Raw genomic sequence first — 115,343 nt, forward strand, 5'->3', positions numbered from 1 at the left:
CTACGCCCGCATATCCTTCTTTCTCGCTGTCCAGAAGCATATCGTACAATATTCCGGTACCGCACCCCATATCCAGAATGCCCTCTTCCGCAATAAACTTTCTTATGTAACCGTACACAACCGAATATCTGGCATATTCCGTGATATCCGATAAATAATCCCATACGTTAGATTTGTACTCTTCGTCCCATTGCTGCTGATTACTCTCAATATAATCTTGTATTTTCGTATTTTCCATTTTTGATTCCTCCCACTCTAGTAGATGTGAACTTACTACTTGTCAACGATGAACAAGATACAACATGACAGCCAAAGAAAAGCAGCAACAAATCATAAAAAGGATAGCATTGTAAAAACAAAAGCAATAGAAGCGTGAAGATGAAGCATCGTGTTGTGGTGGTTGGAAAGTAGGTACAGAAGTGAAGTAACCTTTCTCTGAAAGATCTATTTCCTATAGTAGTATTACTGTTATATTTTGTCAATGTAGCAACTTACTGAAATCAACAAAATGCCCCCGTTTATTTATACGAGAGGCATCCTTCCCTATCAGCCGCATTGTGGCGATTACGTGCTCTTCAACTGTTCCAGCAGCGACTCCACATCATGGACCGGTGCCTGGCAAGCATAATCTGCGCATACGTATGCAGCAGGTTCGATCTTATTATCCAGCTTATAGACGATCGCCGTATCCGGCGCGTACGCCTGTTAAACGGCGGCATTGATTTGCTTGGTCAATGCATGCTCAGGATCTCCCTCAATTACGACTTTCCGCTGACCTCGAACCGCTTGCAGACATGCGAGAAGGGTCATCGCATATCCCGCGACGGATAACGCTTCACTGTACCATCGTTCATGGCGAAGGAGAACGCCTTCTCCCTGACTCCTTCGGGAAACTGGGAATGCTCGCAGTTGATACGAAAAAGCGTTGCATTCGGGTGCTGGTGCTTGATGCTTTTCATTGGCCAGCGAATGACGCTGGGCGTGTTGAATCCGACACAGCTCAATGAGGCACAGCTTGAGGTCTGCTGCAGCCAAAACATGAACCGATCCCGTTGCGGCTCGTATGGTTTTTCAATGAAATACCAATTTACACGCACATTGAGAAACATCGGGCCTCCGAAGTTCGGACAGTACGGCACCGGCGCCAATCAATACGCAGTCCGCTTCCCGAAGCGCATCAGCAGCAGCCTGTAAATGACTTGTTTCCGAGAAAGCCTTTAAAATCCCCTTACTTGCCGTCTGCGATCGATCCCTCGTGGAAAATGCGTGAATAAGCGGCCCGGTCCTCAGGTTCAAAAGATAATGCGGTCAAAACGGCCCGAATTACGCCGCAGCCAAGCGTCCACCGCTTGTATGAACATTTCCGGCGGCTTCCCTCTTCGTATAACCGAATACCCAGTTGATATCCCGCAGAATGCAACCGAGCGGATGGAGCTGAGCTCTGCCGCCAGTGTAAACAGGAGGTGTACCTTCTGTTTCCTAAATCGACATACTCTTATTACTGCGAAGATAAAGTCTCGGTGTGCACTACTGGTTAAATGCTTGTTCTCGTTAACGCTGAAGCTGGTTTCGTCTTCCTACTACAGCAGCCGCAAGCAGAATGAGAGTTACGACCAAATAGATAAGCGGCATGCCCTTCCCAGCCGATGAATCCATGCTGCCCATAAAATCGAAGATCTGCAGCTGGTTCATAACACCCACAAACATGATGACCAGGAAAACTACTTCGAAGGTTTTATTTGTCCGCGTCCATATACCTAAAGCAAGCGCAAGTGTAGGAATGAACACGGTTCCTACGAACCAGGCAAAAAGACCACCCATATCGCCTTCAAGGAGAAGCTGAATACCAAAGCCGATTCCCGTACCGAGCGCGATGATAAAGCCCGCAAACCAGGTTGCCGGAATCTGACGCTCAAGTGGATACATACTGGAGAACACAATATCCCGTGTATTGTTGCGCAGCTCGCGAACGCCCATAGAAGACCAGATTAGAATCGGCCATACCCAAGTGAGTGGTCCGAGCATACTTCTTACTATATCAAGCGGCAGCAGCAGATCTCCTGCTATGAAGAGGAAGGCAACCAGATACCACCACCACTTCTGTCCTTTCAGCATCAGCCACAGCTCATACCGCAGCAGGTTGAAGAAGCTGAACTGAAGCGATATGCCTGATAGGGCCTTGGCCGTCAAGCCGCCGCTTGATTCCCAGCCCTCATTTTTGTCGCCCTTCCTTTTCCTCCTGAACAGACTGAAGAGTTCGAAGGAATCCTTCGCCATCACCTTATCAAACCCTCTGAAAACCAAGGCCGCCAGCAGCACCACAGCAATGGCGATTACGACCCAGGCTAGACGACCCGCTATAACCTCCGATGACCAGTCGACACCGCTCCAGACAAAGGTTTCCAGCGGCCGGTCAAGCTCAATGATGCCGTCTGCCCGCTCCACGAGCCCTGTAACATTCTTCTGTTCACGGAACGTATCGATCATGCTATCATAGAACACTTCCAGTCCCATAGGACTGCTGAGGGCCAGATTGCCCATCTGCACGGTTACCCCATAATTCAGGAAGACCTGAGACCACAGGAAGAAGTAAACAATAATGCCAACTCCGCCGCTCAACACGCGTGTTGCCTCGAACAGCACAGCCAGTGCCGCTACAAGCGCCATCAAAGGCAAAGCAACGAGAAGAAACGGAAGCAGCAGGTCCAGCAGCCGGATCGTCGTATCCTCATTGCGAATCAACTGCATAGCGATCGACGCCAGAAAAGCGATAAACACGATAATCGTCAGCACAATAAAGTTACTCACAAACTTACCGAATAGATAGCCGAATTTGCTGATCGGTGTTGTGGCGATAATTTGCCCCACACGGGTCATCCGGTCGCGGTCAATAGCATTCTTCACAAGCGCGAAGCCGATTAGGCTCAAAATCGTGACCGTCGACATGACCACGGTGGCGCCAATCCAGGCGGAATTGTAGATGCCCCGGTGCTCGTTAATCATGACCACGCCGTACTTGGCATCTGTGAACGGAACGAAGAAATAAGCCGCAAGAATAGTCAGAACAATCGTTACAAGAAACCCGTAGCTGCGTGCCCGTTCGTAGAAGTCCGCCCGGACGATATGATAGAGGGAGCGAAAGCTAGTCATTCCGGCTTCCTCCCCGGCTGTCAGAAATGCAGTACAGATAAGCGTCCTCCATAGCTGGTGTAATTAGTCTTGCATCTGGTGCAGGCTTGGTATCTGATACGATTCTCACCTGAATGCCCTTGCCGCTGCGGATTGTGCCGCTGATAATCCACTGCATGCGCAGCGCCTGGACATCCTGTTCTGAGACGATAACCTCCCACACCTTGCCCTCCACCGTCTGCAGAAGCGTATCCGGATCAGAGTGATGCATCAGCTTCCCCTTCGATATGATCGCAATACTGCCGGCCGTCGCTTCCACATCAGAGACGATATGCGTAGAGAAAATAATGATCCGCTCGCCCGACAAGTCGGACAGCAGGTTGCGGAAGCGGACACGTTCAATCGGATCCAATCCGACCGTCGGCTCATCGACAATGAGAATTTGCGGGTCATTGAGAAGTGCCTGGGCAATCCCGACGCGTTGTCTCATCCCGCCGGAGAAGCCCCCGATCGGCCGTTTACGGGCATGCGTCAGATTGACGAGCTGCAGAAGCTCATCGATCCGCTTCTTCGCTGTCCGCTTGCTTATGCCTTTGATTGCCGCAATATATTCCAGAAATTCTACCGCGTTGAGATTTGGATAGACACCGAAATCTTGAGGCAGATAGCCGAGCACTCTGCGGATTTCGTTGGGCTTCTTGGAGATATCAATACCGTTCCAATGAACCGCCCCATTGGTAGCGTCCGTGATGGTGGATATAATCCGCATCAGCGTCGATTTTCCTGCTCCGTTCTCCCCAAGCAGCCCAAGCACGCCAGGCTCCAACCTCAGGTTAAAGTCCTTGAGTGCCCAGAAGTTCCCCTTGTACTGCTTGCTCACCTGATTGATTGCCAGCTCCATCTTACTATCATTCTCCTCTCCAATGTAACGGCTCCGGGGAACCGCTTGAAGCTTCAAGAAGCATCTATGCCTGCAAATGTTTCGTGTTTCCTCTGTATGTTCGTGTAATGGTCCGTCTATGACGGGTTTTGGGTGCTTGTGTACAATCAATGGTGTGGTCGATTTTGGTGTGCTGCTTCCTTGCGGGTTATGACAGCATGTGCATGTGCGGGACTGATTTGGAAGTGTTGTTGGGTCGGTGTTGGAAGTAACGGCCGCTCATGTGCAAGCTGCCGGTGTTTTGTCAGTGGTGTATCGTACAGGTTTAGGGTTAACCGGATGAAAGGCATGTGGGAGTCCAGGTCAGTTCGTGACCTGGACTCTTCCCTTCAGCAGCCAGCTGTTCGTCGCCAAAAGCGCCAGGGTGAGCACAAGCAGGAAGAGCAGACCGCCAAGCGAGTAGGTGGCATACTCCGCTGCCAGACTGTCATTCGCCAGACTGATACCAATCGGCAGCCGGAACGGCAGCCATTCGAACCATCCACCGAGCATGGAGCCGACACTGGCTGCCAGAATGGCGCACAAAACTACAAATGCCGGTACGGATCCATAACGCACGGCCTTGCCAGCAAGGAACAGAAAGCCGAGGCCGAAGCTGAACATAACAGCGTTTAACAGCATGATGGCATCCATCCGGTACGTCTCCGCCAGCAGCGGCTTCATTTTCTGTGAGATGCCGGTGAGCTTGCCGATGACATGAACCTCGTAAGTATAGATGCCGAGCATGGCAGCAGAGGATGCCGCCATGATGAGCACCGTTTGCGCCGCCGCTACGGTCAGCTTCGACAGCAGGACCGGATAACCGGAATACGATGAATTAATCCAGTAATAAACCGAGTGGGTTTTCCATTCCGCCTGCAGCGATTGAAGGTATAGAACAGGCAGCAGGAAGGCGCTCAAATACGTGACAAATATAGCAAGGACGGTTGCAAGCCCGGGCTCAACCCCGTGTGCCAGCAGGAAGCAGCCCAGCTGCAGAAACATCAGCAGCGAGAAGGAGAGCACGAAGGCGAATCGGGATTGGCGCATATCTTTGGGTAATAGAAACCGGAAAGCTTTCACAACAGCGCCTCCCTCATGACATCCAGTACACTCATGCCTCTTGATTCGCGGAGGTCCTCCACAATTTCCGAAACGAGCATCCTTCCATCCTGCATGAACAGCAGATGATCCAGGTACAGCTCGATCTCCGCCACCTCATGGGTCGATACAATAATCGACTGCTTCTCCAACTCCGTATGCTCCGCCATCATTTCAAGCAGATGCTCCCTGGTGATCGGGTCAAGGCCCGAGAGCGGCTCATCCATGATGAGCAGCGGCGCTGAACGACTCAGCGTCAAGATCACCTGCAGCCTTGCGCGGTTACCCTTCGACAGATACCTGACTTCTTTATCCGCGTTCAAATTAAAACGTCGGGTTAGCGCTTCCGCCTTGGCAGTCTGAAAATCCGTATACAGCTGGGCAGCCAATTGCAGTGACTGCTGGACGGTAAAGAACGGATACAGCCACTCGCGTTCAGGTGAGAAGGCCACCTGTTCTCTCGTTTGTCGGCCGACCGCTTCCCCGTTCATGAAGATGCGCCCTTGCGCTGGACGGACCAGACCGGCTATCAGATGGAGCACGGTTGATTTGCCGCTCCCGTTCGCCCCGATCAGACCGATAATGCCGGCATGCGGCACAGAGAAACTCAAATCGTGGAGCACCTTCTTATAACGGACCTGCTCAAATGTAACTAAGCTCAAGATTTGGTATCCCCCTTTGCCTGCATGCTGCTGTTGATCATGCTCATAATATCGTGCGGAGTGTGGCCGAGCTGCCTCATGCTCTCGAGGAAGAGGAAAATCTGATTGCGAGTGAGCTCCTGCCGGAGACGCTCCAGCAGCTCGATATCCGCTGTCACGAATGTCCCCTGGCCTCTTCTCGTCTCCACTACGCCACGCCTTTCCATCTCCATATAGGAACGTTGAATGGTATTCGGATTAACGCCTACTTCAACTGCCGTATCCCTTACCGACGGCAGCTTGTCGCCAGGCCCGAGCTCCCCCCTGCATATACGCTGGAAGAATATATCCATGATCTGGGTGTATATCGGCTGTGAATGCTGAAACGAATGTGTCATGGATATCTCCCTTCTCCATCGTATGATTGACTTAGTGTTCTAGGTACATAGTACACTGTGACAGAAGGGAAAGCAAGGGTGATTTCCCTTTCTTTTCAAACAATTAACGACTCTCTTCTACCTGGCCCCATACTTCCTGGAGTGTGAAGCAGAATCCAGTCTCTAAAGAGTTAATACCATAATCAAAGTGCCAGATTCATTTGTACTTCAACGATATTGGCATAGCTTCAAACAAGAAATTTCCCCACTCTCTGCAAGCTTTTTCTCCCTCCTCCTTTTCTTCCGGCCACTTACCGGGATAGCTCTCTTGTGAAAGCTGATTTTTGGACTCACTTCAAAAATCTAGTCATTTACCCGTCAGATAGAGAAACAGACATACAAAAAACGCCATCCCTTCCTATGATTCTACAGAAAGAATAGCGCATCTTTCGTTTTGGGAGTACTTAATCTTATTAGGCTGATGACGACTGAAGTTATTCCATATACGCCAATACCTCTCTCTTTAACTTTCGTTTGTATAATTACTTCTTACTTTTTTAACATTGGATGACAAAACAATATTAGTTGAAGGTGTTCCATATTTCATGGCTTCGTCAATAAATATTTCTAAACTCTCCACAGAATTAGTAGCTACTTTTGCAATATAGCTAATTTCCCCAGCCACCCGATAGCATTCCAATACGTCAGGATGATTGTGACAAAAACTTGCCAAAGCTTTGCAGTCCTTTGATTCAAATAATATAAGAGCCATGATGTTCCGACCTAATTTTTTTAGGGATACACTCGCATGATATCCTTCAATCGTATGATTATCTTCTAACTTTCTTACTCTTTCAATGACAGCTGGTGAAGATAAATGAACAATCTCCGCCAACTCTTTCATTGAAATCTTAGAATTCTTCTGTAATTCGTTTAATATTCTCTGATCAATCTTATCCAAATGTACACAACCTTTTTTTATAAAGCATACTATCCAAATCTCCTAAATAAGTAAAGCTAAACCATGTATTAATCGTGCCTGACCTATGTTATTAGCATTTATTTCTGTCTAAAATAATAACAAAGGAGGCTAAATAATGAAAAAAATATTGTTATTATTAGCAGATGGCTTTGAAGCTGTGGAAGCTAGTATGTTCACAGATGTTTTTGGTTGGAATAAGTGGGAAGGAGATGGATCTACAGAATTAGTAACTGTCGGATTCCGTAAAAAATTAAAATGCACTTGGAACTTTACGATCATTCCTGAAAAAGTAATTTCTGAAATAAATTTAGAAGAATTTGATGCCTTAGCTATCCCTGGAGGGTTTGAAGAAGCTGGTTTTTACAATGACGCTTTTGATGAAAGGTTTCTTGAAATTATTAGGTACTTTCATTCTGGACAAAAACCGATTGCTAGTATTTGCGTAGCATCTTTAACCTTGGGTAAAAGTGGAATATTATATAATAGAAAGGCAACCACTTACAGCCATCCAACTAGTCATCGAAAAGAACAGTTAAAAACATTTGGCGCAAACGTCCAGAACGTACCTATTGTTCAAGACGGCCATATTATAACTTCATCGAATCCAGCTACTGGATTTGATGTTGCTTTTCTTTTACTTGAAAAATTAACCTCAGAAAAGAACGTCAAACGTATTAAAGAATTAATGGGATTTGAAATTTGATATTAAAAAAGAGCTTATATTCGTATAAAGGAATGTGTAGTAAGATATATCTGATACTATTTCAAAGAACAGCAATAATAATATACGAGTTTCTTGGTTCAAATGGTAAAGTACTTTTTGCTTATTCTGAATGGTAATCGTTTATGGATACTAATAAATCCATACAAATATTGAATTTCAACGCTAAAGTGTATATATAAATGGACGTGTGAAGTCATCAAATTTGAAAGAAGTGTTTTTTTGAATCTATTTTTCACGTATTTTCTAGCGGGTCTTGCAATTGCAATGCCTGTAGGAGCTATGACAGTTGAAATGACGAAGCAAGGGGGTCTGTCAAGATTTTTGTGTAAACCCTTGTAGACGGGTTTTCCCCCTTTGGGAAAACCCCTGTTTAGCGTAAGTGCTGGCCAACGCGGTCCGGAAAGAAAACGGACAACTGAAGAAGCATTTGTCCCCAATTTTGAACACGGCCTGTCCATTTACGGACTACGTCCATAGTGGCCAGATAGAGCATCTTAAGCAGCGCTTCGTCGCTTGGAAAAATACTCTTTCCCTTCGTTACTTTGCGAAGCTGACGGTGATAACTATCGATGATGTTCGTGGTGTAGATGAGCTTACGGATCTCCGGGGGATACTTGAAAAAGGTTGCTAGTTCATCCCAATTCTTACGCCATGACTGGATAATGAGGGGGTATTTCGTTCCCCAGATTTCTTCGAACCGATCGAGTTCGACAAGTGCGGCTTCCTCGGTTGCAGCCTTGTAGATCAGCTTCAGGTCAGCCGTTACCTTTTTCAAATCTTTGTAGGAGACGTAACGGGTTGAGTTGCGAATCTGGTGAATAATACACTTCTAAATCTCCGTCTGTGGGTAGCAAGCGGCGATGGCTTGGGAGAAACCGTTCAGGTTGTCCACACAGGTAATGAGAATGTCCTGGACGCCTCGATTTTTCAGCTCATTTAAGACGCTGAGCCAGAACTTAGCGGACTCATTCTCGCCGATCCACATGCCCAGCGCATCCTTATTTCCGTCCAGATCGATCCCTATGACCATGTAGGCTGCTTTGTTCACAATGGCTCCGTCCTGCTTGACTTTAAAGTGGATAGCATCTAGAAAGACAACGGCGTAGACACCTTGCAGAGGTCGATTCTGCCACTCTTTGATGAGTGGAACGATCTTATTCGTCACATTGGAAATGAGTGTTGGAGAAACCTCAAGGCCGTACAGGCGCTGAAGATGATCTTGAATATCCCGAGTGCTAACGCCTTTGGCATATAGCGCAACGATTTGATCCTCAATGCCTGTCACATTCGACTGATGCTTCTTCACGACCAGCGGCTCAAACTCACCCAAACGATCACGCGGAACCATGATTTCCTGTTCGCCGTACTCGCTGACTACCGTTTTCTTGCTTTTTCCGTTTCGACTGTTTGGTGTGGTTTTGGCTTTCACTTCGTGTTTCTCGTAGCCCAGATGCGTGTCAAGCTCCGCCTCCAGCATCTCCTGGATCGTCTCGGCAAACAGCTCTTTCAAGGCGTTTTGTGCATCCTGAGCCGTCACTAGCTTATTCTCTTTAATGAATTCCCGTAGTTGTTGTTTCGTCCAAAGTCCCATGTGTTCTCCCCAACCTTTCGTCTAGTTAAATTTTAATTGATTTTGGGAGTTTACACACTTTATTTTACAGACTCTGCTTTCAGCAGATGAAAACTTTGTTCGTAGCACTTTTGAAAATCATCAATATCCTTTTAGCTGTGAAAGGCATTCTTGACTTTGTTGTAACAATGAAGAGCTTAATAGTTCTCTAGATCTTCATTGGTTTGTTTGATACAGGGTAGTTTGTTTGCATCAGCGCCCAAGCTACCCCTATTTCCATTTTGTTAGTTATAACACAATCTAGTAATTCGTAAGCATCGTTTGTATTTATTTTAAACCTATTTTCAACTATAGTCGGATGAGTTATTACATTCACAATCATATCCGTATTTCATGTGAATTTTTCAAACATATTTACAACAAATTCTTCGAAAGTCTTTTCGTCCCTCGGATTAATTGACAAATCATCATCATGCCATATTTCAACAATAGACCAGTTAGCAGTTGTTAAAAACCCCACTCCATCTCCACTGCAATTATCACCAAACAATAATATCTCTTTCAGTTCTGGACGAAACTCTGTATCATAAAGATCATCAAATATTTCGTCTACTTCAACTAGGCCACTGTAAAAACTAAAATATGTATCGTTAACAGTCCCATATCCAACTTCTCTTAAAAAATCAATATAATCCTTAGGAATACCTTCTACTATCTCTTTTTTTAGCTCAGTCTCTGATAAGGCTTCTAAATTATGCTTGGAAGGATTTTTTCTTATTGATTCAAGAATATTGTTATATCTCATTTATTGATCCTGCTCCCTTATGAAATCAGACATTTAAGATACTATTTCTTTACTTTTTTCATCAATTTTAGCTCCTGCTTTTCGATATTCATCTTAGCTTCCTTGGAATTCTAAATTGCGTACGATCAAAAACAGGATATAACTCCTCATTAATTGTCTCTCCTGAAATATGGAATCCGTCTCCATCCCAATTTCGAATAAAGCCCCAATCATTAAACCAAATTGACTCTTTATCAAGGATATGAACTAAGGTTCCAATCAAGCTAAGTTGTTGCAAGGAAACGACCCAATCCAGGGTGCTGACCTCGTCACAGAGCAAATAAAACAGACCTCCGATCGTCCGCTGATCAGTGCTTTTTCTGTGCTGCCATGCAAGTAAATTGTAGCGAGTAGTGCTTCTAATGATTTTCCATCATTTATTCTTTTGTTAGAAAACTTGAACAAATAATTCATCATTCAAAACTTCACGAAATTCCAAATCGATTGAAATTAGGGAAATTGATATTATGTATCTGTAGCCCAAACACCATTATATTATAATATGGTAATAAATGATTGATAACTTAGCAAATAAATCGGGCGATAGGCCGTCATTGTTCCCAGCTTACAACACCTTATACCTATGCAGATATATCTATAACTCAACTTTCGCAGCATGAAATAGGCAGGTAAGACTTGATGTAGCTTGGTAAACCGGCGATCCATTGCTGAAGTTGACTTTGAATTAACTTCGAAATGCTTTTACTGTTTTCGTGGAAATCTCATTGATTAACCCGAAGACGATGGTTGTATGGCTAACAAGCAAATCATAGGAGCGACCTTGAAACTCCTTTTGTAGACGCAAAAGTGACTTCGCACACTTAAAAAAGACTTCAATGTCCCAACGCATTGCATAGATTCGGATGAGATCTTCGACGGCCAGCGCCAGATCCGTGGAGAGAATGGCAAGCCATTCATTTTTCTTTGAACGATGACGGACAAACACTACCTGGACTGGAATGCCCGGAACCAGCTCCGTTCGTATCGAACGAAGGATGTTACGGTTCCTCCCTTCCACCCGTAGTGCAGCAGCATATAGCTTCTGTAAGGGAAAGCCGATTTTCGTTTACGACATATCGTTTGTTGTCGTTTTGACCATACCAATAACATGCAACCCACGTTCCACGAGTTGCCCGATAAGCGGTGCATGAGTAAACCAACTATCCATCAGCGCATAATAGGAAGCAAACACCTGCGACTATGGCGCGATCGACCATCGCTGTAATGACTTGCGGGGCCGAAAGCAAGGCTTCTTGACGGCGTTTGTAACCGGACGTGCGTTTATCGATTCCATTTAGGATCCCGTTAATCTGGGACTTCGTTGAGCTGAGTAAGGCGAAATGAGCAAGTGAAGCCAAATTTCTTCTTAAATCCAGCATTTTTCAAGTGTTGTAATACCTTTAGTTCCTTAAATGCTGGCTATATTTCGTTTGGGAGTTGATTATGATGCTCTTTCTGCTCTATCATATAGAGGACACCTCTTCTGTGTGGTAGTGGAAGCTTCGCAACTCTGACTTTACCAAACGAAGCGGTGTTTTTCTATTTTTCAAGAGTTATATTTAACTTAGTCTAGGCTCATACAGAACAAACAACTAAGCCGTGTTCGGCTCTGCGAAAGTTGAGTTACTGACTATGATTTATTAAATGAGCAATTTCTTTAACTCTCCCCATTGTAATTCCTTCTCTTTGTTCAACTGCAAGTGGATGATTCGTTTGTTCTAATTCTATTAACGGAACAGCACCAACTTCTTGTGTATGTACCATTGTCTTTAACGATAATGTAGTTATTGGATATATTGAAAGTTCAGTCGATAACCAACCAAAATAAGGTTTTTCATTTTCCCTTCCTTCTACGTGCAATAATTCATTAGATTTCAAAAAGTTTTCTTCACTAAGAGAAACCCAAACGCTCCATATAAATTTCTCTTTACTATCAATTATTGGTATTTCAATATGTCCTCTAATAAAGAAATGCTGTTCATCAATTACACAAAAATCTCTAATTAATTCTGTTCTTTTCTCTTCTGGTACAGTGTAAAAATAATATGGTGCTTCAATTCCGTAACATAAAGGAACTTCACTTAATTCGTTGTTACAGTGAGGGCATTTCATGTTTTTTGCTCCTTATCATTTCTCGCCGATTTCTTATAACGTAATATTCACGAAGTTAGTGAATCTACAGAATACAATTGAATAAACAAACCGTGATTGAAATTGCTCCTATGGACTATAGTCTTATTATACTATTAAATGGAAGGATATGAAGAGAACTACACTCTTTCTCCTAAACAAAAAAACTCCCACCAACACTAGCCCCTCCTTGGATTTTTAGGATATTTTTGTCCATATAACGAGATTAGCAACCATAAAATAAAAAGAAAAACCCATGTCTGTTGACACGAGTTTTATATTATCAGCTTTGATGATTATGGTAATCTTTTTGTTGCTTTTCGCACTAGCCAATAAATTCTTGAACCCACTCGCTGTTATAGTAAGCTATTCCGATTTGGGTGAAGCTACTATTCAGGATGTTGGCACGATGGCCTGGACTGTTCATCCATTGGTTCATCACTTCCGCCGGGCTCGTCTGGCCTTTGGCGATGTTTTCCCCTGCTGAGCTATATGTGATCCCGAATGCCTTCATCATATCAAACGGGGATCCATAAGTCGGAGACTGATGATCAAAATAATTGTTGTTGTACATATCCTGTGCCTTGGCCATAGCCATTTTCGAGAGACTGCTATTTAAACTAAGGGGTTTCAAGCCTGCGTTCGTTCGTTCTTGATTCACCAGATCCAACACTTGCTGCACAGATTGGGATGGATTGGCGGACTGTTGCGGATTTACGGTCTGATCCGCTGAGCTTTCTGCCGGTGCATTGTTGCGTGTGAACCCACCCAGCCAATTCGAAGCGTCATTGGATGCTTGTTTAGGCGTAATCGATGATTTCCCTGCACCCGCTGTGGAAGTGGAAGATGCTTGAGTTAAGGTTGACGTTGAAGCAGCATTACGAGCATGAGTTTCAACCTTCGTTTGTTTAGGAGTCATTTGCTTGTTTGTCGAATGATTGCTCATACAAGCTGTAACAAGTAATAGTGCTGCTATTACGATCAATGGTTTTATAACAACCCCTCCTGAACATTCAAAGTAGTGACGTTATCGAATAAAGTTTTTGTAAAGTTCCTTTGATTTATTCATACCTAATTCAAAAACATTTTGTCGCTTACATTCACAAGTTTAGCCAAGGACAAAAAGATATCCTCATTCGCTTTGCTTATACAGGTATCTCCTTAGTTGACCCACAATTAAATTGATTCACGCGAACATCCCATCAATGGCATGTGCTGTAGCCGATGGAAAGAAAAATAGGTTTATTTTCTCTTCTATGGAATAAATCTCCTCCCATAGTTGAACACCTTATCATATATGTCCCTTCCTCATCTTGATAAGTATATACTCTAGACTCGTCTTATGTGAAATTTTGAGCACACTGCTACATTTGACACACAAACATCACACCTCAGAACTTTCGAACCGGAGAGGAACCATCCAATTGCAAACACAATCACCATCCATGTTCAACAGATTGAGATACATTCGTCATTTTTAGGATGACAAGAGCGGCTCTTTTTTACAAGCCAAATGTTATGATAAAAAGATTCCTGTGATAATAATCCATCTAATAAAATACTAGGCGAGGAGGTGATAATGATGTGGAAGCCTGACCGTAGCAGCAACGAGCCTCTATATCAACAAATTGCTGATGACATCGAACGGAGAATTTCATACGGTGAGTTTCCGCCAGGCAGTCTGCTGCCTTCCGAACGAAAATTAGCCGATCAATTGGAAGTGAATCGAAGTACGGTTGTCCTTGCCTATGCGGAGCTTCGTGCGCTTGGGATTATCGAGAGCCGTACAGGAAGTGGAACTCGGGTAAGCAAGTATAAATGGGGAGCAACACCGAAACATACCCCTAACTGGCATCGTTATGTGGAAGGCGGGAGTTTCTTGCCTAACCTGACTTTTTTGCGCCGTATCCGGGAAGCTCTTCAAAAAGACAAATCTTTGATTGATTTTGCTAGCGGCGAACTTGGGGCGGACATCTCTCCTGTGAAAGAAATAAATACGCTTATCGACGAAAACCACTATACGGAATATCTTGGATATGACGATCCTCAAGGATTTGTTCCACTCCGAGAAGCGCTCGTCTCGTATTTAAGTCAATATCGGGGCATTCAAACCACAGAGTCGTCGATCCTCATCACATCCGGCTCCCAGCAATCCTTATATTTAATTACCCAGTGTTTGCTGACCCCCGGAGATGCGGTTGCAATTGAAGATCCGTCGTATTGCTACTCGCTGCCCATGTTTCAATCGGCAGGTCTTCGATTATTCCGTCTTCCCGTCGACCAGCAAGGAGTCCGGCCCGAGGATGTTCGCACTCTTTATAAAAAACATCGTATCAAGATGGTGTTCATAAATCCGAATTATCAGAATCCAACAGGCGCTCTCCTCGATGCTGAACGCCGCATTGAACTGCTTAATGTTGCGAGCGAACTGGGGCTGCCGATTGTAGAGGATGATCCCTTTAGCCTCACTTCCTATGATGGAACGCCGCCGCTGCCGCTCAAATCCATTGATTCTATCGGATCGGTCCTCTATATTGGCTCTTTCTCCAAAATCGCAGCATCCGGGCTGCGTGTTGGGTGGATGGTCGCTCCTCATTCCGTTGTCGAGCGGCTAGCCGATGCCAGACAGCAGATGGATTTCGGACTTAGCGTCGTTCCTCAAAAGGTTGCTGCGCAATTCTTTAAGTCTCCATATATCCAGTCTCATTTGGACCGATTGCGAATGCATCTGCTCTATAAACGGGATTTGTTGATAGAAGCGCTTCGGAATGAACTGCCGGGCCTGGTCAGCTTCTCGATTCCACAGGGTGGCTTGCACCTGTGGTGTAAGATTATACCCGAGGTGAATGATAGTAAGTTGTTGGAAGAAGCTATCCGAAATGGAGTAATCTTTGTGCCTGGCAGCGTCTATGGTTCGGATTCCGGTTATGTGCGCTTCACTTTTGCAAGGCCTATGGCTGATGAAATTGTTCCGGGTGTTTCCAAATTTGCCTCATCTCTTCGGAGCGTTCTTGCTTAATCCAATTAAAAAGGTGAATGAAAGTTTTGTATAGTATCATACAAGTCTTTTCACTCACCTTTTTATTGTCTGTCTATTTAGTCACAGAAAACTCGAAAACCACGTATTCATCATGCTCACTTTATCGAAGTAGAGCAGCATGCCCACAATGAGAAGAAGTACGCCGCCAATTTTCATAAGCATACCGGAATACTTCAGTATCCCCTTTATTTTCCCAATAAAATAGGCCATGACGATAAAAGGAATCCCAAACCCTAATGAATAGGCAGTCACGTTAACAAAGGTCTGAACCGGGTTCGGGTTGATGATATTCGAGTACATAATCGCTCCGAATATGGGACCTATACAAGGGGTCCAACCAGCAGCGAAAATAATACCAACGAGCACAGAACCTAGTGATTTGTTCATCTTCGCTTTTATAAAGGGGAAACGAAACTCCCTCATCATCATTTGAGGCTGAAATATTCCAATCAGAAATAAACCCATGACAGAAATAAATACGCCTCCAAGCATTCGAATCAGATCGCGATAATTTTCAAATAGATGACCCATAAAACTTGCTGAAAAGCCTAAAATATAGTATACGAGAGAGAAACCAAACAGAAACAAAACAGAATTGAGAAACAATATTTTATGAATCTTGGAAGAGTCCCTCGTCTGCAATTGACTTACTGACATCCCTGTAATATAAGAAAGAAAAGACGGGTATAAAGGCAACGTGCACGGCGAGACAAATGCCAGTACTCCCCCGCCAAACGCGATAGACCATGTTAAAGTATCCATTCCGACAGTTCTCCAGTCATATCATACGTTATTTACGTTCAGGCTTAGGTTGAATCCGTTCCATTACATTCATAATAAAATCGGAACTGTCCAACTCCCCTGAGATCTTCTCCACGATGTGACCTTTGTCGTCAATCAGAAAAGTTGCCGGCAAACCACCAATTTTATACCGTTTCTTCACATCGCTTTGTTGATCAAGCAGTATGGGGAATTGCAAGTGATAACGATCTGCAAATTGGCTTACTTTTTCCTTGGCTTCTCCCATATTGACAGCAAGGATCTCAACACCTGGCAATCTCTGATAGGTTTCATTCAAAAGCGGCATTTCATTGACGCATGGGTCGCACCAGGATGCCCAGAAGTTCAGAAGAACACCTGAACCACGGTAGTCGGATAATTGTACCGTTTCCCCTTGCAAATTGGTTAATGTAAAATTCGGCGCTTTCTTGCCTATCTCAACATCTTCACGATTTCCCGCCAGCGTTTGCATAATCGCATAGCCAACAGCAATCAGGATAAGGATCAGAACAATCGCTCGCGTCCATGAAGAACGTGCAATAATCTCCAATTCTATCAACTCCTCCCCGCCAAATTCCCTCCCTATTGTTGCAATGCTTCAACATCTTTCATAATTTTATCGTAAGGCGTATCCGTCATCCCATCGTACTTGGCAACAACTGTCCCTGATGGGTCGACCAAAAAAAACGAAGTACCGTGAATAACCTGATCGGAGGACGTATCCTTCGCAACAGCAGTCTTAAACGAATTGACAATAAATGTTTTGATCTCGTTAAACTCATAACCGGTTAACGCATGCCAATTTGAGAAATCAGCGTCAAATTTAGTAAGGTAATTTTTTAATGCCTTAGGATCATCCCGCTCTGGATCTACAGAGAAAGAGATCAATACCGCCTCAACACCCGCTGATTTTAATCGCTTTTGCAATTCAGACATGTTGGCTGTCATCGTCGGACACACCGTTATACAATGCGTAAAAACAAAGTCCGCGATCCACACCTTGCCTTTCAAATCAGACAAAGACACCGGGTTCCCATCTTGATTGATGGACTCAAAAGGCGCAACCTGGTAATTAAGCTGATTCGGCTTGCCGCTGCCACATGCGGATGCAATGATAATCATCAAACCAATTAAGACGTATATGACTGCCTTTTTCACCGAAAATCCCCCCTGCACCTATTTATTTTTCGAGAGCCATTGCGATAAAGCTTGAATTTCCTCGGCACTTAACATCTTTTTGAAGGCCGGCATGCCTCTTGCGCCATCATGTATAATCTCGATCAGTTGCTGCTCCGTCAATTTGGAGCCAATCTCCTGCAAACCCGGGCCTACTTTTCCGCTTAGATCAGCAGCATGGCAGGATAAACATTGTTTTTTATATATTGCCAGTGCGTTTGCGTCTCCCGGAGCAGTCATTCCTTCATTTGTTGCTTGATTGTTAGTTCCTTCACTACACGCAGTTATAACAAGCACAATCATAACAATAAGAAAAAATGTAAGGTTTGCCTTCAACACGACCCACTCCCACTCCTAAAATAACGGATAAATGTCTTCATTCGTCATCCAAGTGAACAGCCTTAGATTGGACGACCGGCAGTATCCAAAATCATGATGAAAAAGATGACCATCAAATAATTCACCGAAATCAAGAAATTCGTTTTGGCCCACTTGTCGTTATCCAATGCAGCAGGACCTATTATCGTATGCCATACCCAAACGACACCTGCCAGCAAAGAGACTGTAAGGAATATTATGCCTGCATAACCATAGGTGTAAATCAACACAACAGTCGGAAGAAGCAAGACTACATAGGGGATCATTTGCAGCTTCGTCCGGCGTACCCCTTTACGAACCGGCAAAAGCGGAAATCCCGCAGCCTGATACTCGTCTACTCGCCGGATGGCAAGCGACCAGAAATGAGCGGGCTGCCACAGAAATAATAACGCGAACAGAAGCAGAGCGCCTGCATCTGCCTCATTGGTAAACGCACAGTAACCAATTACCGGCGGCATTGCGCCAGAGATGCCTCCAATCGATGTACTCCAGGTCGAGGTTCGCTTTAACCACATCGTATACAAGACGATATAGACAAACATGCCGAGCAATCCGAGCCAGCCGCACAGCGCGTTTACTTTCCAAAACAGGACGATTTCTCCCGCTATTCCAAGCGCCAGGGCGTACAACAGCACGCCCCTTATTTTCAATCGGCCTGTCGCCAGCGGCCTATCCTTCGTTCGGCTCATCTTTTGATCCAGCTTCCAGTCCCAGATGTTGTTCATTACGCACGAGGATGCCATCGTTAAAGCGGTGCCTAGAAGCATCCAAAACAAGAAGCTCCAATCCACCATCCATTTGGAAGCCAGCCAATACCCGCCAAACGCGGCAACGAGATTTAGTTGAAGGATTCGGGGCTTTGTCAGTTGAATCCAAGTCAATACACTTGCGGATGACCTGCTCATGTTGCCACCATATTGAATAACATGATCCACATGGAGCCGATTACGATAACCAGCAAAATGATCAAGCCCAGAATCAACGTCACCAAATTATAACGAGGCTTTTTTTCCTCCCGCAGATGCATGAAATAGATCAGTTGAACGACGAACTGCAACACTGCTGCCGTCATCAGAACGATGGTGTTCGTCATCCCCTCGGCCCATCCGTACAAGACGGCAGTAATCGGAATGATCGTCAATACGATAGAGAATAGGAATCCGATCGTATACGATTTCAGGGAACCCTGGGTCTCGGCGTCATGCGGATGTGTCATGTCATGCTGCGTCATCTATCTCACCCCCATCAAATAGACAATCGTAAACACAAAAATCCAAACCACATCAAGGAAATGCCAAAACAGGCTGATCACATTCACTTTGCGCTTCGTTACCGGCGTAATGCCGTGTTTGGCCAGCTGAATAATCAAAGCAATCATCCAGACCAATCCTATGGATACATGGAGCCCATGAGTCCCGACCAATGTAAAGAAAGCGGATAAAAATGCGCTCGTGCTTATGGTGGCTCCCTCATGCACCAGATGGATAAATTCATTGACTTCCAGCACAATGAAGGTCGCACCGAGCAATGCCGTGACACCGAGCCATCCCATTAGGGCTTGGCGATTGCCTTTATGCATGGCCAGCACGGCGAGACCGCTCGTATAGCTGCTGGTTAGCAAAATGAAAGTGCTTGCAATAATGCCGCCCATCTGGAACAGTTCTTCAGGCCCAGGCCCACCGTTTCTGTTGCCTTGCAGGACAATATAGGCAGCAAACAAAGTGCCGAAAATAATCACATCCGTCATCAGGTAGATCCAAAATCCGAATGTGCGCATTTCTTCCATATCCGGATGGTCGTGATGATCCGAACTTGATACGTGTTGATTGGCATGTCCGGAATCGTTTAATTGAGCCATTCGTTTGTTACCCCCTTATCGCAGCTTCTGTGCGTTTAATGTCCTCTACAGGGATATAGTAATCGGTATCATAGTTGAAGGAATGAACAAGCATGCACACCGCCACCCCAACTAAACCGGATATCGTTAACCAGAGCCAGTCAAATACAAAACCAAATCCAGCCGCAAACCAGAACATCGACATCACAAAAGGAATTCCTGAATTTTTGGGCATGTGAATCGGTTCCAGCTTCGGTGGAGCCAGAGAAAGCGGCTCACGCTCTCTGCGCTGCTTCTCTTCCCACCATTCATCCTGAGAAGATACCTGTGGCAGCGTTGCAAAATTATAGTACGGCGCAGGAGAAGGAATCGACCATTCCAAGGTGCGTCCGTTCCATGGATCGCCCGTTTCATCTTTTTGAAGATGCTTGACGCTATAGACGATTTGCCATACTTGAAACAAGAAGGCTATTCCCATCAGACCTGCCCCGATGGTGGATACCAAGTTCATTTCCCACCATCCCTTATCCCATCCGTACGTGACTAGCCGCCGCGTCATCCCCATTAATCCGAGCACATATTGCGGCATAAAGCATGCGTAAAATCCAATATTCCAGAACCAGAACGCCCATTTCCCTATACGTTCATTCAGCTTGAAGCCGAACAATTTGGGCCACCAATAATACAATCCGGCGAAATAACCGAACACCACACCGCCAATGATGGTATTATGAAAATGCGCGACCAGAAAATAACTATTATGGAATTGAAAATCAGCTGGCGCAACCGACAGCAGCACCCCGGTCATCCCGCCGACGAGAAAGCAAACAATGAAGCCGAGCGTCCACAACATGGGAGTCTCGAAGGTGATTTTTCCCCGGAACATCGTAAACAGCCAATTGAACACTTTAACGCCTGTCGGGATGGCAATCAGCATCGTCGTTAACGCAAAAAATGCATTGACATCCGCGCCAGAGCCCATCGTAAAGAAATGATGCGCCCATACGAGAAACGATAAAATACTGATAATCATCATGGCATACACCATCGATTTATACCCAAACAACTTTTTCTTCGCAAAAGTGGATACAATCTCCGAGTAAATGCCGAAGGCAGGCAGAACGATGATATACACTTCTGGGTGCCCCCACATCCAGATCAGATTGATATACATCATTGGGTTACCGCCGCCGTCCAAGGTGAAAAAATGCGCGCCCAAATAGCGGTCCAGAAACAGCAGCGCCAATGTTGCCGTCAAGATGGGAAAAGAAAATATAATCGCGATACAGCTCGATAAAACCGACCACGGGAACATCGGCATTTTCATTAGCTTCATGCCGGGAGCACGCATTTTCAGAATCGTCACGATGAAGTTGATACCGGTCATCAGGCTGCCGATCCCCGATATCTGTATCCCCCATATATAGAAATCCTGTCCGACACCCGGATTGAACATTCGTTCCGAATAAGGCGGATAAGCAAGCCACCCCGAATCTGGCGATCCTCCGATGACAAAGGACAAGTTAAATAGCATCGCGCCAAAAAAGAACAGCCAGAAGCTCAGCGCATTCAGAAAAGGGTAGGCGACATCACGCGCACCGATTTGCAGCGGCACAACCACGTTAAACAATCCGAACATAAACGGCATCGCCATAAATAGAATCATAATCACGCCATGCGTGGTAAAAATCTGATTGTAATGATCGGGCGCCAAAAGGTTCAGCTCCGGCATGGCCAGCTGAGCCCGCATTAAGAGCGCATCCACTCCGCCGCGGAACAGCATAAGGAAAGCGGAAAGGATGTACATGATGCCGATTTTTTTATGATCGACGGTCGTTAACCATTCACGCCACAACCAGCCCCACTTTTTAAAATAGGTGAGTCCAAATACAATGCCAATGATGGTTAAAACAATGCTGATATCCGCACCGTAAATTAACGGATCTCCCGTCACAAAAAATTCCGAAGCAAAGCTTTTTACGTTCTCCCACATGGAACACTCTCTCCTTACATTTCGATTCGAAACCAGCTACTCTTGGATCTTGATTTTTTGAATGTCCTCCCAGGACAAACCATGATTGTGCGAGGAAGCATACTTGGTAACCGTCATATAGAACAAACCTTCCGGGAACGCGGAGAACGTCTTAACGTCCGACGCGGCAGGCTCAGCCAGCTGTTGGTAGCCTTCCAACGTTAGCGCCGGTGACGATGCTTTGACCTCGCTCACCCATTGGTCAAACTCCTCCTGTGAAGTGGATTTCACATCAAAATACATCTTTGCAAACTCTTTTCCGGTGAAATTCGCTCCTGATCCCCAATATTCTCCACGCTCATCTGCTTGCAAATAAAGAGTCATCGCCATCCCGGACATTGCGTACATCTGACCGCCGAGCTGCGGAATCCAAAAGGAATTCATCGGAGAATCGGCTGTAATCTCAAATCGGATCGGCACACCCTCCGGGAAATTGACAGCATTCACAGTTGCGATTCCTTGCTCGGGATATTGGAATAACCACTTCCAGTCCAGCGAAGTCACTTGGATGGTCAACGGTTTTTTATCCGACTCGAGAGGTTTGGACGGCTCCAGGGCATACGTTCCCTTTATGGTAATCAGGCCTAACACGGTTATAATAATGATTGGAATCCCCCACCAGATGACTTCCAACTTGGTGCTATGCTCCCAATCCGGTGCGTATTTCGCTTTTCTGCCTGTCCTATCCCGGTAACGCCACACAATGATCACGGTAAGAATCAGGACAGGCACGATAACAAGTGAAGTCAAGATCGTTGAAATGATCATTAAATCCCGCTGTTGTTCGGCAATCGGCCCTTTGGGATCAAGCACGATCATGCTTTCTGTGCACCCGGTAGTCATCAAGAGCAGCAGCACCAGCATGGATAAGGATGCGAACCAGCGGAGTGCATTGGGTCTCTTCATCTTTTCATCTCCCATCGAATGGTGTGACTTTCATCACACCTCACTTTATAAGGGAACGATATTGGTGTCACCATCCACTAACAAAATCAAAAAACCGACCATGTTCAACAAAATGAAACAAATATATTCACAGCAAATCCTCCAAAAGTGAATTCGCCTTCCCCCTTCCATAAAAAAGAGCTCTTCATATGTAATGAAGAGCTCAACATTATTGCATTCGATGCTTCCATGAGCGGATGGCTGTATCCGTCAGCACACAGAACAGCACCGTTGCCAGAACATTATGGAGAAGACTTGTAAATAGATATATATTTTCGTTGTTAATCGTTGCAGTGAGCAGTCCACCGCTGCCAATCTGTCCGATAACTAACACGAGAGCATAGACGGTACCCGTCCTCAACTCGGATGACTGATCCTTGGATTTGCAGCGACGAACAATCAGATAAAATGCAGCAATAAGAATAAGCAGGACGGCAGCGGCAGCTCGATGTGCGAAGACAATCCCCGAAGCCCCAGACATGTAAGGGATAAGCTGACCATTGCATAGCGGCCAGCCCATACAACCGCCATCCGTACCCGTATGACGGATGTAAGCCCCCAAATAAATAACACCATAACAGTAGAACCATATCCCCCATGCGATGGGATAAATAACTTTCGGGATTTGACTGGAAGAAGCATGTTCCGCCTCATTTTTCATCCGACAATTCCATACGACCAGCAGCATAGTGCTGGCAACCGCAAGCAGTGATATTCCGAAGTGAAGCGCCATCACGGCCGGTTGCTGCGGCCATTTCACAGCTGCAGCTCCCATCAATGCCTGAACGATCGTAAACAGCAGCGTTCCGCCGGCATACCACAAGGCTTCTTGATGATGCCTAAGGTAGCGCCATGTATATAGAAACGTCACTAGAACAACTATCCCCACGATCCCAGTAACCATACGGTGCGAATACTCGATCAGGGACTCAAGTGTGTAGGCCGGAACAAACTCCCCGTTGCACAAGGGCCAGTCATCTCCGCAACCGCGCCCGGAACCGGTCTTGGTAACCAAGGCTCCTGCAAGCATAACAAGAAACATACCGATGAATGAAGTCCATGCCAACAAGCGGTAACGGAATGTTAACAAAAGAAATGACCTCTTCTCTTTTTCTGTTTTATCCTAACCCATGGAGCAATCCTGACTGTTTGACTTCCGTGTAGAAACGATTGAATTCTTCAAAATTCATCTGCTGTGCGGCGTCGGATAATGCTGTTGAAGGATCCGGATGCACTTCAACCATTACACCGTCTGCCCCCGCGGCCAGGGCCGCCTTGGCGCAAGGGGCCATAATATCCTTGCGACCGGTTGAATGAGTGACGTCGACAAACACCGGGAGATGGCTTTCCTGTTTCAGAATCGGCACGGCAGAAATATCGAGCGTGTTGCGGGTCGCTTTCTCATAAGTTCGAATGCCTCGCTCAATCAGCATAACTTGTGTGTTGCCTCGCGAAACAATATATTCTGCAGCGTGGAGGAATTCGTCAATCGTGCTTGCCAAACCACGTTTTAATAGGACTGGTGTACGCACATCTCCTGCCGCTTTAAGCAACTCAAAGTTTTGCATATTTCTTGCGCCGATTTGGATAATGTCGATATAATTGCAGGCCAATTCGATATGGGAAGGATCCACAATTTCACTTATCGTTTTCAATCCAAACTCGCTTCCGACTTCTTTCAGTATCTTCAGGCCTTCTACCCCCAAACCTTGGAAATCGTAAGGGGATGTCCTTGGCTTGAATGCCCCCCCTCGCATCACTGTAATGCCTGCTTCTTTTAGAGCAGCGGCTGCCTGACGAACCTGCCCATAGCTTTCAACCGAGCAGGGTCCTGCAATTATGATGGGCGTTCCGCCTCCGACCGTAATATTGCCCAAAGTAATGGTCGTATTTTCCTTCTGATTTTTACGGCTTACCAGCAAATGCTTTTTGTGCTCCTCTTGTTGAAGATTCAACGAAGCCTGAAAAATCTGTTTGAACAAATGTCGGATGGTTTTATCATCAAAAGGTCCTGTATTGTTAGCGATTAACACGTCAAGCATGTTCTTTTCCTGAACCGGATCGAACTTTGGAACGCCTTGCTTATTTTTCACATGTCCAATTTCCTGAGAAATGCGTGCCCGTTCCGACAGCAGCTCCAGAAGTTGAACATTAATCGTATCCAAGTCCTTACGTAATTGATTTAAATTCCTTTGTGTCATAGCTGTTCTCTCCTCTTTTATGATAAGTTTGCTTTTCCGTCCGCTTCAGCTCAACCTTTTTATACATCAACACGGAAGCAAACATAAACAAACATGTGACCAACGTACCTAGCGGCAGCTTCATTACAATATCATCAGGGAAAATAAACGGGAGCAGTGGAAAGGCGTATATCGCCGGGATACGGATACCAACAAGCAGTGATAGAACAAGCATCAAGAGCATATCCAGCAGCGTTACCAAAATCCATGAATCGATAGTAAAATACAATAACGTTCCGACAGCCGCAGATATCGTCAACACAAGCCCTTGCTTAAAAGCCATCTTTCCGCTGTACATTGGCTTTTGAAGTGACTCATACGCAACAACGAGAATAGGCGGGATAACTGCGAGATGCAGGTAGCCGACACCCCAGCATAAACCAATCCAGACGAAAGTCAGCACTAAAAATACGAGCATGTACTTGTAATGTATCTTCACTTTCTTTTCAAGCCCTTTATTCAATCCAAATGCGAGAACCCCAATCGTCAATAGGAAGGTAAACATAAAAACCAAAATAATAAAGGACCATTCATTTGTATTAATCACCAATGGCAGTAACCCCGTTGCAATTGATGGCGCCAGGTTCGATTGAATGATTCGCAAAAAGAGCATCATCAGCGCCAAGGCGAGAATGACTTTACCTGCATAAGCAATGTGTAATTGATTTATCATGAAGCCGATCAGTGCAGTCATAGTAGGAGCGACAAAAATCTTCGATGGTTGCCTGATCCATCCGGCTTCTCGGTACACCCACATCGCAATTGCCATTGCCGCAATTTCTGGCAAAATAATTTCGTTATCTTTTAACATCACCGCAGCCGTAATCATGCCGACAATAAATGTAATGGCAATGATATATGAAATAATCGTTACTTTATTGAAATGAGCAGAATCCATGTTCATTTGCTCCCTTTGTTCGTTTTATTTCCTTTAACACTCCTTCGTACCGAATACGTTTATTTACATTAACAGAATAGACTAAAAAGTAACCCTCCAATTTAATATTCTTTTAGCAATCCAAAGAGTCAGGGAAAAGGGTCGGCAACATAAAGAGAAAACAAAAAACACGACCCCAAGGTCGTGTCTGGCTAGGAGTAACCCTTCGGGCTCACTAAAGCGAAGGATCCGCGGCTTTTCGTCACTGCCTATCTGTCAGTTTTGCATGCCTGCAGTTCGTACGACTTCTTGCTTTTTATCATTAACGATCAATTGAAATACATCCGGACGGCTGTAATGCCCTGCAACATCAAAATCATAACGGCTTTGTGTGACCTGGGAAAGATCCAGTGTTGCAACTAGAATGCCTTCCTGGTTATAGAGCGGCTCAACGACATATTCGCCAAGCGGTCCTACAATGGCGCTTCCCCCTCTGCTTAGAATATCGGCGTCTTCCTTGATGTCCTCATAGCAAGCCAAATCAGCAGGATAAGAAGCTTTGGTCGCAAACTGATTGCACGAAATGACAAAGCTGCGGCCTTCACAGGCGATATGCCGAATAGTCGCTTGCCACGTATCACGGGCATCTGCCGTAGGAGCAAGGTAAATGTCAATGCCCTGCGCATACATGGCCATACGTGCAAGCGGCATGTAATTTTCCCAACATATCAAACCGCCGATTCTTCCAAAAGGGGTATCGATGACCGTAAGCGTACTGCCGTCCCCTTGTCCCCATAAGAGACGTTCGGAACCAGTCGGAACAAGCTTACGGTGTTTGCCCAAAAGATTACCATCCGGCCCGATGTACACCATGGAATTATATAACGTTCCGGTGCTAAATTGCTGGTCCCGCTCCACAACGCCGATGACCAGATACACCCCTAACTCCTTCGCCAATTCGCCAAAAGTCTCGGTTTCGGGCCCCGGGATGTCGATGGCGCTTGCCCAATAGCGTTCCCAGTCTCTCCTTCCGTCGGCATTACGGCTTCCAACGCGTGTACCGAAGCTTAGGCCTCGCGGATAACCCGGCACAAACGCCTCTGGAAAAACAATCAAATTGGCCTCTTGTCCAGTTGCCTCTCTCGTCATGTTATCAATCTTGTCCATGGCGGTTTGCTTATCGAACAAGATGGGCGCGGACTGAACGGCGGCTACCTTAATATAACGATTTTTCATTCCACCCTCCCTCGCACTCCTCACTGAATTCCGATTTGACTACTATGATAAAAGAAACCAGATTAAAATAAACCATCCATTCTGATTTTTTCTGTACCATCCGCTTCGCCGGTCGAAGCGGATGGTTCTATTGCGTATCTAATTGGGTGGTTACTTTTCGGGAGAAACGTTTTACATGTAAAAGTCATTATGGGGATGGATCATGCGATTGGGCTTGAAGAAAGCATAGGCAGTATGAAGCGGGTTGCGGAGTTGGCCCGGTCCATGACCAAACCGGTGCTATGTGGAGAGGATGAACTTTTTTTGCTTCGCTGTGCTGCGGAGCTAAATATTTGGCCAATTGCTGCCGCTTATTCAATTCCTTTTTTCTGAGCCGAATCCCGCTCCACTGAAATGGCTTCTCGCTCAACGTGGGTATACCCGTTCGAACCGACTCCGCCTGCCTATGACAGCGATCAGCAGCGAAGCGGCCAAGAAGGGGACTCACCTGATAAGTACCCGCAAAGAAAGGCGTCTTCTCTGGCGTCAAGATCACCGTCAGCGGCCAACCGCCCTGCCCCGTCATCGCTTGGCAAACGCTCATCTATAGATGATCAATGTCCGGCCGCTCCTCGCGGTCAACCTTAATCGATATGTAATGTTCGTTGAGAACCTGTGCAACTTCTTCATCTTCGAAGGATTCTTTTTCCATGACGTGACACCAATGGCAGGTACGTGTGGGTCAATAACGTCAGCTAGAAGACCACATTCCTTTCGCTTCTTATCGGAGTCAGAACGCAGGAAAGGGCAATCAACAAGAAGCGCTGTAGCCTTCTTAAGCTGGGAGATATATAGGCCTCTTATCAATGGATACATGATGAAAGATTAATTACCGCTGAATAATACAGGTGCTTGGTCAATTTTTCTGTGGAGCATTCGTCAACCACTCAGCCAATTCTTCTGTCTGCATCAACACCGATAACGGATCAATGAAATAGGAGCGGGTGTTGGACCAGGCATATAGTCTGTCATTTTTGACTGCTTCCAATTGTCCCCAGATTGGATCCTTGCGAAGTTCCTCCAGTGATCTCTCAGTAGTCAGGATAATATAGTCTCCGGCATATTGGTCCAATAATTCTATTGAGGTATCCTTATATTTCTCTTTCAACAAAGCTTCATCATAGGATGGAGGTGATATCCGTCCTAGATTCCCGTAAATAGCTTGTCCGCCACGGCCAAACTCACTGCCATATATACTTAATGTCTTGTCTGTTTCTTGCATAATACTAAAGGTTGCATCTGAGGGTATCACTGCTTGGACCTTCGCATTGGCAGCAGCGATTCGCGCAGTATAATCGGATATCCATGTGATGGCCTCCTCCTCCCGCCCTAGCAGGTCTCCAAAGAACTTCACTTCCTCTTCAATGGATGAAAAGTTCCCATAGGGAATGGCAATCGTTGGGGCAATTTTACTGTACTTTTTATATTCTCCCTCATCCGAGGTCATTACGACAATCAGATCGGGATTAAGATCAATCAGCTTTTCAAAGGAAACATCATTGCCGGAAGAACCGACAATCTCAATATTGTCCGTTAAACCACTGAAATACGGGTTGTCCATGATACGCGTCGTAGAGCCGATTGCATTAGCCTTCACTGCCAGAAGACTGCTCAAATATTGAATCGCCACGATGCGTTCGGGATTTTTCGAAACTTCCACCTCTCCGAATATGGTATTCACGATCTTGGTGGCTGCCACAGGCGTTGTTTTCTGAGTTGATTCAGAAGAATTTGAGCCGGGAGCAGATGTTTCCGATGGAGACTGTAGACTAGAGTTCCCCCCTCCGCAAGCTGTAACCAATAAGGCCATACAGAGTAGAAGTGTTGCCATCATATTTTTTCTAGATGTTCTGTCCATGTGATACTCTCCTCTTTTTTTATAATGATAATAATTATCATTATCAACATAACATTGAGAAGTGGACTCTGACATGGACAATCCCCACCTTTTAGATGGATTAAACCGAACATCCTCTTCACCAGATAGCTCTTTATTGAAATGGCTGGGAGAGAGACCGACGTTCTTTTTGAATATACGGTTAAAATAAAACACATCCTCATAGCCTACACTCTGGGAAATATAACCAATCGAAGCATCCGTGTATTGCAACATATGACACGCTTTGCCAATACGAAGTCCAATTAGATAATCGATCGGGCTGCGCGTCGTCAATTCCTTGAATCTACGGGCCAGATACTGGGGATTGTAGCCGAACCTCTGTCCTAGAAGCTCCAGCGTCAACGGTTCATCTAGGTGCTTATGCATATACTGGACTACTTGCTTAACAACTTCTGTAGGAAGGAGATCAACTCCTATCTGCTGCTTTTGCTGAAGCATTTCCAGAATAAATTGATAGAACAGTGTTTTCACCACAAATTTATCCTTCTCCGTCGATTCGCTCCATGCCTCTTCCATTCGCAGCATTATCTGATAGAGCCCTACAGGCTGTGCGGGAGCAAATGCAAATATTTGCTGAAACGGGGGAATTTCTCCCTTGTTCAGAAAATATCTTCGGCGGAGTGAAAATTCGCCACGATAAAGCACCAAATAATATTCCAGATATTCCGTTGCTTCAATATCCAGCCTCATACCCTTGCAGCCATGTAAACAATAAAAATGTTCAGCTGGATGAATAAGCCCATCCATCCGTATCTTCGCTTTGCCCCTGTACAGGAATAGAAAAGCACTTGCAGGCAAATGGTAGCCGTTGCTTGATTCTCCCGCAGCAAGTGTATACAGACGGATGTCGGCCAGCTCAATATGTAATTGATTCCAGACTTTGTACTCTTCTTGATGCTTCATCGTATGATGAATGCTCCTTCCTATAATCCTTTATTTATGCACCTTTCTCAAGAAGCTCCCATCCATCATTAGTGGCAATACTCCTTAGACTAAGTTAACAGGAGATTCCTATCTCCTTCCTAATTCCATTGACAAATTACACCATAGTTTGACCAGCTTAATAGGGTGGACGCCATTTCCAACGTTTTATGATCTGCAGTGTTATTCTCTCTTACGGTAAGAGAAAGGATGAATTGTTCTAATTGCGTCATATGTTTTGATTCATCTGTTGCTTGACTCATGATAAACACACAAAGAAAAAAATGAGCGCCTTGATTGTCTCTCCATTATAAACACCAGTTGTTTAGTCAACAAGTAATTCTACATTCCGTGTCCAATACTATGGGCAGATGCTGCTTCAACTCTCTGTATTTTTCCTAGATCGAGTTGGTCAGCATTTACGATAATTTCTCTCCCCGAGGGGGAGAGGGTTTTTAAAAGAGTTTACACAAAATATTTGACAGACCCACGCGAACATCTCAGCAATGAGAGGTACGTGAGAATCAATGGTCTAGCCAAAAGATAAGAAGGCAGGCTTAATTATCTCGTTTGGTGATATCAAAAGCCTTATCCGACCAATTGGGAACCAGTTTACCGGATTATGTGCGTGTTGAATCAAATACAGCGAATTTTCCTTGGCTAATCTATTGTATGTTTTTTTAGTTGTCATGGGGCATCACCTCATTTCGTATTGGATTTGGGTAAAGTATTGTTTATGGTTTTTTCCAAAAATAGTTTAAAAATCCTTTCCTTTATCTCGTAGGCTTCCTCCATCATCCTTTTTACGAATAGCGTAGCCAATGAAACAGGAATAATGTCCGGCTCTCGATAGCTAGGGAATTAGTCAAGTTCCCTTTCGCATCTGCATCTACCAGTAGAACTCTCTTGCCCTCCTTAACCAAGCCAACTGTTAAACTCACTGCAGTTGTTGTCTTGCCGACGCCGCCCTTTTGATTAGCCAAGGCGATTACCTTGGTCATCCACCAAGTCTTCTTTCATGCAAAAAAGCCGACTGCGCTGAAGATTAAAGTTAAGACAATCGGCTTTTTTGAAAAAATCTATATAAAAAGAGAACAACCAGCTAAGGACACTTCCTTGAATGATATCTATTAGGTAACTCCAGATAAACAATCGAAATTTTATTTCTCATATTTGATAATTCTGTAACTACAGTATCGCTTATTCATTTTCGTTTATTTCGTTAAATTCTTTGAGTCCCACTAATATAAGATCAATTCTGCTTAGCTTTCCTAAGGAATGATGTGCTATCTCAATTAATTGGAATAAGAGATATTCCTGAGCCGCTAATTCAACCCCATCATTTAGTTTATGAGCATGTATAATAAACCCACGCCATACAACATTAAGCCTGATGGAAAGAACAAGGGCTGGTCCAATTCCGACTTCCGACCAAGGCCAGAAGGGTATTCTGATACTCGTAAATCACCAATTTATCACTTTATCACTTTCGATTTACAAATATCACATAAAAAAAGAGAACCACAATAATTGTGATTCTACTTTCTTTGGCATTAAATCTCTTTATTTTTACTTATGATGAATTATCATTAATAGCTCTAAATAATATAGTACTTGTTAGGTACTACTTCGATGTTTTGATCAATAATGGTCTTTACTTTCCCTTTGTTTCTGTTATATTCCACATCCACGTGATATTTCGAATAATTAGTTTCTTTAATCTCTTCCTGAAGATATCTCATTAACGAACCGCATAATGCTCGTTCTGAGACACCACCACAGTTAGATTATTCTGTGTGGATGCTCTTTTTCTTTTGTGTCTGTCTATATAGCCGAGTAACTATGCTAAATTAGGTCACAGCCACTCAACCATAATTAGAGCGTCTCAACCAATTTCTGAATCTTTGAGTGGGAAATTAAATATACATTGCCTATAATGTCGATTTTGATGCCCTTCACACGTACAGCACCATCTTTATCTGCCGCCACATAAATATCCATTTTTTTCGATAAAGGGAAACGTTCCTCAATCAGCGCGGTGTTATCATGATCAAAATGAGCTTCAAAAGAAAAGTGATTAAGAGCCATACCTTCATAAACAGTGCATTCATCCACATATTCATCAGACATGTTCATCCCACCAGCACTTGTTCCCATTACAACAGCATTACTTTTTTTAATCAAATCCGATAATTCATATTCCGTCAAAAGGTGCTTTTGGTGCCGAGGGTTTCCACCACATAAAAAAACGACAGAGGCGTTTTGAATTAATCGCTGGGCATCTTCCATCTGCGTGCGGTGATCAATTAAATGATATTCATCAAAAAAAATGTTAGCCTGATTAAACCATGTCCTTTCAAAAACACTATCAATATTAACTTGCTCATCTTTAAAATCAGACGATTCAGCGCTAATCATAACAAGCGATTTTCTGTCTGTTATATCCTCATGCAACACATTGACTAACTTCTCAGAAAAGCCCTTATCATAAAACCAATCTAAGTAATAGTGAGTTTTCATACGTAATTACCTCCATATGTAATATCTAAATTTATTCATTATGCTTATCAAAATCCATAGCGCCAGGCGAGATAAAAATGTCTATAGTAATATAAATTTACAGCACCTACACAACTCAAGCACTAAGCGCAGATATGGAAACTACCCTGCTATTGATAATATCAAAGGAGTCATTTAATGTAAATCTATCTTTTTTAGTCCTAACTGCACACCAACCCCATCTCATCCTAATACCTAAGTGTACGGGTTGAGATTGAAAAGTGCTTTGACACTTGACTGATGGTTTGCAGTTCGGTGACTATCCCGCAGAAAAGAATTTTACCATTTAGAGATACCCCATAATCAGGCCGTATTCGAATATTGTTCTTATACGTCAAACAAAAAAACTCCTGCATAAAGCAAGAGCTTCTATAGAAATTGATTCACGCGAACATCCCATCAATGAGAGGTTCGTGTGGGTCAATAACTAGCTATATTCAATAGAAAGGAAGATGCGCTTGTTGTCGCGTTTGGAGATTTCAAAAGCTTCCGACCAAGGAAACCAGTTCACCGGGTTGTGTGCGTGTTGCAGCAGATATGGTGACTTTTCCTTGGCTAATCTATTGGGTATCTTTGTAAGTTGTTATGGCATGGGGAAGTCCTCTTTTCTGTGAATTGGTTGTGGTGACTTAATTCTACAAGAAAAGGACTTCCTTTTTCTATTTATCTATTTACACAAGATATTTTACGCTCTCCATCATTTACAACTTCTTCATATAAATCATAGAATCTATTATAAAATAATGATAATACTTCTTTCTCTTTTTCGTTTGGTTTTAATTCTTCTATTTTAATCCCCCCACAAATTCCAGTTTAGCTGCATTTTACAGATATTATATGGCATATTCTTTTATTATAATTCTTTCAAAATCCGCTTAGAATTTGTTGGTCTTTCCCTTATCTTTCCGATAACGTTTGGCATTCCTGACGTTCAAGCAGCTTAAGGACCGTAGGTCCGGGTCGTCAGACTTAGCTGGTTGAATGTATCGCCTGATTAACCTCCTTGAAATCCTTCTAAGCGATCCAGGGCGAATGCCCGCAGTAGGAATGCTGTGTTATCAGATGTACCCGCCTTCGAAGCGTTACCTATGTAAGTGGGTTCTCTCCAAATTTTTCCCACAATAATGGATATCTTTCCTCTAGGTCTTCTTCTTCCCAATCAAATTCGATTTCTATTGGTTCAAATTTATATCCTCTGACTTCTAATTCATCAAAAAACTCTGTATTAATTTCGTCATCATACTCAAATTCACCGTTTTTTTGATATGTGTATGCATCTGATGCCACTGATAAGATCTCTTCCAATTGAGGTGCAAATACATCTTCTTGTAAATTATCTTCTGTCAAATATTCAGCCAAATATTCAGGATTCTTTAATGCCTTATTATATAGTTCTTCTCCTCTAGAAATTAACCAACCTCTGAAGTAGTCAAATCCATCATCGGAACATCCCCCCATTATTACGAAAGCTGCTCCCCATAATGAAGGTGTATAAGACTGATCCATCTTGTTCTTGAACTCATTTTCAAAATTAAAAATCTCATCAGTTTTTTGTTTAACTAATTCATTGGTTAACCATTCTACTTGTCCTTCACCATGTTCTTTGGAACGATTTATCAATTCCCAAAAGTTATTATTCATTAGAATTAACCACCTTTTATATTATTTTCTCTTTGCGGGGATTTCTTATAACGTTTCTGTATCTACGAACCCGAGAGGTTTAAGGCGCATACGCGCCGGGTCCGCCGGGACTTAGCCTCGTAGGGTTGTGAGCTGAATTCGCTTCTCTGCATACCTCATCTTGCGAACCAAGGGCCGAACAGCCCGAAACGTAGATACGGTGTTAGACGATACCACCTAGCGATACTCTCATAGTTCTTTACGAATTAATTCATCTAATTTACTTGCTATCATGCCAGCGCCCTTATTAATATTACCAATAATATGTGCATGCATTTTGTGGACAGCTATCTTATATTTTTTGTTGCTATGCCTGATTATACGGAAATTCGGAGAATTTTACATAGCTAGAGAAAGTATGAATTTCTGGTTTAATTCATTTAAAAATAAAAACCCTGATTTCCGATAACGTTCAGTTATTCACGAAACGACCCTGATTTTTTTATAAGCTTCCTCTTATTATTACTATTTTTTTAATATTAATAATAATCGATAGAATGCAATTGATAGCAGCAAGACCCATCCAAATAAATATTGAATACGACATCCACACCCTTATCATATAATAATTATTATTGAATAGATAAGGCCAAATGAATACCAATGCCAAAAACATAATGCTTAAGATAAGTCTGACACTACTTCCAATTAACTTCCTGACTCCTGTCTTTTCATCTTTAATGTTTAGTTTTATTCCTCTAACTAGTTTAATTGCCTTAAGACATATGTTAACGACTGCTACTATTACTAAGAATGAAAATATCATATCAATTAATACATAAACGTCATCATAATTAAATTTATTCATAGGATTGCCATTCATACTTTCATATATATTATTAGCAATTTGCGATGGTGCAGTTGAATTCATATTAGCCAGTACAAAAATGGCCTGCTGCTTTTCTAAATTAATAATAACCTGTGAGGAATAATTAGGATTAACTCCACTATGACTAACAACTCTATTTTTAGTATCAATACTCCATCCGAATGAATAGTATTGATTTTCATCTTCATATCCAGCCGTTTTGATGTCGACTTGATGAGACTGTTGTATAGCATTCAATAGATCTGGTCTATCGCCTATCCCCATTTGGGCATTAATCCAGCGTTCTAAATCTTTTGAATTCGTTACCAAATATCCTGCAGCGATATTCCCATAATATCTAGGGGCATCATATTCTAAGTCCTTACCAAATAATACACGATATCCTTTGGTAAGTTTATCAGATTCCTTTTCCTGACCTGTTGTAAAATAACTATCAGTCATCCCTAAAGGAACCAGTATGTTTTCAGTTACGTAATCCTGATAACGTTTACCTGTAGCTTTTTCAATAATCATCGCTAAAATATCATAATTAACGGTAGCATAATTATATGCTGTCCCAGGATACGTATCTAATGCAATGTCTGAAACATTATGTATCGTTTTTTCAAGCATATCCTCAGTAGTACCTTCAGGAACTAACCGAATACTCCACGGTGGAATTCCACTTGTATGAGCTAACAACTGATTAATAGTAATATTAACTTTCTCACCCTTAATGGTTGGCTCAAACGAAGGAATATAATCTGTAATAGAATCTGAGCGAGATAAGTATCCCTCATTTTCTAATAAAATAACGGCCAAAGCAGTAAATGCCTTTGTAGTCGATCCCAATTCAAATAATGACTCTTCAGTTACCCTCTTCTTATTATTAACATCTGCATATCCGTAATTCTTATATTCTGTCTTGCCCTGGTTTAACAATACCACTGCTACTCCTGGAGTGGCCGATTTGGACATTATGGTTTTCACCATATTATCCGTATTATCATAATTTCCTGTCCTTACCAAACTACCAAGTTCATCCCAACAAACTATAGTAGTAATGATCACGATAAGTAGGATGACACATACTGTTGATGTACCTGTTTTACTTAGTATTTTCTTCATTGTAATTCTCCCTATTGTAAGTCTTCAAAATACGATACACCATCCATAATTACCTGCTTGGTGCCTTTATGACATAGAAAAGCGAAGTTCCTGAAGCCAATTAATTTTAAAGATTTTTTGAGTCTATGCTGATTCCTTTCTATTCTTCTGGTGGTTTCGTCTAACGTTGTTGTGTTCCCGACGCCTCACCGACTTAAGCCCCGATAGGGGCGGCCGCGATGCGGTTAGTCGGTGCAGGTGTGTCTGCTGAATATGCTTCCTCGAAATTCCTCATGCAGACCAAGGGGCGGATGCCCCGCAGTGGGAACACGGTGTTATAGGAAGTTCTTGCCTTCTTTGAATCTTCTCCAAAGTCTATTCTTTTTATATTCAATGGTTACTTGTATTAATGTTCATTAACAATCTATCATTTTTGATGATTTAAGTTTATTATAAGATTTTATTAGGTATGAAATCTTTCCAATGATAAAATGACTTATACCAAAGCTTAAAATAATACCAAAAAAGGTGACTAATAGAAACTTAACGTATGCTGACATACTCATGTTTTCGAATGCGTACTGCAAAATAACGACAACTGGTACATGAATAACATAAACAGTAAATGTATTGGATGAAAGATTTTGAAACAGTATACTTGCTTTGTTGAATTTCACATAAAATAAATAAATTATTCCGATACATAACGCTGCACACAGAAATGTTTCAAAGACGGAATAGGCTAGGCTTCCCCAAGTAAATCCGCCTTTTTGAAAAAAACTCAGTTTGCCAGAATACATTATTAAAACAAGGATAACACCAATAGCAAGCCAACTAAGCCCAAGGGATTTGGGTATATTCCCCATCCATCCTCTTCTCGCAGCTAAAAGCCCAAGGATAAAAAAACTGGCATACTGCGGCACATGCGCAAATTCAGTTTGTATTATTCCAAGAATGCCTACCCAGTGGTCGATAGGATACCAAATTCGAATTACAAAAGTAACAACGGCAACAAAGAGCGTAAAGAGTAATATAGTAACATGTCCAGGAAACTTATTCTTGGTTTCTGTTGTTAAAGTTTTTTTGATTATCATTCGGAAAATAGCATAGAGTAGAGCATATACCAAAAGATGCTCAATAAACCACAAATGACCGAAATTCATATCAGGCCATGAAGGGCCTGTCCAACCTACAGGTTGATCACCTATTCCAAAATAGGTCGAAATATAATATTTCCAGTAAGAAATGGATGGATATCCTCTAAAATTAATGTAATAGGTATACATTAGTAGTGGAATGATGATGAAGAAGCCGATAAGAAGTGGTATGCCAAGTCGTTGAAAACGTTCTTTAAGAAACTTGCTAGCACCTTTTTTATTAAACGTAGCTGGCATAAAATAAGCCGAAATCATAAAGAAAAGACTCATAAAAAATGCGGCATTTACAGCGAAGAAAGAACCTAATCCCGGTGAATCAACAGTTTTAAAATACCACCATCCTTCGGAGCCTCCGTACGGTTGACCTGCATGATGGGCAACCACAAGCATGATTAGTGCAACCTTCAAATTGTCCAAAAAATATATCCGGTTTTCAAGTGTCTTCAAGATATCCAGCCCTTTCTTGTAATCTTTGTTTAATTTTTTGCAAGAATTTCCTATAACGTATTATTCACGAAGTTCGTAAATATAAGGAATACAATTGATTAAACGAAATCATCGTGTTTAAATAGCCTTTTTGAAGCATGTTTTTATTATACTATTAAATGGAAGAACATGACGATCACTAATCTTATACTTTCAAACAAAAAGCCTCCGCCAGTTCCTTTGGCAGAAGCTTCTTAACAATTGATTCACGCGAACATCCCAGTTATGTGGCTGTGCACACAGTTAATGAAATCAAAATTTAAAACTTCGCCAATTAACTTGATTAATCGCAATAGCAGTAATAAAGCAATTATTAAGTACATTGTAAAAATTGTAATCTCCCTGCTTATAAATTAATCCAGTAGAATTTATTAATATGAAAATTACTATATAGATTAAGTTGATATGTGATACTAAAACCTCAGAAGTGTATTCGTGTTTAATTTTTTTCTGACTCATAACAACAGAAATAAAAAACTGATTAACCCATACTCCTACTAAGCGATATAAAATTAGAAATAATGTAATCAGAGTATAGAGTATACTATTAAGATTAATTGTGAAATTGGGGACAAATAAAAACAGCAATGCACTACTACCCAGAATAAGTAACAAATATATGAAAGAGGTAACAATCATAGTGGTAATTGTCGAGTATACTTTAAACAATATAACTACTATAAAAAATATAATTGCATCTACAATTAATGTAATAAGTAAAATTCTTGTAAGGCTGTTATACACACTAACGCCTATTAAGATGCCCATTAACAAGAACAATATAAACTGATTGATTTTATTTTTGTAATTTAAATGACTCAAAATCATTATTACTCCTAATAAAGAACCCATAGCCGAAATAAGAGTGACAAGGATCGCATAGTAAAGAATTCTGGGTTCCTCATGAAGGTTCAGATCAGGCGTGTACTTTTTTAGTGAAAAATAGAGCCCCACAATATTATCATGCCAGCAATAGAAAAACTTATTTTAAATTTAGTTGAAGTATTGGATATAAAAAATGAATTGCTCATTTTTAGTGATGGTCACCCCGAATAACAGCATTCTTTTCTAAACATAAGCCACAAGATTAACTGTCTTGTCATACCACAAAATGGATGAATATGACGAACGTTGTTCCTGTATCCAAATGAATAACTTCCACTAATACTATTAGCTGAAGCTTCTATAGAAATTGATTCACGCAAACATCTCATCAATGACATGTAACTTGTTGTAAACCAACCTTCCCAGATTTGATTCCAGACTGCATTTTCCTGCTCGCGTAAAAGCGGTTAGAAAGGATTCGGATTAGATTTCCTTGGAGATCCGTTGTTTCAATAAGTCCAAAAAACATGGTGGTCTGCTTCTTTCCACGCGTGACGAAAAGGATACCTCGCTGACTATATTGATCGAAATTTCCATAATATACATATCCACGATCAAAGACGTAAGTCACTCCGATTTTGTCGATAAGCTCGTCCATTTGATTGCGTTCAACCGGTTTGGTCTCCGTCAGTATAGCTTTATCCGGATAAACGGTTCCCGGTTCGCAAAAGGCCACACGTAAGTGAAGCTTGACGCCAGCTTTGGTTTTCCGATATTCACTAGATTCAGTGGTCCATGCGAGTCTCCTATAATTAGGGAATGGACAGGGTTACCTGCTCCCCTAATTATGGAGATTTTTTATGGAAATAACGTCTCGATTTTATCATTTATAGCACAATATTGAACCAAGTCGGCGTGAACTTTTATGCAACGCTATTGTAAATGTTACAAATTATCTATACTGCTAAGCAGCAGAATTAGTCCGGCAATACACATAATCCAAGAAAGTGCGGATCCAGTGCTTTTGGAGATTTTCACCCGGAGCTTCTCCAATGGATTCTGCATCAAACGGCCGAATACGAGATGCAGTCCAATCAGCACTAATGGAGGAAGAACCATGATGAAATTATAAGCGGCCAGTATGGGAACCCATTGAACCGTTGTCAGTTGGGCAGTGGTCATAAGCCCAATCGCCGCAAAGTAAGGAAGCGCCGTCGCTACCTCAATTAATGAAGTAGTGAATCCGAGCCCAATCATCGCGCCGATGCTTTTGGATTTGGGACGACGAGGTTCAGACACCTTCTTAGTAGGGACATAAAAGCTGCCTATAAACAGGGCTCCCCCGACAATGGCCATGATCCAGCTTACCACCTGATTCTGAAAGATGCCGGATACGGATTCAAAAATGGCATCTAAACCCAGCATAAGCGAAGCACCAACAACGAAGTAAAATCCTGCCACCGTCATCAAGTAAACGAGTAAACGTGGAACAAGCCGCTCCTTCACTGTGAGAAGGATATACACGGTCACTCCCAGCGTGGCTGGACTAAGCGTGTCTAACAGGGACAACGCCCCAACGGAGAGAAGCATCTCTGTGGTCAAGGTCCCTCCTCCTGTTCAATTGGGTATAGACCCATTTGCTCGGATTGAACCGGCGATTTTCTGATCTCCCACAGCTTCTCAATAAAGGTGTCTTCATCACTGAATTTTTCCAGACACTCTTCAAACATTTGATTGCGAAACGCCTGCTGTAACGTCGGGTTTTTGGAAATTTCTTTAATGGAAATCGACTCAAACACCTGCTTTCTATTTTATAAATCTTATTGTAAAAGATGACGCGGCGTCACTTTCAAGCTTTTTTCGTGAACTTATAGATCTTAAGGGTTTAATAGAGGAATAAATCATTCAGTTTTCCGAATGCGACTTTGGGAGTGGTATTCGAAACACCATAGAACATATTTATCTATGATCCCAAATTCTAGGAACTAGCTAGCAATCATCCCCTAATAGGGCTAGTGAGAAAGTCGAAAAACCATCATCTTCTAGTTAGATCACGGTTTCTCGAATTGTTTCATTTATGTTTTAGATTCAATTTAACCTTCTCACTGCCTCATAGAGAATCCGTCACTCCTCCCTTCTCATCCTGACGGCCGGATGAAGCAGAACAATGCGATCAGCTTATTTGTTTGGGCGAATTGAAAGCCATCTATGCCTGATGAGGCGATACTAATCCTCTTTTTTAAATAAACTTTTAATCAAATACCCTATTCCCAAGCCGATTAGGACACCTGGGAATACATAGTTAAGTATTAATCCTATACCAGCACCTATGATTACACATGCGTAAATAATTATATCTCCTTGTTTCATTTTAACTCCCCCTTGTGTGCAGTTAAATAAAATGATCTGATCACCATAACCATAGTCGGCAGCAAAAAACACGTCACTATGACGATGGTTTGATCGTATATTTTTCATCATACAAGATGACGTTACGTCACTTTCAAGCTTTTTTTAAGAAATAATAGTCACCTCAAGTTTTACCGAAAAACAACTTTTGAGAGTGATGTCTGAACGACTTAGTCACCTATGTATGACTTATCCTAATGATTAGACCAAATATGCAAACCATTGATTCGGTCTATTATGACAATGCATAACAATCATGATGATTAAACACATGAAAGCGACGTTACGTCATCTTATATAATGCTATTTAGCAAACGTAAGGAGTGGTAAAAGTGAAAAACCGATTCATTATGCTTCTTGTCCTCGTCATGTTTTTTTTAAGCGCGTGCGGGCTCGCCAACGATGACGGAACCGAAGATTTTCAGAGCGTTTCCCTGAAGGATATAGATATCCTTCAGGTCGATCATGGTAGTGTTAAATTGAATGTGGAATCAGCGGATATTGACTCGCTGGAAGCGTCCCTGCTCTTGTACGACAATGGGCCGGGGATTGTCATGGATAAGAGTAAGCGAAAAATTAAAATTCGATTAAAAAACGATGTCAGTCGCCTATTAAAAATTGGACAGATGCCCCAGCTTCAAGTGCGCATTCCGTCTGATTATATGGGACAGGTGGTCGTTGACGGTTCTTCCGGTAGTGTTACGGCAAGAGAGCTACAAACCCGCAGCCTGCAAATTACCGGCAAGAGCGGCAACATCTCTCTTGATTTCGCGAAATTCCACAGCGACATTCGCGTTTCAGTCACAAGCGGCAATGTGAAGGTATCGTTAAATGAAGTCAATCCGGATGTCAGTTGGATTTTGCAATCGGGCAGCGGGAGGCGATCGATCACCATTCCTCTGGAGGACCATCGACAGAACAATAGAAAAACGGAAGGTCAATCGGGCAGTGGGTCATATGAGGTGCATCTCAAAACCAGTTCGGGAAATATATCAGTCCAATAAGACTGTTGCCCTCAACCGCTAGCTACATACATCAGCCAGCAGGTATCATTGGCTTCGCGAACTTGTTCGCAACGACGTCGACAAGGCGAGGTCACCAAATCCGAGCGATTAGTTTCCCGGCATTAAAGATGTTGCCATAATTTGATGCAGAGACGATCGCTAATCAGCATCGGGTTCTTACTGATTTCTTGAAAGAATGTTTTTACGACAAGCCTTATTTCATCCACTCATGAGAAAAAGACGTTATAAATAACGGCAGATTGTTGGCAAAGCCCCGTTTTTCAGGACTTTTGCTATATGGGTTAATAAAATCTGCTGCTTAAAGGAAATAGGGTACATAGGAAAAGAAGATCGCCTATCATCCTGCCTTCTTGGCCAGTATATTGGCGTTCTTCTTAATGTTCTGACATGTTGCGGTCATCAGTTCTTGTTGCTGTACCTTTTTGCGATCACGTTTCCTTAAGCATCGGACACTGCGCGCAATGCTTCGGATCTGATTTATACTGCCTGTATCCTTCTCTGTCAGTCGTGCTGTATTTCAATTCGTGTTTCGGGGGGCATATATATACGTTCTTCTCGGCGTCGTATTTAAAACGCCACTTGGCAATTAAACTTTTGACAGGAGTGTAAGCTCTTCTACCGATGACAGCGTAAATTTATTTTTCTCCTGCAGCTTCTTACATATATGCGAAGTAAAATACCCGGCATCCAACGCAACAGCTTCCAACGAAGTTTTCAAACCTGAATTTTTTTACGATGTATTCTAGTCGAACTACTTAAGGCACGGAGTCATGGACATTGCCACTTAGAACGAAGCATAAGACCATCGCCTGTATAGCATAGTTATATTACACTATATTAATGCGGTGAATTGGTAATGGAAATGTATATAAAAATAGCCTGCTGAGGTTTCTCAGCAGGCTAACGTTATAAATAACGGATTTTTTCAACCAAGCACAAAGCCCTTCAATAATGTTCAATTGAAGACTATGTGGAGGCAGAAAGACAAGTCCAAGTTGTTTTTCATGCTTTTTAAGAAACGGTTGAATTAGGTTTTTTTGAATGAAGAATTCGAGCATTGTCCAAAATCATCACGGTTTTTCCTTGAGGGTATTTCGTTGACAATCTCTTCAAGAAAAGAAACACATAATCGAGCGTGCCCATTAACTTTGCGCCGCAATGCAACCAGGTAATTGGCCAATGTTTGGTAATCTCGAATCATACATTCATCTTCAAACAAGATCGTTCAATTTCGTGCCGAAGCAATTTTTATCTCTTCGAACTCTCGCTTGAAGGCCTCTAGTTTCTCTGGCTGACAAAATCAGAGTTATGCGCAGACAACGCGAAAAAAGCGGAGTTGACACAACTTATGAAGAAAGCTTTCCGGAACTTTAAGAAATTCGAGCGAAAAACCTCTACTAAGTTGAATTTCATTTTGTTTATTGATTGAAATATAAGGGTTACTTTTGACAAATGCTTTTATCTAATATTGTCCGGAAAAGGAATACCCACCTACTCCACCCGCAGCGTCATGATAAAGATAACTATAAAAATCCTCTAATTCTTCACTGGAGATTTCAACCATTTGAATGAAATTTTTCAATTTATTTCCCAGCAGCTCTTCTAACGTATTAGAGTAATCCCTTAGCTCATTAAAATTCATGCCGAACTCGTGTCTAAAAAGGTATAGATCATTTAATTAATATCCCCCAAGAATTCAAGTATGAACAGGCATCACGTACGTTGAAACGGCCGCTATGCATGATCATGTAGGCGAATAGAATATCCGCGACCTTCCCGGCATGTTGCCGGTAGGTTTCGACCCGATCCGCAATGAGTCCAAGGCGCTGAGCCACTCATCAGGCGGTTTATTTGTTCCTGTTTCGGATTACTGTGACTAACGCGATTATGCTTAAAACCAGTGCTGCTCCACTTACGATCCAAGTGGTTACTCCATAATGGATCATCAAACACATGCAATTTAAACAATAACAACCCTTAAGCGCAGTAAAGTTCAATTTCCCAAAAAATGAGCGGAATTAGGCCGATACCCTGTTCCATTAACCATTTGCCTACATAGATTATGATAGTGCTTAATAACAAAATACTACCACTTTACTTTATTCGCTGAGTTCAAACTTTTTCTGGGAATGGAGAGTGTTTATTATGACCTTCTTTAAATTCAAGCCTTCAAATGCACTTCCTGCTTCTATCTTTCCTCCACAAAGCTGTCCGAACATCTTCCCGCCTCCACCTTGCCCAACAATTATTGGGCCGACCGGACCTACTGGCCCAACGGGTGCGACAGGGGACAGGGGCGTGACGGGTGCAACAGGGAGCACAGGCGCTACTGGCCCTGCTGGAGGAGCTACCGGCGCTACCGGCGCTACCGGCGCTACTGGCGCTACTGGCGCTACTGGCGCTACTGGCGCTACTGGCGCTACTGGCGCTGCTGGCGCTACCGGCGCTACCGGCGCTACTGGCGCTACTGGCGCTACCGGAGCTACGGGAGCTACGGGAGCAGCAGGAGGAGTATTAGACTTTGCAGATTTCTTTGCGTTGATGCCTCCAGATAATGCAGCAACAGTTGCGGCCGGTGCAGATGTTCAATTTCCACAAAATGGGCCTACTAGTGGTGGTGGGATTTTCCGCACTAGTGCCTCTACATTTAACTTATCTGCAATTGGCACCTATCAGGTCTTATTTCAGGTAAGTGTGACCGAAGCGGGACAACTGGTTTTAACTCTCGATTCGGGAGGAGGAGCCATTCAACTAGCCTATACGGTGGTCGGGCGAGCAACCGGTACTTCTCAGATAGTAGGGATAGCTCTTGTGACAACGACAGTTATCAATTCAATACTCACTGTAAGAAATCCTGCTACCGAATCCACGGCACTAACCATCACTCCTCTCGCTGGAGGAACAGAGCCTGTTTCAGCACACCTTGTTATCACACGACTCAGGTAGAAGAGTGCAACAGAATGGCATATTTCATAACAAACCAAGCTGCAGTCTGGTTTAGAAGGTAGCGGCGATCGGATTGAACACAGAGGGGCAACCGGAGCGATCCACTTGGACCCAGACCACTTTATGTAGAGCTTGAATAGCCTATTTTCGAATTTCTAGCTCACCTGCGAGTACCTGGAACTTACGAGATCGGTGGTTTGGGAGCATGTACTCCGAATTAGAGGGAGTATCCGCATTTAAACAAATACAACGATACACGCCTGTTGATTAACCAAATTATGTAACACAAATAAGCATGTTTTGGCTATCCGTTTGAAGAAGATGAGATATACGTAAGCGCTATTCAACGGGCAGTTGTCCAAGATCAAGCAGTCGAGTAAACCGAGCAAATGACAGTACCACATATTGTGAAAGGATTGAACGTGATGCATCATACAGCGACTTTACCAACACATAGACGATGAGGACCGTGTACAATTGACATAGACGGCATTTTCGGTCGTGCCAAATAGAGTGGGCACGTTCAAATGTTGCTTGATCCACCGGAAAAAGACTTCTATCTGCCAACGAGCTTTATACATCTGCGCAATTTGCTCCGCTGTAACCTGCATCCAATCAGTTGCGACCCGAATCTCTCTTCCCTCAAAATTACGAAACATCACCACACGATGACGCTTCGTGGAACGGCGTTGCTTCGTACCGAGTTGACACGTAATGTCCCGAACGCAGCAATTCCTTCGGAAACGTGAGTTTACGACGTGTCTTGCGATTACATTTGCGTAAGGTGAAAATACGCCTTGAACACAGCAAAGAAACATCTGCAGCCTTCGTCGAGAAACAGGAGTAATGAACCGCCGACAACCCGCATCTTAAAACAGAGAAACTACATCTGGGGAACCTGCATGTATGGAATCCGCACGTGTATGAATTGCAGAGCACATGACCTATTATAACGAAGAACGATTTCAGTAAAGACTCGGCGACCGCACTCCGATTGAATACCGAGAAGCGCTCCCCGCTTAGTGTATACTTCTTTTTTCACTGTCTACTTGAAGGGGCTATGAGCATGACTGATCGATGCTTCTTTTGGTTTTGGTTGCTTGCGGGGTGAAGTAAGCTGTGGCTGCTCCAAGCAGAATCATGGCGCAACCAGAAAGGAAAAATACGCCCCCCACTTGAAACAATCCAGCGAGAAAGGCACCGATGGCAGGAGCTATTACAATGAAGCCATTTATGATTGCATTTCCGATACTGGATACACGCCCCATCATATGCTCCGGTGTCGATACTTGCAGTAAGTATCCGTAGCTAACCGTGATAAAAGCGATGCAGGCGCCTATCAATAACCAAATGGCGAACCACAATGAAAGCCAACTCGGTACGTATTGTAAGCTTCCTAATCCCGTAATTGCGATAAAAAATCCCAGAAATACGGCGGAGAAAGTCATCATAAGCACTTGGTTCAGCTGATTTCCATAGCGACCGATTATTAGGGTACCGACGAGGCTCCCTAGACCAACCGCACTTGTAAAAAACGCGAACTGTGTTTCCGTAAATCCCATGCCCTTAGCCAATAAGACGCTCAAGCTGTCAAACAAGAACAAATTGAAAAAAACGGCTCCGTTAAATATCATCAGGAGCAGCAGGATGTGTGTCTTCACAACGTAAGCGATGCCTTCTTTTAATTCGTTCCAGAAATTCGTTGTTGTGCCCTTCTGTTGGCATTCAGCATCTTGTGTAATCGTTCTCTGTTTACCGGAAGGCAAGTAGATGAGGATGAAGGCGGATAGTAGAAAGCTTATGCCATCAATGACGAATGCGGTCTGAGGGGTGGAAACTGCGAGAACAATACCGCCTAGTGCCGGTCCTAATACCTTGGAGAAGTTGACTGAAAACTGGCTGATCGCATTTGCTTGAAGGAGGATATCTTCTGGAACAAAGACTTTGATCGCGCTCTGTCTGGCGGGATCAAACAACGCATGAAAGATCCCTTTCACAATAACAAGTAAAAGAACGACATAAGCATTCGGAGCAACTACGAGACAAAATGCGAAAAGCGCGCGCAACAGATCGCAAACAACCATCACTCACTCCCCCCTCGCCGATGAGTGTGTCATAAGCCTTCGGCAAACGCTCAATAAACTCATGGCATTGGGCTGCCCTTGCTGCTGCGTATACTTCCTCTTTGGTTGCTGTCGGCCTGCCCGCCAGAATGTTATTGTAGAGGGTGTCCGAGAACAGGAAGGTATCTTGGAACACAAAGGACATGGTATCCATCAGTTCGTGTGTTCTCATATCTCGGATATCCACACCGCCAATGGTGATGCTTCCTTTCTGAACATCCCAAAACCGGGGGATAAGCTGGGCAATAGTAGATTTCCCGGAGCCGGAGGGGCCGACCAGCGCCGTGATTTTCCCCTGGAGTGCGGTAAAGTTTATTCCTTTCAACACCTCAATACCGCCCTCGCCACCATACCAAAAGGACACCTCACTAAACCCGATGTCATGAGAGGAAGGCGGGTTGCCGGATTTAGGCTCCTCTATGGTCTTTTCTTTACCTATTTCATCCATGCGCTTGACCCCTTCGACAATGACCGAAAGGGTAGATGCAAAGCTGCTGAGTTTGAAAATCGGCGTGGAAATGCCTGGCGCCAAAACAAGGAAGAATATCAGGGTTGCGGCAAAGGCCATGTTGTTGGGATCTCTGCTGATGAGTAACAGTCCGACAGGCAGAACAAAGGTTGCCAGTGATAAAGCATTTTTATTAAAGTAACCAAGCGGAAGAGAGCCGATGTGATCCGATAACTTTACTCTAATCCCATACAAGATGCGAAATGCGGCAATGTGCGAGCACATTCCCCAGACATACATAAAGAAATATCCTAACACCATTGCCACAGCGCCCCCCACGGCCCATCTTATGACGTACGAGGCATCTATAGTGGAAATGTCCGAGCAGCGACTTTTTTTCACCCGCAAGCTCCAACAGTCGGGAAATGCCTGTTTTCATTTTATGGTCCAATCGTTCTCACTCTTTCCTGTTCGTTTCTCATTTCCACCACATGGTCGCAGGCTAGCTCCGTCAGAATCCTGTCGTGCGTAATGATGACGACGGTTTTTCCTGCCCGCGCAAGCTTTTTTGCCCATGCGGCAACTTTAAGCACACCATCGCCGTCGAGCCCGCTGGTCGGTTCGTCCAGCACGATCAGTTCCGCGTCTGAGCAGTAAGCCGCAGCCATGGTGACCCGCTGCTTCTCTCCCCCGGACAGGGACGCGGGATGCCTGTCCCGAAGCGCTCTTAGATCAAAGGTGTCCATCGCTTCATAGGCCCTCAAGCGGAGCTCATCATTCAGACGCCTGCCCAGTACAATTTCATTCCCCACGCTATCGGCATAGATCTGGTAGTCCGCATCCTGCATCACCAAATAACTCAAGCTGCGCCTTCCTGCTGCTGAGCGTTTCTTCCCTCCGTAATAGACTTCTCCGCGTTGCTGCCGCATAAGACCACAAAGCACTTTGCCCAGCGTCGTTTTTCCAACGCCGTTCTCTCCGGTCAGTGCGGTAACGCTGCCCGTCCTCAGGGTGATATCCAGCCCTTTCATGGGCTTACACGTTTTTCGATAAGCATAAGACAACGATTTCCCTTCCCAAACATAACGAGATGCATCGTTGTTCGTATTCTCATGGATGTTTACCCGAGTCATATCCGGATGGCGCAGCCCATACGGCTTCACGTCCTCATAGCGAAGTGCCGCAAAATCATCCTTTGTCCAAATTCGAGCGATTGTCCCTTTTTCGATTAACACGTAACGGTCAACCACATCTAAAAAAGCGTGCAGCCTGTGCTCGCTAATGATCAGCGTCGTACCAGACTGCTTAAGCTGTAAGAGGATCTGCACCAGATCGGAAGTTGCTTTCTCATCCAGGTTGGCGCTCGGTTCGTCCAGTATCAATAGCTTCGGAGACAATATCGTTGCCGCGGCAATGGCTGCCTTTTGCTTTTGCCCGCTTGAGAGGCTATCCAAGGGACGATCCAGCAAATGCGGAATCTTCATACGAGCTGCTGCAGCTTGAACGAGAGTTCGGATTTCGGTAGACTCTATTCCCAAATTTTCTCCCGAGAAAGCCAACTCATCACCCACAAGAGACATAAAGAATTGGCTTCGCGGATCCTGAAATACGGAACCCGTGAGCCTTGTCTTCTCTTCCGGGAGAAAAGAAGCTATGGGCTTGCCTGACACATGCACAGTGCCTGTCAGCTTCCCGGGATAGAATTGGGGTGCAAGACCATTAATCATGCGCAGAATCGTGCTCTTCCCACAGCCGGATCGTCCGCAAAGCACGACACATTCGCCTTCTTCAATCGATAGATGAAGGTCGGTTACACCCTCCGTCTCACTGCGACCCTCAACGTCGCTTTCGTATGTAAAGCCAGCTGCTATAAGCTCAATCATTTTGTCCTCCTAAAACGCTACATAACTACGTATATTCCTGTTGCTAGAATAAAAAACATCAATATCGCGAGACCATCCACCGTCCTGAATCCAACCGGATACGCACTGCTCCGAGTGACGGTACATTCGATGCCCCGAAGTACAGCCGACGCGGCCAACTCGGAAGACAGCTTTAGACAGCGCACAACAAGCGGCATCAAAAAGCATTCATAGGCTAACGCTGGTTGTCGCAGCACACTGTACCAATGCTGAAAAATTCCCCGTGCACGCATGCCATTCCGAATCGAAACCATTTCCTGCACAATGACTGGAAAGAAGCGAATCAGGATACAGATGGTAATAATCAGATTCTTCGGCAAACGCATGCGTTCAAATGCACACATCATAACGCTTGGTGAAGAGGCCATAAGTGCGGAAGCAATCATCATCAATGGAATCATTGTGCTAAAGGTATAAAAAATAATAACGAAGGTTCCAAGCGCAGTACCGCCTAACGCAATGACAGCCGCTTTGAAGCAAACAAACAGAAGCCCATATTGAAATGCTTTTTTAAACAAGCCGAGAACCACTAAATAAAGCATACCCAATAGCATGATAGCAATGGATTGAGCATGAGAAGCCGCAATAAGTGCCAGAATGCTCATAAGAAGCAGAATAAGCAAATGCGTGCGCGGATCCAGCCTTACCTTCTTGATGCGCAAATTCAATCTATTACCCTCCTGCCGCTAGATCAGCTTTGCTTTCTTGATGTGCCTGTTCAGGAATTTATCCCCTATTAAACAACCAAGTACCGACCCTGCTAAGGTGACGAGGACCATCACAGCTATCATGCTGGGAGTTTCGTAGTAATAGAACATCGTATTCATGGCCTCCTGCGTATAGCTGGCAGAATAGATTTCGATCATTTTCTGCTTGAAGAAGATTAGGGGAAGTACGGCGCATAGCGCGAAGCCTGCAAAAAAGATGCTGTATCCAACTGCATTGCGCTTCCAATTGAGGTAACTGTCCTTGCCGATCATGGCAAGCTCACCGATGATGCCAAAACCGAGCAAAAAAAGCATATTGATCAGTCCCATCGCCAGAAAAAACAACACGGAGATTGTCGCGCAAGCAAATAACACACCGCGCCTGGAAATTTTCCCTGCCATAACTATATAGAGGGGGCCGCATAACAAAGCCATTATGCCTGGTCCTGCGAGATAGGCAACCGCTGGTGTAAACAGCATAGAAGCGCCCATGGATACAGTCGTCATAATGATCATAATCACAATATTAAAAATCACGCAGGTGACAACATCCTTAATCCCCCACCGATTTTGTTGTGTACCTATGTTTTGAACACTTAACTCTTGCATACCTGTTAGTCTCCTCTCGATTTTGCAATAGATCATATTTTTTTGCTGTATTGATTCACTCTCGGTTTATTGAGAATGATTCTCTATAGGATAGTATGCGGGATACCTTTCAGAATCCGTTAACACTTTACGGAACAAAATAAATAGAAAACGGATTATTTTTGCATAAAAAAACTGCCAGCACTTGCTGACAGCAGTGTTAAATCTGTTTATTCAAAATGTTTACTTTGCGACATGACGTAAATATTCTCCCGGGTTAATCCCGAATTTCTTACGAAAAGATAATGTAAAAAAGCTCAAATTTCCATAGCCGACCAAAAACGCGGCATCACTGACCGAAACTCCTTTTTCTTCAAAAAGAAGGCGTGCTGTTTCCAATCGTTGATCAATCAAGTACGCATGCACCGATTTTCCATACATCTCCTTAAATCCTTTTTTCAGCTTGCATTCATTCAAGCTAACCATCTTGGAAAGATCGTTCAAGGTTAGCGAAGCGGCAATATTTTGATCCAAGATGTCCTTGGTTTTGCGAATGCTGCTCATATCTTGTTTGGAAAGATTCACGGAACGGTGATTTATCCCATTTTGCCAAACGACCTCTCCCACATATGTAGCGATCAGTTCAAGTATTTTACCTTCCATATAGACGCTTCTCAGTGATTTGTCATACGGGCAATTCCGGATCTGCTGAAGAATCACCTTGACCGCAGGTGTCATTGGATATTTCCCAAAAATCTCATATCGGTTTTCTTTAACGGCATGATTATGTTCTTTATAAATGTTTTGCAGGATCGTATGAAATGCAACGGGATGAACTTTCACACCCATAAATCGGTATATTTTTTCAGGCTCTATGATAGATTTTTCCTTGCCTTTTGCGTTGTTGATCAAAAAGCACTCGTTCGTTTCAAAATCAAATCGGTTTTTCATTCCTTGTACATTCCAATTCCAATGAGCCCCCTCTCCCAAACAAAAAAACAGATCCACAGAGGCAGTGCTTGAAACCGATTCAACATCTATCTTCTGATGAAACATCATCTCAAAGTCCGTTATTTGAATTCTGTCGTTAGAAGAGAGCACTCTGGCGTATCCTTTACCGAGCTCTTCGGAAATCGCATATTCGCATTTTCCGGATTCTCCTTCACGTCTAAAACCTTCACGAATCGAGGATCTCTCAATTACGAATGGTTCGATCTCATCATTGTGTTGCAATTTAGCCTCAGACATATGTTACACGCCACTTCCTTTACCTTTATGAACGTTATGCTGCTCTTATTTTATATGATAATGATTATCATTGTCTATTAGTTGCCTTACTTTTCAGGAATGATCTAACAAAATAAAGCCGGAGCGCATATTCAATCGGCGCTCCGGCTTGCATCAACACTTCCATTTATTAAACTCACTAACGTCCACGTCCTCAGACTCCAAACCGTCCTTTATTTCAGCCGCTTGCCGCCTACACCCGCTTCCTCCAGAATCTTCTTCAGCCGTTTGATTCGCTCATCCAACAGTTTGAATGAAGCTATCTCTGCTCGAGCTTTTTTCGATGTTTGGCTAGCCGCTGGGCCAGATGGTCATTCCCCATTAATTTTGATGCCTTTATCGTTTTATCATAGAGAATCAATCCCATATTTTCTACCGATTTGGAAATACCATTTTCAGCGAACGCCCATATCTTTGCAGAAACAGGATGGTCTTTGCCATAGAAGATTATCAAATCGGCACAAATCTCCATAATTTGTCTGTCTAGCCCATCGCAATGCCATGACTTGTCCTTTATCGTCCGGGGAATGATCTTTTGAAGCGTGTTCCAAGCGGCCAACTGCTCACCTGCTTCACTATGCGGATCAAATTTTTTAGCAGCCGGGTTAGCCAGTTGCAGCCGATAAAAGCCTTGATAGCAATTGCTGCTTCTCTCCTTTTGCTTTGGCGGCGACAGCTCGAAGCTTGTCCACTCCACCCCACAAAATATAGACTATATGCTCCACTTCATACTGCTGCAAACCACTGATCTTATTAAGCAGCAGCCTTAAATTATCTTCCTCCTCCACGGCCGCTTTGATCTTCAGCTTCATTGAGTCCGTACCATGCAGTAAGCACGCAACAAGCGTGGACATAGTCTCCGCATTCACGCCATGCTGTTCTACGAATGCAGCCGTGAAGAAATTTTGAACAGACTGGTGCTCTTCGTCGACTGCTGCCATATAATCCTCCACTAGCGCAAAATAGCTCTGATCCGCCAACCCGAGGCCAAAGACCGCATAGCTGCCTGGCATGCAGTTCTTTTCCCCCTCCGTATCCTCATACCATTCAAATTGTTCCATCGCTACACGAGCATACTCTTCCAACAGAGGGTGCAAACTCGGATATTCCATCACGTTGGCAAAGAAACGATGCGTACCCGACTTCGCTAACCCTTTGATAGGCAAAAACTGCTTCACACTGGATTTCAGCTTAATTTGATAGCTTTTAGGGAAGCTTTGTGTTAGCAATCGGCAAATAAATCGGATAGCACGCGCATAGCTCTCTTCGGCTTCTTGCTTAATGGCGATGCTTACCGTAGCGAAGACATCGTTAGCCTTGCATTCCACATATTCGTCTCTGAAATAAACCACTTCCTTGGCTAACGTTCCGCTACCTTCCTTCATGAAGCGCGATGCCCGGATGCTTCCCAGCTCAACGGCCCGTTCCAGAAAAGCAAGCCCCTTGCTTCTGCTGTAAGCAGGCTCGTATTTAATAATTGCCACCGCTGTATATAATAGCAGCTCAATCGGTCCTTGCTCGGTGCTTTCTAGCTGGATATCGCTTTTTCTTGTATACTCTTTTTGATTCCACTGTGTTCCCTGAATATCAAAATAACGGGGAAGAAATTTTTTCTCCACCCAATTTCGCAACGCATTCACAATCTTCGTACGATGCTCCGCAAGTTGCTGTTTATTCCCTTTGTTCAACTCCTGAATCTTGTCGAAGATGGATATGATCCGGCCTGCATCCTGTTCGGGAAATAACCCCTCATCCAGCAGATGCCTGGAGAGAAAGAACGTTTCCAAAGGCTTGGTAGGCGTCTTCCCCGCTTCGAGCTTCGTTTGGATATAAGATGCGATTCGTTTCAGCAGCTGCTCCTTCTTCATCTCATCGACATACTCAAGAATAGGGAGCTTCACCTCCCCCCCCTGCATGCGAAACCTGCCCCAGAACGTAAATTGGTAATTGATCAATGCCGAGTGCTGAAGACTATTTAATTTCTGCTGCATGAATAGGGCAAGCTGGGGTGTAATCTGCTCCCTGACTTGTTCCTCGGACAGAAGCTCGGCAGACTCTCCCTGTCTGTTCTTCACTTTTGGCGACATAAAATCAAGTTCAGAATCCGTAACACTGATTTTACCCTTGGCATACTCCAGTAGGGCATAATCGTGAATCCCGACTTGAAGCGAGGTGCGCTTCGCAATTCCTTCAACATCCTTGTCACCGATATAATCAAACCATTCGTTAATGGACGCTTTCATTTCATCTAAAATTGTATCCGTCATGATCTCCACGTTATTTGCCGACTCCCATCATTGTTTATCCTGTTGTTTCTCGCTAATTCTTTAAATCTTAGCATATAATTCAGGATGAATAAATGCCGCCACATCCTCATACAGATCGGCAAGTTGAAGACCGCCATTTATTGCACTTGTATATTCAGCTACCATCACATTCCCGGTTTTTATGGCACTGACATTTTGAAGTCTTTCGTTTGAAATGAGTTTGTTTCTCGTCGCTTCGCTATCGGGTTCCTGAAATTCCGTAATAATAATTTTCTCTGGATTAGCGGCAATGATTGCCTCGATTGACAACTCCATATATCCATCCTTCGACAATTTCATATACTCCCCTCCTGCACCTTCAATCATTTCATCAATCATGCACCATGAAGGCGGATAGTAATAATAGGTATCACGTGCACCACCGATAAACAGTACTTTCGGAATTTCTTCAACCGCTCCAGCGATTTTCTTCACCTGATCGAATCTAGCTTCCTGCTCTTTCAAATAAGCATCAGTCTTGTCTTCCACATTAAAAGTCGAACCAAAATTTTTGATTTCCTTAAAATATTCCTCCATACTACGCCCGACTGTAAAATTAACAGCAGAGACTACCGGAATTCCACGGTCATTCCAAAAAGAAATGTCCCCCAATAAATCTTCTTTAAATGCAGAGGAAATAGAGTAAATAAGATCGGGCTGCAGAGCAAGCACAGATTCTTTGGACGGCCACGATTCTGTAATAAGAGGCAATTGTGCAATTTGATCTTCATATTTGGAGAAGGATTGATCTGAATATCCTATGCCAACGACTTTTTCCTTTTGCCCAAATTCAATCATAAGTTCAGCTACGGCTGATCCGACTACTACAACCCTTTTGGGTTCTTCTTTAATGGTTTGGGTTATCTCTTTCCCTTCATTCGTATAAAACTTGATCGAGACGGGATAATGATCGTCGCCACCGCTTATTGATTGCAGGGCTTCGCCCTTCTTTTCTATGGCACTTTCCATCCCACTTGCCGGACCAGATGCTGTCTGCGTACACGCTGTACACCATACAATCATCATCATAAGCAAAATAACCCCGCTTCTTTTCATCAAGAACACTCCTCGTTGTGTATTTATCTCACCCGATCGAAAGCTTCGCTTTGGCCGAATGATTCATGATAATGATTATCATTTACATTGATATTTTTATCTACCTGTTGCAGGAGGTTCTCTCCCTATTAAGGGAGCGGATTCAAAAAAAGCTACAAGCAGGAGGTCATCTGGGAAATGAAAATACCGTTGGCTTGGCTTTCTAGATAGGAGGGCCCCCGTTTAGCAGTAATATGACTTTCTCGCCCCTTTCTTTCCATGGATCGAATGAACAAAAAAGATGCCTTAGGACGGCATCTTCTTGTTATGATATTTCCAATGAAACAGCAGCATCCGCTTGCATTGGCTAAAGTTGATTAGAGATAATTATCTCGGTCACTCTTAATCCTTTAACCTTTCAGAACACTCACTCACCGTTGAACAACCATTGCAACGCTTCCGGCACATAACGCACCCCTCGTTCAAATGAATGATAATCACTCTCGTAAATATCCTGACGCGCCGTGTGCTCCGTAGTAAATCCGTGCTGCAGCAAATAGTCGTAGACTGTCTTGGTGTTCGGAACCATCCACTGCTGACCATTAGTCCTTCCGCTTCCTTCGGCGTGTCCGACATTCATATACAAGCGTTGTCCCGTATCTTGAATCGAAAACTGCTGTACCCATTCCACAATGCCCGGGAACCAGAAAGACCCGGAGAAGCTGCCGATTCTGCCAAATACATTAGGATACAGCATCCCCGTGTAGAAAGAGATGAGCCCGCCCAGCGAAAATCCCATAATGCCCGTATGTTTGTGATCCGTCAGCGTACGATATTTGCTGTCTATATAAGGCTTCAGCTCATTAGCGAGATAAGCAGCATAAGTAGAGGCACGACCGCCAAACATACGTTCTGGTTCAAATACATTAGGCGAAACAAACGGCGTATATTCGTCATTGCGATTAAACGACGCGACTCCGACAAATATGATGCCCGGCAGCTCCTGCTTGGCTGTTAATTCCCTAACCGCTTGCAGGGCGCTGCTATCCTGCGGATCAATTAAATCTCCGCTATCTTGCAAATAAACAACTGGGTAGCGCTGCTCACTCTCGTCATATCCCTCAGGTAAATAAATGAATAACTGACGCTCTTGGAATGTATCCTGCACTATCAATGACTGCACGCCGAATCCTCCTCATTTTCAATCATGTACATGTTCTTGGCCAGCATTCTGACTCCATAAGTCAGAATGCGGATCAACTGATTCGCGGTATGCTCAATAGCCAGCGGTCCTTGCGTGCTGAAAGATACATCCAGCGGAAAGACATGGTATCTTGTTTACCGCCTTCAAAGACTTCCATACCTTACTCTTATTCAGCTCCGTCACATGGGCATCGAAGTCTTCCACATGATCAACTATATAAATATAATCTGGATCAAGCATTGTCACGCCTTCCAACGATACAATATCCCCTTCACGGATGCGCGATTCCATAGGATAATAAGATCATTCAGGATCATCGTCACAGCCTCACCTCATGGGTAAACGATTGGATGATTGTTAGCAAGCGAATGCTAGCACACCTGTACTAATTATAATTGATAAAGATTCTCAATATCAATGTATTTTGATTAGCTTTGGCACAGCTCGACATCAAGCAAGGACATCCACACTGTACATGCTGACAATTTGGGTCACTTCCGTACCTTTCACCCCGTACAACCTGCAAACAAAGAAGCCGCCAATTCCACTGTTACAGCGGGTTGACAGCTTCATTTGGATGAGTTGATCTTCACCCGTGTTAAGACATACATTCGATGCTGACTTATAAGGCAGCTCCTTATCCGAATTGGCTGGTTCAGCCGGCATCGATCTTTAGGTCCTGCAAGTCCTCGGGGAGTCGTCCAATTGTACAGGTTCGATATTACTTAGTTGTACCCTGACGCTCCTGAATCATCGCCGCCACTTCTTCCACCTGCGATTGCACGGCAATGGGGTCATACGGCCAGAACCGGTCTCCATCCAGCTTGAACACCCGGTTGTTCTTTACAGCGTCAAGCGAAGCCCATATCGGTGAGTTCTCGTCGAACTCGGCGCCGCCGGATATATCGAGGAATATGTAGTCGCCCGCATAATCCGCCATCTTCTCCTGAGATATGCTAAGCGCATTTATCTTCTTATTAATCAGATCCTTCCGCACCTTGTCCGTCGGAGTCAGACCAAGCTGCTGGTGGATTGCTTGTCCGCCACGGTTAACCGTATCCCCGTAAATATAGAAGTCTTTGCCAAAGGGTCCCATAATGGAAAAAGTCGTTCCTTCCTTAACCAGACCTTGTATCGAAGCTTTAGCCTTTTTCACCTTCTGGTCAAATACCGCCAGCCACTCTTCGGCTTCCATCTCTTTGCCGATCATCGCTCCAAACGCTTTCATCTCGACATGCACTTCGTGATAAGTGCCATAGGGAATCACGATTGTGGGCGCAATTTTGCGATATTGTTCGTTCAGCTTCTCATCTCCCCCGACTGTCACGATCAGGTCAGGATTAAGCGATAACATCTTCTCGACGGAGCCGCCGTCAATCTGACCGATGTCCTCAATTCCTGCCGATAACGACTTGACATATGGGCTTTCGAGTTCCCAATAAGGAGCACCCACAGGCTTAATGCCTAGTGCCAGAAAGTTAGCCAAATAACCTTGTGTAACAATTCGCTGCGGATGTGCCGGTATTTCCACATCTCCATGTACCGTTGATACGATTCGAGTATCCTGCTCTGCATCCGAAGCGAGTTTCTCTTCTGTACGGGAAGATTTATCTTTAGCCGCCTGGTCGGTACCCCCACTGTTCGTTGCCGCAGCCGTGTTCGAGGCCGATTCGGAATGAGTGGACTGGCCCGTCCCACCGCATCCGCTAAGTACAACTAGGAATAACGCTATCAGGATGGCTCCCCAGAATTTCCTATTAAGCTTTGTCATTGTTTATCTCTCCGAACAGTAATGATTATCTTTCTCAATTAGCACTACATCATCGTAACCTCCCGCTTATAAACCGTCTATTACAAAATGTGACCACTTGATTATGGACTATCGTTACTTTATGTGGGCGGCAGTAGCGTTAAGCATCAGGTCCGTCATGATATCCAGTTGCTTCTCAAGCGCTGCAGCATCATTACACCAGAACTCCTCCAGCTTGAGTGGATAAACCCGTCGTCGGCCTTGGGCCAGCAGTTCCCGCCATACTTGCCGCTCGCTCAGCTTGTCCCGAAAGCTGCGATACAAGTCAGATGACTCGGAAGGGAGCACTACAAACATATGATCTGCCGCGTACTCGGGCAGCAGCGACTCCTCAACAAACAGATGAGTATCCGTTGCGAGCACCTCTTGCTGAATTCGGGGATGCGGCGTCAACTTTAATGCATGGTATAAGTTATAAGCTCCTCTGGCAGTCGCATTCCAAATACATATCGTATAGTCCTCCCAGACCTCGTATAGCCCGACCGTGTCGCCCGGACGTATCAGCTCTTTCAACTTGGAGGCTGCAGAAGCTGCCAACGACAAATAACGATGAATCCACTGTTCCGCTGCGGATTCTCGACCAACAATCCGCCCCATAAGACGAACCGCCTCCATCCGATCCAACCGGTTCCACGGCAGCACGATCACGCTTGCAAACTGCTCCAACTGCTCCAATTTGCCCGGCCAGTAATAAAGATACTCCGGAGCAATAATCACATCCACTTCAATCGTTTGTAAGCACCGCATCATTCCATCCTGCTCCAGATCAAGCGTCCCCTCCAGTTCCCCGACGACAAGCGGCGACACTTCCCACGCCGTAAACGGCGCCGCAACCGGCTTGATCCCAAGCGCGAGCAGATCACCTGCATACTGCATCGCCACAATACGCTTGGGTTCCACCACCTTGCCGGCTCGCAGTAGCATCACCTGCCCCTTCTGGAGCACCGTCCACGCGTTGTCCAATCTGATCTTTATCGTATGATCACAGCTTAGCAGCGAAGGAAACTCAACGGAAACCGTAACGTTTCCCGCTCCGGCTTGCCCACTAATCACTTCAGTCCGTTTTAGCAAATGCATGTATAACCACGTCCTTACCCCTCAATTTCTCTATGAAACTGCCTTAGATTATAACAACTTGCAGAAGTAGCGTCACTGGGATGCATGACTTCATTCTCTTTGTATAAGGGTATCGTCATGCATTGAATGCTTATATTATCGCACTCTCGGGTTCTCCGTGTCCGATTAGGGGCTTTACAGATACGAATCAAAAAAACAATCAGCCCTCGGACAATGTGCTGCCCCAAGACACATTCTTCTACTCAGACGCCAGAGGAATCTTAACAAGATAAAAAATAAGCCGGAGCGCTGTTGTAAATGCGCTCCGGCTTGCTTATTGCCTGTTAGCTCAGTGCAGCAATAGCCTTACCTTCCCGATTCGTCTTGCCCGCTCGTTAGCCTGGCATCCGCAAATTGTTCAAGAGCACGCACCACCCTGTGATGCTCCTCATCATCGGTCGGAACAAGCCGTCGGGCGTGGATATCGAGTACATACCATGTTTCGGATTTATAGCGATGCATGCCCAAATACGCCGCACCCTCGATTTGTGGACGGAGCCCACTTTACCGCCGACTCGCCCCGATAAAGATTCAGCATCTGGTTGAACACACGCATATCCTCCAGAGTGCCTTCACGAACAAGCTGCCTGTCCTCTACACGAAACGCTCTGCGGGTGAACAGCTTGTCATTGTCCGGGACACTGGAGTGAGGAATGCCAAACAGATAAGTTTTTCCGTTCACCATCTCCTTCATAACATGCTCTAATGGTATAATGACAGCCTTGTAAAAAGCTAACTTCCAACTCCCAAATTCAAGTAGAAAATCATGAATCAGGATGAAGTTACATGCGCATTAGTTATTCAATGCTTCCGTAACATTGCCGTCAAACTTCCAGATATAAAAATCGTCCAGATTCACGGGCTGCAATAAGAAGGCTTTTCGTGTAATAAACAACTCTCCTTATCATATCTTATCGGCTAGCCGCTTACCTCCGAATCCAATCTCCCTTCAGCCAATCAAGCCATAGCCCCTTTTTCATAGTTGCAAATCACGCAGCCATGGCAGGACAGGTAAACACGGTGCTTGGCGCATTGGGGATAGCCGACGGGAATCGTTGGACAATCGTCCCCCTCCTCAACGGCCGACCATTCCTCATATTGACCCGGATCGATGCAATCTTTGTCCATGGCCATTACCATAGTTCTGAAATGCGCCAAACAGCTTTGAATGATGTCCCTGTTCGGTTCGTAGCTGAGCCGTTCCCAGCCTGTTTCGGCCATCGCACCGTCAATCGCTTGAAGTAGAAACTGTCTCTCTTGCTCAGAATTGGCCACCGTCCACGGCATCTCGTCCAGACTGAATCCGACCGTTCCCCTTCCGACAACCGATTGATCGCGTTGAGCGATCCAGATGACCAGTTCCTTTTCCCGGTTGGTTCGGGCAATCGCCGAACCGCTAAGCGCCAGGACGTCAATAAACACTTCGGTCAATCCATTGGACATCCCAAGCGATTCGAGCCGTTGCTTAGCCTGATCTGGCATGCATACGCTGTTCGCCATCATCACTCATTCCCTTCCATTGTTAAGACACAGATATTTCCTACTTCACTTGAAATATTATATCGGTCATAACTCTGATCAAACTTTGCATCATGGAGAGATTTATGAGGGCGCTCCTTAAAAGTTAGGGGCACCTGCACAACAGACAGATGCCCCGCCGATTACATACGATTAATTCACCGTTGCCAGCAAGCTGTCCACAATAAAGTCAAGCTGCTTATCTAACGAATATATGTCATTATAATATCTGTTATTTTGGGATTAGCTATGTATATTTGCTCATGTATTGTTACATGATACAATATGAAAAAAGACTGATTAAAATTTAAATAAAGGAGCGAAACGAATGTCTGTTGATGTTTATCTTAATTTCAATGGAAACTGCCGCGAAGCTGTAGAATATTACGCACAAGTTTTTCGAACAGAACAACCGCAAATCATGACCTTTGGCGAGACACCGCCAGACCCTAATTTCACACTTCCGGAGGAAGCGAAAAATTTAGTCATGCACACACGGCTTAACATTCAAGGCAGCAATGTAATGTTTTCCGATGTTTTTCCCGGCATGCCTTTTATTGCGGGTAACAACATAAGCCTTGCGATTGTCAGCAAGAACCTGGAAGAAATTCAATCGTATTTTCATCAATTGAAAGAAGGCGGCAAGGTCGGCATGGACCTCCAAGAAACGTTCTGGAGCAAATGCTACGGCAGCGTAACGGACAAGTTCGGGATTGAATGGCAATTTAACTATGACAGTGGAGAAACGGGAATGTAATGGATTGCCAATCATTCTGTAAATACAAAGGATATGGACCTTTTTTTGCGCAGACAAGCCAAGGTTCTGTATCCTTTTTTTCTTCCCTAACACTATCCTCCTTTATTATGGACATTAGAAACTTGCTTTCCCTCCCTGCTGTTTGTATAATTCGGGTCAATGCACCCTACTGCCAGACAGCAATGTAAGGAGGTCACTCGCTTCGATGATTCAATCACCCCACGATCTTATTCTGTTTTCAAGCAGGGATCATATCTCGTTTATTACAAACAAAGTAGACACTGGCTATCACATCCATAATTATATCCAGATTACGATAGGTCTAGAGAACGACTTTCACATCACAATTGAAGAAGAGTCCCTTCGGGTGAAAGGGATCATTCTCGATTCCAATACACACCATAAGTTGCACGGCCACCAGGAATGGCAATGTTACATATTAGTCAATCCTGAATCTGTCTTTGGTGAATTACTGAAGCGAACATATCTGCAGGACAGCCGTTATTATGTATTGGCAACTCATCAAGCCGATTCATTACAGCAATTGGCTGCTCGAACTCTGTTCTCGCTAACTGGCTCCACGGAATACAGCGAGTTCATCACAACATTCAAACAAATATTAAAACTTCATGATTCTGCAATCGAGCATACTCTAGATGATCGCATTCAAGATGTAATAACCTGTATCGAAAAGTACCCCATACATAAACTGTCGGTCAAAACCCTCAGTCAACTGATTTATTTATCGGAGAGCAGGCTGTCACATTTGTTTAAGGAGGAAATGGGGATTTCTTTAGTCAGCTATATTCTCCATCACAAATTGGAACTGGCATTCCATTATATATTTGGCGGCTTCACGATTACGGCGGCAGCGCTGGAGGCCGGCTTCAATAGCTCTTCGCATTTTACCCGCAGCGTACGGGATAAGTTGGGGATGTCTCCGCGAGCAATTATACAGAATAGCAGATATTTGCAAGTCAAGGAACCCGGTTGCCCTTATATTTAATCTAAAAAGGGTGAATGACATGCACCGATATTTGCAAACGACCAAATTAGTCGATTTTAACCATCCTTCGATTCAACAATTGATTACGCAGCAGCAGTGGCACAAGCTCAATGAATATGAAAAAATCCGCCGCGTGTATGATTATGTGCGTAACAGCATCAAGTTCGGCTATAATCGGGGCGATGATATCCCCGCCTCGGAGGTTCTTCAAGACGGTTACGGGCAGTGCAACACGAAAAGCATTCTGTTAATGGCATTATTGCGGGGAGTGGGCATACCTTGCCGAATTCACGGGTTTTACATTGATAAACAAATGCAAAGAGGAGCTCTTACCGGAACCATCTATTTATTTGCTCCCCAGAAAATTGTTCATGCATGGACTGAGGTGTATTTCAATAACGAGTGGCAGGCGCTAGAAGGCGTAATCATTGACGATTCTTATCTGGATCGAGTAAAGGATAGACTGTGCAGCGTAAACGGGGGTTATATCGGATTCGGCATATCGGTAAAAAGCAAAGAACGGATCAATCTCTGCTGGCAAGGACAAAGCACATATGTTCAAAATTTTTCGATTACGGAGGATCTCGGTTATTATGACAATCCGGATGAATTTTTTGCTAAATACAACAATACGAACGGATTCATAATTAAGATTCTATTTAACTTTTTGCGCAAAAGAGTGAATAAAAGGGTGGGGTCGATCCGAGACGGCAAAGGCTAAAGCTTCATCCAGACGTACAGATAAGGGTTCCCATAAGAGAACCCTTTTTTCTTATCACTTTGCATCAAAAAAAAAAGGAACTAAAGCGATGAACAACATCGTCGGGCTGCATCCTGCTTGGATAACCGAATATTTCGTATATTCCTGTTCATAATTCTTCAGCGCGATCGGAGAAATCGCATTCGGATTGCCTGCCCAACTGTGAATGGTATGGCGCACAAAATATTGCGGCGAAACGTATATCTCTTCATTAATGCGGGAGCGACTTGATGCCAGCTTACGTGATTCTGAGGATACCCGTGGAGCAGCAAGAGCGGTGGACCGCTTCCTCCATGCAACAGGAAAATATTCGCTCCGGATGTTTTTATGGTTGCTGATTGAAATCCTTCAAAAAAAGACAATGCCAATCACCTCATAGTGTAAATCATGATGAGACACCATTGCTTTAGTTATATCTATTTGAAAAATCATTCATACATTCCCATTATAGTGATAAAGATCCAATTGTTCTGTGCATCGCACGATCAGACTGGCAATGTGCCGCCTGATCGCCCTTTGCGCCATTCTCCCCATTGTTCAGACAAATGCATAACACAAGGCAAACAAATCCCTGCCAGATGCAATCCGCATCCAAGCAGGGACGATGCAACATTCTTTAATTGTCAGACAGATAGATAGATTAGGAGGACACCTTCAAGGCAAACCGAACGGCATGACTGACCAAGACCGGCAGAACCGATATGTGGCCTTCTCCCTCGAACTCTTTGAACTCTGTGCGCACGCCATGGCTTGCGAGAGCAGACAGACGCTCCGCAAGCTCCCGCGCGTTTTCATTCATGCAGCTCCAGTGTAATTTCTCGTCTTCCCCCGCCGCTATCATGATGTTGACGCTGATGTTGTTGTCCTGCTTAACACGCGATACGAATTGACGCTCCGCTTCAAGCAGGAACGACTTGTTCCAATGTATGGAAGGGCTGCCTGCAACATACGTCTGGAACGTATGCGGCTTCGTCAAAAACACTTGCAGCGCAAACAACCCGCCCAAAGAGTGGCCAAAGATCGTTTGTCTGCTCTTATCGATCTCGTACTTGCGCTCGATCTCAGGCTTCAGCTCCGCTTCGATAAATTCCAAGAACGCGTCCGCTCCGCCCATGTTCGCCACGACGCTGTCCTTCGGGCTAAAGGGCAGCTCTTCAACTCGGGTTGGCAGAGTAAAGTCGTGGAAGCGGGACGGATCGAACGGCGCCTCCGTCTGGTATCCAATTCCGACGACAATCGCCGGCTGCACCCCTGTCTTCTCGGAAGCGCGTGACTGCACACGGACCGCCTCCACCATCGTACCGAATACGGAGTTGGCATCCAGCACATAGATGACCGGGTATCCCGCAGACGGCGATGCCTCGCTGGGCTTGGCCACGAATATCCGATAGTCGCGGTTGCCCCCGCGCGAACGCATATCCCATTGTTCCGTCCGCGGTATGGTGACCGTGCTGGCGGCGGCTTCATTGACAGCCGAAGCGGTCTGGATGTTATCCTGGTTAGCCATTCTCTCTCATTCCTCCCTGCTTCTATCCATTGCGCTTTTAGTTCCGGCCCTTTTTTCTGTACAGTAAAAATATGAAATAAGGAACCCCGATAATGGCAATAACGATGCCTACGGGCAATTCCGCTGGCGCGAAGACCATCTTGCCAATAAAGTCAGAGACCAGTACAAGCACAGCCCCGACGATACCGCACACTGGAATGATGCGCCGATGCGCGTTGCCGACAAGGCGCTTCGCGATGTGAGGGGCCATCAGGCCGATGAATCCGATGCCTCCCGAAACGGATACACAGGCGCTCACAATGCCGATGCTGCATAATAAGAGCACCGCTTTTTCTTTTTCCGAGGCTACGCCTACGCTGATGACACTATCTTCATCCAGATGAAACAAATCCAGAATATAAGACTTTCTCACGATGACAGGAATGAGAAAGACGAGCCACGGAACAATAGACAAAATATATTTCCAATTGGCATTGTAAATGCTGCCCGAGTTCCATACTACCGCCATCTCAAAATCGCTGGAATTCATTTTCAAAGTCAGATAGAGCGAAACAGCTCCTAAACCTGCTCCTATCGCAATACCAGTCAACAAGAGACGCTGCGATTCAAGCCTTCCATCCTTCCAAGAGAACAGATAGATAAGCATGGCTGCGAGAAGCCCACCCATTAAGCCGAACAGCGGCATCGCAAAAATGGACGCTAAGCCATCTCCCTTAATCTGTCCTTGAAAGAAAAACAGAAAGATAACCATGGCCGCACTGGCCCCTGAGTTAATCCCCAAAATCCCCGGATCGGCCAACCCGTTTCTCGTAATGCTCTGAATGACCGCACCTGCAATTCCCAACCCCATGCCGACGAGCAGGGCAATGACGATCCGCGGCAGACGGAACTCCAGAATGACCAGATCCTGATCAGGCTGCGGGTCAATGCGCAATAACGTGCGAATGACATCCATGACCTTAATATCAAAGGCGCCGTTCGTCAGACTCAAATACATGGTAAAAAAAATAATGGCTATACCGACGACCAATACCATGGCGTAGCGGCTTCTAGATATTTTATTCACGCTTCCCGCCTCCCCTCGTCCGGATTAAATAGAGAAAGAAGGGAACGCCAAGGATGGAAGTGACGACACCAATCGGCATCTCAAACGGATAATTGACGAACCTGCTGAGCACGTCGCACAAGCCGAGGAATATTCCTCCAATCACTCCGGCACAAGGAATAATCTTTTTATAATCGACACCTGTCAAGAAGCGCGCAATGTGAGGAACAATGAGTCCCACAAAGCCTATCTTGCCTGCGAGCGCTACCGAAATGCCCGTTAAAATGACAACGCTCAATGTAGCCATAAACTTGATCAGCTTCGTTTTTTGTCCCAGGTTTACGGCAATCTCTTCGCCAAGAGAAAGAACCGAGATTGATTTTGAAATCCAGATTGCCATCAGGATGCCAACCACTGCAAAGGGAAGCGCCAGCTTGATAAGTCCCGGGTCCAACTGATGCAGCCGCGCATTAAACCAAAAGCTGATATTTTGCGATACTTGAAAATAGGTTGATAAAGCAGCGGAAACGCTGCTCAAAAATGTGCCGATAATCGTCCCTAATATAGCCATCCGAACTGGAGAGAGCCCTCCGGGAAGCAAGGTGGCCAAGCCAAAGACGATAACGATGCTAAGCGCTGAACCCATAAAGGAGAACATGATCATGTCCATCGACGAAGAATTCGGCATAAAAACCATGCAAAGAGTAATGGCAAAAGCCGAACCGTCGGTTACTCCCATAATAGAAGGGGATGCAAGATAATTTCTTGTCATCCCCTGCATAAGCGCTCCCGAAATGGCCAGGAAAGCTCCGATTAACAGAGCTCCGACTGCCCTCGGGAATCTAGAATGCATAATAATCTGATGATTTACATTGCCCGGATCGAAATGGAACAGCGCGTCGCGAATGGTGCTAGCCTCGATGTTCTTGGCTCCATATAAAACCGACAAGAGGATTGTAAGCACAATAAGAAACGGTGAACTCCATAGGATTAGGGCAGAAGCGGAAATCCTTGATCGCATATCCCTCTACTCACTTTGCTTGAACTAGTTTGCTGTTTTTAACGGCTTCCAAGAAAGCAATTTTGCTGTAAGCTGTGCCGCCTTGAGCAGTCGGATCGACCAGATTGACAAATAAGTTGTCATTTTTCACTGCATTGATGCTTTTCCAGATCGGATTGTTTTGCAAATCTTCCAGCACCTTAGGCGTATCTTTATTTTCAGTTTCCGAGAACTGAACGAACAGGTAATCCGGGTTAATCTCGGACAGCTTTTCTATAGAAATGTTTTGTTGAGCCTTCGCTTGCTTCACTTCTTCCGGTACCGTTGCACCCAGATCCGCATATACCGACGGGTTGAAGAACACATCTTCAGGATAGATAAACATGCTGCCAGCTCGGACTCTGAGCGTCAGAACATTTTTATCTTTAATGATAGGCCCGATTTTTTCCTTCAAGGCCGCAGTCTCGTCATTGTACTTTTGCAATGCTTGCTTGGCTTGCTCCTGCTTGTCTGTAAGCTCGGCCAGCAAGTTCAGGTTGGCTTCCCAGTCGGTCGCAATATGCGATACCGGAATGGTTGTCGTGACTTTGTTCAATTTCTCCAGGGCTTCGGCAGGGAATTTCGTACTTGCCAGAATGACATCCGGCTTCAGCTTCAAGATGGTTTCAATATTTGGCTGAGACTTCTCCCCGATTCCTTCCGCGCCTTCGGTAATCTTAGCGAACATCGGCGCGAATTGACCACCAGTAGTCATAGCCCCAACAGGTTTTACGTCAAGCACCAGCGCATCTTCCATCGATTCCACCGATCCGGTGATAACGATTTTCTCTACTTTCGTTGGCACTGTGTATTCTTTGTCCAAATAAGTAATCGTTCTTGATTCCGATTGGGCGCTCGACGCACTTTCGCCCGTGCTGCCTTGAGACGCGTTTTCCGTTTGCGCGCTCTCCGCCCCGGCATTTGCCGGCTTGGCTTCCTCTTTGGCTCCGCAAGCCGATAACGCAAACACCATCACTAATGCTAATCCTAATGCCCATACTTTCTTTTTCATTCTACTATTCCCTCTCCATCGTCATATAATGGGAAGCTTCATTCTGAGAGCTTCCGGTAAATGTGTGCATAATGCAGCCGTTCATCTTGGTCTGTACCGGCTTCACCTTGAAGATGCGCCCCGCACCCGGGACACTCCTCTGAGCTATGTATAGATGCTGCCCTCCCCATTCATCGAACAAGTGCCACGGCATACCTCCCAAATGATTAAATCCGGCTTTTGTTGAAAACGATTATCACTATACTGATAACAATTCTCATTAAGATTATAAACCACGCCTCCCACAATCGAACATGGACAATATCCAGAATCATTTTGGACGATTTCCATATGGCACACGATTAGGAGGAGGCTGTCTGAACATTCTCACTCAGTTGCTTCAACAAGTCATCCACCATTCGTTCACAGGCGTAGGCGGAATATTCCCGCCATGGATCGGAGGAGATTAAATAGATATGATTCCTGCGGACTGCTTTCAAATCCCGCCACTGCCGGGAGGTTTGCAACGACTGCCAATGACTTAATGAATCCGGCTCTTGACATACGTTCAGCAAGATCCGATCCGCATCCAGCTCTGCCATTTGATCCAATGTTATGGCTTGTTTGCAAGGAGCGGGCTCGACGCCGGGCACCATATTCAACTGCAGATCATGGTATAGCACATCATTCATTCCCCGAGCCGGACAGACATGATAGTGTTCCTTATAAATGCTCATAACGAGAATGGTATCGTCCTGCAATTCCCGATTCAGCCGCTCCCGGGCGCACTTCACCTTCTGCTCGTAGTTGAGCAGCCAAGAATCCGCTTCTTGCGAGACTCCCAAAAATTGAGCCGTCGACTTCAGTTGCTCCCGCCAATCTTGTTCCTTCCATGGAACATAAAATACAGGCGCAATGTTTTCCAGCTGTTCCTTCTCGCTTGGGTGCAAATGATCCTTGTCGCAAATCACGATGTCAGGCTGGGCAAGATGAAGCGCTTCAAGATTGGATTCCCAATCCTGATTAAACCGGTAGGCGCTCAGGTGCACGGGAATATCTGCCCGATACGTTTTGTGATAATATGCCGTCCATTTCGGGTGCAGCGGAGCGGCATATGGAATCATCTTGAGCGCCAGCAATTGCCCGAGTATGGAAGCAGTATAAGCTACGATTTTACGGCGGCGGTTTTTCATATAGACGGTAGGCGATACCCCTACTACTTGCTTGAACTTGCGGCTAAAATAAAACTCGTCGTTATACCCCACTTGATGAGCAATGTCACGCAGCCGGGCGTCCGATTGGGCCATAATATGCTTTGCGCAGTTGAGCCTCACTTCCGTAATATAGTCGATTGCGCTCTTGCCATAGGTCTTTTTGAATAAGTCAACATAGTACTTGGGGCTAACCTCCGCTATGCGAGCCAACTGCTCAATCGTCAGGCTTTCATTATAGTGGCTCTCGATATATGCCTTGGTGCGATCCAACGCCGCACGAGGGTCTGACTCCGGCTGAAGCCGCATATTTTTCAACGAACAATACAATAATTCCTGAAAGGCTGACTGCCCGCGGAATCGTTCCAGAGAATCTTCGCTGCGCCAACAGTTATACAGCAATTCACATAAAATAATCATCTCGGCAGCGGAATGAATCGGCAGTTCTCCTTGCAGCGGGAACGCCTCGGCCAATTCCGACTCGTGATAGATATCGAACTTGACGACATACATCTCCACTCCTTCCTCTGCCGCAGTGGATACGCCGACAGTTTGCCCGGGCACAGCGAAATGGACGGCATCCTGCCTCAAACGGTAATCCTGAAGCTCCAACGTCAATCGGCCCTCGCCATTCTTTACTATAAACAGGACATGCGATTCAATGAGCTGATGCTCCATCTGGCCGACACGCGCCAATTCGACGCTTCTAAGCTTGAACCACAGATTGTCCAGTAATGTATGTGTCTGTTCTGGACTTAAGCGTGGATGTTGCAAAATGGACACCCCTATCTAAATTCGAAAATGATAATCATTATCACTATATTAAATTAGCATAATGTATGAACTGCGGTCAAATGAATTCAAGGTACAAAAAAATAGACCCGCCTCACTGCGAGACCGATCCATGTACGCACACTTTTCCGCGTATTCACTCTATTAAGAGAAAAAGAGGGCTAAGAAACGACCAAAGAGGCGTCGATGGTGTCAGGGTCATCCAAACGTTCCGCTTCGAGTAGTTACGAATCGGCTCTTCACAACCCCCTTTCCATTGGAATGTATGTTTTACGTTCTTCAACAGTATTTGTAACTTTTATAGTTAGATCTTCGTTTTTATTTAGAGTAGTATGACATACAAAGGAGAGTGAAAATTTGTGAAACAATCGAAATGGATAACGGCTGTCACCTTGGCGGCTCTGCTGCTTGGCGGTATACCATCTGCATACGCCGCTCCTATGTACAACCCATCGGACGGAATCACGGCAGGATCAGAAAAATCGGATACAAGTAAAGCAAAGGCCGACATAATAGCGAAGGATATCCAAAAAGTCAACAAGGCTCGGGGCGATTCACTGTATAGCCCGCTTTACAATAACCGTTCGGAGGACCGAGAGGCCCTTGCCGCTATCGCTGCTTTCATAAACACCTTACAGTCGAAAGGTACTCCGTACACGTTGACGGAAGAAGAGAGCGATTCGCACCGTCAATCTTTCCAACTGCGTATGAGTGTGGAACAAAAAGATAAACCGGACATTCGCATCATGCTGTACAATACAGACACGTTGGTCTTCGGAGAAGACGCTTACAGCTACAAGGTGCAGGATGCAAAATTGGCCAAATTCTTTATGGAACAATTTCAAGAGGCCCAAGAGCCAAAGCTTCCGTCATCCGTCTCGTTCGGCGAAAGCATTACGATCAAAGGAGCCAGCAGTGGTAGCGAGTCGGGAACGGTCGATGTCTTTCTCATGCCGGCCCCTCCATGGGAGTCCTTCACCTCCGCGAACGGAATCGAATATCCGGCCAACAATGCGATTTGGCTATACCGGAGCATTACGGAGTTCGGGCGCTACGATTTCACATTCCAAATGCCGGCATACGGACGAACTCTGGACGGGAAAAGTGTTGCCATCAAGCCCGGGAACTGGGACTTCGCTATACATGTGACTACTTATATGATGGCTCAGTCGGTGATGATCAAGCCAGCCTCCGATCCCGTTCTTGCCCTGCAAGGAATTCCATTGGCGAACGCCAAGCCGCAAATCCGTCAAGGCAAAACGCTCCTGCCGCTCAGGCTCGCCGCTGAGTTGACGGGACATGACATCATATGGGATCAGAGGCACCGCCGAGTCGGTATCGATACAGACGCGAAGCTGTTGGCCGCATCCCCGGCATCCCGGGACATCGAAGTGTGGTTGGCAGGCAAGCCGGTGAAGACGGAAATCGCGCCGCTTCTTCTCCAAGGCACCGTCTATGTTCCGCTTGAGACGCTGACGGCCCATCTTGGCGTGAAGGCGGAATGGATGGCCGAGAACCGTGTCGTGAACTTGAGCTTGCCGACGGTACTGCTTAAGCCAGACAAACACACGAACGATGCGGACGTACACGACATGCTGCAGCTTCTGAACGAATATGTGAAGCAATATAACGCCCATAACGAGCAGTCCATCAAGCCGTTATTTAATAATGAGATCAAATGGGCTCGCAGCTTTGCGTATCGTCCACTATTCCAGCACACCTAAACGCCTGTGCGCAATGCGGAATAACGAGCCGATAACGACCATTAGCTCCCGACACTCGCTGCACGCTCATTATTTTGTCACTTCCCAGTCTTGGCCCTCATAATGATTCCAGTCACTATCCATCGGCTCATTAAGCGCTCTTAAAGGGATTTCAAGCAGTCTTCGATCTTCAAGATCGAACACTCTTTTTCCATCCATAATAAATGCTCTTGCTAACTCATCTACCGCACGTTTCTCATTCCCCAGCTTGTCTTGTACTTGCCCAAGCCTTAAATGCAGCAGCGGATTGCCGATTGTGTTGGGGAACTGCATGATAAAAGATAAATTATCTCTTGCTGCGATATAATCCTCATTATAAATGTTAATGTGTGCAATTCGGATTAAGACATATCGGCCGACAGTGCTGCTTTGTTCTCTTCTATGTAAAGCTTCGTACATGTTCCAAAGCGTTTCTATTGCTTTAGGATAATTTTTTTCCCTAAGACGAGCATCGGCACAGGCTATTCTATCTTGTTGTTCCCAGCTCAAATGAGGAACCGCAAAATAATCATTGATTTTGCTTTCCATGTTATTGACATGATGGCACTCTTCGAAATCAGCATCAAAGTTCATCCATTCCATCTCCTCTGTCCCAATGTGCTGTACGGTACTCAATCGAGCCAAAGTCATTTATCGATAACGCAATAATAGGTTATACTTCATGCCAACCATATTGTCGATTTCAAAAGATGGAGTCTAATTAGTTCATGTACATCATATAGCTGGCAGGCAGCACCGTTTTCAGTTCTTTCAATAATTGTTTGCTTTCTGCTGTTTTGAATTCTTTTAACGCCAATATCGCAGAAACCTTGCCATTATGCATGCCGTTTTTGGCAACCTCGAACAAGTGACCGGCAGCCGGCGTATATTTCCGCTTTCGAATCATCTCGATTGCTTTTTCTTGCACGTACATATCATCCGCTAACAAATATTCACATATATGTTCCATTCTTGAGCAAGGCATGATCGCCAGCTTAGAAAAGATCAACTGCTGCTTGGCGTCCTCATCCAAGTTCTCTTGCATAATAAGGTTATCTAGATCGGCAATCACTTTAATATCCTGTTGGCTTTCATCATCATGATCGGTTAAGGCAGGGTAGTCGTGCTGCAATTCATCCCACTCCGCGGCAGGGTCTTGCAATATTTTCGTGATGAATCGCTCCATGCTCCGGAATCCAGGGGATAAATTCGTTTCTTCATGGTTCAAAAAACATACTTTCCCCTCTAGTGGCCCGGTGTAGTATACGCCAATGTAGTTCGACTGATCATCCGTTAACAAGGGACAAATACTTTGATGGCATTCAAGTTCTTCGAAGATGCCCCTTAATTCAATGATTTCTTCTGTGTTCAAGATACGATACACGGCTTCATCTGCATCCCTTTTTTCATCGTAATCTAGCATACTGTGTACCACTTCTGCTTGAATATCGATTGAATATTCTCTGCTTAACACTGCAGGATCAAACGGAAGCTCTCTCCCATCCTTACTTTTGAGAACATCAAAAACACCCATGCATACTCCCCCGCATCAATTGAATTTTCCAGGAACTGTATTGCTTTTTAAATGTGTTATATTGTATTAATCGGTTAAAATTAAAATTATTGAAGCTATAATAGTTCAGATTCAAGCAAAAAGCCCGCTTCGCAGCGGGCAGCAAGTGTGGTCATGATAAACTTTACCTTAGAGTGACGAAGTGTTAAGTTCAGTTAACTCTTTCAGAAAGCTTGCGATTACCTTCAACTCTTCTTCCGAATAACGCTCCAACAGTTCCTCATGTTTGTTCTCCAGCTGCTGATGCAGCCTCGCATGAACGAATGCCAGCTTCTCCCCCTCTTCCGTCAGTCGATAATAGATTTCCTTCTTGTTGTCCGCACGAAAATGCTCTTGAATGAGTTCCCAGGCAATAAGCTTGGCAACGGCTTTCGAGACGCCGCCCTTGGTTACGTTGATTTGATTCGAAATAAAGGTCACGTTCGAGTCCGGGCGCTCTCCAATTTCATGCAGCACGTGGAGTTGGGTCAATGTTAATTTATCCAAATGAAGATAAACCTCTTCTTTATCCGCATAGTTCTGTTCTTCAATGATGGCAAGCGCCTTTTCCCGTCTGAATTCCGCGCTTTTGTCTCTCGTGTGCAAATAATCGACGAGGTTGGCATACACTTTGTTCTTTAGCATGTTCCGCTCTTCCATGTACAATCAATATCTCCTTTCCAATGTCCTCAGCGCTAGCTTGGTGATACATCAACTTTACCGTACACCCGAATCGCCAACACGATGACGATGATGGCAAAGCTGACTCCGAACAGGACGAAAAGCCAAAGGTTGTTTAATGTTAATAATAATACACTGCTCACCATAGGGCCAGCCGCCATCCCCATATAGCGAACCAAGTTGTACACGCCCATCGCGGTTCCCCGATTCTCATCGAACTCATTCGCCAATAGGGTGGTATGGGTCGGCATAGTTAGACCCGAGCACACACCGTAAAGAATAGAGGACACGGTTAGCAGGACGAGCGAGTCGTAGATGGTTACCGCAAATAGAACGACACAGCCTGCGGTTAGCAAGCTCCCCAGAAAAAGCAATTTTCGCTGCTCCATCTTCTGCTGGACCGTCTTATAGAGCCTGCTTCCGAGCATGGTACTGACCGCCGTCGGCAAATATAGCAGTCCGATCAGTCCCAATCCCAAGTGATAATAATCGGTCAATAGGATAGGAAGGCTGACGAGAAAGGCAAAGTAAATGAAATAATGAACAAATCCGATTGCCATAATGGCTTGACCCCATTTATTTTTAAAAACGGACATATATCTGTGGGATGAACTCCCTGCAGCATGTACAGTGCGATGTTCTGTCCTCTGGGGAAAATATTTCAGATTCATCACGAATAGGATGATAGAGATAATGACTAGGAACAGGAAAATTCCGCGATAACCGGCCTGCTCTCCAATAAACGCTCCCACAACCGGACTGATAGCCGGGGCCAGTGCGAGCATCGTCTGGTACGTGCTCATCGCATTCCCGCGGGCAGTGCCATTGAATAGATCACTTATCGTCGTTGACGCTACGAGCGGAATCGCTGCGATCCCTGCTGCCTGGACGACTCTGAATACGAGAAACAGCGTGAAGTTGGACGTTAACGCACAGCCCAATGCTCCAATCATGCTTAGAAAAATGCTGGGCATCAGCACCCTTTTTCCGCCTTTGGCGTCAATGAGCGGCCCGTATACGATTTGCATCATAGCGAGTACGAACATGAAAATGGAAACAGAAAAGGTAATGAAATGAAAAGGTACCTGAAACGAGTCTCTTAATAAGGGCACTATGGGGGAATAAATATTTTGTGTCACCGATGCCAGAAACGCACTGGTGCAAACCAAATAGAGCAAAAATGCTGGCGAGGCAACTTTTTTGTATTGTGATGCCATTGCGTGTACCGCCTTCCATACTATTTTTGTTTCCTGGAAACATTAATAGTATTTCACACGATGACGATTTAGTCAAGCTACAAGTTTTCATGTTCATTCGTCGCTGTTAAAAGGGACTATCCTAGACGAAATGATCGTCCTCAACGTGTTGTTTGCCCGTTACGCGAACGCATTCGGGTTCGTACCTTAATAAGTAACATGGAGGGTGGAGGTGAATGCATATCGATATCATGAAAGGGGAATTGGCGAAAGGAACGAAATTCCATACCCCCTATTACATTGTGAAGGGTCCGACCATTGGAGCGACTGTCATGGTGACGGCTGGTGTTCACGGGAATGAAACCGCGAGCGTAAAAGCGGCAAAGCAGTTCGTTCATTCGCTGCAGCAGGGACTTCTTCATGTGCAAAAAGGGACATTGGTTATCGTTCCGCTTGTCAATCAGCAAGCTTATACAAAACGAATTCGAGGGGTTCCTGATTTGAATCGCACCTTCCCGAGCAGTGCCCATGATAAACCACGCCACCCCTTGTCGGCGGACTTGTTTCGATTGGCAGCGCAATACCGTCCAGCCTGGTACATTGACATGCACGAAGCCAATGGACTATCCCGGCTTAACCCGAAAGTTCTCGGTCAATCGCTGCTGACAGACCGTCGCAGTCCGTCCGTAAAGATAGTCCGACAAATCGTGAAGCGAATCAATCGTTCCATTGAGCGACAAGCGACACATTTTACCGTTCGCCTGCGTGAACTGTCGGGGTCGGGCCGTACAGCGGCCGCTCGTTTACTGCAAGCCAAAGCGATTACCGTAGAAACATCCTGGAGCTTATCCCATCCGATCCGGGTCAAGTATCAGAAGAACATCCTGCGCCAGTTGTTAAAAAGAGCCGGCTTGATGCATTAAGGCATCCGCCTGCACAAATACAAAAAATGCGTGTTCAAAAAGGAGCTTTTGAACAACCTCAAAAAGGGATCTGCCGGAACAGATCCCATACTCAAGCTCGTCTCCTGCGGTTATTGTGCCGGCCGCGCAGCAGATGTACCCGAAGGCGAGGTATAAGTCATCAATTCGTCGACCTTTACAATCACATTGCCCTCGACGGAGGCCAGTCCTCTGCCCAGAGTAAATCCTTTCTTATGCCGAATGACCTCGTAATAGAGATGCACTCGGTCACCAGGTCGGGCCAGTCCTGTCATTTCCACCCCTTTGAGCGAAGAGAGAAATCCAAGTCCACTCCCGCTTCCCATTGTCGCGAATGCCCCCAGCTGTGCAAGAGCTTCGACGATCATCATGCCCGGCATATAAGGCTGGGCTTCGGTCATAAACCATTCATTGCGCGTTACGTTCTTATATCCCTTCACCCATTTGCCTGGCTCAAGCTCCGACACCCGATCGACCATTAAAAAAGGATACCTGTGCGGCAGCACGCTCGTGATTTCGTTTATGTCCATGTCTATTCCCCCTTCCGTTCGTACAGCACTCATTCCTTTACATCATTACAGCAGTTTTTCTGCAACCAATGTAAAGGATTTGGGAATGCCTTTATCATATACTTCGGAGGACATATTGGGCTCCTCCTCCAACAGCTTGATAACGAGTCCACTGCTCGCAATTCCGGTAACAATCTCGCCAAGCGTCCATTTGCGATGCAGAACCTTCTCCAGATCAGCCATTTGTACCGGTATAAATTTCGCGTAGGCAACCTCTGTCTCTTCCAGAGACTTGTCGAAATAGTCGCCTGTCACTTTATGCTTGCGTACTTTGGCCGTCGAGCCTCGAGACGTGATCAGCTTCGTCGTAATCGGATGAAAATCTTGAAGAATCAAACGTCCTCCGACCTTAAGCAAGCTGGCAATGATATCTGCCAGCGGCTTTAAATCAACAAAATAATGCAAAATGCCGAACTCCATAATGACCAGATCGTAATCCGCCGCCAGAACGGATGCGGGCAGCTCAAGAACATCGGACACAACATAATCGATGCTCACCCCTGCTTCCCGTGCCAGTTCAGTCGCATACCGTTCATTTTCAGACGCGATATCAACGATCGTGACATCGGCGCCAAGCAAAGCCATGGCAACTCCTTTGCTTCCATGAGAACCCAGCAGATTGGCAATTTTCTTCCCTTTCACATCCCCTGTATGCTTATAAAACGTCTTCAGCCTTGCCTCAGGATTTTGCTTAATTTTGATTGCGGCCTCGGCCGGAGACCCATAACGGTTAACCCAAGCGTCATAAGCACTTTGGTTCCAAGCCATTTCATTAATTCTGCTGTGTTCTTTCTGCATAAATATTCCCTGCCTCAGTTGTGTTAGTATCTCGTATTGTTGTAAATCCCCATTACTTTTATGTGAACATTGTACCATTACTTCGTTCGGCAGAATACAATTAATATCGAATCAACACGGACGTCAAAACATGCATTCCACATATTAGCCGTTCAAAGCTTAGCTCCACTTGGACATCACCTCAAATTGTCTGTTTGTGTTCAAATTGTTCTGGGAGGAAGCTTGCGGCCACATCCCCTAGTGAACATGCGGATTCACGAGACGACGCAGATGGTTCACGGACGCGGTAGATGCAAGCGCCATTGGAAAAGATACAGTCAAATGTACGGACTCGGTGGCCCAACGGCATGTAGACTGTAATTTGTCCAATGGATCTGGCTGTATTCAGCCATTGGTGCGGTTAGCGTGTCAAACCATTGGATGAACTCCAACGAAACCGACCGTAAAGAGATATACATCGCTGTTTCATTGGACAAGATCCAATGGATGAGACAGGGGGGCGCCTAATCCTTCCGCCCTTCCACATCGGTGCCACTCTAACCATCGACGAGTCCCTGTTGCTGCCCTCATCATCTTGATTGCACATCGTTTGTTCAATTTCGTCTCCGTCGCCAGCGAAGACCAGCCTGATCTAGGCTCAAATATTTATTGCCATTGCCGGAATCTCCATGTTCCTTATCGGGTTCTACGCATTCGGCAAGCTGTAACGTATCGGGACAAATCTTATTTGCGCGATGGCATGGCAATGCAAGCGGTCCTCTTTCATCACCGCTTGCATGCTGATGTCTCATTTTGATATCTACCCGCAGGCGCACGTTGCAGACGCGCTCAATATTTTCGCAACGCCAAGCGTTCTTTGCCGAACCATTGCTGACGCACATAATTGATGATAATTCCGAACACCTTTTCCATTTGCTGCGTCGAATTCCCTAGCATCCGAATCGCAAATCCCGGAACAATAAGCTGGGACAAGCCGATTCGGCCAGGCAGCGTGTCCAGTCCGATCTCATCGCACATCTGCTCGATGAACTCTGGTGTTGCCTGTTCACCGATAACGAACATCGAACCGAGATGGGTCTGACCATCCATACGCCCCATGCTCAGCATCTGCTTGCCGTGTGGACGAAGCTTCACATTGTCGAACAAAATTTGCTGCTCATCCATATAAATTTCCGTTTTGAGCGCCAATTCATCGTAGGCGAATTGCGCTCCGTCCGGCGACCAGCCCGGAGTTATAATCTCCGCACATATAAGTGATGCGCTTCTCTCCATACGGATGACCGTACGCTGTTCGTAACGGGCATTCCGATAAGCGATAATCGGGTCTGGCAGCCACTCAAGGTAGCTTCCATGCTTCAAAGCAACCTCGCTCAGCTGCAGCACTGGCTGATGGGGCGTCCTGTAAATTTTCGTCGACGACTGCGTCGTGATGAGCGCCTGCGCGTGCTCACCCAGCTCCAGCTCCATCAAATACCGGTCTCCATCGACATACCCCCCGCCCGGATTCATGACATAATAATAGACCTGACCGGTATCATCCGGGTACATGGGACGGGCTATTTTGTAAGCGCCTTGATGATACACGTGTGCGGCAGCCGTTCTCCCCTGTCTGTTCTCAGCCGTCAGCCGCAGCATTCCCGTCCACCGCTGCATCTTATTCTAATCCTGTTAACATCGCATTTTTCTGAAACCAATCGACGACCTCATCCAAGCCCGACTCGTCTTTCAGATTCGTGAAGAAGAACGGCTTGTTGCCGCGGAAGGCGAGCGTATCCGCTTCCATCACCTTCAAATCGGCACCGACGTAAGGAGCTAAATCGGTCTTATTAATAATGAACAAGTCGGATTTGATCATCCCCTGACCGCCCTTTCGCGGAATCTTCTCGCCTTGAGCGACGTCGATAATATAAATCGAAAAATCAACCAACTCAGGACTGAACGTAGCCGCGAGGTTATCGCCCCCGCTCTCCACAAATATAATTTCAACGTCAGGATGGCGTGCGATCAATTCGTCGATCGCTGCGAAATTCATGGACGCATCCTCACGAATGGCCGTATGCGGACAGCCGCCTGTTTCCACACCGATGATCCGGTCGGCAGGCAGCACACCGGTCTGAATTAAAATTTTCGCATCTTCCTTCGTGTAAATGTCGTTGGTAACGACCGCCATGCTGTACTGTTCATGCATGCGCCGTGTCATTTTTTCGACAAGCATTGTTTTTCCGGCCCCGACTGGACCGCCTACCCCTATTTTTACCGGTTTCATTGTACTCCTTCTTTCCCTATCAGTCTTTGCTGGGCGTTATGCAATACCTTTGTATTACGACATGAATAGTCGGATATGGATCCGTTCATGCTTCATCTGAGACCACTCCAGACCAGGGGATACGATGCCAATGTCATCGCCAGTCAGCTCTTCCAACCTCTCTGCCGCTTCCTGGAACACAGGCTGCAACTCGTATAGCAGCTTCTGACCTTCCGTCTGTCCGAGCGGAATGGCCCGCACGCCATTCTGAACCATGCTGGAGACGGAGGAATACAGATGTGCCAGTACAGCTGTCCGTTTCGAGACGCCAACATGGCGGGCAATGATTGCAAACGCGATAGCCGGATGGCCGAACGCACGCTTTGCTTCCACACGTTCCCGGTAATGTTGCAGGTGCGGACAATCGTAAAGCTCTGTTCCGAGCTTAATCATTCTTTCCCCGATTCTGCGTGCGCCTTCTCTTGATTCACGGGGAAGATTCTGGACTGTCATTAACCGGTCCAATTCCCATATATCATCTAGACGACTGTCTGTCAGTGCTTCAAATGCAAGTCGGCAGGCCAATCCATCGGAATAGATGAACTGTTCATTGACATACATGGCCAGCCAATCCGCAAAGGTGGCTTTATCGACTACCTTGCCCTCCTGCATATACGTTTCCAAGCCGAAGGAATGATTGAAGGCTCCCGAAGGAAAGTTCGAATCACACCACTGCAGAAGCGACAGCAGCGAATCAGTGCTTGTGTCCCACATAGCGGAACGCTTGCTTCACTTTCTTCTTCTCACGCGCGAACGGAATCCCGTCTTGAGTCAACTGCTCTTCCACAAGATAATCATATTGAACGATCATCTGGGAGCCTTCGAATTGTGCGGGCAAATGACGGTTCCCCAGCTTATGAGCAATTTCACCCATCTCCTGAATCGTTCTCGGGCTGATGATGAGCACATCGTCAGGCAGCACTTCAATGACGATCATGTTGTTCTCATCCATATGCAAAATATCACCGTCGGCGAGATCGGCTTTCTGGGTCAGACGAATTCCGATTTCTGTGCCGTGATCGGTCGTCACTCGCTGAATTTTTTTCAGCATATCCTCGCTTGGCATGTACACTTTTTCCATGTGACGGCTTGCTCGTTTTTCTGGCTCCAACTGCTCCAGCCGGCCAACAATTTGCTCTATAATCATATTCACACTCTCCTCTAATGAAAGCTATTGACAAGCACAAGTCAGGCCACCCTGATTAGAACAAGAAATAACGCTGTGCCATTGGCACGACATCAACAGGCTCACATGTAAGCAGCTCCCCGTTCACCCTCACTTCATACGTCTGGGGATCCACATGGATGTCCGGCGTTTCCCCGTTCAGAGCCATATCTTGCTTCGTCACTCGGCGGATACCCCGAACCGGCAGCACGATCTTGTCAAGGCCAAGCTTCGCAGGCACATCCGCATCCAGTGCGGCCTGTGATACGAACGTAATGGAGCTGCGGGCTAATGCTTTCCCCACTGCGGCATACATCGGCCGATAAATGTACGGCTGCGGCGTCGGAATGGACGCATTCGGATCGCCCATCAAGCTTTGAACGATGAATCCATTCTTCAGCACCATTTCAGGCTTCACGCCGAAGAAAGCTGGATGCCAGATGACCAAATCGGCGATTTTCCCGACTTCAACCGAACCTACATAATCCGCGATTCCGTGAGTCAGCGCCGGGTTAATCGTATATTTCGCTATATACCGTTTGATCCGGAAATTGTCTCCGACCGAACCGCAATCCTCATGCAGCTTACCGCGCTGCTTCTTCATCTTATCTGCGGTCTGCCATGTTCTTGTGACCACTTCCCCCACACGGCCCATCGCTTGGGAATCCGAGCTTACCATGCTGAACACACCCAAGTCGTGCAATATATCTTCCGCTGCTATCGTCTCGCTGCGGATACGCGAGTCCGCGAAGGCGACATCTTCCGGCACGCTTGGATCCAGATGGTGACAGACCATTAGCATATCGAGGTGCTCATCCACTGTGTTGATCGTGAACGGTCTCGTCGGATTGGTCGAGGATGGCAGCACATTGGCAAGCCCCGCCATTTTAATCATATCGGGCGCATGCCCTCCGCCTGCGCCTTCCGTATGATACGTGTGAATGATTCTGCCTTTAATGGCAGCAATCGTATCTTCGACGAATCCGCCTTCATTCAGTGTGTCGGAATGAAGCGCCACCTGAACATCATACTTGTCCGCAACCCGCAGGGAATGATCGATCGCTGAGGCCGTTGCTCCCCAATCCTCGTGCACCTTCAAGCCGATCGCTCCGGCCCGGATTTGTTCCGCCATCGGCTCTTCGCGCGCGCCGCTGCCTTTGCCGAGAAATCCGACATTAATCGGCAAGCCCTCCGCAGCTTCCAGCATTCGTTGCATATGCCATTCGCCGGAGGTGCACGTCGTCGCTTTCGATCCTTCCGCGGGACCCGTTCCACCGCCGATAAGCGTCGTGAGCCCGGAAGCCAATGCATGCTCCACCTGATGCGGATTAATGAAGTGCACGTGCGTGTCAATGCCTCCTGCGGTTACGATAAGCCCTTCGGCGGAAATAATTTCGGTGCTGGCCCCGATAATTAACTCAACGCCATCCATGACAAGCGGATTTCCGCTCTTGCCGATCCCCGCAATCTTGCCATCGCGTATTCCGATATCCGCCTTATAGATGCCCGTATAATCGACCACGATCGCATTGGTAATGACCAGATCAAGCGCTCCCTCTTCACGCGTAATCAGCGGATGCTGTCCCATGCCGTCGCGTATCGACTTGCCCCCGCCGAACTTCGACTCATCTCCGTATCGAGTGTAGTCGCGTTCTATCTCAATGAACAGCTCGGTATCCGCCAGACGAACCGCATCGCCTGTCGTCGGTCCGAACATGTCCGCATATTGTCGTCTCGACATGCGAAAACTCATTGTTCCGCCCCCGTTTCCACAGCTTCGGATGCAGTTGATGATTCTGTATAATTAGTGGCAACGAGCACTCTCTCGTCCAAAGATCCTTCCGTCAAGTTGTTCAGTCCGTAAACTTTACGTTCTCCGGCAAACGGAACCAGCACCACTTCCTTGGCATCTCCTGGTTCAAAGCGTACGGCCGCGCCGGACGGAATGTTCAAATGCATGCCAAAAACGGCTTCCCTGTTAAATTGCAACGCAGCATTCACTTCGTAGAAGTGAAAATGCGATCCGACCTGTATCGGACGATCGCCGACATTCAGCACTTCGATGGCAAGCGTCTTGCGCCCGTCATTGCAAACGATTTCATCGTCACGCAAAATATATTCCCCTGGAATCACTCTGCTTCCCCCTTGGATTGGATGTGTATTACTTGTTCGGTCCATACGTAATGATGCGTCAGTCATCGAATCGGATCGTGAACCGTTACCAGCTTCGTCCCATCGGGGAACGTCACTTCCACTTGAATATCGGGGATCATTTCGGCAATGCCATCCATCACATCTAATCGCGACAGAATTGTGGCACCTTCGCTCATCAACTGAGCAACTGTCTTGCCGTCACGGGCCCCTTCCATAATTTCATACGTTATCAGCGCAACCGCTTCTGGATAGTTCAGCTTCAGACCACGGTCTTTGCGTCTTCGCGCGAGATCAGCCGCGACTACGACCATCAGCTTTTCTTGCTCTCGAGGTGTCAATCTCACCTGATTTCCTCCCGTACGATCTGTCATAAGCAACTGCTTTCAGCACACTTTGCGTTTCTTTTCACACTTTCACACAGCACAGCATACCCGTTAGCTGTTAGTGTTAACGAGCCTACCATCTACCATCTTCTATCGTTCTTTCATTTCTACATTTCATTAGATAAGGAGCGGCTGCAATGAGGGAGCGGGTTGCAACCGTATTTGAACTCGGTGCTCACTGTATAGTAAGCGCCATTCAATGTAATTGAGAATGAGTTAATATGAGGGGGAGTACTCATTCAAGCATCTTACGAGGATTTTTTCCAAGATGCTCCATACATTATCTTCATCATATTAAATTGACGACATAATATAAAGTACTCTATTTGCACATATTTTTCTAAATCCGACTCGATTGCAGCTAAAATCAAAACATTTCATGCGCTTTCATTTCCAATTGTAGTTTTTCATGCATTTTTGGCGATTTTTATGAATATGTGAACAGCTGATAAAAAAAACCAGCCAGATTCCTCTGGCTGGCCTCAGCATTCGAAGCAGAGTCCCTTATCGAACTCATTCCTGCTCCAACACCATCAAATTTTGCTCAAATATCGTCGTGAATCCTGCTTCCAGCAGCAAGCTGATTAATTCCGGTTCAAACGATACATTGTACACCATCCGGTCACATTCCGCGTAATTCGGCCCGTATACTTCTGACAGCATCGCCCGATACAGCGCATCCTTATCTGCTCGGCCAGCGGCGACCTCGCACTGATACAGGACCAACGACTTCAGCTTTCCGTAATCGTCTGTCACCTGTTTATAGAGCGCATATGCCACAGCACTTCCGTCAGAATCATGGACGATAAGACTATGTCCTTCGCGAATATTGTGCCATTGAGACGACCATGCCGCTGCCTCCTTATAAAAAGACAGGTCAGCCGCTTCAACGGGTTTCCCCCAATGCAGGCTGAACGAATCCGATGGGTCAAGCTTGAAAGCATTGGCATCCAAGCCCCCATCATGCCGCATGCCAATTAGCCGATCAGTGATTTGAAATCCGACATGCCGGTAGGCGCGGATGGCGTTGTCATTTTGCGCGACAACCTCTAAATAAGCGGTATGCACTCCCTCTTCTCGGATAAGACGGATCGCTTCCTCCATCATTGCTTTGGCAATGCCTTGACCTCGGCAGGAAGGAGCTACGCCTGTTCCCCCGTTCCAGGCCAATTTCTTGCCGCGCACGGTACGAACAGCAATTAGCACGAATCCAATCGGCTGAGCGTCTGCATAAGCGACGACCGATAGGTGCGGTTGAATGCCGTTCACGCTCATGTGAGCTAGATGCTGTTCCAGATTGCGGGTCATATCCGAAAAATAACCTGTAAACCCTTCATTCCACAGCTGCAATCCCTGATCATATGTGCATTCGTTCAGCCTTTTCATAGTTACAATGACTTGCTTCATCTTCCGATTCCTCCCCTGAACCATCGACATGTGGCACACATTCCGTTATGGCCCCGATATGCTGCCAACAGCGTATCACGGCCACAGAATCGTTGTCAATTTTTAGTAGGATTGAATGATTGCTTGTCACGAGCCGCCATAAGCTTTCCGATCACATAACCAATAGCACCGCCGGCCAGCGCCGGAATGAACCACCCGATCCCTTCCGCATAGAGAGGGATATGCCGAAGCACCGGCAGGGCGAATTCGATAGGAACTTTCGCTCCTTTCAAGCCGTCGAACAAGCTGATTAGAACGGTTCCGATAAGTGCTCCCGCGTAGACTTGGGAATAACCGCCAAACCATTTATGAACGAAAGACAATAGGAGCAACACAATGGCGACCGGATAAATGACAAGTAAGATTGGCTCGGAAATCGAGAGGATTTTGTTCAATCCCAGATTAGCTACCAGCAAACCCAATAAACAGATGACCAGCGCAATCCGATTGTATGCCATCCCTTTCATCAAGGTTGCAAAATACTGGCTGCAGGCGGAAACGAGCCCAATGCATGTAGTGAGACAAGCCAGCGTAACGATGACAGCGAGCAGAATCAGCCCGGAACGGCCGAACAAGTGCAGCACGACATCGGTCAGCAATTGGCCTCCATTCTTGAAATACCCGAGCGATACGCTGGTGACGCCCAAGTATCCAAGCGCTGCATAGACAAGCGACAGTCCGATACCGGCAATGAGGCCGGCTTGAATGGCCGCTTTCGCGACGGCCCGTTTCTCTGTGACACCTTGGCCGCGAATCGAATTCAGCACGATGATGCCGAAGGCCAGCGCCGCAATGGTGTCCATGGTTAGATAGCCATTCATGAAACCTTTGAATCCGGGCGACTCGACATACTCATTGATAGCCGGTCCTCCTTCTCCGATCGGATACAGCACCCCGCCGATGAACAAGAGCGCGATCGACAACAGCAGCATGGGCGTAAGCCAGCTTCCGATACGTTCGACCAGCTTCGAAGGATTGAGACTCATCCAGAACACAGAGCCGAAAAAGATGAGCGTGTACACGAACAGAATCCATGGATTGGATGCATGGTGTGATGGCAGGAACGAGCTGAAGCCCATTTCATACGCCACGTTGGCGACGCGCGGTATCCCCATCGCGGGCCCAAGCGACACATAGACGATGATGGCAAAGAAGATGCCGAATCGCGGGCTCACCCGCCCGGCCAAATGCTGCATATCGCGTCCGGACAACGCGACCGCGACGACGGCGAGCAGCGGCAATCCTACTCCTGTTAAGATAAAGCCGATGATGGCGGGAACGAAGCTGTCACCCGCCTGTTGTCCCAAGATAGGCGGAAAGATAAGGTTCCCCGCCCCGAAGAACAATGAAAATAGCATTAATCCCGTGAAAAAGATATGTTTCTTTGTTAATGATTGATTCAATCTGCTCTCCCCCTGATACATATGAGATCAAAAAGACCCGTCCCTAGAAAGGGACGGGTCTGTACCCGCGTTACCACCCAAATTCAACAATATTGCGTATGGATCTGTATGTTGCTGCTCATGACGTGACTATGCACGCATTCCTGGTAACGGAGGATTCCGGCAAAGCTTACTGTCGTTCAGCCTTGCTTCTCGGAGAGGACATTCGGTCATGCGCTGGACATTGGCTTGCAGCAATACGCCAACTCTCTGTGGAACAGCCCATCACTTACTCTTCTCGTCGCCGAAGTTCATATCATAAAGTTGTATACTATTTTTACATGCATTGGGACAACTGTCAAATGACAATTATACACATTGTCAATACCTGAAGTGCTTTCCATTCCTTCGATTCTATTATATGATGCGTATACGGAGATATTTGGAAGGAGATTCACGTATGCCAGCAATGCTGTAAATTGTCATTTCAATGATGGATACCGATTTATTTTTTGGTGTGTACACTCCAAGGGATAAGTCTGTCCATTTTGACCTTTACAGGAGCGCAGGGTGTATGCAATTGAACTCAACTGCTGCGGACAAGACGATGAGTCGTTCCGCTTTTAAATTTTATCTCCGTGCCAATTCGTTACTAATTCCCTGATGTGCTCCTGCGCCAGATAGAAACAGGAGGACTGCACTTATGAAAAATAAAGAAACCAACGCATCCATTCACGAGACGACCGTTTATTTGCATCAGTACATGGACGCTCTTTCCCGGAATGGTCACTTCAATGGAGCCGCGCTTGTCGCTCTCCGAGGGAACATCTTATTATCGGAAGGATACGGAATGGCCAATTGGGAACACGAGGTCCCCAACACGCCGCAAACCAAATTCCGCATCGGTTCCATTACGAAAGGCTTCACCGCGTTGGCCATTATGCAGCTGCAAGAGCAGGGACTGCTCTCAGTCCACGATGCTATCGACGAATATTTGCCCGATTATCCGTGCGGGAACGAGATCAAGCTTCATCACCTGTTGACGCACACGTCCGGCATTCCCGATTATGCCGGACTGCCGGGTTATTGGGAACGCACCATGCGTCTCTATTCCCCAATAGAGCAAACGATAGCGTCTTTTCAACATGAACCGCTGCAATTCCAGCCGGGAGAACGGACGAGCTCACCAGTTCCTCTTTCATATTGTTAAGCGCCATCATTGAGAGAGTATCAGGGCTGTCCTACGCGGATTATATTGTCGAACGAATCTGCATACCCCTGAATATGAATGACTCGGGCGTCGAGGACAGCCGAACGGTGTTGAAGCATTTCGCCTCCGGTTACTCGGTGTGCAACAAGATCATTCCGGCTGAATACGTCGACATGTCCATCTCTCTCGGCGGAGGCGGTATGTATTCCACGATAGCGGATTTATATAAATGGGATCGCGCGCTTTATACGGAGTCACTTCTCGGCCGAGAATCACTGCGCCACATATTTGGACCATACTCGCCCATATTCGGCGGATACGGCTGGGTCGTCAATGAAGAAACGATAGACGGAGTGAAACGGAAGCGCGTCGCTCATCATGGCACGATGAACGGCTTCTGTGCCGACTTCAATCGGTTTGTCGATGATGATCTCGTTATTATCGTGTTAAGCAACGTGAACATTACGCCGGTGGAGCGGATAAGCGGCGACTTGGCAAGAATCGCATTCGGTAACAAAATAGTCATGCCGGAGACGGTGACGGCGATTGCGCTTACCGCTAAGGAGATGGAGCGGTATACCGGAATCTACGAACGAAGGGAGCCGGACGGCTCTCATGCCACAGACGTCGATTGGCAGGAAGCCTTCACAAGCTTGTCGCGATTCAGCACGGTTGAAATTGCGGTGGGGGCTTATATCAACCGATTCCATGAGTTCGGCATTCACCCAGGCTCGATCATCATCATTACCCAAGAAGAACAGAAGCTGTACTTGCAGATGGCCAAGCGACATGGCGCATGGTACAAATATGAAATCGTACCGATCTCGGCAACTGAACATGGAGCAACGTTCGCCGCCCAGTATATCGATGAGCGGGTTATATTTACGAAAAACGGTCAGGGAACGATAACTATCGAGCATCGCGATGCGTACGGAAACCGTATGTTAGCAGCCAAAATGTCATAACGTTGGCAGCATGAAGCATATGGGGCTGTCCCAATGGGTCTGACAAGACCCAAGGGACAGCCCCATTATGTTTAGACGGCACTCTCCCCGCCAATTGATTCTTGCCCGCCGCCACTATGCCTTGGCTTGTTACTTTTCAACCAGTTGAAACCGAAGCCACATTCAGAGCGAATAACTGATCCAATCACCACGGGTTCCTCCCATTTTGTCATAGAACCGTTGGGCACGATAATTACTAGCGGCCGTAATCCATGACATATGAGCATATCCGTTATCTTTCGAAAATGTTGCACAGGCTTCAAACAGCTCTTGGGCTGCCCCGGTTCCTCTGGCTTCCTCAATTACATATAGGTCATTCATTACGGTTATTTGATCTGCTTGAATCGTACTGAATGTGAAATAAAGGGTTGCAAACCCAACAAGCTTACCTTCCTTCTGAGCTGCGAACTGAATTCCTCTATTTTTTCCAAGCAGTGTGTCAATTAAGCTATGTACTTTTTCTATTGCCGGTTTTGGTCTTTGATAAAAATCAACGATATACTCATACATCAAGGATGTTATTTCTTGTTTATCACTTGGTTCAACAGGTCTTACGATCACGGACATAAGTAGCCCTCCCGAATTGAATGCCTTTCAATATAGCTATAAATATTATAGTAAAATAATTGAGATCTAATAAAGATACAATATAGATACAATTTCCATTAGATGGACCAGTACAGATGGGAGCAGATACAGAGGGAATTGAACAGGTCCTTAGAGCCGTGTGAGTTCTTCCTCACCGGGTTTTATTTCCCTTCTAATTGCAAGCAACAAAAAAATCCTGAATAACCATCAGGATTGTCAACGAGGCCTGTAAATCGGCTAGGTGGAGTCACATAAAGCTCTTTTTATGGGGACTGCTAATGTTTAAATGAATCCACGAGACACAATTACTAACAGGATGAAAAGAACCAAGATAACACCAGTAGACGTAAAGTGGGAACCAAACCCGCCTGCAATATCACCCATTAAGAAGCCCTCCCTATTATCATGATACGTCTCCATTATATTGAATGTATCCCCGCCTCGGCCCTGTTAAAAGCCTATAGGGGTGAAATTAGGCGGATTTAGCAATCCTTTTGCGTTCTCTAGCGCAGCTATGACACATCTTCCCGCACTTTGAGATTCCTTGTCATGGTGCTTCAAGCATTCGTTTCCACATACACCATTAGCAATGGGGCTCTCCCAACAGAGAACCCAAGGGATAGCCCCATTCCATTTACTCCTTGATGGCCCCGATCATGACCCCTTTCACGAAATACTTCTGCAGGAAAGGATACAGCAGCAGAATCGGGACGGTGGCGACGATAATGGTCGCGTATTTAATCGTCTCTCCTATAGGCATCTTATCCGCCGCACCAGCTCCGGTGAGCATGCTGTCCGTACTGTTCGTAATCAGAATTTCGCGCAGCACGAGCTGCAGCGGATACAATTCACGGTCTCGCAAGTATATGAGCGCTCCGAACCAGGAATTCCAATGCCCAACACCGTAGAATAGAATCATGACCGCAATAACGGGCAGAGACAACGGCAGAATAATGCGGACAAGCACGGTGAAGTCGTTCGCGCCGTCCAGCTTGGCCGATTCCTCCAGACTTATCGGAATGCCTTGAAATGCCGTGCGCATTATAATCAAGTTGAACGCACTCACCGCACCCGGAACAATGAGCGCCCATAGGCTGTCCAGCATGCCTAGACCGGTCACGAGCAAATAGCTTGGAATCAACCCGCCCGAGAAGAACATCGTGAACACGATGAAGAACATAATCGGGTTTTTCCACATTACATTTTGCCGCGATAACCCATACGCGCCGAGCGCCGTCATGAACACGTTCACGAAGGTGCCGACTACGACGATGAACAAGGTATTCAAATACCCGCTCGTAATCATCGGATTCTCGAAGACGAGCCGATAGGCATCCCATGTCAATCCGTGCGGGAACCAGATGAGTCCGCGCTGCTGAACGAGCCATGACGGATCGCTGAGCGAAGCGAACAGCACGTACACGAACGGATATAACGTGACCAGACAAAGACATATCATGAACAGGATATTGAAAAATTCAAAAATTCGTTCGCCAATCGACAATTTATTCACCAGCTGGTCCCTCCTCTGTCGCATTTGTTCATCAACTGCAGCTCCCCCTCTACCACAGCTTCGTATCGCTTGCGCGACGGCTCACCGTGTTTGCCAAAATGAGAAGCGCGAAATTGATGATGGAGTTGAATAGTCCGATGGCCGTACTGTAGCTGTAATTCGACTCCAACAGACCTTTGCGGTATACGTATGTGCCAATGACATCAGCGGTTTCATACGTCGATGAATTGTACATCAGCAAGATTTTATCTGTGCTGACGGACATGAGGCTGCCCATCTGCAGAATAAGCAAAATGATAACCGTCGGCATAATGCCCGGAATCGTAATATGGAGCACCTGGCGCCACTTCGACGCGCCGTCCACTTTGGCCGCTTCATACAGCGAAGGATCGATGTTCGATATCGCAGCCAAATAAATGATCGTGCCCCAGCCTACCCCCTGCCAGATGCCAGACGTAATATAGATGCTCCGAAACCATTCTGGCTCACGCAAGTAGGCGACAGCTTCGACGCCGAACCATCCTAAGATGTTGTTGATAAGCCCGTCTCGTGCCAGAAAATCAACCATCATCCCGACGATGACGACAATAGAGATAAAATGTGGAATATAGGTAATCGTCTGTACGGCGCGCTTGAACATGTGATGGCGGATTTCATTCAAGAGCAACGCCAATATAATCGGTGCGGGAAACGAGAATACAAGCTCATAAAAACTGAGCAACAGCGTGTTGCGGACGATTCTCCAAAAGAAGTGGCTGTTGAAAAATTCTTCGAAATATTTTATGCCTGCCCACGGGCTTTCAAGAAATCCCAAGGCCGGGGAGTAATCTTTGAATGCGATTTGAATCCCGTACATCGGTCCGTAATGAAAGACAGCATAGTACACGACAACGGGCAGCAGCATCAAATAAATATACTTGTTCATCTTGGCGTCTCGGATCACGCGCCGAATAAAGCCCGGTTGTGCTTGGGATCCGGTATGCGCCGTCGCTTTCTCTGGTACCGGCATGTCGTTCCCTCCTTATGAAGAAGATTCGTGCCGGAATACCCGGCACGAATGCGTGCTCCTTATCGCTTATTGAATCGATCCAAAGCAGCCTGTTGCACTTTAATCGCATCCTCAATCCCCATCGACTTAATCGTCTCGACGAATTTATCGAAGTTGTCGATCGGTTCTGCGCCCATGATGAACTTATCGAACATTTCCGCCTTGTACGTATTGATATCTGCCATAATCGAAGCATAGGAGGAGCTTTCTTCCGAGGTCGGTGTCAGCGACGGCAGCAGCTTGCTGCGGTCGGCATCCAGCCAGTTCTTCATCGCTTCCTTCTGCTCTGGAAGCTCAATATATTGCTCGATGTAACGTTTGTCCTGCACGAACTGACCGGACCAGTTCACGGGCATATATTTGGCCATCGCTTGCGCGACCGGCAGTCCGTCCGGGTTGTTCATAATTTCGTCCGTATATTTCGGATAGCCGTTCTCCATCTTGTAGCTTTCGCCCTCGACGCCGAAGTTGAACAAGATATGCCCTTCCTCGCCATATTTATAGTCCATCCACTTTACGATTTCCTCCGGATTGCTGGCCGAAGCGGAGACAGCTGCCCCGACACCAGCAAAGGGCGAGTCTGCCTGGCCAAGCGCTTTTTGACCCGGAATAGCAGTCGGATAAGGCGCGCCAACCAGCTTGAAGCTCGGATCCTTCTCCTTCATCAGGTTCATGTAGCGTCCGACACCCGAACCGTTGTATGTTACGAGGGAACCGAGCAGGTTGCCCGTCATTTTCGCATCCTGCAGCTTGCCATCGGTCGTGGCATAATCTTTGTCCAGCAAGCCCTCCTTATACCAACGGTTTAACATGGTTACATAATCCTTGTATTGCGGTTGAATCGGGCCGTACTTGATGACCTCGCCTTCTCTGTAGAAGCCGTCTGTAATGCCATACGCGCCGACAAAGGCTACATTGATATCACGCAGAAGGAACGGAATCTCATCTTTCTTGCCGTTCCCATTCGGATCTCCGTCGCGGAAAGCGATGAGCATTTTCTCCCATTCCTCAATTGTCGTCGGCACTTGAAGCCCCAGCTTATCGAGCCAATCTTGACGAATTGTCGGCCCCATGAATGTCAACAGCTCCTGTTCCGGACGCAAGAACGGAAATACATAGATATTGCCTTCGTCCGTCGTGACGAGCTTCTTCAAATCAGGTCGATCCGCCAACACTTTGCTCAAATTCGGAGCATACTTCTCAATCAGCTCATTCAAGCGGAGAATCCGCTTCTCTTTAATCGCTTGATCCGGCCCCTTGGCTACCCCGCCCCACGAATACTCAATGACGTCAGGCAGCTTGCCGGAAGCTAGCATCAGATTGAACTGATCGGCTTCTTGACCAGAAGGCGGATGCTGGAATTCGACTTTCGTTCCTGTCCGCTTCTCCAGTTCTTTGTAGGCTCCCATCTCGCTGAAGCTCTTCATGACGGTCCCCGCATTTCCCATCGAAGCCCAATACGTCAAGGAAGCGGGGAATTTCACTTCCTCTGCCGGAATATCAGTGGAAGGAGCCGCTTCTGGCGCCTTCTTCTCACTGCAGGCCGAGAACATGGTTGCGATCATGACGAGAGATACCATGATCAGACTTGCTTGTCGCCAAGAGTGACGTTTCATATCTAATGACCTCCCATCGGAATTGGTATGATTCCAACTATAGCGAGCTCCTCGCGAGACAGTAAGTAAACGTTTTCAATCCAAGTTAACCGAATGTATGCATGCTCACTTACCGTTTTTAAGATCGGTTAACCATTCTTCCGATCCGCTTGCTGCTCCAGCATTTCACGATATTTTCCCGGTGTGATTCCCTCGTTCTTCTTGAAGAAGCGCAAGAAGCCTACATCACTGGCATACCCTACTCTTTGCGCGATTTCGGATATCGTCAGAGTTCTGTCCGCGAGCATTTTTTTGGACTCCTGCATCCGCAGCTCCGCAATGTATTCCGTTATGTTGCGCCCGCTATACTTTTTGAAGAAGGCCGAAATATATTGCGATGTCATCTCGAACTCGGCTGCCATCGTATTCAGACTCAGATTGGGATCATGAAAATGCTTGCCGATGTATTCCGCCATCCCCCGGTACAAACGGTCATGATGATCGCTGCGTTCCCTCCGGATGTAATGGCACAGCGTGCGAAAATGCTGCATAATCTGCTCCTGCATGTCCTCCACTGCTATCGGCCGCGCTGCCAATCGAGCGGGATCGACCGACTCGCCGAACACTTCAAGGTCATCCACCTGAATGCCGTTCAATATTTTCATTAATGTCGTTAACAAATCAATGGCCAAGCATCGCACCCGGTCCGGCGTGACATGATCTTGCTGCCAATTCATGACGAATATTTGCTGCAGCAGCTTTTCCGCAACATCCGCTTCCCCGCTCTTGACCACATTCATTAATTGAATCTCTGTCTCAATCGGATAATGGTAGAACGGCGACTTCACCGAGTGAATGTTCTCGTAGTACATGATCGATTCGGTACCATGAATAATCCAATAATCGAGCGCCATCATCGCTTCGCCATACGCGGTCCCGATCTGATCCATTCCGCGGTAAATGGGGCTAACGCCAAAGGCCAGCGACAGCTTGAACCGCTCCTGCACCGCCTCTTTCAGCCGGCACAACAGTTCATCCCGGATCGAGCAGACGGATTCTGAAGACTCGGCCACATTGAGCAGCACCGCCAGCCGATCACGCTCCATTTCCACAATATAGCCTTGCTCCTGCAGCAGTTCATGCCCGAGATTCGTAAGCACGAACCGTACCAATCCCCATTCACGCTCCGTGTCGCCTTGGATGAACCGGGAGCAGTCCACAATATGTATGAGAATGACACCGTAATAATCGTGAGGCAGCCGAATGTCCATGAAGCTAAGCGTCTCCTTCATGCCATGGGACAGATCGACGTGTCCGCGAATGAGGCGGGACAGGAAATTGGCCTGCAGCACCGGCGACTGTTCCGCCAACGTTTGCCGCAGCTTGTCCTCCTCATCCATAGAGCGGATGACTGATTTCTTAATCAAATCAAATTCATCGCGGTACGTCTCCTCCTCCGAGGATTTACGGTGACTCAACATCTGCACGACATCTCTAATTGGCTGATAATACCGGAATGCCATCACATAGGATGCGCCAAGCCCTGCAGCAAGACATCCGACGAGGACGAACAGCGCCCATTTTTTAATAACGAGCACGTCCTTCAATACGACCTTTTTCGGAATGACCGATACATATTTCCAACTGTTGCTCCCGTTCACGTCCGACAGTATCATTCGTTCACCGTTGATGTCGATTTCATTGTAACCGTTTGCAAAATGAAGATGCTTCCAGATTGCTGCAGCACTATTGTCACGCAGCGTAGACATAAGCACTTCTTGCTTCTCATTGAAGATGACCAGGGAGCCATTGTTCACGCCTTCGATCTGGGTCAACATATTCTTCATCTGCTGTTCTTCAATAAGAACTATCAGTTGTCCTTGGATGTCCGATACATATTCATAAGGAAGGGACTGCACGAAGGTGATCGTATTGGATTGCACGTTCCCTTGCTTGACCGGTTCGGATGGCAAATAGGTCTTATGATGAAATCCAGCGAGCAGGCGTTCCCGAACCCAGCTGTAATCTCTTCCTGGAAACATAGTGATTTGTTGAAAGAATAAGGATGAATCCGTCTTCATGTCTGGAGTGAGAATCATGTCATTTGTTTGAAAGTAAATGAAAAAATGACTGATGAAGCTGCTTATATTTTTATACTTCTTCAACTCTTTCAACGCTTCAATCACTTTCATTTGCTTCTGCAGACTTTCGCTGCCCGCATTGTTCAAGAGCCACTTCACCTTCGGGTTGAGCGCCACTTGTGCGGTGAGCTGATCCACTTCCTTCAATCGAGAATCGGTAATCTGATTCAGCTGCTTCAACAGCCCTACGTTCGTGCGAATCGCATTGTTGATCATGATCTGTTCGATGCGCTGGTAGAAGATGCCTCCAACCGTCACAGGCAGCAGCAAAATGACAAGGTACGATAGTAAAATCGTAATAAACACGCTTCTTCTCGTCATTCTTCTCTTCCAGATTCGCGCAAGCCAACGAACATTCATTCCTTTTCCCCCTTTGTTCTCTTGGTTCTTTGGATACGGATTTGAAAATAATGACTTATTATAGTCCATCTATTATTACAATGACGGAGGAGTTAATCCTTATAAGCCGACGATCGGGCTGTTGGAAAAGGCGAAAAGCAAAGGCGTGCGCGTACGCGCATTCGGGAATCAACAGGAGATATTTTGAGGACATTACGGTCGTCTACGGGGCAGCGCAATCCTGATGCAAATCTATTTGCATACGAGTCCCTTCATGATGACATAGCTTCACCATTGATCAGAACAGGCAGCAGCATCGATGCTGCTGCCTGAGCTTGGCGTAATGGCCGAGAGATCGGCTTCCATAGCTGTTGGAACAAAGCATAGGATGGTTCATTTGCAACCGTCAAAGAGCTGCGACATCCTGATTATCGTCCGTTATGCCCGTCCAGCCGCGATATCGCGAACAAGCGGCACGAACCAATCCGTCACGTTACGGAATGCAAATCCGTGCTGCTGCGCTTTCGTCGTGTCCATGAACCAGCTGTCCGCCGTGCCGAATGGAGACTTATGCCCATCGTCCAACTCGGACGTATCAGAAATCACGTGCGCCTGCTGTCCGACTGCTTCTTCGACGGTAGTGACGATTTCCCGCAGCGACAGCTCTCCTGTCGAGCATGCGTTCACCGGCCCTTCCACAGCGTTGTCCTTCAGCCAGGCCAGGAATTCCGCCGCTTCGTCAGAGCTGATGAATGACAGCTTCGCCTCCAGATAAGGAATGCCGATTGGCTTATCTTGCCGCACATGCTCAACATGAAAATGAAGACGCTTCGTGTAATCATCCGCTCCAAGCACGATCGGAAAACGGACCGTACAGACCGGAAACGAGGCTTTCTGCAATAGCACCGCTTCCGCGCAGCGCTTTCCTTCCTTGTAGCTGTGCTCAGATTGTTCCTCCAACTGGATTGGGTACATATAGGGGTTGAAATCCGATTCACTTCTTCGCTCTGGACCGAACTCGTAGACTGATAAGCTGGACGTCAATATGTATCGTTGTACCCTGCCGGCGAAGATGGCGCAAGCTTCCTCCGCTTCTTGCGGCGTGAAGCAGATATTGTCGTACACAACATCCCATTCGGCTGATCCGATAGCGGACTCGAACGCCACGGAATCGGTGCGGTCCACCGTAATCCGCTTCACCGCATTCCCGAACGAATCCGCAGTCTTCCCTCTTGTTGCTATCGTCACGTCTGCGCCTTGCCGCAGCAACGCCTCTACCAGCTTTTTACCGAAAAAGCGAGTTCCCCCTAAAACTAACACTTTGTTCATGAAAATCTGCCTCCTTCGTTCTTTTGATTGATTCGTTCTTTCCACATTATAAAGCACCGGAACCTTCGGCACAGCTAGCAAGTTCAAGCTTCCCCCGCCCATGTATTGACGACTCCATATATGCAGACATGATACTGGATGAATCGGCTTCGGACAGGGCGTGTCTTCTGCCACATTAATTGTCCGGCATCTCTTCATGTTGTAGTATTATAAGGTATTCCATCATAATGTTCATCTGCTATATACGCTAGCTGAAACCGCATCGATGTATTGTTTTCCAAAGTCATAACAGCCAGCATGTCCAGCCTATAACGATACGTTGCCAAGACTTCTCTCCATTCTCCCTCTCGTTCAGAAGGGGTATCCATAGGATGAAGTTAACTTTGATATACATGTCTACAGTAATCTTGCTCCTCAGACAATGCGGCAGCATTACCGTTCGATCACACGTCTTGCGCCTGAGACAGGCGGGAATCGTTGGTATTGACCTGACCCAAGGGGAGAATGATTGGAACGCGTTCAACTAATTTAGACTGTGTTTCATCCAATGGATTTGGCAATTAGCCAGCGATTGCTGAGCAATAAGCAAGAAAGCATTGGAGCGCAAGGGATAATTCCAATGAAGCATCGCATTAAGAGGATTATATGCTGTTTTAGCTGCACAAAATCCAATCGGATGAGTATCATCCAGATTTTAAGTCAAATTATATCGCTAAGAATCCCCCTCATGTTAGTTAGCTTGCGCCTTGGGGTGTGGGTGCTTCAAAATATTGAATATGTTAATGTCGATTCTATAGAAAAAAGGTGAGGCTCTTGCTGCAATCATTAAAGGCTATTCACTCCTACAGACAAGGTGAAACCGCACTGCTGGAGGAGAACCGCTGGTTGGAATACATCGTGACGGCCGAGGAGCGGATTGTCAATCTCGAACGAATTCAATCGCTGCGGCAGCTCGCGAATTCCAACCCGGTGCTTGACTATGTAGAACGGACACTGCAAGAGTTGGCACGCATGCCGTTGTCCTTCTGGATTAAGGAAACAGTGGAAACGGTGCTGAAATGGTCAGAGGCCGCCAAGGGCGGGACCGTGCGCCAGCGGATCGTCTGGCAGGAACAGGGCGTGTCGCTGTTCGCCCATAACGTCGGCTCCGCTCAGATCTATAAGCAGCACGTTGCTGATAACAGCCATGAACGCTGCCAGCTTACGCACACGCTTATTTATACGCATGGACTTATCGGACAATATTTGCGCGGAGAAGTGCCTTTAATCGAAAACGCTCCCTTATTTCAATTGGTGAAGCAGGGTATCGTATCGTCCCGGGAGCTGCGGGATCTGCTTCTGCCGCTGAATCGCTGCGTCATTGCCGCGGTCTCGCCCGAATTGTGGAATTCGCTGAAGAGCCGGGTCGAGGACGTTGTCGATCAGATCGTGACAGGCCAATTCGATAACGCCTTCTCCTTGCAGGAACGGTTCCGTCACTTGCGGGAGCTGTCTGTCCGCAGCGGCGAAAACGTGGAGGCCGAGCTGGCGAAGCTGGAAATCCAACCGCATATTATGACCGCGCTCCGTGCATTGAATGACAAAACCTTATGGTTCGTCGAAGCGGCCTTACATGAGTTTTCGTTCGAAGAATTCATCAAAATCTTCCTCATGACCTTAGCTGCTCCGCAGACGGAGCATGTGCGCCATATCAGCTTCGAGCGGTTGATGAACAGCATGTATTATGATTTCAAAGGCCGGAAGAAAATAAATGTTTACAAAAAACGGATGATCGAAAAGGCATTGCGGGAACTCACTTATGAAGATATCAGGAACCATCGCACGCCGGATAGTCCGCATCTGACCTTCCATATTGATCATCTTGATGAAGCACGGGACAGTATGTATGTAAACTTCGAATTCTCTGCCGCCGCGGAAAAGTTGATCGATTTCTGTATCGAAGCCGAGAAGACGCCGCTCTATGAGAAAGCGATTCTGATGCTGTTCGACTTGTTCGAATTGCGGCGCGACGCATACGATCGGTTCCATAATGAAGAGGATTATTTGTCCGATATGAACCGGTCTGCGGATTATAAGCAAGTTATTCTCGATTATGTGACCGGAGTCGGCGTCATCGATATCGGCCCTGGCGGAGGGATCATGCTCGACTTGATTGAGGACCGCCTGCCCGGCACACAGGCGATTGGAATCGATATTTCACAAAATGTCATCGAGACGCTTGAGCGCAGGAAGCAGCGTGAGAACCGGAGCTGGCGCGTCATGAAGGGCGATGCGCTTAACCTTAAGCAATATGTCGAGCCGGGGAGCATCGATACGATCATCTTCTCGTCCATCCTGCATGAGCTGTACTCCTATATCGAATATGAAGGAAGAAGCTTCAACCATGACACCGTTGCGGCCGCCCTCCGGAGCGCATTCGATGTCCTTCCGCCGGGCGGCCGCATCATTATCCGCGACGGGATTATGAGCGAGCCTGCGGATCAGAAGCGGATCATCGCGTTCCGCAAGGAAGACGGCATGTCGTGGCTGGAGCGGTACGCCAAAGATTTCGCCGGAAGAAAGATTCGATATGAGCGTTTGTCGCCGCACGAAGTGTTGATGCCGGTAAATGACGCCATGGAGTTCCTGTATACTTACACTTGGGGACCTGAAGCGTATGTCCACGAAGTCCAAGAGCAATTCGGTTATTTCACGCCGTCGCAATATGAGAATTTCATCGTGAAGACATTGGGCGCTCGCGCTGTCATCATCAAGTGCGATCATTACTTGCAGGACGGCTACACAGAGGCGCTTGCGCCGAAAACGTCCTTCATGAACGAACGTAGAGAGCCGGTGCCATTTCCCGACAGCACCTGTCTCATCGTCATCGAGAAGCAATAACGGCAATCGCAAAGCCAAAACAGAAGGCCGGTCAATTAAAGACCGGCCTTGATTCGTATCGTACGTTAAAATCCTTGCTCGGCTGCGTATTTGCCCCAATGCGGACGGCCGCCGTCGGCATCGGTGAACCCGTATTCATCCGATAAGCCCCACGTGCTGAACGACTGCCCCGACTTGTCCATCCGATCCGGGTCGGCCGCCAACGCCGCTACAGCTCTCCCGATATAGGTTGGCGTCTCCGACATCAAGAAGTGCGGCTCTTGCTTCCCTGCCTCTCTCCAATTATCCTCGCTAACCCCGAAATGTTCGAGCATCGCTTCTGAGCGCAGAAACCCGGGGGTAACAGCGACTGCCGCAACCCCGTGTGGACGCAGGTCTTCTGCCATCGCCGCAGCCAGATGGATCGCCGATACCTTGGCAAGGCTGTAGTACATGTTGCCCCGGTACCGATAATCCGTGCCGTCTGTAATCTCGATGATAAGCCCTTGCCGTCGTGCAACCATAAGCGGCGCTCCGTAATAGCTCGTCATCACGTGCGATTGAACCGCCCGCTGCTGCATGAGCAAGCCGTTCGCAAGTGAGTGCTCCCAGAAGCCTTTGCCCCATTCCGTCAGAGGATCTCCTCCCCACACATCGTTCACCAATATATCGAGCTGCCCGTTCTGTTCTTCTTTTATCCGTTCAAAAAGCGCCTTTACTTCCTCCTCCACCGTATGATCCACGCGTACAGGAATCCCCTTTCCCCCGTTCGCCGTCACCATTTCGGCCGTATCTTCAATCGTTTCGCTCCTCCCCATGCTGGAGAGTTGTCCGCGTACACTGCGGCCCGTGCAATAGACCGTCGCACCCGCTTCTCCCAGCATGGCAGCGATTCCCCGTCCTGCCCCACGGGTCGCTCCAGCGACAACGGCAACTTGATTGCGCAATGGCATCATCCTTGCCCTCCTTATCTCATTTGACTACTGTTTTAGATTATCAGAAGATATATGACAACTACTGTCATATTGGTCGTGGCCGGATAAAATTATCAAATAACCCGCAGGGGCACTTTTTCAAAGTATCCATCCTACGGGTTACAGTTTGTTGTCAGTTGCTTATTTTCGACCAATACCACTTATGATAGCCTTAGATTATGAGGAGTTAACATTAACGTATAACACTGTAAAACGAAAGGAACAGTGTAGTACAATAAGTTCATTGTTGCAGAATGAGAAGAAGAGTGGGGTTCACGAATGATGAAGTTAAGGGAATATCTAAATATAAATTTTCCAGGACTTATTTTGAAACCAAGCCTTTATAATCAATGGGATAAAGGCATTCACTTTGAACTTGGAAAAGGAATGTATCAAATTAAGGATGATGGTAAGCTTAATCTTAAAATGTTTGACCGAGTATATAGCCAGGCATTGTCTCTTTTTAACAGTCTTTTTTCTGAACAAGATGAAATTTTCCTTGTTACAAATGTTTATCAGCGAAAAGCTTATAAAAACAGAGTAAATCGATTAAAAGTCTACAACCGCTACATAAAAGATAAAGATTTAAAATTTCATTTAAAGCAGGAGACTTTGCCATATATGTTCGACGACGAAGAAGAAGCTGATGACTATTATACTACTCAGTATTTCTTAAAGTGCAGCAAACGAGATTTACGATACCCCATGCTAATTAAAGCAATTTGTAATCAAGATTTTCCTTTGAAACCCAAATTAGGCAGGGAAAACGGTTCATATTATCCAGATGTATTTTTCATAAATGCCACAAAAAATCTAATCTTTTTTATTTATGATGATAGAGGATGTGAAGTCATTTCAACTAATAGAGAAACCATACTCCCATCATATGAAAAGTACAACAATACAAATCCCAATATTTAGTAGTTTTACTTCCTTGCTCGCAACGGCAGCTCCGTAGTGCGGACCGCCGGAGCTGGACTGGACCGCGGGGAGCCACGGCAAGATGACATCCCGCAAGCTTGCTTAGCGGCTGGAAGTGTCGGAACGGACTATATTTCGCGATATGGAGGCATTAAGCGCGGCGGAATGCCTGTCTATACCAATCGAGACTCCACTGGTGGATGGGCATCGCAAAGCTCGACGGGTAAGGCGGAAGCGATCCTCGCAAGGTACGACAGGCTGTAGACGCATGTTAGTCATCTATGCTTGAGCCGTCATTGGGAAGCGGATTCCAGCCGGAAGAGATACATGATCTGTCTTCACGAACAGTGTATCCGGTTGATCCCATTCGTATGATAAAGGACGGATGTCATCGAAGTCCGGGGTAAAGTGGAAGATGACCCTGTATTCCCCCTCAGCGGCGAAATGATTGGCCAAATGATGAAGCCACTCATCCAATGAGAGCTTCCGCTCGGCAACGACATCGTACACATGGAGATCTTGTTCTCTGCGTTCCGCAATGACGACGGCATCGCAGTCGTCTATATAATAAATGTGATCACTAAAAATATTCATGCAGTACCACAGCAATATTGACTCTGCGTGAACCACTCCGCAGCGGCGGGACACCGGGATGCGAGCCGCTGCCTTCTGCACGATTAACTCCCACTCGGCAGCCTCGTCGATATTCAGCTTGCGTGCCGCGTTCCGGCCTGTCTTACCAAGCAAATAACGCACGTAATAAGAAGTTTCCCGCATTGGAGCGAATCCGAACTTGGGATAAAATTGCAGCACATCTGGATTCGCGAATAAATAGATGAAATCATACTCCTGCTCATGGTCGGACAATATTTTCTCCAACAGCTGCCTTGACAACCCGAGATTACGGGCATCTGGATGGGTCATGACCGTACCGATCTGGAGCGCCTTGTACGGCATGCCCTCTAACATATAATCCATATGGGTCACGGAAGCATTGGCAACGATGTCGCGCCCATCATGGAAGGAGTAACAGACATAGCGATCATCCCAGCAGCCTCTCGCATACCATGCTTCAAAATCAATGCCGAACACGGAATGCGCCAAACGGTTGAAGCTCCGTCTATATTCCGTAATATGTTTATAATTATGAATAAAGGTGTACTGAATCATTTTAAGCTTCTCCTCATCAGTATAATAGATTGCAGATTCATTCCGAACGCTTCCACAGAATCGGTGACAAATCGGTTCAACCCCATAAAACCCTTTGTCTCGTCTTGCATTGGATTTTGTACAGTGGAACATCATACATACCGCTATTGCGGTAAGATCCGTTGGATTTTGTACAGCGGAACGGCACTCGTTCGGCAGTAGGTGCTGAAAAATAGCCAGATCCACTGGACAAAATGCAGTCTGCATGCTGTTAGACCACACAATCCGCACATTTCACTGTACGTTTTCCAACGGAGCTTGCTTTCACCTCGGAAAACAATGCGATTCAACTTGTATAACAAAAACAAGCTTACTTACTTTGAATATCTTTCAGCAAGAAATGAAAGAAAATCTCCGAATTCTTGAGAACCAGTGCTATCACTTAGTTATTGCATGGTCATCAAGCGCACCTGTAAAGAAGCTTCCTCCAAGTACAGTAAAAGAAGAAACCATTTAGACTGTCCTTAGCGCTTATAACGCTCTATCATCTGAACGAGCCTGTTAGTCGAGCCGATTGCATCAGAAGACAGCATATTGTTCACATAATCGTTCCGCTTCTCATGCAGATCGTTGATTTTATGTACAAAAGCTTCCGTCCGTACTTCGGCATCATCCAGCACCTCGCAAAATCCCCGATCAGCAAAAGACCTCGCATTCAATATTTGATCGCCCCGGCTCGAGCCTTTCGGCAGCGGAACCAGCAGCATCGGTTTCCGCAAAGACAAGAACTCGAAGATGGAGTTGGAACCCGCACGGGATATGACCACGTCAGCCATGGCCATAAGATGCGGCAGCTCTTCATTCACGAATTCGAATTGCTTATAGCCTGCATCATTAATCGAATCGTCCAATTGTCCCTTGCCGGAAATATGCACGACGTGGAATTTCTTCAGCAATGCGGGCAGGTTGTCTCTGACAGCCTGATTGACACTCTTCGCGCCTAAGCTGCCGCCCATAATGAACAGCACGGGCTTCCCCTTAGCAAAGCGACAAATCGCACGGCCTGTGCCTGCATCGCCCTCTAACAGCTCCTCTCGGACGATGGCGCCTACATATTCCGCCTTTTCGATCGTAACATGCTCACATGTCTCTGGGAACGTTGTGCAGACTTTGGTCGAGAACGGTATGGCGATACGATTCGCCAAGCCGGGAGTGATATCCGATTCGTGGATGATGACAGGCACCTTGCGCATCCGGCCCGCAACTACGACCGGAACGGAGACGAATCCTCCCTTCGAGAAGATGACATTAGGCTTAAGCTGCTTCATTTTTGCGTACGCTTCGAAGGAGCCCTTTACTACCTTGAAGGGATCTTTGACATTGTTCCAGTCCGCATAGCGTCTCAGCTTGCCGGTCGAGATAGCGTGATATTGCACCTGTTCGAACGTTGAGATGATCTGCTTCTCAATCCCGTCAATCGAGCCGAAGTAATGAATGTCCCAGTTTCCGTCCAGCAGCTTTGGTATGAGCGCAGCATTGACAGTGACATGGCCAGCAGAACCTCCTCCGGTCAACACAATGGTCTTTTTCATAGTTGCTTATCACCAACCTGTAACTTGTTGTCCGTCTATGTAATAATGGATGTGCTGTTGATATACCTTGTTCATCCGTAAAGGATTCCTCCACATACGGTTTATCTTCTTCATCGTATTCCACAAAGTCCCAGAATGGCAAGTAGAATGAATATTCTATCATCATGATAACCTCATTCTTTTTTTGTTGATTTCGTCGTTTCTCCAGCTGTAGTCAGCAGATTACCGAAAAGGCAGGGAAAGAGCAGGCTCCGTGTCACCCACGAGATGTCTGCTCTTCCCTCTTTATGATAACTATGAATCAAGCCGAACGGATCCTGAGCCCTATTTTCGCAGCAACTTTGATTTTTTGAACAATAAATCCTCGAAGACCGGTCTTTGTACGGTACTTATATCCTTAATTTCAATTTGTTCCAACGCTTGAAATTGCAATGATAATGACTCATTGCTATTGTCTTGGTACATCAACGTTTTTCCGTCATCAGCAAGCTTCCCGTTTAGATCCACTTGGGCGTTGAACAGGAACATGACGAACACGACTTCATTGCCGTCCGGATATGTATATTGCATGCGTTCCCCGCTGTATATCGAGTACAGCTCGTGTTGCTCCACGAAGAGGCCTGTTTCCTCGTAAATTTCCCGAATCATCGTCTCTTCAATCGCTTCTCCTGGCTCCATCCCGCCTCCAGGAAGCCCCCAATTCCCATAATCCGAGCGCTTTTGCATCAGAATCCTGCCTCGATGATCACGAATGATGGCCCCTGCAGTCACGATGATTTTGCTTTTTTTCAATGCTTCCACCCTTTATTCTATGTAATAATAGCCCTATGTTCCCATATTCAAATCATTCAACACGTCCAGCAAGACGCTGGCATATTATTGGACAGTCACTCGATTGAATCTCAGCTCTCGCAATAATTCGTCCCGCTGCTCCACTTCATTCGAAATCCGTTCACTTTCGGCGTGCACAATCCGTCCGTTGCGGAAGTCGCAAAAATGCTCGTAGCAATGATCATCTTTCAAGAGCAAAGGTAAAAAATGAACGATATTCGTAGCGACGCCGACGTTATCCCGATGTATAATCCAGTCTATATCCTTCCAGTCTAGTATGCCTTCTTCCGTCTTCAATGGAGTTGCGTATTCAAAATGGTCATCGACCTCTGCAAAGTATAAGTACATTCCGCCTGCTCTGGTCTGCTCCACGGTCCAGGTCACGATGCCCTTGAAGCGGAGTTCTTCGCCCAACTGAATGCCTGTCTCCTCCTTCACTTCACGAAGAATTGATTCTCTCGCTGTCTCGTCTGGTTCCAATTTTCCACCGACACCGTTCCATGCCCCCATCCAAGCTGGGGCTTCGCGGTTCAAGAGCAGGATGTCGTTCTTTCTTTTAATAAAGCATATCGTATATGTAAGCATGATGTTCACCTATCTACCCAAAATATAGTATTTTTCAGAGCATCTCTGCCCGTGATATCTATCAGCTGTTTCTCTTGAAGAAAGTCCAGCTCCCATTGCTCTGACCATGGAACCAGTAACACTTGATTATGCGGATGTCCCAACATGCCACGAATCCTCCTCCCTTCAAATCATATGCTTTTTTCAGAACGTTTACAAATAACGCCAACCTAAAAAAGCCGCATTTCAGCGGCTTTCCGAAACTTTCCGAAATTAAAAATAAACCTTATAAAGCTTCAACATATTGTTTAGCTTCTTTCAATGAAAGGCCAAACATTCTTCTCGCCTCTTTGATTGCTTCAATCTTCTTGCCTTCCGATACAAGGAAACGCAATTCATTGTTAACTGGATGTTCAGGCACTCCAATCTGGTTCCCGATCTGTTCTAAAGTGAACTTCATGCTTCTCACCTGAGCCTGCAAGTTATTCACTTTCTCTGTAATCAGTATAATGATAAACAACAATAAAATAATGACCGTGTATTCCATATGTTACCTCTGGTGGATTATATTCGTTACTCATACGGGACGCATCCGATATTAGTAAATGTGAGTGAATCCCGCACCGCTTGCTTCACTTTGCCATGATACATCATCGCGGCATCCTCTTTGTCCTATTTTTCTGCCATTTCAATATAGTATACCTGATATGATTTCCAAAGAGAAAGTCCTAGCTAAATTCCCGCTTCAAGATAGAAAAGAGGACTGCATCGACGAATTGCCCTTTTTCATAGAAGCATTCCCGCAGCAATCCTTCTTCGCTTAGTCCGGCCTTCTCCAGCAATTTACGTGACGAGATATTGCCGGGATCGATAAATGCCTCAATACGATGAAGTGCCATTTCTTCAAATCCGTATTTCATCACTTGTAGAATCGCTTCCGTCATGATGCCTTGCCGCCAATATTCAGGGGTCAATTCATAGCCGATTTCTGCTTTGCGATCCTCTTTGAACCAATTGTGGAAGCCGCAAGTGCCAATAATGACATCTTCGGGCTTGTATGTGATTCCCCAGCGAATGCCTTGCTGCTCTTCATATCTCCGATTCCAGTTCGCTATCAGCTCTTCAGCCTGCCGCACTTCGACGAAGCTTTCCAGATCATAATACTGCGTAACTTCATCCTGTGAAAAGTAATGATAAAGCTCTTTTGCATCCTCTGCTCTTAATTGTCTTAACCTCAAACGGTCCGTTTCCAATACAGGGAACGATTTCATATAAATTTCCTCCTAATCATTCATCTTCTTGTTCTTTTCGATTTCCATAGCCTATTCGTTGACATGTCTGCTTATAATCATTTGGAATGTCTGGATGAACCGTTCCATATCCTCATCAGTGCCTATGGACACTCTCAAATAGTTATCGATTCGGGGTTGAGCAAAATACCGCACCAATATCCCTTCAGCCCTCAGTTCCTCTAACAGCTGCTTCGCCGGAACGGCCGGGTGGGTGATGAACACGAAGTTAGCCTTGGAATCCAACACCTTGCATCCCAGCTCCCGCAGCTGTGTCATCGTCATTTCCCGCGTCCGGATCACTTTCTGCGTCGCCTCTTGGAAATAATCTTCGTCTTGAAATGCCGCGATCGCTCCAGATAACGCCAACCGATCGAGCGTATAGGAGTTGAACGAATTCTTTACGCGCTCCAATCCTTCAATCAGTTCTTCGCTGCCCAACGCAATTCCGACCCGCAGCCCTGCCAATGAACGGGACTTGGACAAGGTCTGAATGACCAGCAGATTCGGATACTCGGCGACGAGCCTCACCGCGGATTCCCCGCCGAAATCGATATAGGCTTCATCAATAATAACGGCACGTTCTAAGTTGTTCTCCAATACCGAACGGATAAAGTCGACCGGCACTGCTTTCGCCGTAGGGGCATTAGGGTTGGGAATGATGACTCCGCCGTTAGCCGCATGGAACGGTTCCATAGGGATATTAAACTCATCGTCAAGCGGGACTGTCTGATAGGATAGCCCATACAAATTTGCATACACTTTATAGAAGCTGTACGTAATATCCGGGAACAAGATAGGCTCACCGGGGTTAAAGAAGGCAACAAAGGAGAAAGCCAATATTTCATCCGAACCATTCCCGATAAACACTTGACGTTCAGATAGTCCGCATTAATCTGCAACGGTTCTTCTCAAATTATCACACGTCGGATCGGGATACAGTCGCAGATCTGCATTTACCGCCCCTGTTATCGCTTCTAGAACTTTTGGAGATGGCGGATACGGGTTCTCATTCGTATTTAACTTTATATATTTCTTATCCCTTGGCTGTTCTCCCGGCACATATGGCACGAGTCTTGCCGTAATGCCGCTCCAATATTTACTCATGCGCCAGACCTTCCTCCCGATGTAACTCGATAACCTTCAACCTCTATTTCGCAGACCTTGCAAGATCTTCTTCTGCACGCCGTTCATATATTCCTGCTATCATTATTCCAATTCCAGCTTTATGACGCGCAACATTTCATATCTGATGATGGAACTAAAGGGCGAAATCATCATCCAATAACGGGAAAACATCTTTTTCGCCTTCTGATTGGTGCCGTACATTCTCGTTACCGTAATCACTTGTTGAATGTCATCCCCACATAGTGACTCGATATAGAAATTCATAGCTATTTTCATGAAATTTGGCTCACGAAACGCAATAAATTCATCAGGCGTCATAGATAAGACATTTCCATTCCACTTCCACGGCTGTCCGATGAGTCCGATAATAATTTCGTCCTCAGTCTCCTCTAATACGACCAGCCCGTCCTCGATTAATTTCTCCAAGGTTAACAATTGGTTCGGCACTCCGCGCATCGTGAACAAAATTCTCATCAACCACGATTTATTAAAATTCACATCATGCAAGAGCGAGAGAATTTTCCGTTTGCTGCCATGTATCTGCTTGCTGTTCGCCATGGAATAATCGAATTCAGGAACATACTTATCAATTAACATCAAGGATATCACCCCCACTGTGAGGTTGTTTTCCGATGCGGAAATCAGCCGTTCATTTTTTTGCTATGGACTCTCCACAATGGGGAGAACAGGAGGACTGATAGTGTTCAGTTGCCCTACAATTGGAGCGTCATCACTTACTTAATATGGGCGGTACAGTTGTACAATTCGCATTCCCAGGCTGCATCGACTTTTCTCAGTATTCCAATCTGTGCTGCCATGTCGAATAATACCTATCGTTGTTAGCATGTCGTTGTCGCTCACCTTTCTGCTTGTAAATGGACGAAGGACCGTGTATGGCGGCCCTTCATACAGCGATGCTGTTTAGATTTCGTGAGATCACGTTAATTCACAAATTCCTGTATCCTTTTCCCGTGTTCAAATCGTTCGGTATAACTATTTTTCGTATATTGCCCTATGACATCTATCCAGAAGGCCTGTGCCGATTTGTTGTTCTCCAGCTGACATACTTCCCAATTACCCTGAAACGAATCAAAAGTGTATATTGCAGCTTGTCGTCCCAATCCTGATCTCCGATATTTCTTCATAATAAAAAACTCTGCGATCGAGTAATAATCCTTATCGGGTGAACGGACTAAGCGTACAAGAACAAATCCAATATATTTGCCTTCAAATTGGATGCAAAACGGAACTCTTCCTTCTTCACTCCAATAAGACTCTAGGTAAGGGTAATCATCAAACTGTCCGGATTCATTGACATCGCAACGAACATATTCCGAAAAATCATAAAAATAGTACTGCATCAAATTTTTAAGGATGTGTTTCTCTTCTATTTTCATTTTTTGAATAACCACACTCATCACATGCTCATCCTTACTCTATTTAATAGGTTTACCTCTATTTGTAGTTATCGGGATTATCATCCATTTAGTTAATATACGTTAGAAAATAATGTAATGTTGCACTTATCTAAAAAGATCATGCTATTACTGCATCGACAGCCCCTGAAAAATTTCACTATATGCCGGTTCGTGTCTCATTGACAGGAAAAAAGCTCTTTTAGATATCGATAACTCAAAGGAACGCCGACTTCCTTCGCGGTTCTTACGAGTGTTCTCATTAGATTCATCTCTCTTCTTGATATATGTACTCAATCCAATGACTCATATGAACGCATCATCCCCCTTTAGTTCCTGATAGTTACTTATGCCACCGAACACGCATGATCAATGCCTATACTGTCTATTTATTATGGAATACACGGCCTGTTCTCACAAGTAATTTTTTCCTTACAGCTCTATTTCCATGATACAATACAGATGAAGGGTGAAATAGAATGTTAGTTACTATTAATCGGGAACGCTTTGACACACTGGACCCCGATGAGCTCGGCTGGGCTTGCATCGGACCGATTCTATTGCAAGTTCGCGGGAAAAATTCCGACATAAAGTCCCAGGTCTACGCCAAGCTGACTCCCGGACAACAGGCATTGTTCATGTTCCGGGTGCTCCACGATCATGCACGGAACAGTGCGGCCGAATATTATTGCTGGATTTCTTATTTGTTGGAGGATGTGCCAACTTGGAGCGAAATCAAGCACGGATTGCTATATATCGGAGAGGAAGCATTGCTTCATCATTTGGAGGAGACTGAGCGGTATCTGGTGGAACGAAGTCGGCAGAACGGTGCTCCTTTCTCGCACGCTGCGTTACGAGATATTGAGGATGATACGGAACTTCGCACATTCATTTCCTTCAGGTACGAACAATTTCTGGATCTCGTTCCACATGCGCATGTGCGAATGTGCTCCTATGTCCGGACACATACGGATGAATTTGTGTTATTCGAATGATAAAAGAGGGCCGTTGAGTCGGTCCTCTTTCCTTGTATAGATGCTGATGCCCAACATGTATGAGTCCGGAGCATTAGCGTATTTCTCCTTTCATATTAGCTTCTGACGAAACGTCATTCATGCCACATTCTTCAAGCGCGATGTCTAATCTCATTCATCACGATGCTTCGCCTGCTGAATCTCGCTGCGCAGCTGCCGGACTTCATTCTGCAGTTCATCGAGCTTCTGAACTAGCTTAGAGCGATTGATTCCATAGCTAATCGCTGCGACTAATAGAAAGAAAACAAGACCCCAGACGAGAAGCAGCATAATTACACCGGCTGGATTCACGATATCCATAGTCCCCCTCCTCTTCGTTCATACTGGTCCGTCACTTTAGAAGCGCAAAAATGAATATTGCTACGAACAGAAACGGAATGCATGAAAGGAAGGCAACATGAATCCATCGGTTACGAGATTGTCGATCTTCATCCGTGCTGGAGCGGTCATTCGCTCTCAACCGATCCCCGCTTATAAAGGCGCCGGACAATAAAGCCCCAATCCCCAGCAAAATAACGCCGATCCATGCATTTATTTCCGCAGTCAATGCCCAACCACCGATTGCATAGGTGATGAGTGATAGAAACAGGCATGTCAGCACGGCAATTCCAAAGTAATTCATAAGCCCGCCCTCCTGCAGGACCTTTATATCCCGTATCGATGTAGGATGCATCCCTCAAAACCGGTTCATATGTGTGACTATAGGCGTTAAGACAATGTCAAAGTGCACCTATTTCCTAATTTTTCATAGACATTATATCACAATTCAACATATGTAATCATATACATTTCTATAATATTGACACTCTGACATTAGTATTAGAAGAGCTGACACTTTATGAAGTATCGTGTATGCCCACAAAAAAGACATCAAGCTCCATTCGCTTGATGTCTAAAAGCGCTTCTATTTTAACGGTTACTTACGAGAATTGCGCATCGCGGGCAGCAGCTTCACGCTCCCGTCATCCGTCTGCAGAAATCGTTGGTACTCCACAGATTCCATGCCGTAGATGGCGATTTTTCCTTCTGCATCATAATGAATGCCCCAGCCGAATTTCTTCGGAAGCATGGATGCTCTCAGGCACGGATGTGGCTTGCTGAACAACTCTGCACGGAGTTCTTCCCCTCGCAGGTGGATAACCTGAGCGTCAATTCCCTTATGTCTGATATGCACTTCGAATAAAAGATCCTCATGTGTATAGTGATAGGGATGCTGCGAGAGCAGCTCGTACTGGAGAACATGAATCGGTTTCGTTGCTTTTTTGGATTCAGGCACGGTGCTGCTCGTGACCGGGCAATCCGACGCAACTCGAATGAACGTATCGGTATAGCTCATAGTCTCTTTCCTCCCAACCACTTGTTAAAAAAAAATTCATTCGTTAAAACGATACTCCCAAAACGGTTCCCTGCTGTACTTCTCACGGAATATCGGGTCATCCAATGTGCCTTTGCCCAGCAAATGCTGCACTTGCGATTGATGCGCATGTATGGCATGAATTTTCTGCTCCACATACTCGCTGACATCATGAACTGAGTCCGGCTGTCCCAGAAGCTTCTCCCGGCCTGTTGCGATAGCAATGCAATGGACTGTAGGCCGCTTGTGCGCCGGTATGCGCTTCACTGCGCGAATAACGGCAGCACCGGTCGCATCATGATCGGGATGGACGCTATACCCTGGGTAAAAGGTATAAATGAGAGAAGGCTCCAACTCCGAAATCAACCTCTCGATTCTGTCGGCGAGCTTCTCTTGGTCTTCAAACTCGATCGTTTTATCATGATATCCCCACATGCGCACATCCTGGATGCCGATTCGGCGGCAGGCCTCTTCCAGCTCCTGCTTGCGAATAATCGGCAGGGTCACCCGATTCGCGAACGGAGGGTTGCCCATGTTCCGCCCCATCTCCCCCAATGTCAAGCAGACATAAGTTACAGGCGTGCCATTATGAATATGTCTGGCTAAAGTACCCGCAATGATCCCTTCATCATCCGGATGCGGCAGCAAGACGACAATATGACGTTGTCTTTCCATGTGAAGTCCCTTCTTCCCTGTCCTATTAAAATGGTTCAACACTTAACTGCAGACTGACAATCAGTCTGCCTTGCTGATCATGACCTGCCATAATGAGCCGATTCGGCTCGTTCTCGTCCCAATGTGTCAAGCCTTCTGCATACACCCATCCCTCTGGTGTCTTGAGTCCGACCCGATAGGGGCCTTGACCTGCAATCGTACCGTGTGAATAGCGGATGACCGCATTGCTGATGAAGGCGGAAGCTGTAATCTTGGACTTGTCGCGATGAGACGCATAAGCCCCTGTCGTCATTTCGAGATGGAGATATAAGGGGCGGTCCTGCAATGTCTGTAGAACACGCTGCACACTTTCTGATTGTATCAACTGCATGATTCATTCCCCCAAGACATGGAATAGCCCCTTGCCAATAGCATAGGCACAAGGGGCTCTCATATTTATTGCTTTGCCGAATCTGCATCGACTATGCATTAATTTGCACCAATTGATTTCAGTTTACCTGAAAATCAGTGAGATGGAAAGCGGTCTTTGCAAACTGGAACGATTATGCTTGATTGGTTACGCGTTAAACAAAGGGGCTCATTTCATGATACGCCATTATACCTCGGCATTCGCACTCTTCTTCTGCTCTGCTTCTTGATAAGCTTCTTTGTTTGAGCGTATACATAAGACAAGTCCTAGCAGATACACAACTGCTCCAAAACCGTACGTTCTGCAGGGAAGCCTCCCAGCCTTTCAATCAGCCAACCCGCAGCTCCGGGACCCAGCATTTGCCCGACCGCATAGAACACGGATATGAACCCGATCGCTACCGATACGTACTTCGGACTGACCTGCTGTGACGCTTTTACCTGAATTAAAGCAATCAATCCTCCCAATGTAGAACCCCATATGGCGGCAGAGATGAAGAAGCTAACGGCATTCGGAAGCAGAATCGGAATGATATCTCCTGCCGCCGCACAGGCCAGCGCAATCACGAGCGCTTTATTTACACCGATGCGATCCGATACGATTCCCCAGATGGGGCCGCCGACAATGGAACAGATGCCGGCTGCGGCAAAGGCTGTTCCTGCAGTCGCATCGGAGTAGCCGTGGGCCTTCATATAACCCGTTTGATATAAATTGGGGACCAGATAGGCGACCCCTATCGCAAAATAAAGCCATGCGATTTTCATTAAAGGTTTGTTGCGGAGCCACTTTGGCTTTTCTTGTTCTTGACCGGCGCTGTGGCCAGCAGCTTGCGGGTTGCTCAGAACGAACATCGCAATGAGAACGACCGCTAACGAAATGATGCCGAAGCAGATCCATACGGCTCGCCAGCCCAGATCGGGAAATTGCCGGATAAGGAGGGGGACGAGGACACCGCTCATAAGCATTCCGATCCCGGCTCCACTCAGCAGCAATCCCAATACTGCGCCTCTTTTGTCAGGGAACCACCCGATTGTGAGTGACATTAACGGAGTAAATACGAGCGCGCTTCCTGCGCCGGTAATAATCATGAACAAGGAAGCCCATACGAACGAGGGCGCGCCAGCCAGCCCGAACAGGCCGATTGCGACCAGCCAGCCTCCTGCTACCAAGACCACCTTCGCTCCCCAACGCACCGCTACGACCCCAGATAGGCCAACCGTTAGCAAATATCCCAAAAACATAAACGTTCCCAGCATTCCAGACTGAGAATAAGATAAGGACAACCCTTCTTGCATATACGGCAGCACCGCGCCCAAGGCAACCCGTGCCAATCCGGTCGTTGCGATGACCAGCAGCATGCCGATACCGACGATGAGCCAAAATTGACCTTGCTCCGGTTCCCTTTGTGACTTCACAGTTGGGGATTTCCCCATTTTCGCTCACCTCTCTTTATGCGCAACTCCAAGCAATTATGACTTCGTCTTCTGCAATATATCGCTTGCGATTTGCTCCAACACGACCTTCTTGCCCAAGGCTGTAAACGCCTCGTTATAATTTTGTCTGCTCGTCATCCGATAGACGTTCCCGCTCTGCACTGCTGTTAATCCTGCCCACAGCTTGCTATCCTCCAACACATTGCTTTCGCTCTCGAACAATAGAATCAGATGATCTGGATTGAGCGACGACAGTCCTTCCAAGCTAGTCACCTTGCCTCCCCAACCATCTGGATCCGGTGTCCCCGGCGCTTTTGGGAGCTTGATATCATTGAAGATCATGTCTGCCACTCCTGTGCTAGAATAAATGCGGATTTCTTTGGGAGTCGCTTCGATAACCGCAAACGTTTCATCCTTAGTTACCGCTGTAATTTGATCATGCAGCTGCTGCGCGCGATCGTCATACTCTTTCATCCATGCTTCCATGTCCTGCTTCTTGTCGAACACCTCCGCTACAAAGGCAAAACGCTCGCGGAAGGCGTTGAAACCGTATGGAACCGCCACGGTCGGAGCGATTTTTTGCAGCTCTTCGTACAGTTTATCCTGCGTCGGTCCCGCCAATATCAGATCGGGCTCGGCCGCA

General features: G+C 45.9%; 108 protein-coding genes, 10 pseudogenes and 1 other annotated feature (1 of these 119 running past the window's edge). Of the genes and pseudogenes, 18 read left to right on the forward strand and 100 right to left on the reverse strand.

The features are described 5' to 3' along the window. Nucleotides 1-238, reverse strand: a pseudogene (locus LQV63_RS15265) (class I SAM-dependent methyltransferase); the annotation flags it as partial. Between the two features lie 707 nt (nucleotides 239-945). Here LQV63_RS15265 and LQV63_RS15270 point away from each other — a divergent pair. Then, nucleotides 946-1,194, forward strand: coding sequence for a hypothetical protein (locus LQV63_RS15270; protein ID WP_233697372.1), 249 nt, complete (start codon nucleotides 946-948; stop codon nucleotides 1,192-1,194). A 357-nt stretch (nucleotides 1,195-1,551) separates the two neighbouring features. Here the strand turns inward: LQV63_RS15270 and LQV63_RS15275 are convergent, their stop codons facing one another. From LQV63_RS15275 to LQV63_RS15300, 6 genes are all read right to left on the reverse strand, one after another. After that, on the reverse strand, nucleotides 1,552-3,150 hold the full coding sequence (locus LQV63_RS15275; RefSeq protein ID WP_233697373.1) for an ABC transporter permease: 1,599 nt from the start codon (nucleotides 3,148-3,150) through the stop codon (nucleotides 1,552-1,554). Next, nucleotides 3,143-4,030, reverse strand: a complete 888-nt coding sequence (locus LQV63_RS15280; RefSeq protein WP_233697374.1) for an ABC transporter ATP-binding protein — start codon at nucleotides 4,028-4,030, stop codon at nucleotides 3,143-3,145. Before LQV63_RS15280 ends, LQV63_RS15275 begins: the two co-directional genes overlap by 8 nt. A 342-nt stretch (nucleotides 4,031-4,372) precedes the next feature. Next, nucleotides 4,373-5,131, reverse strand: coding sequence for a hypothetical protein (locus LQV63_RS15285; RefSeq protein WP_233697375.1), 759 nt, complete (start codon nucleotides 5,129-5,131; stop codon nucleotides 4,373-4,375). After that, a complete protein-coding gene (locus LQV63_RS15290; protein WP_233697376.1) occupies nucleotides 5,128-5,811 on the reverse strand; it encodes an ABC transporter ATP-binding protein in 684 nt (227 codons plus the stop codon). Before LQV63_RS15290 ends, LQV63_RS15285 begins: the two co-directional genes overlap by 4 nt. Further along, the gene (locus LQV63_RS15295) at nucleotides 5,808-6,188 is read right to left on the reverse strand and encodes a GntR family transcriptional regulator (RefSeq protein ID WP_233697377.1); all 381 of its coding nucleotides are present in this window, start codon (nucleotides 6,186-6,188) and stop codon (nucleotides 5,808-5,810) included. The genes LQV63_RS15290 and LQV63_RS15295 overlap by 4 nt, the downstream gene beginning before the upstream one ends. A gap of 502 nt (nucleotides 6,189-6,690) precedes the next feature. After that, nucleotides 6,691-7,128 (reverse strand): Lrp/AsnC family transcriptional regulator, encoded by a 438-nt coding sequence (locus LQV63_RS15300; RefSeq protein ID WP_233697378.1) that lies wholly within the window; start codon nucleotides 7,126-7,128, stop codon nucleotides 6,691-6,693. A gap of 136 nt (nucleotides 7,129-7,264) precedes the next feature. Between LQV63_RS15300 and LQV63_RS15305 the strand changes: the two genes are divergently transcribed. Together LQV63_RS15305 and LQV63_RS15310 are read left to right on the forward strand one after the other, a co-directional pair. Then, a complete protein-coding gene (locus LQV63_RS15305) occupies nucleotides 7,265-7,852 on the forward strand; it encodes a DJ-1/PfpI family protein (protein WP_233697379.1) in 588 nt (195 codons plus the stop codon). A gap of 240 nt (nucleotides 7,853-8,092) precedes the next feature. Beyond that, nucleotides 8,093-8,197: pseudogene (locus LQV63_RS15310) on the forward strand (lysine transporter LysE); the annotation flags it as partial. Nucleotides 8,198-8,243: 46 nt separating this feature from the next. Here the strand turns inward: LQV63_RS15310 and LQV63_RS15315 are convergent. From LQV63_RS15315 to LQV63_RS15335, 5 genes and pseudogenes are all read right to left on the reverse strand, one after another. Next, nucleotides 8,244-9,464: pseudogene (locus LQV63_RS15315) on the reverse strand (IS256 family transposase). A 370-nt stretch (nucleotides 9,465-9,834) separates the two neighbouring features. After that, nucleotides 9,835-10,248, reverse strand: coding sequence for an SMI1/KNR4 family protein (locus tag LQV63_RS15320; RefSeq protein ID WP_233697380.1), 414 nt, complete (start codon nucleotides 10,246-10,248; stop codon nucleotides 9,835-9,837). A gap of 641 nt (nucleotides 10,249-10,889) precedes the next feature. Beyond that, nucleotides 10,890-11,627: pseudogene (locus LQV63_RS32075) on the reverse strand (IS4 family transposase); the annotation flags it as partial. 283 nt (nucleotides 11,628-11,910) lie between these two features. Next, a complete protein-coding gene (locus LQV63_RS15330) occupies nucleotides 11,911-12,399 on the reverse strand; it encodes a DUF2199 domain-containing protein (RefSeq protein WP_233697381.1) in 489 nt (162 codons plus the stop codon). Between the two features lie 343 nt (nucleotides 12,400-12,742). Continuing rightward, nucleotides 12,743-13,402, reverse strand: coding sequence for a CAP domain-containing protein (locus LQV63_RS15335; RefSeq protein WP_233697382.1), 660 nt, complete (start codon nucleotides 13,400-13,402; stop codon nucleotides 12,743-12,745). Between the two features lie 597 nt (nucleotides 13,403-13,999). On the opposite strand from LQV63_RS15335, the gene pdxR reads away from it, so the two are divergent. Beyond that, a complete protein-coding gene (gene pdxR, locus LQV63_RS15340; RefSeq protein WP_233697481.1) occupies nucleotides 14,000-15,436 on the forward strand; it encodes a MocR-like pyridoxine biosynthesis transcription factor PdxR in 1,437 nt (478 codons plus the stop codon). Nucleotides 15,437-15,517: 81 nt separating this feature from the next. Here the strand turns inward: pdxR and LQV63_RS15345 are convergent, their stop codons facing one another. The 24 genes and pseudogenes from LQV63_RS15345 to LQV63_RS15465 form a co-directional block, all read right to left on the reverse strand. Beyond that, the gene (locus LQV63_RS15345; RefSeq protein WP_019424624.1) at nucleotides 15,518-16,219 is read right to left on the reverse strand and encodes a cytochrome c biogenesis CcdA family protein; all 702 of its coding nucleotides are present in this window, start codon (nucleotides 16,217-16,219) and stop codon (nucleotides 15,518-15,520) included. Nucleotides 16,220-16,247: 28 nt separating this feature from the next. After that, complete coding sequence (resA, locus tag LQV63_RS15350; protein WP_233697383.1) at nucleotides 16,248-16,787, reverse strand: thiol-disulfide oxidoreductase ResA; 540 nt, start codon at nucleotides 16,785-16,787, stop codon at nucleotides 16,248-16,250. Between the two features lie 32 nt (nucleotides 16,788-16,819). After that, a complete protein-coding gene (locus LQV63_RS15355; RefSeq protein WP_325175886.1) occupies nucleotides 16,820-17,395 on the reverse strand; it encodes an SCO family protein in 576 nt (191 codons plus the stop codon). Between the two features lie 18 nt (nucleotides 17,396-17,413). Continuing rightward, nucleotides 17,414-17,752 (reverse strand): c-type cytochrome, encoded by a 339-nt coding sequence (locus LQV63_RS15360; RefSeq protein WP_233697384.1) that lies wholly within the window; start codon nucleotides 17,750-17,752, stop codon nucleotides 17,414-17,416. Between the two features lie 62 nt (nucleotides 17,753-17,814). Further along, nucleotides 17,815-18,696, reverse strand: coding sequence for a heme o synthase (gene cyoE / locus LQV63_RS15365; RefSeq protein WP_233697385.1), 882 nt, complete (start codon nucleotides 18,694-18,696; stop codon nucleotides 17,815-17,817). Continuing rightward, entirely contained in the window at nucleotides 18,693-19,022 is a 330-nt protein-coding gene (gene cyoD / locus LQV63_RS15370; protein WP_019424619.1) for a cytochrome o ubiquinol oxidase subunit IV, read from the reverse strand. Before cyoD ends, cyoE begins: the two co-directional genes overlap by 4 nt. After that, a complete protein-coding gene (cyoC, locus tag LQV63_RS15375; protein WP_233697386.1) occupies nucleotides 19,023-19,649 on the reverse strand; it encodes a cytochrome o ubiquinol oxidase subunit III in 627 nt (208 codons plus the stop codon). A 7-nt stretch (nucleotides 19,650-19,656) separates the two neighbouring features. Continuing rightward, nucleotides 19,657-21,621 (reverse strand): cbb3-type cytochrome c oxidase subunit I, encoded by a 1,965-nt coding sequence (locus LQV63_RS15380; protein ID WP_233697387.1) that lies wholly within the window; start codon nucleotides 21,619-21,621, stop codon nucleotides 19,657-19,659. A gap of 36 nt (nucleotides 21,622-21,657) precedes the next feature. Next, entirely contained in the window at nucleotides 21,658-22,566 is a 909-nt protein-coding gene (gene cyoA / locus LQV63_RS15385) for a ubiquinol oxidase subunit II (RefSeq protein ID WP_019424616.1), read from the reverse strand. A 208-nt stretch (nucleotides 22,567-22,774) separates the two neighbouring features. Beyond that, on the reverse strand, nucleotides 22,775-23,695 hold the full coding sequence (locus LQV63_RS15390) for a COX15/CtaA family protein (protein ID WP_019424615.1): 921 nt from the start codon (nucleotides 23,693-23,695) through the stop codon (nucleotides 22,775-22,777). A gap of 28 nt (nucleotides 23,696-23,723) precedes the next feature. Continuing rightward, nucleotides 23,724-24,806 carry a bifunctional 3-deoxy-7-phosphoheptulonate synthase/chorismate mutase gene (locus tag LQV63_RS15395; RefSeq protein ID WP_019424614.1) on the reverse strand — a complete coding sequence of 361 codons (1,083 nt, stop codon included), beginning with the start codon at nucleotides 24,804-24,806 and terminating at the stop codon, nucleotides 23,724-23,726. Beyond that, a complete protein-coding gene (locus LQV63_RS15400) occupies nucleotides 24,775-25,743 on the reverse strand; it encodes a hypothetical protein (RefSeq protein ID WP_233697388.1) in 969 nt (322 codons plus the stop codon). The genes LQV63_RS15395 and LQV63_RS15400 overlap by 32 nt, the downstream gene beginning before the upstream one ends. A 255-nt stretch (nucleotides 25,744-25,998) precedes the next feature. Continuing rightward, nucleotides 25,999-26,958: a carbon-nitrogen hydrolase family protein gene (locus tag LQV63_RS15405; protein ID WP_233697389.1), complete on the reverse strand. Its 960-nt coding sequence runs from the start codon at nucleotides 26,956-26,958 to the stop codon at nucleotides 25,999-26,001. Nucleotides 26,959-27,448: 490 nt separating this feature from the next. Next, nucleotides 27,449-27,649 (reverse strand): annotated as a pseudogene (locus LQV63_RS15415) (DUF255 domain-containing protein); the annotation flags it as partial. A gap of 204 nt (nucleotides 27,650-27,853) precedes the next feature. Beyond that, nucleotides 27,854-29,800 carry an AraC family transcriptional regulator gene (locus LQV63_RS15420; RefSeq protein WP_233697390.1) on the reverse strand — a complete coding sequence of 649 codons (1,947 nt, stop codon included), beginning with the start codon at nucleotides 29,798-29,800 and terminating at the stop codon, nucleotides 27,854-27,856. Between the two features lie 550 nt (nucleotides 29,801-30,350). After that, a complete protein-coding gene (locus tag LQV63_RS15425) occupies nucleotides 30,351-30,509 on the reverse strand; it encodes a DUF255 domain-containing protein (protein ID WP_233697391.1) in 159 nt (52 codons plus the stop codon). A gap of 142 nt (nucleotides 30,510-30,651) precedes the next feature. After that, a pseudogene (locus LQV63_RS15430) lies at nucleotides 30,652-30,819 on the reverse strand (ParA family protein); the annotation flags it as partial. An 874-nt stretch (nucleotides 30,820-31,693) separates the two neighbouring features. Further along, a complete protein-coding gene (locus LQV63_RS15435; RefSeq protein ID WP_233697392.1) occupies nucleotides 31,694-32,338 on the reverse strand; it encodes a Type 1 glutamine amidotransferase-like domain-containing protein in 645 nt (214 codons plus the stop codon). A gap of 466 nt (nucleotides 32,339-32,804) precedes the next feature. Further along, complete coding sequence (locus LQV63_RS15440; RefSeq protein WP_407672928.1) at nucleotides 32,805-32,948, reverse strand: DUF255 domain-containing protein; 144 nt, start codon at nucleotides 32,946-32,948, stop codon at nucleotides 32,805-32,807. 515 nt (nucleotides 32,949-33,463) lie between these two features. Continuing rightward, nucleotides 33,464-34,018 (reverse strand): DUF4240 domain-containing protein, encoded by a 555-nt coding sequence (locus LQV63_RS15445; protein ID WP_044876612.1) that lies wholly within the window; start codon nucleotides 34,016-34,018, stop codon nucleotides 33,464-33,466. Between the two features lie 481 nt (nucleotides 34,019-34,499). After that, nucleotides 34,500-35,993 carry a serine hydrolase domain-containing protein gene (locus tag LQV63_RS15450; protein ID WP_233697393.1) on the reverse strand — a complete coding sequence of 498 codons (1,494 nt, stop codon included), beginning with the start codon at nucleotides 35,991-35,993 and terminating at the stop codon, nucleotides 34,500-34,502. 395 nt (nucleotides 35,994-36,388) lie between these two features. Then, nucleotides 36,389-37,576 carry an acyltransferase family protein gene (locus LQV63_RS15455; protein ID WP_325175887.1) on the reverse strand — a complete coding sequence of 396 codons (1,188 nt, stop codon included), beginning with the start codon at nucleotides 37,574-37,576 and terminating at the stop codon, nucleotides 36,389-36,391. A gap of 1,809 nt (nucleotides 37,577-39,385) precedes the next feature. Further along, complete coding sequence (locus LQV63_RS15460; RefSeq protein ID WP_233697395.1) at nucleotides 39,386-40,042, reverse strand: GAP family protein; 657 nt, start codon at nucleotides 40,040-40,042, stop codon at nucleotides 39,386-39,388. Between the two features lie 624 nt (nucleotides 40,043-40,666). Then, nucleotides 40,667-40,810: a hypothetical protein gene (locus LQV63_RS15465; RefSeq protein ID WP_233697396.1), complete on the reverse strand. Its 144-nt coding sequence runs from the start codon at nucleotides 40,808-40,810 to the stop codon at nucleotides 40,667-40,669. A gap of 371 nt (nucleotides 40,811-41,181) precedes the next feature. On the opposite strand from LQV63_RS15465, the gene LQV63_RS15470 reads away from it, so the two are divergent. Beyond that, a complete protein-coding gene (locus LQV63_RS15470) occupies nucleotides 41,182-41,853 on the forward strand; it encodes a DUF4097 family beta strand repeat-containing protein (RefSeq protein ID WP_019424602.1) in 672 nt (223 codons plus the stop codon). A 455-nt stretch (nucleotides 41,854-42,308) separates the two neighbouring features. Here LQV63_RS15470 and LQV63_RS15475 read toward each other — a convergent pair. From LQV63_RS15475 to LQV63_RS15480, 3 genes and pseudogenes are all read right to left on the reverse strand, one after another. Continuing rightward, nucleotides 42,309-42,668 (reverse strand): annotated as a pseudogene (locus tag LQV63_RS15475) (IS5/IS1182 family transposase); the annotation flags it as partial. A 108-nt stretch (nucleotides 42,669-42,776) separates the two neighbouring features. Then, nucleotides 42,777-43,096: pseudogene (locus tag LQV63_RS32080) on the reverse strand (transposase); the annotation flags it as partial. Nucleotides 43,097-43,336: 240 nt separating this feature from the next. Then, nucleotides 43,337-43,516, reverse strand: coding sequence for a hypothetical protein (locus tag LQV63_RS15480; protein ID WP_233697397.1), 180 nt, complete (start codon nucleotides 43,514-43,516; stop codon nucleotides 43,337-43,339). Nucleotides 43,517-44,179: 663 nt separating this feature from the next. Here LQV63_RS15480 and LQV63_RS15485 point away from each other — a divergent pair. Then, nucleotides 44,180-44,392, forward strand: a complete 213-nt coding sequence (locus tag LQV63_RS15485; protein WP_233697398.1) for a hypothetical protein — start codon at nucleotides 44,180-44,182, stop codon at nucleotides 44,390-44,392. A 770-nt stretch (nucleotides 44,393-45,162) separates the two neighbouring features. On the opposite strand, the pseudogene LQV63_RS15490 reads toward LQV63_RS15485, so the two are convergent. The 16 genes and pseudogenes from LQV63_RS15490 to LQV63_RS15565 all read right to left on the reverse strand — a co-directional run. After that, a pseudogene (locus tag LQV63_RS15490) lies at nucleotides 45,163-45,539 on the reverse strand (transposase); the annotation flags it as partial. A 339-nt stretch (nucleotides 45,540-45,878) separates the two neighbouring features. Then, on the reverse strand, nucleotides 45,879-46,904 hold the full coding sequence (locus tag LQV63_RS15495; protein WP_233697399.1) for an MFS transporter: 1,026 nt from the start codon (nucleotides 46,902-46,904) through the stop codon (nucleotides 45,879-45,881). After that, the gene (locus LQV63_RS15500) at nucleotides 46,789-47,712 is read right to left on the reverse strand and encodes an ATP-binding cassette domain-containing protein (RefSeq protein ID WP_233697400.1); all 924 of its coding nucleotides are present in this window, start codon (nucleotides 47,710-47,712) and stop codon (nucleotides 46,789-46,791) included. The genes LQV63_RS15495 and LQV63_RS15500 overlap by 116 nt, the downstream gene beginning before the upstream one ends. Before the next feature lie 119 nt (nucleotides 47,713-47,831). Continuing rightward, a complete protein-coding gene (locus tag LQV63_RS15505; protein ID WP_233697401.1) occupies nucleotides 47,832-49,274 on the reverse strand; it encodes an ABC transporter ATP-binding protein in 1,443 nt (480 codons plus the stop codon). Nucleotides 49,275-49,291: 17 nt separating this feature from the next. Next, entirely contained in the window at nucleotides 49,292-49,981 is a 690-nt protein-coding gene (locus tag LQV63_RS15510; protein ID WP_019424594.1) for an energy-coupling factor transporter transmembrane component T family protein, read from the reverse strand. Between the two features lie 18 nt (nucleotides 49,982-49,999). Next, on the reverse strand, nucleotides 50,000-50,629 hold the full coding sequence (locus LQV63_RS15515; RefSeq protein WP_233697402.1) for an MptD family putative ECF transporter S component: 630 nt from the start codon (nucleotides 50,627-50,629) through the stop codon (nucleotides 50,000-50,002). 222 nt (nucleotides 50,630-50,851) lie between these two features. Then, nucleotides 50,852-51,856: a helix-turn-helix domain-containing protein gene (locus LQV63_RS15520; RefSeq protein ID WP_233697403.1), complete on the reverse strand. Its 1,005-nt coding sequence runs from the start codon at nucleotides 51,854-51,856 to the stop codon at nucleotides 50,852-50,854. A gap of 298 nt (nucleotides 51,857-52,154) precedes the next feature. Further along, entirely contained in the window at nucleotides 52,155-52,454 is a 300-nt protein-coding gene (locus tag LQV63_RS15525; protein ID WP_233697404.1) for a hypothetical protein, read from the reverse strand. Nucleotides 52,455-52,500: 46 nt separating this feature from the next. Continuing rightward, nucleotides 52,501-54,162, reverse strand: coding sequence for a DUF6138 family protein (locus LQV63_RS15530; RefSeq protein WP_267934076.1), 1,662 nt, complete (start codon nucleotides 54,160-54,162; stop codon nucleotides 52,501-52,503). Nucleotides 54,163-54,222: 60 nt separating this feature from the next. Further along, nucleotides 54,223-55,257 carry an ABC transporter substrate-binding protein gene (locus LQV63_RS15535; RefSeq protein ID WP_233697406.1) on the reverse strand — a complete coding sequence of 345 codons (1,035 nt, stop codon included), beginning with the start codon at nucleotides 55,255-55,257 and terminating at the stop codon, nucleotides 54,223-54,225. Nucleotides 55,258-55,663: 406 nt separating this feature from the next. Beyond that, nucleotides 55,664-56,419, reverse strand: a complete 756-nt coding sequence (locus LQV63_RS15540; protein ID WP_233697407.1) for an alpha/beta hydrolase — start codon at nucleotides 56,417-56,419, stop codon at nucleotides 55,664-55,666. Nucleotides 56,420-56,890: 471 nt separating this feature from the next. Further along, nucleotides 56,891-57,106: a hypothetical protein gene (locus tag LQV63_RS15545; protein ID WP_233697408.1), complete on the reverse strand. Its 216-nt coding sequence runs from the start codon at nucleotides 57,104-57,106 to the stop codon at nucleotides 56,891-56,893. A gap of 55 nt (nucleotides 57,107-57,161) precedes the next feature. Then, the gene (locus LQV63_RS15550; protein ID WP_233697409.1) at nucleotides 57,162-58,211 is read right to left on the reverse strand and encodes an ABC transporter substrate-binding protein; all 1,050 of its coding nucleotides are present in this window, start codon (nucleotides 58,209-58,211) and stop codon (nucleotides 57,162-57,164) included. Nucleotides 58,212-58,325: 114 nt separating this feature from the next. Continuing rightward, nucleotides 58,326-59,327, reverse strand: coding sequence for a TroA family protein (locus LQV63_RS15555; protein WP_233697410.1), 1,002 nt, complete (start codon nucleotides 59,325-59,327; stop codon nucleotides 58,326-58,328). A 487-nt stretch (nucleotides 59,328-59,814) separates the two neighbouring features. After that, the gene (locus tag LQV63_RS15560; RefSeq protein ID WP_233697411.1) at nucleotides 59,815-60,060 is read right to left on the reverse strand and encodes a hypothetical protein; all 246 of its coding nucleotides are present in this window, start codon (nucleotides 60,058-60,060) and stop codon (nucleotides 59,815-59,817) included. Nucleotides 60,061-60,323: 263 nt separating this feature from the next. Next, nucleotides 60,324-60,869: a hypothetical protein gene (locus tag LQV63_RS15565; RefSeq protein WP_325175888.1), complete on the reverse strand. Its 546-nt coding sequence runs from the start codon at nucleotides 60,867-60,869 to the stop codon at nucleotides 60,324-60,326. Nucleotides 60,870-61,212: 343 nt separating this feature from the next. Between LQV63_RS15565 and LQV63_RS15570 the strand changes: the two genes are divergently transcribed. The 3 genes from LQV63_RS15570 to LQV63_RS15580 all read left to right on the forward strand — a co-directional run bounded on the left by LQV63_RS15570 (nucleotide 61,213) and on the right by LQV63_RS15580 (nucleotide 63,368). Next, the gene (locus LQV63_RS15570; protein ID WP_019424584.1) at nucleotides 61,213-61,641 is read left to right on the forward strand and encodes a VOC family protein; all 429 of its coding nucleotides are present in this window, start codon (nucleotides 61,213-61,215) and stop codon (nucleotides 61,639-61,641) included. A gap of 205 nt (nucleotides 61,642-61,846) precedes the next feature. Beyond that, nucleotides 61,847-62,647: a helix-turn-helix domain-containing protein gene (locus tag LQV63_RS15575; RefSeq protein ID WP_233697412.1), complete on the forward strand. Its 801-nt coding sequence runs from the start codon at nucleotides 61,847-61,849 to the stop codon at nucleotides 62,645-62,647. A gap of 19 nt (nucleotides 62,648-62,666) precedes the next feature. Continuing rightward, the gene (locus LQV63_RS15580) at nucleotides 62,667-63,368 is read left to right on the forward strand and encodes a transglutaminase-like domain-containing protein (RefSeq protein WP_233697413.1); all 702 of its coding nucleotides are present in this window, start codon (nucleotides 62,667-62,669) and stop codon (nucleotides 63,366-63,368) included. A gap of 679 nt (nucleotides 63,369-64,047) precedes the next feature. Here the strand turns inward: LQV63_RS15580 and LQV63_RS15585 are convergent. The 6 genes from LQV63_RS15585 to LQV63_RS15610 all read right to left on the reverse strand — a co-directional run bounded on the left by LQV63_RS15585 (nucleotide 64,048) and on the right by LQV63_RS15610 (nucleotide 69,974). Beyond that, nucleotides 64,048-64,914, reverse strand: a complete 867-nt coding sequence (locus tag LQV63_RS15585) for an alpha/beta hydrolase (RefSeq protein WP_233697414.1) — start codon at nucleotides 64,912-64,914, stop codon at nucleotides 64,048-64,050. Nucleotides 64,915-64,951: 37 nt separating this feature from the next. Beyond that, the gene (locus tag LQV63_RS15590; RefSeq protein WP_233697485.1) at nucleotides 64,952-65,950 is read right to left on the reverse strand and encodes a FecCD family ABC transporter permease; all 999 of its coding nucleotides are present in this window, start codon (nucleotides 65,948-65,950) and stop codon (nucleotides 64,952-64,954) included. A 22-nt stretch (nucleotides 65,951-65,972) separates the two neighbouring features. Further along, the gene (locus LQV63_RS15595; protein WP_026011368.1) at nucleotides 65,973-66,980 is read right to left on the reverse strand and encodes a FecCD family ABC transporter permease; all 1,008 of its coding nucleotides are present in this window, start codon (nucleotides 66,978-66,980) and stop codon (nucleotides 65,973-65,975) included. Nucleotides 66,981-66,990: 10 nt separating this feature from the next. Next, nucleotides 66,991-68,010, reverse strand: coding sequence for an ABC transporter substrate-binding protein (locus LQV63_RS15600; protein ID WP_019424574.1), 1,020 nt, complete (start codon nucleotides 68,008-68,010; stop codon nucleotides 66,991-66,993). Nucleotides 68,011-68,014: 4 nt separating this feature from the next. Beyond that, nucleotides 68,015-68,203 carry a hypothetical protein gene (locus tag LQV63_RS15605; RefSeq protein ID WP_233697415.1) on the reverse strand — a complete coding sequence of 63 codons (189 nt, stop codon included), beginning with the start codon at nucleotides 68,201-68,203 and terminating at the stop codon, nucleotides 68,015-68,017. Between the two features lie 148 nt (nucleotides 68,204-68,351). Further along, the gene (locus LQV63_RS15610; protein ID WP_233697416.1) at nucleotides 68,352-69,974 is read right to left on the reverse strand and encodes an AraC family transcriptional regulator; all 1,623 of its coding nucleotides are present in this window, start codon (nucleotides 69,972-69,974) and stop codon (nucleotides 68,352-68,354) included. A gap of 377 nt (nucleotides 69,975-70,351) precedes the next feature. On the opposite strand from LQV63_RS15610, the gene LQV63_RS31805 reads away from it, so the two are divergent. Beyond that, nucleotides 70,352-71,716, forward strand: a complete 1,365-nt coding sequence (locus LQV63_RS31805; protein WP_233697417.1) for a copper amine oxidase N-terminal domain-containing protein — start codon at nucleotides 70,352-70,354, stop codon at nucleotides 71,714-71,716. Between the two features lie 69 nt (nucleotides 71,717-71,785). Here the strand turns inward: LQV63_RS31805 and LQV63_RS15620 are convergent, their stop codons facing one another. The 4 genes from LQV63_RS15620 to LQV63_RS15635 all read right to left on the reverse strand — a co-directional run bounded on the left by LQV63_RS15620 (nucleotide 71,786) and on the right by LQV63_RS15635 (nucleotide 75,184). After that, entirely contained in the window at nucleotides 71,786-72,328 is a 543-nt protein-coding gene (locus LQV63_RS15620; protein ID WP_233697418.1) for a tetratricopeptide repeat protein, read from the reverse strand. A gap of 127 nt (nucleotides 72,329-72,455) precedes the next feature. After that, nucleotides 72,456-73,268: a hypothetical protein gene (locus LQV63_RS15625; RefSeq protein WP_019424569.1), complete on the reverse strand. Its 813-nt coding sequence runs from the start codon at nucleotides 73,266-73,268 to the stop codon at nucleotides 72,456-72,458. A gap of 168 nt (nucleotides 73,269-73,436) precedes the next feature. Beyond that, a complete protein-coding gene (locus tag LQV63_RS15630) occupies nucleotides 73,437-73,946 on the reverse strand; it encodes a MarR family winged helix-turn-helix transcriptional regulator (protein ID WP_233697419.1) in 510 nt (169 codons plus the stop codon). Between the two features lie 35 nt (nucleotides 73,947-73,981). Continuing rightward, nucleotides 73,982-75,184, reverse strand: coding sequence for an MFS transporter (locus LQV63_RS15635; RefSeq protein WP_233697420.1), 1,203 nt, complete (start codon nucleotides 75,182-75,184; stop codon nucleotides 73,982-73,984). Between the two features lie 215 nt (nucleotides 75,185-75,399). On the opposite strand from LQV63_RS15635, the gene LQV63_RS15640 reads away from it, so the two are divergent. After that, complete coding sequence (locus LQV63_RS15640; RefSeq protein WP_233697421.1) at nucleotides 75,400-76,086, forward strand: M14 family metallopeptidase; 687 nt, start codon at nucleotides 75,400-75,402, stop codon at nucleotides 76,084-76,086. Between the two features lie 110 nt (nucleotides 76,087-76,196). On the opposite strand, the gene LQV63_RS15645 is transcribed toward LQV63_RS15640, so the two are convergent. The 11 genes from LQV63_RS15645 to brnQ all read right to left on the reverse strand — a co-directional run bounded on the left by LQV63_RS15645 (nucleotide 76,197) and on the right by brnQ (nucleotide 86,327). Continuing rightward, nucleotides 76,197-76,634: a hotdog family protein gene (locus LQV63_RS15645; protein ID WP_233697422.1), complete on the reverse strand. Its 438-nt coding sequence runs from the start codon at nucleotides 76,632-76,634 to the stop codon at nucleotides 76,197-76,199. A gap of 45 nt (nucleotides 76,635-76,679) precedes the next feature. Continuing rightward, nucleotides 76,680-77,471 (reverse strand): class I SAM-dependent methyltransferase, encoded by a 792-nt coding sequence (locus LQV63_RS15650; RefSeq protein ID WP_019424564.1) that lies wholly within the window; start codon nucleotides 77,469-77,471, stop codon nucleotides 76,680-76,682. Nucleotides 77,472-78,299: 828 nt separating this feature from the next. Then, on the reverse strand, nucleotides 78,300-79,124 hold the full coding sequence (locus LQV63_RS15655) for an urease accessory protein UreD (RefSeq protein ID WP_233697423.1): 825 nt from the start codon (nucleotides 79,122-79,124) through the stop codon (nucleotides 78,300-78,302). Between the two features lies 1 nt (nucleotide 79,125). Further along, entirely contained in the window at nucleotides 79,126-79,737 is a 612-nt protein-coding gene (ureG, locus tag LQV63_RS15660) for an urease accessory protein UreG (protein ID WP_019424561.1), read from the reverse strand. 54 nt (nucleotides 79,738-79,791) lie between these two features. Next, nucleotides 79,792-80,490 carry an urease accessory protein UreF gene (locus LQV63_RS15665; RefSeq protein WP_233697424.1) on the reverse strand — a complete coding sequence of 233 codons (699 nt, stop codon included), beginning with the start codon at nucleotides 80,488-80,490 and terminating at the stop codon, nucleotides 79,792-79,794. Then, nucleotides 80,471-80,923 (reverse strand): urease accessory protein UreE, encoded by a 453-nt coding sequence (ureE, locus tag LQV63_RS15670; RefSeq protein ID WP_233697425.1) that lies wholly within the window; start codon nucleotides 80,921-80,923, stop codon nucleotides 80,471-80,473. Before ureE ends, LQV63_RS15665 begins: the two co-directional genes overlap by 20 nt. A gap of 55 nt (nucleotides 80,924-80,978) precedes the next feature. After that, entirely contained in the window at nucleotides 80,979-82,694 is a 1,716-nt protein-coding gene (gene ureC / locus LQV63_RS15675) for an urease subunit alpha (protein WP_233697426.1), read from the reverse strand. Further along, nucleotides 82,691-83,074, reverse strand: coding sequence for an urease subunit beta (locus LQV63_RS15680; protein WP_019424557.1), 384 nt, complete (start codon nucleotides 83,072-83,074; stop codon nucleotides 82,691-82,693). Before LQV63_RS15680 ends, ureC begins: the two co-directional genes overlap by 4 nt. Before the next feature lie 62 nt (nucleotides 83,075-83,136). Further along, nucleotides 83,137-83,439 carry an urease subunit gamma gene (locus LQV63_RS15685; protein WP_233697427.1) on the reverse strand — a complete coding sequence of 101 codons (303 nt, stop codon included), beginning with the start codon at nucleotides 83,437-83,439 and terminating at the stop codon, nucleotides 83,137-83,139. Nucleotides 83,440-83,991: 552 nt separating this feature from the next. Beyond that, nucleotides 83,992-84,885: a GNAT family N-acetyltransferase gene (locus LQV63_RS15690; protein ID WP_233697428.1), complete on the reverse strand. Its 894-nt coding sequence runs from the start codon at nucleotides 84,883-84,885 to the stop codon at nucleotides 83,992-83,994. A gap of 95 nt (nucleotides 84,886-84,980) precedes the next feature. Next, nucleotides 84,981-86,327, reverse strand: coding sequence for a branched-chain amino acid transport system II carrier protein (brnQ, locus tag LQV63_RS15695; RefSeq protein ID WP_267934066.1), 1,347 nt, complete (start codon nucleotides 86,325-86,327; stop codon nucleotides 84,981-84,983). Between the two features lie 46 nt (nucleotides 86,328-86,373). Next, nucleotides 86,374-86,620 (reverse strand) — a binding site (T-box leader). 389 nt (nucleotides 86,621-87,009) lie between these two features. Here brnQ and LQV63_RS31450 point away from each other — a divergent pair. After that, a complete protein-coding gene (locus LQV63_RS31450) occupies nucleotides 87,010-87,516 on the forward strand; it encodes a serine hydrolase domain-containing protein (protein ID WP_267934067.1) in 507 nt (168 codons plus the stop codon). Beyond that, the gene (locus LQV63_RS15700) at nucleotides 87,510-88,481 is read left to right on the forward strand and encodes a serine hydrolase domain-containing protein (protein ID WP_267934068.1); all 972 of its coding nucleotides are present in this window, start codon (nucleotides 87,510-87,512) and stop codon (nucleotides 88,479-88,481) included. The genes LQV63_RS31450 and LQV63_RS15700 overlap by 7 nt, the downstream gene beginning before the upstream one ends. Nucleotides 88,482-88,643: 162 nt before the next feature. On the opposite strand, the gene LQV63_RS15705 is transcribed toward LQV63_RS15700, so the two are convergent. From LQV63_RS15705 to LQV63_RS15735, 7 genes are all read right to left on the reverse strand, one after another. Then, nucleotides 88,644-89,087, reverse strand: coding sequence for a GNAT family N-acetyltransferase (locus LQV63_RS15705; protein WP_233697429.1), 444 nt, complete (start codon nucleotides 89,085-89,087; stop codon nucleotides 88,644-88,646). Nucleotides 89,088-89,390: 303 nt separating this feature from the next. Next, complete coding sequence (locus LQV63_RS15710) at nucleotides 89,391-89,492, reverse strand: hypothetical protein (protein ID WP_019424551.1); 102 nt, start codon at nucleotides 89,490-89,492, stop codon at nucleotides 89,391-89,393. A gap of 250 nt (nucleotides 89,493-89,742) precedes the next feature. After that, nucleotides 89,743-90,567: a carbohydrate ABC transporter permease gene (locus LQV63_RS15715; protein ID WP_407672929.1), complete on the reverse strand. Its 825-nt coding sequence runs from the start codon at nucleotides 90,565-90,567 to the stop codon at nucleotides 89,743-89,745. A gap of 103 nt (nucleotides 90,568-90,670) precedes the next feature. Further along, a complete protein-coding gene (locus tag LQV63_RS15720) occupies nucleotides 90,671-91,630 on the reverse strand; it encodes an ABC transporter permease (protein ID WP_233697430.1) in 960 nt (319 codons plus the stop codon). A 59-nt stretch (nucleotides 91,631-91,689) separates the two neighbouring features. Continuing rightward, the gene (locus LQV63_RS15725; RefSeq protein ID WP_233697431.1) at nucleotides 91,690-93,285 is read right to left on the reverse strand and encodes an extracellular solute-binding protein; all 1,596 of its coding nucleotides are present in this window, start codon (nucleotides 93,283-93,285) and stop codon (nucleotides 91,690-91,692) included. 128 nt (nucleotides 93,286-93,413) lie between these two features. Next, nucleotides 93,414-95,765 carry a helix-turn-helix domain-containing protein gene (locus LQV63_RS15730; RefSeq protein WP_233697432.1) on the reverse strand — a complete coding sequence of 784 codons (2,352 nt, stop codon included), beginning with the start codon at nucleotides 95,763-95,765 and terminating at the stop codon, nucleotides 93,414-93,416. Nucleotides 95,766-96,182: 417 nt separating this feature from the next. After that, nucleotides 96,183-97,073 carry an NAD-dependent epimerase/dehydratase family protein gene (locus LQV63_RS15735; protein ID WP_233697433.1) on the reverse strand — a complete coding sequence of 297 codons (891 nt, stop codon included), beginning with the start codon at nucleotides 97,071-97,073 and terminating at the stop codon, nucleotides 96,183-96,185. A 371-nt stretch (nucleotides 97,074-97,444) separates the two neighbouring features. On the opposite strand from LQV63_RS15735, the gene LQV63_RS15740 reads away from it, so the two are divergent. Both LQV63_RS15740 and LQV63_RS15745 read left to right on the forward strand, forming a co-directional pair. Next, a complete protein-coding gene (locus LQV63_RS15740; protein ID WP_233697434.1) occupies nucleotides 97,445-97,600 on the forward strand; it encodes a hypothetical protein in 156 nt (51 codons plus the stop codon). A 286-nt stretch (nucleotides 97,601-97,886) separates the two neighbouring features. Beyond that, complete coding sequence (locus LQV63_RS15745; RefSeq protein WP_233697435.1) at nucleotides 97,887-99,953, forward strand: class I SAM-dependent methyltransferase; 2,067 nt, start codon at nucleotides 97,887-97,889, stop codon at nucleotides 99,951-99,953. 65 nt (nucleotides 99,954-100,018) lie between these two features. On the opposite strand, the gene LQV63_RS15750 is transcribed toward LQV63_RS15745, so the two are convergent. After that, nucleotides 100,019-100,888, reverse strand: a complete 870-nt coding sequence (locus LQV63_RS15750) for an SDR family oxidoreductase (protein ID WP_233697436.1) — start codon at nucleotides 100,886-100,888, stop codon at nucleotides 100,019-100,021. A 300-nt stretch (nucleotides 100,889-101,188) separates the two neighbouring features. On the opposite strand from LQV63_RS15750, the gene LQV63_RS15755 reads away from it, so the two are divergent. Both LQV63_RS15755 and LQV63_RS15760 read left to right on the forward strand, forming a co-directional pair. Beyond that, a complete protein-coding gene (locus tag LQV63_RS15755; protein WP_233697487.1) occupies nucleotides 101,189-101,827 on the forward strand; it encodes a DUF3885 domain-containing protein in 639 nt (212 codons plus the stop codon). A gap of 36 nt (nucleotides 101,828-101,863) precedes the next feature. Further along, a complete protein-coding gene (locus LQV63_RS15760) occupies nucleotides 101,864-102,091 on the forward strand; it encodes a hypothetical protein (protein ID WP_233697437.1) in 228 nt (75 codons plus the stop codon). A gap of 15 nt (nucleotides 102,092-102,106) precedes the next feature. On the opposite strand, the gene LQV63_RS15765 is transcribed toward LQV63_RS15760, so the two are convergent. The 9 genes and pseudogenes from LQV63_RS15765 to LQV63_RS15805 all read right to left on the reverse strand — a co-directional run bounded on the left by LQV63_RS15765 (nucleotide 102,107) and on the right by LQV63_RS15805 (nucleotide 109,798). Then, the gene (locus LQV63_RS15765; RefSeq protein WP_233697438.1) at nucleotides 102,107-102,997 is read right to left on the reverse strand and encodes a GNAT family N-acetyltransferase; all 891 of its coding nucleotides are present in this window, start codon (nucleotides 102,995-102,997) and stop codon (nucleotides 102,107-102,109) included. 503 nt (nucleotides 102,998-103,500) lie between these two features. Continuing rightward, nucleotides 103,501-104,568, reverse strand: coding sequence for an undecaprenyldiphospho-muramoylpentapeptide beta-N-acetylglucosaminyltransferase (locus LQV63_RS15770; RefSeq protein ID WP_233697439.1), 1,068 nt, complete (start codon nucleotides 104,566-104,568; stop codon nucleotides 103,501-103,503). Nucleotides 104,569-104,892: 324 nt separating this feature from the next. Further along, complete coding sequence (locus LQV63_RS15775; protein ID WP_019424537.1) at nucleotides 104,893-105,360, reverse strand: NUDIX domain-containing protein; 468 nt, start codon at nucleotides 105,358-105,360, stop codon at nucleotides 104,893-104,895. An 84-nt stretch (nucleotides 105,361-105,444) separates the two neighbouring features. Continuing rightward, nucleotides 105,445-105,984, reverse strand: coding sequence for an NUDIX hydrolase (locus LQV63_RS15780; protein ID WP_233697440.1), 540 nt, complete (start codon nucleotides 105,982-105,984; stop codon nucleotides 105,445-105,447). A gap of 265 nt (nucleotides 105,985-106,249) precedes the next feature. Next, complete coding sequence (locus LQV63_RS15785) at nucleotides 106,250-106,510, reverse strand: ribosomal protein L7/L12 (protein WP_233697441.1); 261 nt, start codon at nucleotides 106,508-106,510, stop codon at nucleotides 106,250-106,252. A gap of 181 nt (nucleotides 106,511-106,691) precedes the next feature. Next, nucleotides 106,692-107,234, reverse strand: a complete 543-nt coding sequence (locus LQV63_RS15790; protein WP_019424533.1) for a GNAT family N-acetyltransferase — start codon at nucleotides 107,232-107,234, stop codon at nucleotides 106,692-106,694. Between the two features lie 51 nt (nucleotides 107,235-107,285). After that, nucleotides 107,286-108,359: pseudogene (gene hisC / locus LQV63_RS15795) on the reverse strand (histidinol-phosphate transaminase). 102 nt (nucleotides 108,360-108,461) lie between these two features. Then, the gene (locus LQV63_RS15800) at nucleotides 108,462-108,980 is read right to left on the reverse strand and encodes a hypothetical protein (RefSeq protein WP_233697442.1); all 519 of its coding nucleotides are present in this window, start codon (nucleotides 108,978-108,980) and stop codon (nucleotides 108,462-108,464) included. Nucleotides 108,981-109,321: 341 nt separating this feature from the next. Further along, on the reverse strand, nucleotides 109,322-109,798 hold the full coding sequence (locus LQV63_RS15805; protein WP_233697443.1) for a GNAT family N-acetyltransferase: 477 nt from the start codon (nucleotides 109,796-109,798) through the stop codon (nucleotides 109,322-109,324). A gap of 476 nt (nucleotides 109,799-110,274) precedes the next feature. Between LQV63_RS15805 and LQV63_RS15810 the strand changes: the two genes are divergently transcribed. Then, nucleotides 110,275-110,790 carry a hypothetical protein gene (locus LQV63_RS15810; protein ID WP_019424528.1) on the forward strand — a complete coding sequence of 172 codons (516 nt, stop codon included), beginning with the start codon at nucleotides 110,275-110,277 and terminating at the stop codon, nucleotides 110,788-110,790. A gap of 150 nt (nucleotides 110,791-110,940) precedes the next feature. Here the strand turns inward: LQV63_RS15810 and LQV63_RS15815 are convergent, their stop codons facing one another. The 7 genes from LQV63_RS15815 to LQV63_RS15845 all read right to left on the reverse strand — a co-directional run. Further along, complete coding sequence (locus LQV63_RS15815; protein WP_019424527.1) at nucleotides 110,941-111,129, reverse strand: hypothetical protein; 189 nt, start codon at nucleotides 111,127-111,129, stop codon at nucleotides 110,941-110,943. 31 nt (nucleotides 111,130-111,160) lie between these two features. Beyond that, entirely contained in the window at nucleotides 111,161-111,451 is a 291-nt protein-coding gene (locus tag LQV63_RS15820) for a DUF5316 family protein (protein ID WP_233697444.1), read from the reverse strand. A 294-nt stretch (nucleotides 111,452-111,745) separates the two neighbouring features. Beyond that, on the reverse strand, nucleotides 111,746-112,165 hold the full coding sequence (locus tag LQV63_RS15825; RefSeq protein WP_233697445.1) for a DUF6157 family protein: 420 nt from the start codon (nucleotides 112,163-112,165) through the stop codon (nucleotides 111,746-111,748). 36 nt (nucleotides 112,166-112,201) lie between these two features. Then, a complete protein-coding gene (gene bshB2, locus LQV63_RS15830) occupies nucleotides 112,202-112,858 on the reverse strand; it encodes a bacillithiol biosynthesis deacetylase BshB2 (RefSeq protein ID WP_233697446.1) in 657 nt (218 codons plus the stop codon). A 25-nt stretch (nucleotides 112,859-112,883) separates the two neighbouring features. After that, nucleotides 112,884-113,228: a YojF family protein gene (locus tag LQV63_RS15835; protein WP_233697447.1), complete on the reverse strand. Its 345-nt coding sequence runs from the start codon at nucleotides 113,226-113,228 to the stop codon at nucleotides 112,884-112,886. 305 nt (nucleotides 113,229-113,533) lie between these two features. Beyond that, on the reverse strand, nucleotides 113,534-114,700 hold the full coding sequence (locus tag LQV63_RS15840; protein WP_233697448.1) for an MFS transporter: 1,167 nt from the start codon (nucleotides 114,698-114,700) through the stop codon (nucleotides 113,534-113,536). Between the two features lie 36 nt (nucleotides 114,701-114,736). After that, nucleotides 114,737-115,343, reverse strand: partial view of an ABC transporter substrate-binding protein gene (locus tag LQV63_RS15845; RefSeq protein WP_233697449.1) — the 3' portion only. The gene runs 407 nt beyond the window's last position; the window shows 607 of its 1,014 coding nt (coding positions 408-1,014); its start codon lies beyond the right edge, outside the window; its stop codon occupies nucleotides 114,737-114,739.

The sequence above is a fragment of the Paenibacillus profundus genome, from assembly GCF_021369635.1.
Classification (GTDB): Bacteria; Bacillota; Bacilli; order Paenibacillales; family Paenibacillaceae; genus Paenibacillus_B; species Paenibacillus_B profundus.

Excerpts from the sequence above, each read along its gene's own strand:
- LQV63_RS15275 (WP_233697373.1), bottom strand. The coding sequence starts at position 3,150 with ATGACTAGCTTTCGCTCCCTCTATCATATCGTCCGGGCGGACTTCTAC.
- LQV63_RS15280 (WP_233697374.1), bottom strand. The coding sequence starts at position 4,030 with ATGGAGCTGGCAATCAATCAGGTGAGCAAGCAGTACAAGGGGAACTTC.
- LQV63_RS15295 (WP_233697377.1), bottom strand. The coding sequence starts at position 6,188 with ATGACACATTCGTTTCAGCATTCACAGCCGATATACACCCAGATCATG.
- LQV63_RS15305 (WP_233697379.1), top strand. The coding sequence starts at position 7,265 with ATGAAAAAAATATTGTTATTATTAGCAGATGGCTTTGAAGCTGTGGAA.
- LQV63_RS15320 (WP_233697380.1), bottom strand. The coding sequence starts at position 10,248 with ATGAGATATAACAATATTCTTGAATCAATAAGAAAAAATCCTTCCAAG.
- LQV63_RS15330 (WP_233697381.1), bottom strand. The coding sequence starts at position 12,399 with ATGAAATGCCCTCACTGTAACAACGAATTAAGTGAAGTTCCTTTATGT.
- pdxR (WP_233697481.1), top strand. The coding sequence starts at position 14,000 with ATGTGGAAGCCTGACCGTAGCAGCAACGAGCCTCTATATCAACAAATT.
- LQV63_RS15345 (WP_019424624.1), bottom strand. The coding sequence starts at position 16,219 with ATGGATACTTTAACATGGTCTATCGCGTTTGGCGGGGGAGTACTGGCA.
- cyoE (WP_233697385.1), bottom strand. The coding sequence starts at position 18,696 with ATGAGCAGGTCATCCGCAAGTGTATTGACTTGGATTCAACTGACAAAG.
- cyoD (WP_019424619.1), bottom strand. The coding sequence starts at position 19,022 with ATGACGCAGCATGACATGACACATCCGCATGACGCCGAGACCCAGGGT.
- cyoC (WP_233697386.1), bottom strand. The coding sequence starts at position 19,649 with ATGGCTCAATTAAACGATTCCGGACATGCCAATCAACACGTATCAAGT.
- LQV63_RS15380 (WP_233697387.1), bottom strand. The coding sequence starts at position 21,621 with ATGTGGGAGAACGTAAAAAGCTTTGCTTCGGAATTTTTTGTGACGGGA.
- cyoA (WP_019424616.1), bottom strand. The coding sequence starts at position 22,566 with ATGAAGAGACCCAATGCACTCCGCTGGTTCGCATCCTTATCCATGCTG.
- LQV63_RS15395 (WP_019424614.1), bottom strand. The coding sequence starts at position 24,806 with ATGACACAAAGGAATTTAAATCAATTACGTAAGGACTTGGATACGATT.
- LQV63_RS15400 (WP_233697388.1), bottom strand. The coding sequence starts at position 25,743 with ATGGATTCTGCTCATTTCAATAAAGTAACGATTATTTCATATATCATT.
- LQV63_RS15405 (WP_233697389.1), bottom strand. The coding sequence starts at position 26,958 with ATGAAAAATCGTTATATTAAGGTAGCCGCCGTTCAGTCCGCGCCCATC.
- LQV63_RS15420 (WP_233697390.1), bottom strand. The coding sequence starts at position 29,800 with ATGAAGCATCAAGAAGAGTACAAAGTCTGGAATCAATTACATATTGAG.
- LQV63_RS15425 (WP_233697391.1), bottom strand. The coding sequence starts at position 30,509 with ATGACAACTAAAAAAACATACAATAGATTAGCCAAGGAAAATTCGCTG.
- LQV63_RS15435 (WP_233697392.1), bottom strand. The coding sequence starts at position 32,338 with ATGAAAACTCACTATTACTTAGATTGGTTTTATGATAAGGGCTTTTCT.
- LQV63_RS15445 (WP_044876612.1), bottom strand. The coding sequence starts at position 34,018 with ATGAATAATAACTTTTGGGAATTGATAAATCGTTCCAAAGAACATGGT.
- LQV63_RS15450 (WP_233697393.1), bottom strand. The coding sequence starts at position 35,993 with ATGAAGAAAATACTAAGTAAAACAGGTACATCAACAGTATGTGTCATC.
- LQV63_RS15465 (WP_233697396.1), bottom strand. The coding sequence starts at position 40,810 with ATGAAACAAGGAGATATAATTATTTACGCATGTGTAATCATAGGTGCT.
- LQV63_RS15480 (WP_233697397.1), bottom strand. The coding sequence starts at position 43,516 with ATGAATTTTAATGAGCTAAGGGATTACTCTAATACGTTAGAAGAGCTG.
- LQV63_RS15495 (WP_233697399.1), bottom strand. The coding sequence starts at position 46,904 with ATGGTTGTTTGCGATCTGTTGCGCGCGCTTTTCGCATTTTGTCTCGTA.
- LQV63_RS15500 (WP_233697400.1), bottom strand. The coding sequence starts at position 47,712 with ATGGTGTTAGGATATTTCTTTATGTATGTCTGGGGAATGTGCTCGCAC.
- LQV63_RS15505 (WP_233697401.1), bottom strand. The coding sequence starts at position 49,274 with ATGATTGAGCTTATAGCAGCTGGCTTTACATACGAAAGCGACGTTGAG.
- LQV63_RS15515 (WP_233697402.1), bottom strand. The coding sequence starts at position 50,629 with ATGCAAGAGTTAAGTGTTCAAAACATAGGTACACAACAAAATCGGTGG.
- LQV63_RS15520 (WP_233697403.1), bottom strand. The coding sequence starts at position 51,856 with ATGTCTGAGGCTAAATTGCAACACAATGATGAGATCGAACCATTCGTA.
- LQV63_RS15530 (WP_267934076.1), bottom strand. The coding sequence starts at position 54,162 with ATGACGGATACAATTTTAGATGAAATGAAAGCGTCCATTAACGAATGG.
- LQV63_RS15535 (WP_233697406.1), bottom strand. The coding sequence starts at position 55,257 with ATGAAAAGAAGCGGGGTTATTTTGCTTATGATGATGATTGTATGGTGT.
- LQV63_RS15545 (WP_233697408.1), bottom strand. The coding sequence starts at position 57,106 with ATGCCGGCTGAACCAGCCAATTCGGATAAGGAGCTGCCTTATAAGTCA.
- LQV63_RS15550 (WP_233697409.1), bottom strand. The coding sequence starts at position 58,211 with ATGACAAAGCTTAATAGGAAATTCTGGGGAGCCATCCTGATAGCGTTA.
- LQV63_RS15555 (WP_233697410.1), bottom strand. The coding sequence starts at position 59,327 with ATGCATTTGCTAAAACGGACTGAAGTGATTAGTGGGCAAGCCGGAGCG.
- LQV63_RS15560 (WP_233697411.1), bottom strand. The coding sequence starts at position 60,060 with ATGAAGGAGATGGTGAACGGAAAAACTTATCTGTTTGGCATTCCTCAC.
- LQV63_RS15565 (WP_325175888.1), bottom strand. The coding sequence starts at position 60,869 with ATGATGGCGAACAGCGTATGCATGCCAGATCAGGCTAAGCAACGGCTC.
- LQV63_RS15570 (WP_019424584.1), top strand. The coding sequence starts at position 61,213 with ATGTCTGTTGATGTTTATCTTAATTTCAATGGAAACTGCCGCGAAGCT.
- LQV63_RS15575 (WP_233697412.1), top strand. The coding sequence starts at position 61,847 with ATGATTCAATCACCCCACGATCTTATTCTGTTTTCAAGCAGGGATCAT.
- LQV63_RS15580 (WP_233697413.1), top strand. The coding sequence starts at position 62,667 with ATGCACCGATATTTGCAAACGACCAAATTAGTCGATTTTAACCATCCT.
- LQV63_RS15585 (WP_233697414.1), bottom strand. The coding sequence starts at position 64,914 with ATGGCTAACCAGGATAACATCCAGACCGCTTCGGCTGTCAATGAAGCC.
- LQV63_RS15590 (WP_233697485.1), bottom strand. The coding sequence starts at position 65,950 with ATGGTATTGGTCGTCGGTATAGCCATTATTTTTTTTACCATGTATTTG.
- LQV63_RS15595 (WP_026011368.1), bottom strand. The coding sequence starts at position 66,980 with ATGCGATCAAGGATTTCCGCTTCTGCCCTAATCCTATGGAGTTCACCG.
- LQV63_RS15600 (WP_019424574.1), bottom strand. The coding sequence starts at position 68,010 with ATGAAAAAGAAAGTATGGGCATTAGGATTAGCATTAGTGATGGTGTTT.
- LQV63_RS15605 (WP_233697415.1), bottom strand. The coding sequence starts at position 68,203 with ATGCCGTGGCACTTGTTCGATGAATGGGGAGGGCAGCATCTATACATA.
- LQV63_RS15620 (WP_233697418.1), bottom strand. The coding sequence starts at position 72,328 with ATGAACTTTGATGCTGATTTCGAAGAGTGCCATCATGTCAATAACATG.
- LQV63_RS15625 (WP_019424569.1), bottom strand. The coding sequence starts at position 73,268 with ATGGGTGTTTTTGATGTTCTCAAAAGTAAGGATGGGAGAGAGCTTCCG.
- LQV63_RS15630 (WP_233697419.1), bottom strand. The coding sequence starts at position 73,946 with ATGGAAGAGCGGAACATGCTAAAGAACAAAGTGTATGCCAACCTCGTC.
- LQV63_RS15635 (WP_233697420.1), bottom strand. The coding sequence starts at position 75,184 with ATGGCATCACAATACAAAAAAGTTGCCTCGCCAGCATTTTTGCTCTAT.
- LQV63_RS15640 (WP_233697421.1), top strand. The coding sequence starts at position 75,400 with ATGCATATCGATATCATGAAAGGGGAATTGGCGAAAGGAACGAAATTC.
- LQV63_RS15645 (WP_233697422.1), bottom strand. The coding sequence starts at position 76,634 with ATGGACATAAACGAAATCACGAGCGTGCTGCCGCACAGGTATCCTTTT.
- LQV63_RS15650 (WP_019424564.1), bottom strand. The coding sequence starts at position 77,471 with ATGCAGAAAGAACACAGCAGAATTAATGAAATGGCTTGGAACCAAAGT.
- LQV63_RS15655 (WP_233697423.1), bottom strand. The coding sequence starts at position 79,124 with ATGCAGCGGTGGACGGGAATGCTGCGGCTGACGGCTGAGAACAGACAG.
- ureG (WP_019424561.1), bottom strand. The coding sequence starts at position 79,737 with ATGAAACCGGTAAAAATAGGGGTAGGCGGTCCAGTCGGGGCCGGAAAA.
- LQV63_RS15665 (WP_233697424.1), bottom strand. The coding sequence starts at position 80,490 with ATGTGGGACACAAGCACTGATTCGCTGCTGTCGCTTCTGCAGTGGTGT.
- ureE (WP_233697425.1), bottom strand. The coding sequence starts at position 80,923 with ATGATTATAGAGCAAATTGTTGGCCGGCTGGAGCAGTTGGAGCCAGAA.
- ureC (WP_233697426.1), bottom strand. The coding sequence starts at position 82,694 with ATGAGTTTTCGCATGTCGAGACGACAATATGCGGACATGTTCGGACCG.
- LQV63_RS15690 (WP_233697428.1), bottom strand. The coding sequence starts at position 84,885 with ATGAAGCAAGTCATTGTAACTATGAAAAGGCTGAACGAATGCACATAT.
- LQV63_RS31450 (WP_267934067.1), top strand. The coding sequence starts at position 87,010 with ATGAAAAATAAAGAAACCAACGCATCCATTCACGAGACGACCGTTTAT.
- LQV63_RS15705 (WP_233697429.1), bottom strand. The coding sequence starts at position 89,087 with ATGTCCGTGATCGTAAGACCTGTTGAACCAAGTGATAAACAAGAAATA.
- LQV63_RS15710 (WP_019424551.1), bottom strand. The coding sequence starts at position 89,492 with ATGGGTGATATTGCAGGCGGGTTTGGTTCCCACTTTACGTCTACTGGT.
- LQV63_RS15715 (WP_407672929.1), bottom strand. The coding sequence starts at position 90,567 with ATGATATGTCTTTGTCTGGTCACGTTATATCCGTTCGTGTACGTGCTG.
- LQV63_RS15720 (WP_233697430.1), bottom strand. The coding sequence starts at position 91,630 with ATGCCGGTACCAGAGAAAGCGACGGCGCATACCGGATCCCAAGCACAA.
- LQV63_RS15725 (WP_233697431.1), bottom strand. The coding sequence starts at position 93,285 with ATGAAACGTCACTCTTGGCGACAAGCAAGTCTGATCATGGTATCTCTC.
- LQV63_RS15730 (WP_233697432.1), bottom strand. The coding sequence starts at position 95,765 with ATGAATGTTCGTTGGCTTGCGCGAATCTGGAAGAGAAGAATGACGAGA.
- LQV63_RS15735 (WP_233697433.1), bottom strand. The coding sequence starts at position 97,073 with ATGAACAAAGTGTTAGTTTTAGGGGGAACTCGCTTTTTCGGTAAAAAG.
- LQV63_RS15740 (WP_233697434.1), top strand. The coding sequence starts at position 97,445 with ATGAAGTTAACTTTGATATACATGTCTACAGTAATCTTGCTCCTCAGA.
- LQV63_RS15750 (WP_233697436.1), bottom strand. The coding sequence starts at position 100,888 with ATGATGCCATTGCGCAATCAAGTTGCCGTTGTCGCTGGAGCGACCCGT.
- LQV63_RS15755 (WP_233697487.1), top strand. The coding sequence starts at position 101,189 with ATGAAGTTAAGGGAATATCTAAATATAAATTTTCCAGGACTTATTTTG.
- LQV63_RS15765 (WP_233697438.1), bottom strand. The coding sequence starts at position 102,997 with ATGATTCAGTACACCTTTATTCATAATTATAAACATATTACGGAATAT.
- LQV63_RS15770 (WP_233697439.1), bottom strand. The coding sequence starts at position 104,568 with ATGAAAAAGACCATTGTGTTGACCGGAGGAGGTTCTGCTGGCCATGTC.
- LQV63_RS15780 (WP_233697440.1), bottom strand. The coding sequence starts at position 105,984 with ATGCTTACATATACGATATGCTTTATTAAAAGAAAGAACGACATCCTG.
- LQV63_RS15785 (WP_233697441.1), bottom strand. The coding sequence starts at position 106,510 with ATGGAATACACGGTCATTATTTTATTGTTGTTTATCATTATACTGATT.
- LQV63_RS15790 (WP_019424533.1), bottom strand. The coding sequence starts at position 107,234 with ATGAAATCGTTCCCTGTATTGGAAACGGACCGTTTGAGGTTAAGACAA.
- LQV63_RS15805 (WP_233697443.1), bottom strand. The coding sequence starts at position 109,798 with ATGAGTGTGGTTATTCAAAAAATGAAAATAGAAGAGAAACACATCCTT.
- LQV63_RS15810 (WP_019424528.1), top strand. The coding sequence starts at position 110,275 with ATGTTAGTTACTATTAATCGGGAACGCTTTGACACACTGGACCCCGAT.
- LQV63_RS15815 (WP_019424527.1), bottom strand. The coding sequence starts at position 111,129 with ATGGATATCGTGAATCCAGCCGGTGTAATTATGCTGCTTCTCGTCTGG.
- LQV63_RS15820 (WP_233697444.1), bottom strand. The coding sequence starts at position 111,451 with ATGAATTACTTTGGAATTGCCGTGCTGACATGCCTGTTTCTATCACTC.
- LQV63_RS15825 (WP_233697445.1), bottom strand. The coding sequence starts at position 112,165 with ATGAGCTATACCGATACGTTCATTCGAGTTGCGTCGGATTGCCCGGTC.
- bshB2 (WP_233697446.1), bottom strand. The coding sequence starts at position 112,858 with ATGGAAAGACAACGTCATATTGTCGTCTTGCTGCCGCATCCGGATGAT.
- LQV63_RS15835 (WP_233697447.1), bottom strand. The coding sequence starts at position 113,228 with ATGCAGTTGATACAATCAGAAAGTGTGCAGCGTGTTCTACAGACATTG.
- LQV63_RS15840 (WP_233697448.1), bottom strand. The coding sequence starts at position 114,700 with ATGGGGAAATCCCCAACTGTGAAGTCACAAAGGGAACCGGAGCAAGGT.